Genomic DNA, 90,581 nt, shown 5'->3' with positions numbered 1-90,581 from the left:
CGAAGTATAAGTGGCCTTGGGCGTGATGGCGGTCCTTGCCATTGCGACCAAGGTCCTTATACGCAGGCTTCTGCGCCGGCGAACGCGTTAATGTGAGCGCCAAGACCACTTTTTCGGGGGTCAAAAGTGATCCTCCGTGATCATGGTGCCATTGTATGCAAAATATTTACAAAAATCAAGCAATAAGTTCGAAAATATTTTTCAAAAAGGCAATTTAATGCTATACTAATTTTGAAATGGAGGCGGTCACATGCACGATTTCTTAGTCCAATTAAAGATTTATAAACCTAACTTGAGTCGGCAGGAAACAAAATTAGCGGATTTTCTTCAGACACATCCGGATCGTGCCAGTCAGGCAAATATCGCGGAACTCAGCACCATGACCGGGGTCAGCACGGCGACAATTTCGCGTTTTGCCAAGGCGTTAGGCTACCCGAATTTTCAGGCGCTGCGGATGGCGTTAGTCCAATCGCCGCCAGAGCCGGATCAAACGTTATTTGCTGAGCTCAGTCCGGACGACTCAGTGGAGACGTTAGCGCAAAAAATCTTTACTTCCAATATTGATGCGCTGCGAACTACCTTGGCCAATCTTAATGCTGCTGCGTTAGCCAAGGCGGTCAACTGGATCACCCATGCGGATCGGCTCGGCCTTTTTGGTTTAGGCGCCAGCAATCTTGTTGCATTAGATGGCTACCACAAGTTTCTGCGCACGGCAATTCCTGTTGCTTATGCTGCGGACTATCATATGCAGCTCATGGCGGCGACACATCTCGGTGTCAACGATGCCATGATTTTGACGTCGCACTCAGGAGAGGATAAAGACGCCATTGCCTTAGCCGACTTGGCCAAACAGCAACACGTGCCGCTCATCGTCATCACGGGTGCACCTGCCTCCCGCCTAGCCAAAATGGCCGATGCCGCTTTTGTCGCGGTTGCTGAAGAATCGCGCTACCGCACAGAAGCGCTTCATGCGTTAATCGCGGAACTCAGCCTCATGGACACCTTATTCATGATCAGCGCCATTCAAACCAACAGTCAGACCGCCCCACTCTTTCGTCGAGTCCGTGCCACTATTGATGCGACCCGGCAATAGTCTCTTTACGTACAGCTTATATCAACTTAAGTATACAAAAACGACATCTGATCAATCATTCATCAGGTGTCGTTTTGGAATTGAAATATCAAGTCATTTTAGCTGCAGCATTCGCCGAGTGCCGCAACTGTCAGATCTGCAGCCCATTTTTAATCGACTGCAACGTGATTTTATTTGACCAGTCAACCTTGTCGGGCCAAGCAAACACATTGTTGGTGAAGATGCCATTAAAATGCCGCTCCCGCAAGACGGCGTAAAGCGTGGCAAAATCGACTTCGCCTTCACCCGGATTTAAGTGCTGATGGATCGTGACCGGTGCGCCCGGCGGATTAATAATGTAGCGCAGTCCCTGATTACCTTTGTGGTTAAGCGTATCCGCAATTAGCACATGTGTAATCAGATCACCGGACTCGGCGAACTGCTGGCGAATATCACCGTGTCCATCATCCATATAAAAGGCACGCGAGCTGCACCAAACTTGATGCACCCAATCCACATCCAGCGATCGAATTAAACGTGTCGCTGCCAAATTGGATTCGATAAAATCATTGGGATGCGGCTGAATTTCCAACTTGATGCCGTTCTTTTCAAATACCGGTGCCAGTTCCTCCATGGATTTGTACCACTGCCCTTGCGAAACCAGCGGCTGGAACTTATCGCCGGAAAATTCTGTGTTCAAAACTTTGACCCCCAGCCGTGCCGTGATTTCAATCGTGCGTTTCAGATTGCGGACAGCAAACTCGCGCTCTTGTTCATCAGGTGATGACCATTGCTGCACCGGAAGCACGGAAGAAATTTTGACGCCGGCATCCTGGGCATACCGTTTCACTTGCTTAATCAAAGCTGTGTCAGCAACTGGATATTCATAGAACCAAATGAAATCCCGGCGCGGCGACAGTTCAATATATTCGTAGCCTAAACGGGCGACCTCATCAAACATTTGCTTCAACGTCATGGTGTCGCGAAACATCGAAGGATCATAAGCTAGTTTCATGACGATCACACCTCCATCGCTGTTGGTTGATTTAACAAGTTAATACTTGCGGCAATCTCGTTCGCCAGCTGCTCGTTGCTTTCATCCGCCAACCGCGTCGAAAATGGTTCAAACGAATAGTCACCACGATAGCCCAGCGACTCGAATAGGTGCACTTGTTCCACGTTTTGCATCATGTCGCAATCCGTGATCAGCATCCGATCCTCATCCAAGACTTCCCGCAACTCGTGAATCGGCTCAATGCCAGACAAATGCACGAGCCCGATCCGTTTCACATCAACGTTTGCTTTAAATTGAGCCGCCGTTATATGCGCCAAAAAGAAATGGAAGGTGTCAATCGTCAATTTGAATTCCGTGCGCCCAGACAATTCGATTGCCCGCAGCGCCGTCCACGGATACCGCATCGTGCTCGCCATAAAGCCAAGTGGTTCAATCAACCCGGTAAGATGATAATTAGCCAAAATATCGCCAAACACCTGCAGATGATGGGCCGCGTCTTCAAGACGTTGTTGCGGTGTTCGGGTATCTTGCGGGTTAACTTCCGGTACAAAGATAATGGCCGGGCTGCCAATTTGAACCGCCAACTCAGCCAAACCTGTCAAAAGTTGGCGATTTTCGACTAACTTCGCCGGTTGATTGAATTGTTGTACCGCGTTAATTGTTAGAATCTTCATCCCATAATTGGCTCTTAACGTATTAAAATCCGCCGCCGACATCTGATCAATCACTGTCTCGGGAGCATCGGATCCGGTCATATCATTGCGCAACTCCACCTGGTGCATACCCACTTCCGCCGTCAACTGGAAAAAACGCTCAAGTGAGCGATTCTGTGCCACTTTTCGATTTAAGGCCATTTTTTCTATTTGAATCGTCATGTCTAACACCTCTGCTTTCTTTAACGTGCTCGCAGTCGCAAAAACCTGCTTACGCTCACATCAAAAAGATGCCTTGTCCATCCTCCAGCAAAATTCCAGAAGCGGCCAAGGCATCTTTGATCTGTCTTTATGATTCAACTACAAACTACCATCCAGAAATTGTGCTTTTCCCTGGCCGAAACTCCATCCTTGGTCGTTGGTAAATGACACATTGATCATAAGATCGTTTTTGTCTACCAAACCGGCTGCCGACAAGCGCTCTGCCAATTCCGCATAGAATGCTTTTAGCTGAGGAACAGTTCGCACGCGGCTAACTAGTGAAAGCACCACAACCTTATCTGATCGCGGTATGCCTAAACCGGTATCCTCAATCACCATTTCGTAAGGTTCATGCTGATGGACAATTTGATACCGGTCACGCTCCGGTACGTTAAAAGTTGCCACCATGACCTCATGTGTGATCTGCAAAATCTGCTGAATCGTTTCAGGTGATCGGCCTTTTAGCATGTCAAAACGAACTAATGGCATAAAATCCCCCCCTAATTCACGTTACCGACTGCCGCGTTGCACCATCCGTCACTTTAAAAACAGTCAAAACGCAATGTCGGCAAACTATCATCTCATCGCAGTTAGGCGGTCACTTTTCCCCAAAATGTGAAAGTCGTTCATTTTACTTTCAACTAGGCGTGCCATCGCTTGTTTGCCTGCTGTGAGAATTGGCTGTGGATCGTGACCGGAGCGTTTTTGTTGAAGCGCTTTGGCAACTGCTTCCGTCCACACGGTGTTCACTTCTGTATTGATGTTGATTTTGGCCGTTCCGGTTTGAATCGCCTGCTGAATCTGGTCATCAGGAATACCTGACGCTCCGTGCAGAACCAGCGGTAGTTTGGTTGCTTCAGCAATCGCTGCCATCCGCTCAAAATTAAGTTTTGGCCGCCCAACATAATCGCCGTGAACCGAACCTAGTGCTGCAGCCAACGAATCAATACTGGTGGCAGCCATTTTGACCGCATCCGTCACGCTGGCATAACGAACCCCGTTGATCAGGCCATTCTCGTTCCCACCAACGCTGCCAACTTCTGCTTCAACTGACACATGACGTTGATGCGCATAGGCAACCACCTTTTTGGTTAAGGCAACATTCTCATCAATGGGCAGCTTTGAGCCATCAAACATGACCGACGTATAGCCGGCATCGATGGCCTGAAAAACGTGCTCGACAGATAACCCATGATCCAGATGAAGGACGACCGGCACAGTAATGCGCAACGCCTGGATCATGAAGCGCACATACTGGGACATGAAGTCGAATCCCCCGAGAAAATCCATAATCCGATCGGAAGTTGCCACAATAATCGGCGTTTTGGTTTCTTCAGCAACGTTAAGATACGTTTCCAGCCAGTCGGGACCATTAATATTAAAATGACCAATTGCATCGTGGTTAGCCAGTGCGGCCTGCATCAATGTTGTTGCTGGTATCAACGCCATAAAAACCATACCCCTTCTAAATCGAACCCCTTAAACTGCTTGCGGGATTGCCATGATGGTATCCAAGTATTGCTTTGCTTTCAAAGCATATTCAAGCGGATTTGCCTTTGCCGGATCCTGCTCGGCTTCAACCACAATCCACCCGCTATAGTTGCTCTTTTGAATAGCTTTCCAGATCGGTTTGAAATCAATCATGCCATCCCCCGGTACCGTAAACATCCCGTTTTTGACGCCTGCCAGGAAACTCATGTTCTCAGTTCGTTCCTGTTTGGCTTGCTCAGCACGGACATCTTTAAAGTGAATATGCTTAATCCGATCTTGGTAGCGGTTGAAAATGTCTAATGGATCTTCACCGGACAGAACCAGATGCCCGGTATCGAACAAAAGTGAAACCTTGTCCGGATCCGTCATTGCCATCAATTTGTCGATCTCCGCCGTTGTCTGGACACCGGTACCCATATGATGGTGATACACAATTTGCATCCCTACCTCATGTGCCCGGTCACCTAGCCGCTCTAACCCGGTTGCCAACTTTTGCCACTCTTCGTCAGTGAAATGCGGTTTGTCAGCAAAAACAGCTTTGTCCAGCATTCCCTGAACGCTATGTCCCTGTTCAGCAACAACGATCACTTTGGCACCCATCGCGTGAAGGAAGTCACGATGCTTGATAAAGGCAGCTTCGGTTTCCTCATATGGCTTGGTGGTCAAAAAGGCACTAAACCACGCGCTGGCAATTTTCAGATGGCGTAATGCCAGATAATGTTTTAGCACTGCTGGATCTTTCGGGTATTTATTGCCTACTTCAGTTCCTTGGTAACCCGCCAACGCCATCTCATCAATCGCTTGTTCAAATGTCACTTCTTTGCCTAATTCCGGCATATCGTCATTTGTCCAACCAATTGGCGCAATTCCTAGCTCTATCGTCAATTTAAGCACCCACCTTTTTATCCACATCCGCAACTTTGACAATATCTTCTTTTTCAAATGCCTGCTGCAAAGCCAATGCCGCTTTTGTGCCTTGCAAGCCATCTTCTGCCGTAATACCGACAGAAGTATCCTTCAAAATGCTATCAACAAACGCCTGCTCTTCACTCAAAAAAGCTTGAGCAAAGCGCTCCGGAAAGTTCTGGGAAGTCGGTCGAATGATCCCCTCTTCATTCATGACGGTCACCAGATTCTTTTCCGGTACCTGAGCAACCCGCAACATCCCTTTGGTGCCAATAATTTCGGTTTCGACATGGTACCCGTGGGCGGCATTGCGTCCTGCTACCAAAATTGCCATCGTCTTATCTTCAAGCTGCATTAATGCGGCACCGGTTTCCAACTCGCCTGCCTGATCCAAAACCGGATAAGCCCGGTTCAAGCCGATCGCCCAAACTTTATCGATTTCTTTGCCGGTGAACCAACGAATCACATCAATATCGTGAATCGACATGTCCAAGAATAGCCCGCCGCTATTGGCCGAGGTCGCAAACTTCACGAAACTTTCCATGCCGGAAGCCGGATCAATGCTGTAACTGCGAATGAGCGTGATGTCGCCGATTTTGCCTTCGTCCACCAATTGTTTCGCGTAAACATAAGAATCATCGAACCGACGCATGAAGCCAAGCTGGAATTTCAAGTCAGGATGCTGATCAATCACAGCCTGCGTGTGTTTAATCGCATCAAGATCCAAGCCGATTGGTTTTTCACTGAAGACGTGTTTGCCACCGTTCATAGCGCTTTCAATTTGCGGCAAATGGAACCCTGAAGGCGACACAATAAACACAGCATCGATATCTGCGTTTTGCACCATATCGTCAAAATCCTCATAGGTTTCTTCAACGCCGAGATTGTCGCGCGCCCAAGCTAACTCCGCTGGAACAACACTCGTCGCTGCCTGCAATTTAGCGTGCGGAATCTTGGTCGCCAGATTAGTCGCGTGTATTTTCCCCAATCTTCCTAACCCTACAATGCCGATTTTCACTGTCCGTTGAGCCATCATCTAAATCCTCCCTAATTCATATTTGTTTGGCTGTTCAAGCCTGTACAGCTTGCTTCTTCTGATAAAATGCCGGGGTTGTAGCAACATTGATCAGAACCGGTTCTTGATCTTTTTGCGAACGGATACCTGCTTCAGCGGTCACCGCCGCAATATAGCCTTCCCATGCACTTGGACCGATTGGCGATTGATTTTGGGCTACTTGATTGATAAACTCCTGCACTTCGGTGTTATATGCCTGCAGGAACCGCTTGACCCAACTTGTCTCGATTGCAGTTTGCTGCGTTGCCTGCGTGCGGACAATCGGGGCAAAACCGTCATCCGGCAACTTCAACTCGCCTGTTTCCCCGACCACTTCAAGTTTGACCTCATAACCATATTGCGCGGTCACATGAACCAACACTTGAACAACCACGCCTTTTTTAGTTGTCAACGTTGCAAGTTGCGGATCACGCAGTCCTTCATTGTTCACCTTGCTCGACTGACGCGGATAGGTGATTTGAATTGATGCATAATCATCGTCAAGCAACCAATGCATCTCATCGATTTCATGAATCAAAGTATCCGTAATGGCCATTTCATTGGAATAGTTTGCTGCTACATCCGGATTGATATGACTCGCCCGAACAACCAGTGGCTTACCGATGATTCCGGAATCCAACTTGGTTTTCAATTCGTGAATGGCTTCATCATAACGACGCATGAATCCGACCTGAATAACTTTTCGCGGTTTGGTCATTTCCTTGTCGACAATGCGCTTGGCCCCCTCCAAGGTTGTTGCCAATGGTTTTTCCGTGAAAATGAACTTGTCCGTGTCCAAAGCTTTGAGAACAGTTGCTTCATGTGCCCCGCCAAAACTGACAACAAAGACCGCATCAATATCCGGATCTTGTAGCAAACTCGTGTCGTCAGGATAAACTTTTGCATCCAGCTTAAAATCGTGCACAGCAGCTTCTGCCGCTTCCTGATTAATATCTGTGACTGCCACCACTTTTGCACCGGTTAACACATTTGTCAGCCGATCAATATGCGCGCGTCCCATTGCACCTGTTCCGATAACACCAACTTTGACAACCATGTTGATCGCTCCTTTTGCTGTTTTCTCCTAGTATTTAAACGCCTGATCAATACCTTCTTGAATGGCCCGATACGCCTTTTGGACTTTCGGATTGTCAGAAACTTCAGACACGCCGACACGCCACCAACTTTGACCGTAACCTTGCGTCATGGTTTTCGGCAGCACCTTGATGTCAATTAACGTTGAAACAGTCTGCTTCTTGGCATCCTCCAAAGCGGCCACCAGACTTGCGCGATCATTGGCATGGTACGTTTTGGCACCATAACCTTCCGCAATTTTGGCAAAGTCAATGGTCAAAATATCATGGTCGGCTGTCCTGAATTCGGTCAAATAGCTATTGCTGCCCTGTGCCATTTGCAAATTATTAATGGACGCAAATCCGGAATTATCAAAAACTAAAATATTGATCTTCTTGTGATACTGCAATGCGGTGACAAGCTCTGAATGCAGCATGATAAAGCTGCCATCCCCGACCAAGGCATAACTTTCTTTATCAGGTTCCGCCAGCTTGACGCCCAAGGCCGCTGGAACTTCATACCCCATCATGGAATAACCATATTCCATGTGATAGGTGTTCGGTTCAATCGGATCCCAGATACGTTGCACATCGCCTGGCAGTGAACCAGCCGCGGCAACCATGATACTGTTTGGATCAATCGTGTCGTTAACCGCAATGACTGCTTCAGTTTGGGTAAAGTGGGTTTTCAGCTTTTCGGCATACTCTGCCAAAGTCTCGGGTGTGAACTGATTCTTAACTTCAGGGGTAAAGTCTGCCGCATCATAATTCGTGTGTGCCAGCCGCTCGCGTTCCTTTTGCCACGCCGCTTTAGTATCCGCCAAATCGGTGAATTCGCTTTGATAGTCTGTCAGTGCGTCTGTCAGTTGCGTCAAGGTATCGCGGACATCGGCAACTACCGGAAAGCCATCGAATTTGTAGGACTGCATGCGATTCAGATTAATGTTAATAATGTTCGTTTTCTCTGGATCAATGGCTGTCTTGGATGCGGTCGTAAAATCCGTATACCGTGTGCCCGCACCAATGATCAAATCGGCCTTGGCAATCACATCGTTGGCGGCAGGTGTCCCCAAGACACCGGTGCCACCCATATTGTTTGGAAATGCAGCCGAAACCGTTGATTTGCCTGTCGGGGTCTCAACAATCGGAATCTTCAATTTGTCGGAAAACGCCTCGATTGCGGGACCCGCTTCGCTGAACTTGGCCCCACCGCCGATGATCAAAACCGGATGGCGGCTTGCCTTGATTAGCCGAGTTGCTTCTGCCAATTCTGCTGCACTTGGTTGAATTCGTTTCACGACATGAACGCGCTTCTTGAAGAAACTCAGCGGATAATCAAATGCTTCCCCTTCAGTGTCTTGTGGCAAGGCAATTGTCACCGGCCCGGCCGTTGCAGGGTTGGTTAACACTTCAAAAGCCTTAAGCAACGCCGTCATCAATTGCTCCGGCCGCTCCACGCGATCCCAATACTTGGATACTGGTTTCAACGTATCATTTGTGGTCGTCGTTGCGCTGCCATCCACTTCGATCTGCTGCAAAACCGGATCCGGCTGGCGTGTGGCAAACGTGTCGGCTGGTAAAAAGAGAATCGGAATATTGTTGACGTAAGCATTGCCAGCCGCCGTGACAAAGTTTGCCGAACCAGGGCCTGCCGAAGCTGTCACCGCAAAAATCTTATGGCGATACAATTGGCGACTGTATGCAATCGCCGTGCTGGCCATGCCTTGCTCGTTGTGCCCCTGATAAACATTCAGGTGACCGGGATCTTCCTGTAAAGCCTCTCCTAGTCCCAGCACATTACCGTGTCCGAAAATCGCGAAAATGCCTTCAACAAAGGGTGTCACTTTTCCATCTACATCAATATATTGTTGGTTTAAAAAGCGAACCAATGCCTGCGCGGTCGTTAGCCGGACAGTGCCAGGTGCGGACCGTTGCGATACTTTTGTTTGCGGCTCCAACTCCATTGCGCTCATCCTTAATGCACCTCCTGCGTCTCCGCCTTTTGAATAAACTCGGTCAGCTGCGCTAAGTTCGGCATTGCTTCTGAAGAACTTAATTGGCTAATGACGATCGATGCCGCAGCACTCCCATATTTCAAGGCTGTTTCAATATCCAGCTGGTGGCTATACGCATACAGGAACCCGGCTGCAAACGAATCACCTGCGCCAAAGCTCTTTAGCACCTTCGTTTTGAAAATGCCAAAATGATACTTGTCGCCTGCTTTGGTGTAAGCATTCGATCCCTGAACGCCACTCTTGATGACGATCAGATTGGCGTCGTATTGGAATAACGTTGCGATTGTTTGCTCATCGGTATTGCCCTGCTGATTTTCCAAAACATCGAATTCATCGCGGGTACCGATAATAACGTCGGCTTTTTGAGCAACAAGTTGGTAATACAGGCTGGTTTCCTCGGCGTTTTGCCAAGTGTATGGTCGATAATCCAGTTCAAAAATGACTTCGACGCCAAGCTCTTTCGCCAACAAAAGTGCTTTTAGAATCGCTTCTCGTGACGGGCTTTGCGCTAATCCGGTTCCTGAGATAACGAGCATTCGTGCTTGGGCCAAGTAGTCTTTGGACACGTCATCGGTTGATAAATATAAATCAGCCGCTTCATTGCGATACATTAAAATGTCGCTTTCTTCAGGGCTGATGATTTCGGTAAACGTTAAGCCGATTTTGTGGCCGTCTTCATCTTTAGCCATTTGTGATGTGTCGATGCCGACTTCAGACATGTATTGGGTCACATAATGTCCCAGTTGATCATCTGACACCTTACCAATAAAGCCGACTTTTTGACCTAGTTTGGCGGAACCGATCGCAATATTAGCTGGCGAGCCGCCAACAAACTTCGCGAAGGTCTTGGTTTCTTCTAATGGCCGATTGTATTCAACCGCATTTAAATCAACGGCTGCTCGGCCAATGGCAATCAAATCAAATTTTTTAGACATCTAAAATGCATCCTCCCTTGCGCATCAACAGTTTCTACTTTCGATCAATAATCCACGCATGCTCCGGGGCATTATGGAAATGCCAAACGCGGGTCGGTCCTGCCATAATGTTGAGGTAGTAACTGTCATACCCGTCCGGAACGCCGACGGGATGATAGCCTTTAGGAACAATCACGACGTCTTGGTTTTGAACGGTCATCGTTTCATCGAGCGAGTGATCATCTGTGTAGACACGCTGAAAAACAAATCCCTGCTTTGGTTGCATTTCGTGATAATAGATTTCTTCCAGTAAAGATTCCGTCGGCAGGTTGTCATGGTCATGGCGATGCGGCGGATAACTTGACCAGTTGCCCGAATCCGTATAAACCTCCACCAGTAACAATTTATCTGCAAATGGTAGGTCATCAGGCAAGATATTTTGCACCAGTCGTTTATTTTGATACTTGCCGCGATGCTCGATTTGATGAATGTCACCTTTGAGCAGTCGAACCGGAAATGACGTTGTGGTTGGCGAATAGGCAATTAAAATCTTGGCTGCCGTTTGTGCCGTCACACTGAACGGCAAACCGGTGCCAACATAAACGCTATCTGTCGGTATTTTGTCAAAAACCGATTGACGCTGGCCAATGCCTTCAAACCGCTGTTGATCAGCTGTTACAGTTACTTTCCCTGCCAGAACAACGATGCCTGCCTCAAAATCACCCAAAGTTTCGGCATAGGAGCTATTCGCATCAAGTTCCAACACCTTAACAGACGTATATTTCATCGGCGAATTTGCCGTACTGATATCCTGAATCAAATGCACACCAGGAAGAATCTCCTGATTTTGCTTTCGATACAATAAGCTCATGGTTAAAGCCCCTCTCTTTATCAAATCTATCAAGTTCTACTTGAACCGACTTTGATCGTAGCGTGCCGTAACCACTTTCTTGTGCGTATAGAAATCCACACTGTCTTTACCGTTTGCGTGCAGCGTGCCGAAGAACGAGTGCTTCCATCCGGAAAATGGGAAGACTGCGATTGGTGCCGGAACGCCAAGATTAATCCCCAACATGCCAGCATCGATATTTTCCCTGAAGTAACGAATGGATGCAGCTGAATCCGTAAAGAGGCAAGCGCCGTTAGCCAACTCTGAGCTGTTCGCAATCGCAACGGCCTCTGGCAAGTCTTTTGCCCGCATCACCGAAAGCACCGGTGCAAACATTTCGTCGTGCCAGATAGTCATATCCGTTTTGACATCTTCAAAAATGGTTGGCCCAACAAAGTAACCGTCACGTTTTTTGGCTTCCTCCGAACCATCCAACACGAGTTTGGCCCCTTCTTTAACGCCGGTCTTGATATAGTTCAAGGTCCGTTCCTGATTTTCCTGACGAATCACCGGTCCAAGAAAGACGCCTTTGTCTAAGCCATTGCCAATCTTGATGTCTTTGGCAGCCTGTGTAAATTTCGTCATGAATTCATCCGCGATGCTATCTTGTAGCACCAAGACCGAAGTCGCCATGCAACGTTCGCCAGCGGATCCGAATGACGAGCTGATAATCCCTTTCACAGCGGCATCAAGATCCGCATCTGCCAAAACAATCGTGTGGTTCTTGGCGCCGGTCAGTGCCTGAACGCGCTTCAAGTGTTCACTGCCGCGCTTGTACACATATTCACCGACACGTTCGGAACCGACAAAACTGATGGCTTTAACATCAGGATGATCCAAAAGGCCATTCACAACATCAACGGATCCATTGACGATGTTCAGCACCCCATCAGGCAGGCCGGCTTCCTGGAACAATTCGACCAAGCGCTGACTCGTCAGTGGCGTTTTTTCAGATGGTTTCAAGACAAAGGTATTACCGGTTGCGACTGCCATCGGAAACATCCAACACGGAACCATCATCGGAAAGTTGAACGGCGTAATCCCGCCAACAACGCCAACCAGATAACGATAATTGGTGGCCTCAACATCAGTTGCCACGGTGGTTAAGGAATCGCCCATCATTAACGTCGGTACCCCTGCCGCAAATTCCACATTTTCGATGCCGCGGCCGACTTCAGCAACGGCTTCGCTGAGGCTCTTACCGTTTTCTTGGGTGACGATCCGGCCCAGTTCCTCCTGATGTTCGACCAGCAATTGTTGATATTTGAACAGGATTTTTGCCCGTTTAAGAATCGACATTCGTTGCCATGTCTTAAAGGCGGCACTTGCTGCAGCAACCGCATCGGCAACATCCTCGCTGCTCGAATGAGGGACATGGGCCAAGACCTCACCTGTTGCCGGATTGTACACATCTTCGTAGGTATCGGTTTTGGCATCGACCCACTTACCATTGATAAAATTCTTAAGTGTCTTGACTGCTTGTTGCGTTGTCATGGAAACTGACTCCTTTCATGGTTCTTTTCAAGAATGATATGAAGCGCTTACATTTTCAAACAAATTGACTTATGAAACTTAATTTTTGTTGATTTTGCTTTTCTCCGGGAACTTGTCGTCGAACTTGTTGTCCAATTCGATTTCTTCCAGCGACCGGCCGGCTGTTTCCGGTGCGAACCGCCAAGCAAAAATCAGTGAAATAATATTGGCGCCAACGAAGACTAGGAATGTATTCGACATCCCAATGCCTGCCAGCATGACTGGGAAGAAATAACCGACAAAGAAGTTGCCGATCCATAAGAAGAAGGTGGCAAAACCCATCCCCAGCCCGCGAATCCGTGCCGGGTAAATTTCAGACAGGAGCAACCATGTGAGCGGTCCTAATGCCCCTTGGAAGAAGGCTAGATAGATAATTGTCAGCATGATCGTGAAATAAGGTAACATCGGGCTGCCGGCCAGAAAATGGCTGGTCAGGGTAATACCGACAAGTGAGAACAACGTGCCGGAAATACCGGTTAATAACATTTGACGTCGCTTGTACTTGCTCATTAAATGCATGGTCACGATGGTTGCGACCACAGATGTTACCCCGTTTAAAATATTGGCAATCAGTGCCGCGTTCTGGCCAAACCCAGTCGTCTGTAAAATTGTGGTGCCGTAATACATCATGACGTTGATGCCGACAATCTGCTGCATGATGCCTAAGCCGATGCCGATTAACACGAGCCGTCTGATCCAGCCAATTTTCAAGTCGGCAAGCGACGCGCTCTTGACTTCCTGTGCCGACTTCAAGGAGATCTGGATCTTTTCCATTTCATCCCTGGCCTGATCTTCTGTTCTGATCTCCCGCAAAACGCTCAGCGCCTGATCCAACTTGCCGTTAGCAGCCAACCACCGCGGCGATTCCGGGACAAAATTCATTCCGATCCACAAAATGATGGCCGGAACAGTAGCCAGAACTAACATCCAGCGCCAGATGCCGGGAATGTGCCCCAAAGTTGTCCCTAAAATAGCATTAAACACAAAAGCCAATAACTGACCGGAAACAATCATGAATTCGTTTTGGGTTACAATCCGGCCCCGAAGATTCGATGGTGCCACCTCGGCAAGGAAAGTCGGGACAATGACAGAAGCTCCCCCAACTGCCAACCCCAAAATGAACCGAACTGTTGCTAGGATCGGCGCAGTTGGTGACAGTGCCGATGCAATCGTTGATACCACGAAAAGCATGGCAAGTGCGGTGATAACTTTGTGGCGGCCTTTACGGTCAGAAATCCGTCCGGTTAAAACTGCCCCGAAAGCTGCCCCCAACGTCAACGAACTTGCCACCAAGCCCTCCATAGACGGCGACATATTTAATTCCCCTGCCCTTGTCATAAACGGCAGTGCGCCGTTGATAACACCGGTATCATACCCAAACAGCAAACCGCCAAACGTTGCGATAACGGAGATAACCCTTAAGCGTTTTCGCGCGGATTCAGGCAATTTCTCTGACTTGATCCCCTCGGTCGTCTGCTGAGCAAGCGCAGCATCGCCTTTTTCGCTAACAATTCCTGCTTTGCGCATTTTCCAAGCCCTCCAAACCTTTCTAAAATTGGTTAGTACATGTAGTTAAACGCTTACTTTATGATCACATTGTCATCATATAGGCACACCCGTTCAAAGTCAACTAAAAAGTACCCAACATTTGTTCATAAAGTGCTCAGCATCAACAAACCCGGTAAAATTGATGAATCTCTAAGCGTCTTGATGGTATGATTAAAGCAAACAGGAATGATCTTCAAAAAAAGCCGATGTTATATTTGGTAGATCTTGGCCACACCACCCGTAAATAGCATGGCTAAATGTTGCTGATTTTTCTCGAAAACCTTTGTGTAATCCCAATACTTAGCAGCGGACGATTGTTTTCCCGAAAATATCGGCAAATGATAAATTACAAGTTGGTCAAAAATTGTTCAAAAGATGCTCATTACGTGCTATAATCAAATTGTCCTAGAAATGAAGAAGGTGAACGCCATGCTTAGAAAAGAACGAATTGATGCCATGCAAGCCTATATTAGCGACGTCAAGACAGCATCTATGAAAGAACTCGAAGATAAGTTTGCCATTGCGCCCAGCACGCTTCGTCGCGATCTGGCAAGCCTCATTGCGGCCGGTACGGTTAAAAAAGTGTACGGCGGGGTGACCGATAACAGCAATACAAGTGGCGCAAAAAGCAATGCACTCACGGTTTATAGCGAACGTAAATTATCGGCACCTGCCGAGAAACGTCAAATCGGCCGTGCTGCCGCTCAATTAATTGAACCTGAAGATTTGATTTTTATTGATTCCGGAACCACCACTGCAGAAATGGGAGCGTTTTTGCCCACCGATTTTCCGTTCACCTTAGTCACCAACAATCTGCAGATTATCAATCAAGCCGCGCCGCTTGCGAACATCAAGCTCGTGATCATCGGCATGAATTTCGATCGGCGGACACAATCATTCACCGGCATTGACGATATGAACATCTTCAGCCGCTTCAATATCGGCAAAGCATTCATGGCCGCAACCGGCATTTCATTGACTCGCGGCTTATCCAATTCAGAATACAACGAGTACCTGATCAAAGCCGAAATCTTCAAAAAGGCTCATCGCAAAATTCTTCTCATCGACCAATCCAAATTCGACCGCGTCTCCCTCCTCACGTACGGCACCTTGCAAGACATCGATGCCATCGTCACCTACGGCAGTGTCGAAGCCAAATACCGCGACTTCCTAACCGAAAATAATGTCCAACTGATCAACGCCAAAACACAACATGCATCCCTACCTTCATAAATTTCGTCACAACAGACAAAACCCCCGCAACAAATCGCCGCGGGGGTTTTGTGCTCTATCATGTGACTGAGCAAAACTGGAGGTTTGAATTAGTACACAGACGAACGATCCTCACAGAGACGTTCGAAATTGTGCCGTCATTTGTTTCACCATGAACATTCGTCAAAAGTTTCAAAATCGTAGGCTAGATGAGCCTCAATCGTGCCCACCACTCTAGCTACGCGGTCGCCGAGACAGCTGGCCGGAGATTGCGGAGTTTAGCACGACACGGAACCAGTCGCCTAAAGTTTGCTCATCATACCAAGATGCTTAACAATTTGCGCTTAGAAATTCGTCGTATCCGGATCCGTTGCCAAGCCCGCCTCACCATGCAGCGCATCAATCAGCGTCATGTCATGATGGCTCAGCTCAAAGTCAAACAACTGGGCATTTTCCTTAATCCGGTTGTCGTGCACCGATTTTGGCAGTGGCAGGAAACCATGTTGCAGTGACCAGCGCAGTACCACTTGAGCAACACTCTTGTGATAGCGCGCCGCAATCTTTGTGAGTGCCTCAACCTTGAAGATCTTGCCCGTGCCCAGCGGACTATAGGCCTCGCTCAAAATATCATGCGCCTGATTATAGGCCACAACTTCCGGCTGCAAATCACTTGGATTCAAGAAAATCTGGTTGACCATCGGCTTGACATTAGCCGTTTTCAGCAACGCATCGATATGCTTAGCGCGGAAGTTCGAAACGCCGATCGCACGCAACTTACCTGCCTGATAAGCTTCTTCCATCGCTTTCCACGAACCGGCATTAGCCTCTTCCCAATTGTTCCGAAACTTAACCGGGTTCGGCCAGTGAATCAAATAGAGATCGACATAGTCAACACCAAGCTTTTGGAGCGACTGATCAATGGCTGCTTTGGTCGCGTCATAGCCATGGTTGGCGTTCCAAAGTTTGGTGGTCAAAAAGATCTGATCGCGCGGAACGCCGGACGCCTTGATACCAGCGCCAACGCTGTCTTCATTGCCATAAGCCGCAGCTGTATCAATATGCCGATAGCCTGTCGCCAAAGCTGTTTCCACACTGTGCTTGGCGACTTCTCCATCAGGTGTCTGCCAAGTGCCGAAGCCAACAATCGGAATTTTAACCCCGTTGTTTAAGGTATATGTGTCCGTCAATTTGGTTAAATGTGCCAAATCTTTCCATCTCCTTTGTTGGGTACTTATTAAGCTTACCACAAGTAAGTAGCACTTTGCACAGCTGTCTATCGCGGAAAACCAACGAAAAAAGCACACCCGAAACCAACCGAACCTCGCTCGGTATTCCTGATGTGCTTCTTCAAACTCACTGATTAACGGATCATCATCCGGTTCAGCAATGCTTTGCCTTCTGCTTCACTCTTACGAAAAGCTTTGCCTAATGCTAGCGTCTTGTCCACGATAATACTCTGGGCATCAATCACGTGATACGGGTGGTCGCCAGCTTTTTCCTGTGCGAATGACAGCTCGGTGCAGCCAAGCACGATGACGTTGACATGAAAATCATCGTGCATCCGTTTTAAAATGCGATGATACAATTCGGCATTGACTTCGCCTCTTTCCTTAACGTACTTGTAGATGAGTTCCGTGACCATGTCTTGAAGTGCTTGATCACCCAAGACAACCTCGCGTCCCGTATTTTCAATTTCCTGGCTATAAATACCATCTTTAATGGTACCTTGCGTGGCAATCAGTCCGATGCGCTTTTCATTCGGAAACCGCTCGCACATGTCGCGAATCGCCAGACGTGGCATGTGTAAAAGCGGGATCGGGGTTGCGTCAGCCAGCTGATCGTAAAAATAGTGGGCAGTGTTGCAGACGATCACAATAAATTCTGGATTCAGTAGGCTCTGTGCCTGAATATCCTCAAGCAAGTCCGGATAGAAACTGGGCTTGCTGTGATCCAAAATGTAGTCGGTGCGATCCGGTACGGTGGCATCATTGACCAGAATGTAGTTGAGGTATTCCTGATCGCTGTGGGCATGCGTGCGTTGATTGAGCAGCCGCACGTAGCTCTCGGTTGCAGGGGTCCCCATTCCACCAATAACCGTAAAAAATTGACGCATGAATTATCAGCCTTCCTGTAACGACTCGGCGACTTCTTTGACAACCGCCATATCAGTCGGCCATGGCGTATTGACGCCCCGAATCTTCTGATAAGGGTCGGCACCCTTGCCGGCAACAACCACGATATCTTTTGGCCCACTGGCTTTAATGGCTTCGGTGATGGCTTCTTTGCGGTCAAGCACTTTGTGAACCTTCACCTTGGTATGATCAATTTTGCCGTCGATTTCATTGACAATATTAGCAGGATCTTCGTAACCGGGATCGTCGGTTGTCAGATAAGCTTCTGTGGCCAGTTCGGTGAGCACTTTGGCAAAACCCGGCCGCCGGGAAACTCCCTTATCTCCAGGTGACCCGACCACAACCAACATCCGTGGATCCTTGTAGGAACGTTTCAAAAACGACAAAAGCGCCTTCATACTAGCATAATTATGGGCATAATCAACGTACACCGTGCCATGATCGGCAATCTGAACATGCTCCATGCGCCCGGGAATTTTAACCTTGGCGATTCCTGGGACTGCTGCTGATGCATCAACGCCTGCCAATCCGGCACCGATGATTGCCGCGGTCGCATTACTTTCATTAAAATCACCGATCAACGCTAGCGAATAATGGCCGCCGATATTGAGCGCCGCCGCTTTTTCCGTCACCGGCACTAATGTAAAGCGGCTTTCCGCGACATCGGCTTCCTGACTGTCAAAGCGAAAATCAATGTCAATGTCGTCGCGCTTAGGCTTGAAGCCGGCGCTAGCAAATAAATAAATACTTTCCGGATAAGTCGTCGTTGTCGCTGCGGCATAAACCTGATCAAAATGTTCGGTTTCGGCGTTGATCACGACTTTGCGGGCGTTCACCAGCAATTGCAGTTTATTGTGCAGATAGTTGGCAAATGTCGGATGTTCATTCGGGCCAATGTGATCAGGCGTAATGTTCAGGAAAAAGCCGACATCATAAGTCAGTCCAAATACTCGGTTTCGCAAGTAAGCCTGACTGGAAACTTCCATCACCAAATGCGTCATCCCATTTTCAACGGCTTCGCGCATGTCGCGGAAAAGATCCAGGCTTTCCGGCGTGGTCAGGCTGGACTTGAATCGCTGGTCCGGTTCAGGGCCGACGACTGTGTCAATCGTCGAGAATAAGGCGATATGCCGTGGCCGTGCTTCATTCAAAATTGCTTCGGTGAAATAAGATGCCGTGGTTTTGCCTTTGGTACCTGTAAACGCAATAACAAACAAGTCATCTTGCGGATAGTCGAAAAAGGCAGCACTGAGAATCGCCATGGCTTTGGTAATATTTCTGACAATTAAAGCATTTAAACCATTGCCTTCAACATAAGGCTTTTCTGCAACATAGGTTTTGGCGCCGTTGTCTTTGGCCATCGACAAATAAATCGGCCGAAACTTATCACCCTTGCAGAAAAAAAGCGTCGGTCCGGACACTTTTCGTGAGTCATAAGCAATACCGGTCATGTCGACATCTTCGGTGGTTTGGATGGCCGCGCTTTTGAGTAAATGGTGTTCCTTTAACAATAAAATACAAGCTCTAAGTGATAGTGCCATTGGCTGCTGCTCCTTTTTATATGCCGTGATTTCAAGCTTCATTATAGCATACGGGCTGCCATCGCTTGGCGGTGATTGTTAATCTGCCTGAATCGCAAGAATCGTCACCTGGTAAGTCCCGCTTGGCGCCGTAACGGTCACGGTGTCGCCAACATGATGTCGACGAACCGCCGCTCCCAGTGGCGAGTTGACGGCAAGTTTATCAGCGCCCATACCAGCTTCTGCCGGGCCAACCAACTCATAGGTGGCCTGATCATTGTCATCGTTAAATTTGAGCTTAATCTTATTACCGATGTCAGCAATATCGCTTGCTGCCGGCGCTGTGACTTTGGCGTAACGAATCAACTTATCAAGATACCGCAGCCGCCCTTCCAACTGCCGCAATTCTCGTTTGGCCGCACTATACTCGGCATTCTCGGAACGATCGCCTAAAGCCGCAGCTTCCGCAAGATTCTTGATCTTTGCCGGACGAATGGCCTTCAAATCTGCCACTTCCTGCTTTAGATTTGCCAACCCGGCCGGTGTGATTTCGTGATAAGTCACCATGATGACCGCCTCCCTAACAAAAAGGTGAACGTGTCGCACCCCAGCCGGAGTCCAAAACATCCACCTTTTAACATCTGGTTGTTACTTAGAAAATGTTACCGAAGAAATCACCAATCCCGCGGAAGATCAGGACAAAGAAGTTAGCTTTTTCATCTGTCTTCGTGGTCTTAAGCGTGATTCCTTCGCGTTTGGCACCACCGACAAAGCCAAGCTGGTCCCCTTTGGCCGTTACTTCCAGATGACCGATCGTCGTACCTTTCTTGACCGGTGCTTCAACTGTATTCTTTTTGATCCCTTTAGCCGGTGTGTAAGTATACTTCAACGCCTGTTTGCCAGTATCAGACGGCACGACAGCAATGGCTTTGGTGGCCGGTGCAATTGGCGTTGTCCGCTCTTTGCCGCGATTAACGTTGACGTTGCTGTAGCCCTTAATACTTTGACCAGCATCAGCCAGCTTAATCGTCTTCCAGTTTTCCAGAACATGATTCATCAATTTCTTGGTTTGGTCAAAACGCCGCGTTTTTGCATTTCCATTGGCGTGTAAGACAACTGTGATAATTCGCATGCCATTTTTTTCAACCGTACCGGTGAAGCAATCGCCGGCAGCATCGGAAGTACCGGTCTTCAAACCGTCAACCGGCAGATTTTTATCATATGAAACCAGCCCCTTCAGCATCCAATCCCAGTTTTCCATGTTAATCGCATCATCGGTTCCTTTACGGAAAGTCTGTTTAGGGATGCTGGTCGTTTTCAAAACTTCCGGATGATCCTTAAGTAAGTGTTGCGCGACTTGCGCCATATCTTTGGCGGACATTTCATTTTCCGCCTGATCGCCAGTTCCCGGTACTTTGGCGTCCTTCAATTGACTGTTATTCAAGCCAGTGACATTAACAATTTTAGCATCGGTAATGCCCCAGCTCTTGAGCTTAGCCGTCATTTGATTGACAAACTTTTCCTGACTGCCAGCCACTGTTTTGGCGAGCAGCATCATCGCGGCATTAGCCGAATAAATGAGTGAGGCATCGTACAATTCGCGAACCGAGTATGAACCATCGCGACGTAGCGGTACATTGCTAAGATCGCGATCCTGACTCAAAGACCAAATCGTCTTGTCCAGCGTTACTTTGTCGTTCCATTTGATTTTCCCTGATTGAATGGCATCCAAAACCAACTCAATACTCAACATCTTGGTCATCGAGGCAATCGGCAAAACAGTATCGGCATTCTTGGCATATAAAACTTTCCCGGTTGTGGGTTCAATGGCAACAGCAGCCTTGGCATCGACCAGATTCGTATCGCTACTTTCCGCAGCAGCAACCGAAACTGCCGGAGCAGCACCACCAATCATCAGTACCGCTACCATGGCGGCGATCAACCCACGCAACAACTTCTTCATTTTGACTTTCCTGCTTCCTCATTAGATTGTTTTTGTTTGTCAGTCAATGACGCACCGACTTTTAAAGGTAAATGAATCACGAAACTCGTCAACTCCGGACTGGAATCGGCATAAATATAACCACCATGCAGAGCAACAATGCTTTGGGCGATCGCCAATCCTAATCCTGTGCCGCCAGTTTCCTGCGAACGACTTTCTTCAACCCGATAGAACCGATCAAACAGCTGATTCAAGGCATCGTTGGGGATCTGGGCACCATCATTGGAAACTTTCACGACCACTTCACTGCCAACGCGTTGGGCATCCAGAAAAATATGGTGCCCGCCTTGACCGTACTTCAACGCATTGACAATCAGGTTATTGAACACCCGTCCCAACTTCTCGGTGTCAGCCTCCATCATTAATGGATTCGGCTCGCCACTGACAAGGATCCGCATATGCTTCTTGTGTGCTTCAAGCTCAAAACTAGCAGCAAGCTGTTCCAGCATCGCAATCATGTTGAAGCGAACCGGATTAAGCTTAGTGGTGGTGGACTTGACTTTCGTATATTCAAATAAGTCTTCAACCAGCACCTTCATTTGTTTGGCTTTCAAATAAGCAGTGTGCGTATATTTGAGCAACTCTTCATCACTGCGGTACTGATGGTCTTCAATCAAACCCAGATAACCGATAATAGACGTTAATGGCGTCCGAATATCGTGACTGACGTTCGTGATCAGCTCATCCTTGCTTTGCTCAATACGCCGTTCCTCCGCCATCGAATTAACAGTCGAATCAACCAGTGCATTGATGCTGCTGACAACCTTTTGTAGTTCGGTGTTGACTTCAAACTTAATCCGATGGTCAAGATGACCGTCCGCAATATAATGCAACTCAGCGATGACATGACGCATCTGCATTTGCCGATACCGCCGCGCCAAACGCCAATACACGACAATCACATCAGCAATCGCCATCATGGTCAGAAAAAGATTCGACCAGCTCCAGAGGTGAAAACCGCCGCGGCCAAAAGTCAGATTCATTTTCACGCCCCAAATGGCATTTTCCAATCCGGGATTGTGCGCGATCATTTGGTTAATCAACACTAACAACGCAAAGTTCAGCATCAGCAGCAAAATCACCGTTACAATGCCTTCAATCCACAGTTCGGATTTTTCCTTTGCGGTGAGTTTGACTTTTTCGCTCATGAACTAAGCCTCAACTTTGTAACCAACGCCCCAGACGGTTTCAATGACTTTCTCGCCATCAGTCGCCTCTTCAATTTTATCGCGAAGGTGTGACACGTGGACCATGACGGTTTTCGCCGACACGATGGACTCCTGTTGCCAAACCCGCTCAAAAATCTCATCAGCCGAGAAAACCCTATTGGGATGGCTAGCCAGTAAATACAGGATACCAAATTCCAAGGCCGTCAGTTGGATCTGTTTGCCAGTCAACGTGGTCACTTCATGACTGTCTTTTTTGATGGTTAACGGACCGACCTCAAGTACATCCGGCTCGGGGTTCGTCACTTCATTTTGGCTCCGACGCAACAAACTCTTGACGCGCGCCATCACTTCCAACGGGTTAAACGGCTTGGTCACATAATCGTCAGCGCCGGTAATCAGGCCTTGAATCTTGTCCATATCCGCCGTTTTTGCCGAGACAATGATAATCGGAATCTGTGAATCTTTACGTACTTCTTTCACCACGTCCATGCCAGACATATTCGGCATCATAATATCTAAAATCATCAAGGCAATATCCGGATTCGTCACGAGTTTGGTAATCGCTTCTTTTCCCGAGTATGCTTGAATAGGTTCATAACCTTCGTTTTTAACGTAAATGCTTAGTAATTCAACGATTTCTTTATCATCGTCAACAATTAATATCTTCATGTTTTTAACTCCATTTATAGAACGAATCGGTAAGGGCTGTCGCATCAATGTCCATTGTACCAAAATTGAACCGGGAATTCTTTACGAAAAGCCTAAGAAAATGCGGGTTGTGGGCGTTGAGAGAGGGCCTATCCATCCCATGGCTAAAGTCACGGGGGTTCCAGCTAGTCATAATTAAAAGGAGGTGGCATTTTTGGAAAATTTAACCAATGTTGTGGCCGCCAGTCTGCCTCGGGACATGCGGATCGCCGGTGTCAATATCGCGCATACCAGCGGCAGCACCTATTGGCTCTTGTCCTGGCAAGCCAACTGGTTAACATTGCGCCTTGCCACGCACCTTCACTGGTTAGACGGCGTGCAGCAACTACAGGTTATTTGGCCTGATATGCAGCAAATCGGCGGACTCAAGCCACTTTTGCATCAGGCACTGGTCAGCCCGGCAGCACGCCATGCAGCGTTTGCGGTTACGTCTGCCGATGTCAGCATTGCTAACATGTTGCTGTGGGCCGCGGCTCGCAAGCTTGTGTTCATGATGCGCCTCACCCCGGAGATGGCCGCCACTCACAAGCACCGGCCCTTTGATCTGCAAAAAGATCTCACACCGCTGCCGCTTTTCTTGGGTGATCGTAACAATAGTAATGATTTACTGCTACCGGTAGCTGATCGGCAACTGCAACAATATTTGATCCAATTCTATAGCAGGAATCTGTTATTCACGCAATTTTCCGGTCATCGCTTGATCAAACTGCTGCCAACCGCGCAATGGCTACAGACGATGTTGGCCGCGACACCGCCAGCGAGTGCGTGGCCTTTAACAGTGGCAACGACCTTTGGAACACAAGTGCTTGAGGTCATCCATCAGGCGCGATTGCAAAATCGTTAAATGGTAAATACAAAAGGAGCTTACAGACGACCACAATCAAGGGTATCTGTAAGCTCTTTTAATGACATCTTAAATTATTGAACCGAATAGTTCGGTGCTTCGCGCGTGATCTGAACGTCATGCGGATGGCTTTCGCGTAAGCCAGCGCCGGTAATCTGGATGAACTGTGCGTTGTCTTGCAGCTCTTTCAGGTTTGGTGCGCCGACATAGCCCATCCCGGATTCAATACCGCCGAGCATCTGGAAGATCACATCGCCGAGACTGCCTTTGTAAGCAACTCGCCCTTCGATCCCTTCAGGAACTAACTTGTTGGCTTCGTTGACGCCACTTTGGAAGTAGCGATCACTTGAACCATGCGCCTGCGCCATCGCGCCCAGCGAACCCATGCCACGATAAGTCTTGAAACGTCGGCCTTGATAAATTTCAAACTGGCCAGGTGCTTCATCGGTTCCGGCCAAAAGTGAGCCCAACATGACAGCGTTCCCGCCAGCAGCCAAGGCTTTCACGATATCACCGGAATACTTGATCCCACCATCGGCAATGATCGTTTTGCCACGTTTACGTGCCACCCCAGCAGCATCATAAACGGCAGTCAGCTGAGGCACACCGACACCGGCAACGATACGGGTGGTACAAATCGAACCAGGGCCGATCCCGACTTTGACAACATCAACACCGGCATCATACAGTGCTTCCGTTGCTTCCGCTGTCGCAACATTGCCGGCAATCAAGGTTGCCAGTGGAAAATGCTCGCGAATTTCCTTGATCTTGCGAATCACACCGGCACTGTGGCCATGAGCGGTGTCAATGACAATCGCATCAGCACCGGCATCTAACAAGGCCTGCGCCCGATCGAACGTATCGGAGGTGACACCAACAGCCGCAGCGACCAACAAGCGGCCATGTGCATCTTTAGCCGCATGCGGGAATTCAACCACTTTTTCAATATCTTTAATGGTAATTAAGCCACTAAGTCGACCGTTCTTATCAATCAACGGGAGCTTCTCAATCTTGCGAGCCTGCAAGATCGCTTCAGCATCTTTAATGGAAGTACCTGCCGGAGCCGTGACCAAACCTTCCTTTGTCATCACGGTGTCAATCAGGACGCTCTTGTCGTCGACATACCGTAAATCACGGTTAGTAATGATGCCGGTCAGCTTGCGATCGGTTGTGTTATTCACAATCGGCACACCGCTGATACGATACTTTTTCATCAATGCTTCTGCATCGCTTACCGGCTTATCGGCTGTCAGGAAGAAAGGATCCACAATGACGCCATTTTCACTGCGCTTAACTTTGAGCACTTCGTCAGCCTGCGCTGCGATGCTCATATTCTTATGAATAACACCCAATCCGCCTTGACGTGCCATAGCAATTGCCATCGCACTTTCGGTCACCGTATCCATCCCCGCCGAGATGATTGGGATATTCAACTTCAAGTTGTCCGCAAGTTGTACAGACAGATCGACATCGTGAGGCAAAACATGACTTTCTGCAGGTATCAACAACACATCATCAAATGTAAAACCACGTCGGGCAAACTTTGTATCCCAATGACTCATAGCGTAAATCCCTCTTTCAATTTTTAGTTGTGGTCTAATGTACTACCGGAAAGCAAACACGTCAAACGCGTCTGGCAATTTTTTTGAAAAGACCGGTATCATAGGCTTAAAAATGAAAGAAAATCTCATAATTGTTCAGTCAGGGACGAACAAAATTTTTTCTACCCTTAATGCAGGATTTTAATGTTCGCTTTTTCACCATTGAGCGTATTTCTCCATATCTATTGTTCGGATTAACACGGAAAGCCATTCTTCTGTGGTCATTGATTGACGGTGTTCAACCGATTTTCTTAGCCTTGTCGCCGCCACAACCAGGCACCTAATGCCGAGAGTAACGTTGCAAGTCCGGCTAAAAGTCCTGATTGCCCGAGTGCTTCTCCGGTTTGCGGTAAACCGTGGTTCGATCCGCTCGCTGCTGATGTTGCTGCCTGGGAAGTTTGTGAGGTTAGTGATGCCGTAGCGGATGCCTTCGATGGATTTTCCGAAGACGAAGCGCTTACCGACGGCCGACTAGATGCAACTGACGACTCAGCACTCGGCTTTTGCGAAGCTTTGGAACTTGCTTGGGATGAACTCGATTGGGAACTTGCTGAAGCAATCGCTAGCAACTTCACCGAAACAACGGCAGCCTTCTCATCCGCCGTTTCCCCGCCGATCAGGTTCCAGTTATACCCCACCGTCACATGCTGATCAGGCAATTCAAAATGGTAGAAAACATTGCGCTTAAATTGCGGATCATCGGTAGAAAAGGGAACGCGGCCTTGGGCGTGATGGCGGTTTTTGCCATTGCGACCAAGGTCCTTATACGCAGACTCCTGCGTCAGTGAGCGCGTTAAAAAAAGCCACCCCATTAACTGAGGTGACCATCATTAGCAAATCAACTTACTTTTAAAACTCAACCCACTACCGCCGGAAAAAGCTCTTGAGATGATACCGATGTTGCAAAAACCAGTGGGAACCATATGCGACAACGGCAATGATCAGATCGACGAACCAAGGCATTGCTCGGGTCAATGGTGTGTTAAGCATCGTTAAGGCGCCACCGATAATGGTAACTGCGAAAACCAACACAATTCCGCTACCTAGCACTAACCAGGCACTGCGACGATTCTTCTTGTCCCGTTCCATCCAATCAGCGTAGTACACAAAGAAAAGACCAGCCATGAGACTTAACATGACAAGATAAACAAAACTGTTGCTAGCATTATTTTGCGACTTCGGATTGATGTAAGTCATCACCCCGTACACAACTGCGAGAATAGCCATGAAAAACAGACTTTGATCGGCAACCAGCAACCAAAGCGGCTTTTTCGGTTCTGGCTTCGGTGCGTGTAGAATTTCACTTGCCTTTACCGTCACCGGCCCATAAAGTTGATTCGCCGGTTTGCCTTGCCGTTGGGCAGTAATCATTTCCGGCAACATTGTTTTAAGCAATGCTTCCTCATCCGCATCACTCATCCCGCCGTCCTTTAATTCACGCCGCAGCTTGAAAACATATTCGTTATTCTTATTCGTCAGCTTTGCGATCATTTCCGGTACAGTCGTGGCTGGCCGCTCTTGTTTAACATGGGCATTCTTGCTCGCCATCGTTGCTGCCGACTGCTGCACATCAGCCGCGGACGATGCCGCAGTCTGCTGTTGATCAACTGCAGCGCTGTCTACTGTTTGGTTCGTGTCCGTTGTTTGCTTCTTTGCCATTTGTAACTCCTATCTTAAAGTCATCATCATCGTGTGCGACTTTTCGGCTTGCACATTAAACATTGAACCGAAATTCAATGATATCCCCATCTTGCACTTGATATTCCTTACCTTCAGAGCGATAACGTCCAGCTTCCTTGACTGCCTGTACGGAACCATATTTGTCCAGATCCGTAAATGACATCGTCTCGGCCCGGATAAAGCCGCGCTCAAAGTCCGAATGAATGATACCGGCAACTTGAGGCGCCTTCATGCCGCGTTTAAACGTCCAGGCGCGGGTTTCCTTGCCGCCCGCCGTAAAGAAAGTTGCTAAGCCCAGCAAATGATAGCTAGCCTTGATGAGTTTATCCAAACCGGATTCATCGACGCCTTCTGCCGCCAAAAAGTCGGCTTTTTCGTCATCATCCAGTTCGGCAATTTCCTCTTCGGTCTTGGCCGAAATAGCAATCACTTCAGCGCCTTCTTTGGCCGCTTCGGCTTTGATTTGTTTGACGTAATCGACGGAATCCGGATCAGCCATGGCTTCTTCCGCAATATTGGCAACATAAAGCACCGGTTTGCTCGTTAACAAGAACAAGCCCTTGACGATCTTTTGTTCATCTTTATCAAAGTCAATACTGCGCACCATCCCGCCGTCTTCAAGAACCGGCTTGATCTTTTGCAACACTTTAAACTCCGTTTGGGCTTCCTTGTCTTTGGTTTGGGTACGAGCAACTTTTTCGACTTTAGCATATCGTTTATTGACCGAATCCAAATCGGCGATCGCCAGTTCCATGTTAATCGTGGCCATGTCTTCCAACGGATCGACTTTACCGGTGACGCTGGTAATGTTGTCGTCATCAAATGCCCGAACAACGTGCACAATCGCATCTACCTGGCGAATGTTTTCCAGAAACTTGTTGCCAAGCCCCTCACCCTTGGAAGCGCCTTTCACAATCCCGGCAATATCCGTAAACTCAAAAGTCGTATGAATAATTTTCTTAGCCGGAATCAATTCGTCAATCCGCGCCAACCGCTTATCCGGCACTTCGACCATCCCGACATTGGGATCAATGGTCGCAAACGGATAATTGGCCATTTCGGCGCCTGCTTTTGTGATTGCGTTAAAAAGTGTGGACTTACCGACATTGGGAAGCCCGACAATACCTGCTGTTAAAGCCATTTGCTTATTTCACACTTTCTATGATTAATCTGTCTGTTCTGCCTGACCTAAAACTTTCTTAAGCCGCTTCTCAAAATCACGGCGCGACATCATGACGATGTGACCGCACCCCGTGCAACGAATCTTAATGTCGGCGCCTAGGCGAATGACTTCCCATTTATTCGTTCCACATGCATGCGGCTTCTTCATTTGAACCAAATCATGTAATTGGTACATTCGTCTACCTCCAGAGTGTTGGCCGGTTAATCGATATTGACGTCTAGCATCGCCAAGATCCGGTTGAGATCTTGCTCGGATGTAAAATCAATTTCGATCTTGCCTTTGCCTTTACTGCCTTCATTAATATTGACTTTCGTGCCGAAGCGCTCACCCAACTGGTTTTCGGTCGCTCGGACATACGGTGATTTAGGCTTTTCTTTTGATGTCGAGCGACTTGTCCCGGCGTTCATCTGATTGATTAGCCGTTCAAGCTGGCGAACCGTTAAATTTTCACTAATGGTCTTCTTGGCAACACTGACCATCTTGGTTTTGTCTTTGAGACTTAACAAGGTTCGCGCCTGCCCCATTGATAGCTGATTGGCACTTAACATTTGCTTGACTTGCTGCGGTAACGTTAACAAACGTAGATAGTTGGCAATGTACGGCCGACTTTTGCCTAGCCGTGCGGAAACTTCTGCTTGCGTCAGGTTTAAGCGCTTGATCAACGTCTCATAAGCCTGTGCCTCATCCAGTGGCGTCAGATCCTCGCGTTGCAGATTTTCAAGCACCGCGATTTCCATCATTTCTGGATCGTTAAAATCGCGGACAATTGCGGGAATCGTTTCCTTGCCAGCTAGTTTAGACGCACGAAAACGCCGCTCACCTGTGATGATTTCATAACCGGAAACGCTTTTGCGCACAATAATCGGCTGGAAAACACCGGTTTGCTTGATGGAATCCGCCAGTTCCTTCAAGCCTTCCTGATCAAACGTTTTGCGCGGTTGATACGGGTTCGGTCGAATATCGACCAGTGGCAGTTCCTCAACGGTATTATTAGCACTCAGATCAGGGCTTTCAAAATCTTTGAAAATGGCGTCAATGCCACGCCCTAGTCCTTTACTGTTCTTATTCGCCATGAGCAGCCAGCACCTCCTTGGCTAAAGCTTCGTAAACTTCAGATCCGCGCGACTTTGGATCAAAATCCACGATCGGGAGACCATAACTCGGCGCCTCTGCCAATCGGGTAATCCGCGGAATCACGGTTGCATAGACTTTATCGCCAAAATACTTGCGCACTTCATCGATCACCTGCGCGCCAAGGTTCGTGCGGGCATCATACATGGTCAGCAACACCCCTTCGATCGCCAGATTTGGATTGAAATGTTTCTGGACAAGCCGAACGGTGTTAAGCAACTGGCTCAGGCCTTCCAACGCATAATACTCACTTTGAACCGGAATCAGAATCGAATCACTCGCCGTAAACGCATTGATTGAAAGCTGACCCAATGAAGGCGGGCAATCGATCAAAATGTAATCGTACTGATCCTCGATCGGATGAAGACCCAATTTCAAGCGCATCTCCCGCGCCATTTGACTGGTTAGCTCGATTTCGGCACCGGCTAACTGGATGGTTGCAGGGACGATGGACAGATTTTTATGTTTGGTTGGCAAAATGGCTTCGGTAATCGGATCTTCATTAACCAAAACATCGTAAATGTCTTTTTCAACTTGGGCTTTTTGCACCCCGACCCCACTCGTGGCATTGCCTTGAGCGTCAACGTCCACAATCAGGACTTTTTTACCAAGGTTAGCTAAACAGGCCCCTAGATTAATAGTCGTTGTTGTCTTGCCAACCCCGCCTTTTTGATTGGCGACAGCGATGATGTGTGTCATGAGCTCCCCCTATCTCTTCTCTTTCGGAATCTCGATAATCATGCGGTAAGCGTCATCGGTATCTTCTTCTTTGGCCGTGACGGTCATACCGGTATCGCGAATCATTTTGACTGAACGTTTCAGCGTATTCCAGGCAATGCGGGTATCGTGGCTAACGGCTGACCGACGAACTTTTGGCTTGGGCTTTTTCTCTGGTTTTTTTGGTCTTAACCATTCATTGACCAAACCAGCCGTTTCTTTGACTGTTAGTTTATCTGACACGATTTGGTGTAATGCCTGTTCCTGGCGATCCTCATCAAGCTTCAGTAGCTCTCGGCCGTGCCGCTCGCTGATGACCCCTTTCATGATGGCTTCCTGAACCGGGGCATCGAGCTTCAGCAAGCGGATCTTGTTAGCAACAAATGCCTGACTCTTGCCTAGTTGCTGGGCCAAGGCGCCTTGGGTCAACTGGTTGAGCTTCATCAAAGCCACATACGCCTGGCCTTCTTCAATCGCACTCAAGCCTTCGCGTTGCAGGTTTTCAACCAGTGCCATGGACGCGCTTTCGTCATTATCCATCTTCTGGACAATTGCCGGTGCTTTTTCCCAGCCCAACAACTGCATCGCCCGATAACGCCGCTCCCCAGCAATGATTTCATATTGATCTGGTGCATATTCACGCACGATAATCGGTTGCAGCAAGCCATGTTCCTTAATCGTCGCCGCCAGCTCCTGAATCGAATCTGCTGAAAAGACTTTCCGCGGTTGAAACTGATTGGGGGTAATGGCATTCAATGGTAACTGTTGCACAACAGTCTCGTCGTTTGGCTTTTTATGGCCAAAAAATGATAAAGCCACGCGTTATGCACCTCCCAATGGTTGCTTCTTTGGTACCCCTGGCTTGCGAGGGTACTTATTTGGTGTTGCCTTCACTTTCTCGATCACCAGCAAATGCCGGGTATCGCCCGTTTCCGGTAAAGTTAGCGCCGTATCCTGGACTAACTTGCCGCCCAACAAGCTGATTGCCGGCTTGGCGGCGATGAGTTCTTCTGCTGTTGCGGCAGCTTTCATGGCCACAAATCGCCCTTGTTGCTTCACCAGTGGCAGGCACAGTTCAGCTAAAATATTAAGCGCCGCCACTGCACGGGCTGTGACCAAATCGAATTGGCCGCGGTGTGCTGATTTTTTGGCACCAAAAGTTTCGGCGCGATCATGGAATAGCTGAACATCTGTCAATTTTAAGCGTGCCGTCAAGCGTTCGAGGAAGCCGATCCGTTTTTGCAATGAGTCGACAATTGTGATTTTTAACTGCGGAAACGCAATTTTAAGCGGAATCGAAGGAAAACCGGCACCGGCACCGACATCACAAAGCGATAACGGCTGGCTTTGCAAATCCGGCAGCACCATCCCCAGCGTCAATGAGTCATAAAAGTGCTTGAGGTAGACGTCCCCTTCAGCTGTGATGCCCGTCAGATTCATTTTCTCATTCTCGCTGATCAGATATTGGTAATAAGCCGCGAACTGATCCTGCTGGCGGTCATCCAAGACGATGCCGTGATCAGCCAGAGCGTGGACAAAAGCTGTTGGATCCATGTCTGCCTCCGTTTTTTCAATTTGATTTTGTGGAACAAACAAGGTTTCACGTACCTGTCAAGTGTAACGTAAAAGTGCCGTGTGCTCAACCGTCTTCTTGACGTGAAAACGGGTCAAAAATGGATATAGGCGTGTAGTCCCTTGGCAACTTTTTCTATATTAAGCAACACGTGAAAACAGGTTGTGCGATGATAAACGCTGAACCGTTTTGACAATCTTTCCTGACAGTTCGATAATGAAATAGTAACTTAACTCAGAGGCGAAAAAAATGGAATTAGACGGCAAAGAAATCAAGGAAAACGAACAACTGACCGATGCCCAACTGACTGATTTGCATCAGCAGTATCAGGCTTTGTGGGACAAATTAAAAAAAGATAACTATCGAACCGATCATCAGTTCATGGAAGTCTTATATGAAGAACCCGACAATATTCAGAACTATGAAGCGGCGTTTTTCACGTATCAGATCCGGAAAGATACCGGTGACAACCAGTTCGATCAGTTGAATATCATTTTAAACAACAAACCGACTTTTCATGATCAGCCTGATGAATTCGTATTTGAGATTAGTGATTATCCTGATATGGATGCGATTTATAAGGCGATCGAGGAAAAGGCCCAGCCTTGGATCAAGGCTCACAAGCGCTAGCATTTTGGCGAACGTCAGAGCTTAAACGTCAATGCGGTTAAAGAACCGATCACGATTTACAATGACCGATCTTTAACCGCATTGTTTTGATGCCGAAGTGTCAGCCGCCCAATGCGAGGACTTCTCTTTCATCATGAATTTGTGATAAGCTGTTGCCAATCAAACCAAACGGAGGCACTTGATTCATGGCAGACACAATCAAAATCGCGTACTTGTACGAAGATCTCATGAATACCTATGGCGACAGCGGCGATGTTAAAATTCTGCGCTATTTGTTGAATCAACAAGGCTACCAAGTGCGAGTCGATAACATCAGCCTCGGCGACGACTTCAACGCCAACGACTATGACTTTATTTTCTTCGGCGGCGGTCAGGATTATGAACAAACTGTCGTGGCCAAAGATTTGTTGCGTTACGCGAAAACGTTGGGCCAATATATCGAAAATGGCAAACCGATGCTGGCGATTTGCGGTGGCTATCAATTGCTAGGCGATTATTACAAGACCAGTGAAGGCACCGTGATCAAGGGGCTTGGCATTTTGCCGCTGCACACGGTGTTCAAACCCGATAGTCGTATGATTGGCGACACCAAGTACCAAACTGAATTTGGAACCGTTAAGGCGTTTGAAAACCACAGCGGCCGAACCTATTTTGACGACAAGAACAAGCTTAAACCTTTAGGCAAAATGATCGAAGGCTACGGCAACAATCCTGAAGACGGTGTCGAAGGGATGCGCTACAAGAATACCATCGGCAGTTATTCCCATGGGCCTATCCTCAAAAACCAGAACATCGCCAAAGCCATTGCCAAAATGATCGTACAAAATCACAAAGACCGCATCGGACAGCCTGCGCACTAACACTGCGCCCGGCGCTGAACGATTCGGCCTTGATCTCTTTTAGATTTTAGACGTATCAATAAAACGGAAAGCTGCCTCATGCCCGAGCCTAAAATGACACGCGCATGAACAGCAGCTTTCCGTTATTTATTTGCCTGCGCCCGCACCTGATCGGCATCTCCCGTAAACAGGAACAACGGGCCATCTGCCTGTGCCGGATAGCTATCTGCTAAATCACCAAGATCCACGGCGTCAAACCCGATTTTCATAATCAAGTCCGTCACGATTTGTTTGGCCTCAGCATCATCGCCGGCAATCGGAATCGCAATTCGATCGCTTGACTGGTTCGGCTTAGCCAGACTGCGGATCTTCGTCATGGCAATGGTGTTGAACGCCTTCACCACTTTCTTGGTACCGAAGTGCTGCGCCACCAGCTCCGAAGAAGTTGTGCGATGCTCGGTCAATGCCGGGCGCTCGCCATCACGGCTAGGAAAATAGTTCGTCGCATCAATCACGACCGCATCTGCTTTTACCTTTGTCGGCAACTCGTCTAGCGCATTGAACGGCACTGCCAACACGACAATATCTTGATCAGCCGCCTCCGCGACGGTGCCTGCTTCGACCGTCGACCGCATTTCCGCAATAACCGGCGCCAACGAAGCCACACCATGCCGATGTGACAAAATCACCTTTTCACCAACATGACTGAAAAGCTGACCAAGCGCACGGCCTACATTCCCTGATCCAATAATCCCGATACTCACGCAATCACCCTCCTTGTATAGGTTCATTGAGTGAAAACTTTCTACCACTATTATTATATCGCCTATGGGAAGGAAACGGAAAATACGGAGATTGTTTCTATTAGAAGCATGAGCTTTCGATTTTTAATTTTAGTAACGTGCTCTCACCATACTGTGTTTAATGATTCTTACCTTCCACAGTTTCAAGATCACCCTTACCATCGCGTTCAACAATCGCCTTGATCGCCGCCGTGATGCCCTTTACATCGTCCTCAAGCGACAATGCAGGCGTTTCTGGTCGGGCAACGACTTGCTCCGGCAAAAATGGAATGTGCATAAAGCCGGCTTTGATGGTCGGAAATTCCTTGTCGCGCATGTATTGCACCTGATAGAAAATGTGGTTGCAGACATAGGTGCCGGCTGTATTGGAAACTGCGGCCGGGACGCCGGCTTCGCGAATCGCTTTTGCCATCGCTTTAATCGGCAGCTGGGTAAAATAAGCCGTTTGCCCATCTTCGTGAATCGTATGGTTCAGCGGCTGATAACCGGCATTGTCTTTAATCCGGCCATCATCCAAGTTGATAGCCACTCGCTCCGGCGTCAATTCAAAGCGACCGCCAGCTTGGCCAATACTAAGCACATAGTCCGGCTTTTCTTTCACAATCGCATCATGAACCACGTCAGCAGACACGTTAAACTTAGTCGGAATTTCCAGCTTCACAATCGTTGCGCCGCTAATTTCGTCTGGCAAGCGTTTAACCGCCTCAATTGCCGGATTAATTTTATCATCGCCAAAAGGGTCAAAACCCGTTACAAGAATCTTCATAATCAGTATCCTTTCTAAAATGCCAAGAAATACATCAAGCCAATTTGAATCACCAGTAACAGCACGGCAATCGGTGCCTGTTGCTTGATGACGCCCAATGGATCGTCCATTTCCAGCAACGCAACCGGCAGACTGTTAAAGTTGGCTGCCATCGGTGTCAGTAAGGTCCCACAATACCCCGACGTCATGCCAATCGCCGCAACAATCGCCGGATTGGCACCTTGGGCAATGACAAATGGAATCCCAATGGCGGCGGTAATCACCGCAAAGGCCGCAAATGCATTTCCCATAATAATCGTGAACAAGGCCATCGCCACACAGTATAAGATGACGCCACCCAGATGACTACCAGCCGGAAACAGGCCAGCAATTAACTTAGCTGTTAGTGAACCGACACCAGCTGCCGTGAAGACTGCCCCTAAGGTTGCCAATAACTGCGGTAAAATCCCAGCAGCGCCAACTGAGCGAACCATCCGCTGCGTATCACTATAAACCATTTTTCCAGATGCTCTTGTCATGATGATCGCAACAATTAAGGAAACTGCCGCGCCGATCCCGATGCCGACTTGCCCGCCAAGCTTGGTAAACTGGGCAACACCGATCGAAACAACAGCCAACACGACGCTCGGAGCAAAGACCCAGCCACCGAGTCGCTTGGCAGCCTGAGCCGCATGCACACCGTCAACCGGTTTGATTTTTCCGATTTGAATCTGCTTGAACAAGGCCAGAACGCCGATGACGACAACCAAGACTCCGACAATCATGGCCGGTAGTAATGTGCCAAAAGCGAAAATAACCGCCATGATGAGCCAAAATAAGCCAGTTCCAATGCGCGCCGGGTTATCTTTTGCGCGAAACGATTCAATCCCGGCTATGGCCATCACGACGCCAATCAGGGCATAAAGGACTAAAAGCAAGGTATCAACCATTAGCGCTTGCCCCCTTTGCTGCTGCCTGTCGCGTTCTCAAACTGGCGATCAAACCAGCGATTATAAATAGCCACAACGACTAATGTGATGATCGCAACAGGAATAGACGCCAACACGACCTGCATGGGTTCAACCGGATGCTTGAGGCCTTTCATCGTACTGGCGATCAATAAGACTCCCGCTGTTGCCACAAACAGATTCTGGGCAAAAAAGTTACCGAAATTATCTGTCGCTGCCGACCGCGCTTTGATGAGATCAATTTCCTTATCTGTCAGTTTACGTTTGGATTCAGCCGCCGCGGTGACCATTGGCGTAATCAACGGACGGACAAACTGCACCTGGCCAGACAATGAAATGCCAAAAACACCGCCTAATTCGCGGATCAATAAGTAAAGGTTCAAAATACGACTGGGCGTGAGCTTTTTAAGTTTTTGAATGCCGTTGACCGCCACTTCTTTTAAGCCATGGCTTTCAACCAAGCCGATCATAGGCAGTGTCAAGAAGAACAAGGACACCATTCGATTGTCAACGAAACTCTGGCCCAATGTCGTCAATAAGTCCGGAATGCTCATGCCGGAGAAGACAGCCGTTACAATCGCGGCCAGCACCACAACCGCTGTGGTATCCCACTTCAAAGCAAAGCCGACAACAATGATCACAATGCCGAGTAATTTCAAATATTCCATGCTGTTCCTCCTTATCCATAATGATGAAAATTCTAAAGGTTATCCGTGGGAAGGTCAATTAATTAAGGTTCGCGACTATTTAAAACAGCGATTATTTTATGGCGGACAATTTTTTGAGCGTTGTCCAGTTGGCCAAATGCAATGAGAGTAGCTAAAAAGGGATAGCCCCGTTGGCTGGGGTTATCCCTTTTGTGTTGAAATGCGTTCACTGGGCCAGAAGTCTGCGTGTAAGAACCTCAGGCGCAATGGCCAAGGTCGGGCCATCACGCCTGAGGCCACTTACACTCCGACTTCTAACCGCGCCAGTTCACGCTCTTAGGCTGGTTGCATCTCTTTTTCGTTGTCCTTCTCTTTCGTTGTCCTTCTCTTTATCTTTTGCCTCATTGCGGGCGATTTCTTCTCTTGTCAGCATGTCTTTGACCGTCATCTTGACTTCAGTGACATTCAAGCCGGTCATTTGCCGCACATTTTTGGCCACAGCCATGGTGACTTTGTTGAAGATGTCCGGTACGTTTTCACCATAGCGAACCGTGGCATCAAGCGATACGGAAACATCTTTGTCATCACTTAAATCAACGCTGACACCTTTTGTCGGATCTTCATCTTTGGTGAACATATCAGTGATATTCGCCATCATGCCGCCTTCAAGCGAGTAGACGCCTTCGACTTCATTGCAGGTGATCCCGACGATTTTAGCAATCACCGCGTCGTCAAATTTAAGTTCCTTCTTGATGCCGTTTTGTTTGTTGTTATCCATCTTAATCGCTCCTTTTTTTGAGGTCGTTTCGTGATTTAACGTTTTTGCCATTCGCGTTTGGTCAACACGTCTTTGACATGCATGTTCAATTCAATTAACTGTAGGCCGGTCATGCGCTCGATTTGTGCGCTGATCCTTTCGCACAGCTGTTTGAAAATAGTCTGGGCGTTGCTGTCGAATTCCAGGAAAACGTCCATATCGATCGCAACCTGCTTTTCCCCGACTTCCGCCGAGATGCCTTTGGTAATGTTCTCACCGCTGGAAAAAGTTTCAGTCAGATTATCCATCACGGAACCATCCATCCCCAAAATGCCATCGACATTCTGGGCACAAATCGCGGCAATTTTTTCGATGACTTTATCTTCAAACGTCACCCGACTATTCGCCATCAACGTCTCGTGCTGGTCTGCTTTTGGTGCCGGTACGGGTTTTGGCGGTGCTACTGCATCCATCAACTCACCTACTTTCCTTTACTAAATGCATCTTTGCCAGACGTTAGCCAGCTCATGAGGTTGCCCCAGTTAGGAACAAGATAACGCTCAATGAGCCAGCCTAATCCGCCAAAAATCACGACAAGCATCATGCCCATGAACCCGAAACGCATCCAGGCAAAGGCAAGAATGACGCCAATCACAGCTCCGATTGTTCCTTGCTGCATGCTGTTATCACCCTTTCGTAGCTGATGAACGCTGATGCCAACGATGCTTAGGTGCGCACCCGGATTGACCGGCAATCAACCTTCATCCATCCGCGACATCAAATGACCCGGGCAGTTTTGGCCTTGACCTTCGTTGCCGGAAGCAGCTGTACCCGCACATGTTTGACGGGAACGCCCAGACATTCCTGCAGCTTCTGGCGCGCAGTTTCTTCAATCTGCTTCGCCTCTTGTTTCAGCTCTTTACCATTCCCGGAAAAGGCGGCGATTCGCATGCGAGCCACTTGCTTCTTTCTAATGCTGACGTCCACGTCCACTGATTTGGCAAAATGACGAGCGACAATGGCTTTGGCCACCGTATTTTCAATGGCACTTTTATCAAGTGTCAAATCGCCGTCATCGCCAGCCAGTATCAAGGCGTTGGCTGTCGAGCGCCGGAAAATGGCTACCAGCAGCATGATCAGAAAAACAAGCATCACTAGTCCGGTCAAACCGATCATGACTGGCCGCATCCACACTGCCTGTTGCAAATAGAACTGGGTAAATTCACGATTGGGCCAAAGTAATAGCGCCAAACCCGCGCTCTGCAACAAACCGCAAATGGCAACGAAGCCAAACAATCCTTTCGTTATCGGTTTCATCTTTTACTGCCCCCTATGCCTTGCGCCGTGTCGTACCTAGCAGCAAGGAAACAAGGAAGACAACAATCACCGCGCCGATAATTGCCGGAATTAAGGCCATGCCAGCCAGCGACGGCCCCCAGTTGCCAAGTAATGCCGTGCCGAGCCATGCACCGATAAGCCCGCCGATAATATTGCCAAGCCAGCCAAGCGGCATGTCTCGATCAACGATCAGCTGTCCAATACAGCCAATCACGGCACCGATAATCAGTGTCCAAATTAAATGCATCATGGTTCTCACCCTTTCTGTTTTGTGAGCGCGAGCCGGCGCGGTTAGAAACCGGAGTGTAAGTGGCCTTGGGCGTGATGACCCGGGCTTAGGCCATTGCGACCAAGGTCCTTACACGCAGGTTTCTGCGCCGGGGAGCGCGTGACGACTAACAACTTTTGAACTATCTTAAGCTTAACGAAACGGACTGAGCATTCGCAATAAATATGCTAATAATAACAATTAGTATTTAATTTAAACCACAAAAAATCCCGTCGTTATGCGATTTACACAACGACGGGAATATTAATCCGTTAATTAAAAAGATTAACGGGGCGACTGAAAACCTTTGGATCTAAGCCACACTCAACATGTGGTAATGGTTCGACCATTAGCCTTCAATCAAATCGCCAGCATTCGGGCCGGCATCAAGCTTATAAATGCGCTCCACATTGATGACCACAGCACTGATGGCTGCCGGTAAGTGACGCTCCTTGGCAAACGCCTGGGCATCTTCAAAAATCTTGTCATCATGATGGAACTCAACTGTACCTTCAAAACGAAAACCCTTCAAAGCTTTGTAATCAACCGAAGCAACTGCGGCCTTTTTGGAGTACTGCAGGTTATGCCACGCCTGTTTACCGGTTTCTTCGTTGTAAATCAAGTGATGATCATCCAAAACCCGCATCGTGCCTTTGGGGCCGACTTGCGGATTGCCGTGTTCATCAGCGGTTGCCAAGTAGTTAAGCTGTGCACCGATCATATCTTTCATTTCTTGCGTTAAAGTTGCCATCAACGATCAATCCCCTTTGCTTACTTTTTGTTACCATTATGAGTGTAACACAAATTGATCGTGCACGTCAGTTCTTGTTTCTTTTTGAACCTTAATGGCGTCCTATGTCATCTTCGGTGCTTGGAAAAGATGGTCGCGATTTTATTCATTTGGCGGAACCTGTATTACACTTAGGGTAAGTAATAAATGAATTTTGTCGTAGGTTCGGTTTGACCTAAGGGAGGCAATATCGATGCCACAGGTTTATGTTTCAGCAGCTTTGCCTAAGTCCGCCAACGCGGCATTGCAAAAAGCCGGAGTGGATTTTGACACGTACAACGGTAAGGGACTCATTACTGAAGATGAGCTCCAAAGTCATTTAGCTAACACTGAAGTTCTCATTACGGCGCTTTCAACGCCTGTCACAGCAGCAACACTCGCAAAAGCGCCACATCTGAAACTCGTTGCAAATTACGGTGCCGGCTTCAATAACATTGACGTCACCGCTGCCAAGGCTCAGGGCGTTCTGGTGACGAACACACCAAAAGTTTCAACCACGTCAACAGCCGAGGTGACACTAGCCTTGATGCTGGCAGTTTTACATCGAGTCACAGAAGGCGATCGCTTAATGCGCGGTCCCGGTTTTTCTGGCTGGGCACCGACGTTCTTCTTAGGCCACGAACTTGCCGGCAAAACAGTCGGCATCATCGGCATGGGACAAATCGGCCAGGCCGTCGCCAAACGCGTGCACGCATTTGATGCCAAAATTCTATACACGCAGCATCACCGCCTGAAGCGCGAGGCTGAACAGGCACTAGGAGCGACCTTTACGGATCAGACCACATTGTTGAAGCAAAGTGATATCGTCACGCTTCATTTGCCGCTGGTTCCGGCCACTCACCATTTACTCAATGCCCAAGCACTGGCAACGATGAAGCCAAGTGCTTATCTCATCAACGCGGCACGTGGTCCTTTGATTGATGAAACCGCCTTGCTTGAGCAGCTGACGGCTCACCGTCTGGCTGGTGCTGCTTTAGACGTCTATGAAGCTGAACCGCATGTCAGTTCAGGACTCAAAGCTCTCGACAACGTTGTGTTAACGCCGCACATCGGCAACGCAACAGTCGAGGCACGTGATGCCATGGCCAAAATCGTAACGGACAATACACTCGCTGTTTTGAACGGCAAACAGCCGCAATATGTTGTTAATGGTTAACCAATCGCTCACCATAATTAAAAACGTCAAGCAACCGCAATCGCCAAGTGATTGGCTTCAGGTTGTCTGGCGTTTTATTTTTGAACAATCATCGTTTCAATCATTTAGTGCTTTTGCGAATTATGTGGTTGCCAGAAACTGGCTAAAAGCATCGCGAGAACAACGCCGAGAGTTAAGCCCAAGCCGCCTACCAAAAACGGATTCGCAATTTGATGTTGTTGCATGAAGTCATAAATAACCGCAATGAGAACAATGGCAATTGCCACCAATGCGACACGATACCAGGTTGTCTTCGTCATAGGTGAGCCAGAATCGTATACTTGCCAACATTCTTATAGTCACCCTTTGCCTTTGCGTCAGGCGTGCCAGCCGCTTCATAGAAAACCGAGTATTTGCCGCCTTTATCCTTTGCAACAACCAATCCTTCATCAACGACGTGTTGTGCCTTATAGATTTGTGCGCTACGTCGAGCAGCGGCAAAGTCATAATCATTGGCAACTGCATCGCCGGGATTGAAGAAAACAATTTCCTCACTCATGAAGACCCCTCACTTTCTGGTGAGCGCGAGCCAGCACGGTTAGAAGCCGGAGTGTAAGTGGCCTTGGGGCGTGATGGCCCGGGCTTGGCCATTGCGACCAAGGTCCTTACATGCAGGCTTCTGCGCTGGGGAGCGCGTTATGGTGAGCGCGAGCCAGCGCGGTTAGAAGCCGGAGTGTAAGTGGCCTGGGGCGTGATAGCCCGGGCTTGGCCATTGCGACCAAGGTCCTTACATACAGGCTTCTGCGCTGGGGAGCACTTTCTGGCTTTAGTATACCACGCCACTTTAGGTTACTTCTCACTTTGAACTGCTTCTGCTTGCTTGATAAGGCTCTGCGTGAACGTCGCAAATTGGGGTATTTCTTCTTGCTTAACATTCAGCGCGATTTTGACCGGCGCTGCCCCCTGAACCGCTCCGCTCGCCCGCAAAACCGCTTCAAACAACTCCGGTGCCGTATTGTAATCCTTGCCGTAATATGGATCACCGGTGCCGAGCACGCCAAAAACCAGCGGCTTCTCAGAGAAGTCGAGATTGCTTAGATCCTCATAAAAATCCTGCGTTTCTTCCGGAATGACGCCACCAGTCCAAGTATAGGTCGCCAAAACCAACACGTCATAATCTTTAATCTTGCTCGGATCTGTCTGAATCATTTCGCCAAGCGTGACATCCCACCCATAATGTTCAAAAAACTGCTGCTCAATCCGAGCCATTCCCTTAGCATTGCCCGTGATTGACGCATATAAAATAATCGCCTTCATCGTCCTCACCTCATTAAGTCCAGTATACTGATAACTGCGGGGTTGTAAAAGCTTACATAATTGGTGAGGTGCACTGTTTGGCTGTGAGTACTCAAAAAGTCGCAGTATCACTGACACTGCGACTCAACAACCCCCTCAACTGGCTGTTTCAATCGTTCCTTCACCCTGCAGAATAAAGTGAACGGCATCGGCCAGTTCATTCTCTTTAAAAAACTTGATTTCCTGATGACCCGAAAAGTCATCCACTTCAATAATCGGCTCAAATCCGTTAAAGCGTCGCAATTCCTGACGCAACCAGGCATCCCAGACTTGGGTTGCCAAACCTTGATGCTGGCTCTGGTTTCGCCGAATGATGATATTCTTATTGTCCCAAATCCGCACACGCAAATCACGGTCACTTTGACTAGCGGCTAAGTCTTGCAAGTAAGCATAATGTTCCATAAGCTCACCTTACCTTTCAAATCAAGGCAATACTTCTCACATCATCGAGCGACTGGCAACCTTGTCTAAGCCTCACCAAATCAACTGTTTTATCATCGGGATGTTGGCAGTTTTGACGCTCTCTTTTGGTACATCTTCATTATACAAACATTTGTTCGCTATTGCAATCTTTAAGTTTATCCCATGACCATTTTTCGAATATCGCCTTGTATGCCATCTTTGCAACCTATCCTTTTCGCTACTGAATCGCGACAAAGTTACGATTAAATGTCATACGTGCGCACCTTGACAAAAATCGTTATACTGTTAGTAAAGGCTCACGAGGAGGAATCGTTTTGGCTGAAAAAGATCAAATCAGTGCATTTTCACGGGAAATTATCGATTTCCAGCGCAAAAATCATCTAACGGACACGGAGATGGCGCTTAACAGCCATGTATCAGTGGAACATATTCACAACATCAAATCTATGCGTGAGATGCCGGATTCTTCCGTCGTCGCCACGCTGAAGGATTATATGGAACACAAACCGAATGGCAAGTAAGTTGCCGCACGAAAAGAGGACTTCCGAATCACAGGCACGCATGTCTGCAATTTGAAAGTCCTCTTTTTATTGATTCACCAGCCTACCGATTGCCCAAATACCCAATCGTCATCGCACCGATCAAAATAATCAGCACAGCGGTCGTAATCCACACGTACAGGTGGTCATGTTCCACGGCGAACGCATAAATCGAAACCACGACCCGCAAAACCGGTGTCAAAATAAGCAAAAAGATGCCTGTCATCAACACGGCGTAAGGTTTTAAAGCGAAAGTTCCACTCAAAATAGCGCCAACCCGCGTCGGGTGAACACCTGCCGGATACCCTGTCGACCCGGTCGCAATGAGCAAAATTAACCCAAAAACAATGACCAACGCCGCCAAAATGACACCAATCTGCATGACCTTGCCGATCATAATTTCGACATCATTAATTTCGGTTTTGAGTTTCTTATCCATCAGATCGACACCCCAAATCCTTTAAGCGCCATTTGAATGCCCATATAGCCAATAACCGGAATGAAGATCATGCGCAAAACCTTGGTCGGCAAAATCTGCATCACCCGGGAACCGACTGTCGCACCAATGAGGATCCCGATGGCCAGTGGCGCAGCAATTTGCGGCTGCAGTTGCCCGCCAAAATAATACACCGTTGCACTGGCAGCCGCGGTGACCCCCATCATGAGGTTGCTGGTCGCACTGGAAGGCTTCAATGGCATGTGCATGATCGTATCCATCGCGATCACCTTAAACGCCCCACTACCGATTCCTAACAGTCCGGAGGCAATACCGGCGCCAAACATCATTGCAAAGCCGCCTGGTACATTGGTCACCGTATAACTAACTTCCTTGCCAGTCGCCTTGTCAAAAAAAGTCCCGTTCAACCGTAACTTTTCGGCAATCTTATCTGGTGTTGTCTGCCGCAACTGGTCCTCTTTCATCCGCATTTTACGAATCATATTGAACGCCGAGAAAATCAGCAACGCGCCGAATAAAATATACAGCACTTTGCTGTTCACAAGTCCCGTCACAATCGCACCGAGAACCGCGCCGACCGTAGTTGCAATCTCCAAAAACATGGCCACACGTAAGTTCAGCATTTCATCTTTCAAGTAAGCAATTGTCGCCCCTGAACTGGTTGCAATCACGGATACGATACTGGCACCAATCGCGTACTGGATCGGTAATCCCATGAGCATTGTTAGAATCGGCGTAATAATCATACCGCCACCAACGCCAAGCACTGCACCAAGAATGCCGCCAAACAAGCCGGTTCCCATCAACAAAAGTATTTGCTCCATCTATCCAGCCCCGTTTTCATGTAGTTAACTCTGACAGCTAAAACCGCACATCAATTTGTTTGTATTTTTTAATGTTAGCCCACGTGGCATGTGGTTTTCAAGCCATTTTCAAAAAGTGGTCAATGACTCGGACGTCACCAACTGCCGCCAAAACCGCCGCCACCACTGGAACCACCGCCGAATCCGCTGCCAAAATTATCTGAGCCCCCGCTACCACCATCGCTACTGGAGCCGGAACCAAAGTCGCTCATCACCCACAGTGGCAGATCGTCTTGATTCAGATGCTGATCCTTGTCTGGGTGACGGACATGAAAAAGAATCACTGAAAGTGTCGCCGCCAGTGTTTTTTCCGAAAACTGATCGGTCGGCTTCACGTTTTTAAGAAATTCAGTCCATACCGTGGCAGCTTCCTGGCTGGTGATATGCTTTTGCTCACTAAGCCAAGTCGCGTAGGCTTTTTCGTATGGCTGCCCAGCTGTTAACCGATCCTGTAATGCCGGTGTCAGCAACTCAGCCAGCGCTGTCACAGTCGGGGCGTTCACAATGTCATGATCTGACAATTGCCGGAGTGCGTTATGAAGATCGTTGTAATACCAGTATGGATGCGGAGCCATGAACCGAATTTCTCGCGCCAAGGATTCAAACCGTCTTCGCACCAGCCCAGCCATACCGATCCCGCGTAATTTGTCATGGGACCAGGCAAAACGGAATAACGGCAAGGAAGCAGCATCGACACGCAGCTTCATGCCCGTAGCCGTCACTACTGCATAAATCGGCAAAGCTGCCATCGCACCAGGGTCGCTCATCGCGTCATGCAACCGCGCATTCATGGCCGCACGCACCAAGAAGAAAACCACCATTAATCCGCCTAAAACCAACGCTGCAACCACAAGTGCCTGCTTGACTGCCGCATCTTGTGCTCGTTTAGCCTTGATTTGGGTTGGCGTCGTAATCGCGCTTTGCTTGGCGACAACACGCTTGCCGATATTGGTCAAAAGCATGGCAATGGCGCGATCATAATTTTCGGCCTTGAGCTGTTTTTTAACGCTGTCCGTTACAATCTCATCGGCGCTGCCATCTGGTACGACGTCTTCTAGACCATAACCGACTTCTAGCCAATACTTGTGATCATTGCGAGAAAGCACTAGCAATAGCCCGTTTTCCCAATCTTTTTTGCCAATGCCGGCTTTGGCAAATTGGTCATTGGCATAATCTTCAATGTCATCATCATGCAACGATGCCACCGTCATGACTGCTATTTGCGGATGGCCTTTAACCTTAGCAAAAGTCTGATTATTGAGCTGTTGCAAAACCTTGCGACTTTCCGGTCCCATCATGGCGCCTTGATCGCGATACCATTTACCAGAAGCCGCCTGAACCGACTGCAGTGTTGCAAAGCCGAATCCCAACAGCAATAAAAATGGCACGAGCCACCAGTTCCGCCGCATTCCCATCACCTCTTTCTTTTGGCCGTGTTGTGAATGGCTTCATCATACCATGTAAAGGCGGCTAGGCCATTCACTTAAGCACCATGTTTAGTCGATTTTTAGTCAAGCCAATTTAAAAGACAAAAAATCGCTTGACGCATTTACTCGCGTCAAACGATTTAATGGTTTCTCGCCGCATCAATCCTCAACCGGATCAATTTCGACAAACGTCTCATTTGGAACCCGCAGAATCGAGAAGCGATCTGCGATGTGACCCACGTGCATACCCAAGCCGTTCAAGAATCCCGGTTGGTAACGTGCCGTCACTGTTGCCACATAGGCTCGGTCCGCAGTTTGGTCAAGTCGCTTCAAATACTTTTTCGACCACGGATAGGCAGCAGCTCGTGGTGTTAGAGGCTGAGCGCCTGAGCTGACTTCCGCGTTATGACTGTTGTTTTCATACTTCGCGCCTTCCGTCCAGTAAGTGTAGTACAGGATCGGATTTTTACCGTTACCTGTGTGGACACGAACGTAGTAGGAATGCTCGTCGCCGGTTTGTAAAATCAGCGGTTGAGCGCTATGACTGATGGTGACGGCGTGACTATCGCGATAATTGATAGGACGCAACCAACTTGCCCATACTAATCCAGCCGTCGCCAGAAATAGCACGACTACTTCCGCAAGATCAATCAGCACAACGGAGACTGACACTTGGCGACCAGATTTGACGATCGCTTTAATATGTCGCCGGCGAATGTGCCAGACGATGAAGATGAAGTAGGCAATTAAGATCGCCCAAGCTAACAGTCCGATAAGATTCCACGCGTTCATAATTTTCCCCCTACAACTTTGCGTTATCTGCCTGCATCACTGCTAACTGACCTATTAAATTGAGATAATGCCATGGTTTATCATAATTCGGATTAAACAACATATCGACATAAGCCAGCTGATCAATCGTATTGTGATTCTGAATCATGACTGAAATCAGATTCGCTGCATTGGTAATGTCATATTGACTATAAAACTGCGCCCCCAGAATCCGGCGGTCACGGGTATCATAGACGAGTACCATCGTAATCTTGACCGTATGCGGCATGAATGGCGGCCGAAAATCATCTGTCATGGTCACACTGGCTGCCGGCAGATGATTGCGCTTGGCGTGGGCAAGTGTGAGTCCGGTAACCGCCAGACTATGATCATACAATTTTAACGCACTGGTCGCCTGTGTGCCCATATATTTGATATTCTGGCCAAAAATATTGGCACCGGCCATTTTTCCTTGACGAATGGCGTTCGTCGCTAAGGGCGCATAGGCATCTTTACCAGTTGGGTTGAAATGAACGGCAACGGCATCACCAGCAGCATAAATATCCGGATTGCTGGTTTGCATATAATCATTCACATGAATCGCACCATCCGGATTCATCTTAACCTGTCCGACCAGCAATTCGGTCATCGGACGAAAACCGACACAGACCACCGCCAAATCGGCCTGAATTTCGCCTTGATCTGTTTGAATGAAGACATGCTTTTCATCACTGTCAAAATGTCTGGCAATCGTGTTGGTCTTGAGCTCAACACCATGCTTCGTCAACACAGCGGCAATTTCCCTGCTGAGTGGCAAGTCAACATAGTGGCTCAACAACGGCGACACGCCATTTATCAAAATGACCTGTTTGTGGTTGCGGCTATATGCCTCCGCCAGTTCAACGCCGATATACCCTCCGCCAACAATAGCAATTTTGCCGGCATCTTTGGCACTCTCTTTGATCTTGCGAGCATCATCATAACTTTTGCACATCAAGACGCGCGGAATACTGACACCGGAAATCGGCGGGATCACCGGATAACTGCCCGTCGTCATAATGAGCTTGTCGTACTGATAATGTTGCTGCTGGCCGGTCGCCAGATCCTCGGCCACGATCCGATGATCAGCCGCATCAATCGATAAAACATCATGATTCAAATGGACGTGCACCTTGGTTCCAAGCGCTTCAAGCGAAGCAGGGGTAGCATAAAACATATCTTCCAGCCGTCCAACTGTTCCTTCAAGGTACAAAGCAATGCCACAAGAAAGAAATGAGATGTCTTCGCGACGTTCAAAAATATCCACTTCCGTTTCCGGATGTCTCGTTAAAAGTTCGCGCACTGCCGCAGTTCCTGCATGCGTACAGCCCACAACGACAACTTTCATCAGCATCTGCCTGCCCTTCTAGATTATTAATACAAACATTATGACACGAAAAGGACGAAACCTAAAGCAAGTCGCTAACGGCTTTGGGACGCTTCCAAGTATAATAGCTATGTTACTTCTTCATCGATCAATTCATAAAGGGAGTTTAATATGCACATCACACTTATCGGTGCCGGACCGCGTGGCTTGTTGCTTTTAAGTCGGCTTCTTAGTTGGCAACCGACCCGCTACCCCAAGCGCCGGCTTAACATCGTACTGGTTGATCCTTATCCAATCGGCGGTCGGGTATGGAAAATCGATCAGGATCCTAATTTAATTATGAATACCGCCGCTTCGCAAATCACCTTATTTACAGATCAGAGCGTCACTGATGTTGGGCCATTTATTGCCGGACCTGACTTAAGCACTTGGGCACTCACGGTAGCGGCAGGTTATCTGGACGCACACTCTGAATTTGATAATCGGGCGATCCTCCTGCGCCAAGCTGCAAGTCTCGGCCCCAACAGTTACGCCTCCCGCGCACTTTACGGCGTCTATCAGCAGTGGTTCTATGATCGGCTAAAAGCGCACGCCGGCCAAAATACCATCACTTACAAACAACAAACGGTGACCCGTTTAGATCAAAAAGATCCCGGATTTACCATCACAACCGATCAGGAAAGCTGGCAAACTGAGCAAGTTGTCATGGCACTGGGAAATCTCAAAAACTCATTAACGCGTGATCAAAAAGCCTTACACGACTATGCCAAAGCGCACAAACTATTTTATCTGGAGCCTGGCTTCCCGGAAGAAGGCGACCTCAGTAACATCGAACCTCAAGCTCCGGTCATCGTTCGGGGACTCGGCTTGAGTTTCTTTGATTTAGTGAGTCGGTTAACAGAAGGTCGCGGCGGGCGGTTCCAGAAAACAGCAGATGGCTTGCTCGCCTATCATCCGAGTGGTCGCGAGCCGCACATCTTCGCTGGGTCGCGGCGCGGTTTTCCATATCGCGCTAAGGGCCACAATCAAAAAGGACCGGGCGAGGAATGGGCGCCGCAATTTTTGACGCCTGAGCAAATCAATGCCTGGCAAGCGCGCGGCGAGGTCAGCGGGCAGACGTTCTGGGATGCCCTAAAACACGAAGCCGAGTTGATTTATTATCGGCTTTTGTTGCCGCAGCGTTACCCTGACATAGACGAGGCAGCGTTTGAACGCAACTTTCTTGCTGATCCGGTTGCCACTCTAGGTGCTTTGCCCATCGCCGCCAAGGATCGCCTCGATTGGGATGCACTCGCCGATCCAACCAAAACACATCCCAGTGGCCAGCCATACCAAGATTTCATGCGCCATTATCTCCGGCAAGATGCCCGCGAGGCGATGCGTGGCACGAAAACTGGCCCGCTAACTAGTGCACTGGAAGTCTTACGTGACATGCGCGATCCCATTCGCCAATTTGTCGAACGCGGCCTCTTTAGTCAGGATCAGTATCTCGACTTCTTTTTGCGCTGGTTCAACTCGCTGAATGACTTTCTTTCAATCGGCCCGCCTGCTATACGGATCGACCAATTGCAGGCGTTAATCGGTGCAGGTATCGTCACGATTTTACCACCGGGCATGCAAATTAAAGGTATCGACGGCCAGTTCCTTTTGAAAACGCCAAGTGATCCAAAGTTCTCGCTTCAAGCCAAAACTTTACTAGAAGCGCGGGTGCCGGCCGTCAATGCACCAACTGCACAGGATCCGCTGGTACAGCAATTGTTGCATGACGGCTATGCGCATCCTTATGAACTGCAACTCAATGCCGATAAACGTTTCCAGTCAGGCGCCATTGCCGTCGACCGCCGAACTCAACAGCTGCTTGACGCCAATGAGCAACCGCAAGCTGGTCTCTTCTTCTGGGGCGTACCAACGGAAGGCGTCCACTGGCTCACTACCGCTAGCCCGCGACCGCTTGTCAATGATGTGAGTTTGAAAACCGCGGAGCAGATTGTGAAAGCTGTTTTGGGTGGCGCAGGTTCGTGAATACAGGCGAAAACGACGGTCACCACTTGAAAAGCACCCTAAGCTAGCTATCTATAAACAATCAAAAGGCAGGTAAATCCCATAATTACAAGGATTCACTTGCCTTTTTAACAACTGTCGATAATATCTCCCGAAACAAACTCAAGCGTAACGCATTATTGCCCCGACTTTAGCCGGTAGTTGTTCCTCTGGCAATACCACGACCTGCCCGCCACGGCCTAACACGATATCTGCCAATGTGTTTAACAAGTTGGCATGCTGAGCAACCTTGGATTCATGCTCGATTTGCTCGCCATCAAGCCGGGCATGAATCCGGGCGCCCGCTTGAACAAACAACATGGCAAGTTGGCCACGCAATGCTGCCGTGACAATGGTGGTCAGTTCTTCAGTGTAGCTGTCATTGCTGCGGGCTTTTTCGATGATCGCCGCAAAGCGCTGACGTCGCCGATCGCGTAGTGTTTCGCGGATTGGTGCCAGCAGATCGTCCAATTCGACAAAATCAAGTGTTGCCGGACTTTTCATCACTGCAAGCTTCGGCAACAAATGATGGTTCTTGGAAATTTCCCGAAAAACCGCCACATTTTCGGCCAACCCCATCAGTGCCAGTGGCATTTTGTTCGGATTGCTATAATGCGCGACCAAATACTGATCAACTGCCTGATAAAAGCGGCGTTGATCGCTGGCCTTTTCTGCGGACTTGTCATTATGGCCGTGGTACGTCACATGGCCGCCACCTTGAGGCACGCTGTTCAACTCGCCGCCACGAATTTCGGTGCCCAGCGTCCCCGTCAATGTCTGAGGCGCGTCATCTGGCAGAGTCACTGCTTTCACCTGATGGCCACGGTTATGGTAAAGCTTGATACTATCGGCGTTAAGCGCCAGAATATCAAAATCCGTCGCCGTGGCTTCATCCAGCACCAATGGCAGAATTTGCGGCAACTCGGTCACCATGGCCACTTCATCAACGTTTTCATACATTGGGGTCACATACGTCTGCGCACCATTTGTCAGCACACCAATGCCATTCGTCTCGCACGCCTGCCAAAACATCGGATCCTGCTCATACGGTTCAAGCTCAACAGCATACGGCGCAAAATCCGTCTTCGGATAGGTTTCGCCCATCACCGCTTTGACATGTTTCATCATATTCTTGAACCGAATCCGCAACTCCTCAACCGGTGTGTTGTCCGGCCAAGATAGATACAGTGATACATAAGGGCCTTGCTTCGTGTCTGCTAAAAACTGCTGCAAAGTCGGTCTAGTCGTTATATCCATAAAAATGCAACTCCCTTCCGGCTGTAGCCTACCTTTAGCGTATCAAGGTTAGCAGGTAAAGGCAAAGTAAGTACCTCTAATTAGATATTTTATAATTGATGCTGCTTATAAAGCTGGCCGGTGAAGCATATTCCACAAGAACAGTGACACAGTGTCATTCTCCATGATGGTCAACCAGATGCAAAAACGTCTCACCGGAACGCAGAAACTGAGCCAAAGCACGCGGTCGCAATCGCTTAGACGCCTCTGAGAATGACAGCCACTGGCCCTGTAAACCTCCCTGCCAAACAATGGCATCAGCCTGTATTGACGACAATTCAAGTCGATGCACCAGAATTAACTGCTGATAAGTTTGCTCTGGTTGTTCCCAAAATGATTCAAGTACACCCACCAGAGACGGTTGCACATCTTTCAGCCGCAACTCCTCATAAACTTCGCGAACAGCAGCCTCTGCAACTGTCTCGCCAAATTTCACGGCACCACCGGGGACAATCGCAAAACCGCTCGTCGCTTCAAGCGTCACCAAAATCTGATCGTCGTGAATTAATAAAACCGCAGCCCGGACATCATACTTGGCATGGGGGTTTAGTTGAAACCGAAGATCGTCCTTTTCTTGAACCAAACTATCACCTTCTTCTGTGGCCATCAATGTTAACAAACACAAACAAAACGTTCCTGTTTACGGCTATTAACCACAAACGGAAACGTTTTGATCAAAAATGTTGAAACTACTTCGTCATATACGCCCCAACAAAGTTATACATGTTGGCCGGACTGAAGGTTTCGCCTTTCAGCTTCGGATTGCGTAAGTGTCCTTGGACGGTTTGATACAGTGTTGCAACAGGAGCTTCTTTGGAAAGCATGACCTGCGCCTTCAGGAGATCATCATAGCGCTTGGTCTCATTGTTCGCATCAGTCGTCTTGGAAGCCTTGAGCAGGTCATCATACTGCTTGTTGGACCAGTGGCTGAAGTTATAGGTGTTCCCGGTTGAGTAAAGATCCAGGAAGGAAATCGGATCCGGGAAGTCGCCTTGCCAGCCGGAGAGGATGAACTGTGCGCTGCCATCCAGTGAGCGTTGGATTCGGGTCTTGAACGGAACGGAAGAAATCGAGACCTTCATACCTGGCAATTGTTCCAAAGCTGATTGCAGGTATTCGCCAGTCTTCTTGGCAACATCTGTGTCATCTGTCGTCAGTGTGACTTGTTCACCGGTTTTACCGACTTCTTTCAAGCCTTCAGCCCATAGCTTCTTGGCTTGTTTGAGATCATACTTCTGAACGGTTGCGGATTCTTTAGCTGCAGCCTTGGCAAAGTCTTCACCGGTCTTCGGATTGCTGCCTGAGTTTTCCGGCGTGATCGTCGGGATACCGAATGAGCCATCACCGATCACTTTATCTGCCAACTCTTTACGATTAATGGCCATGGAAACCGCCTGACGCAATTTCACGTTCTTGAAATCAGGAACCTTTTCCTCGTTCATATCCAAGTAAGTGGTACGGCCTTGTTTATCGCCGACATAATCCTTATCCTTCTTATGCTGCTTGGCAATTTCACCGGTCAAAACAGCATCGTCAAGCTTCTTGGTTGAGTAAAGGTTAGCCGCGGTGTTGGAATCCTTAACCACCTGCACGTGAATCTTCTTTAACTTAACTTGTTTGGCATTCCAGTAAGAATCGTTCTTCACTTCATCCCATGAATTGCCGGTACCGTTCCAGTTGGTTAACTTGAATGGCCCGTTGAAAACCAGATACTTGCTTTGGGTCCCGAACTTCTTGCCATACTTTTCGACTGTCTTTTGATTCAAGGGGAAGAAGACCGGGTTGACCATCATCGTGCCGAAGTAAGGCACAGGATGCTCCAAGGTGACAACGAGCTTGTAATTACCTTCCGCTTTGACGCCAAGCGTTGAAGGTGCTTTTTTGCCAGCCGTGATGTCATCGGCGTTTTTAATGCCTGAGAACAGATAGGCATATTCCGACTTGGTCTTAGGATCGGTCGCCCGTCGCCAAGCAAACACAAAGTCCTTGGCTGTCACCGGATCGCCGTTACTCCACTTGGTCTTACGTAAATTAAACGTATACGTCAGACCGTTGTTAGTCGGCTTCACCACTTTGGTCGCAACCGCAGCCTGAAGTTTCTTACCCTTGTACCGGTACAAACCATCGCCGGTATCGACTGCCGCCTGCCCACTGACAACATCCGTAATATGGGCATTGTCCATCGTAGAGATAACGTCTTTCTCCATTCGATTAAAAGTGTCTGAGCTGCTACTCTTGCTGCCACACGCAGCCAAAAGAACAGCTGAAGCAAAGATCATGGCTCCTGCAACTAATCGCTTAACTTTCATCCACTCACCCCCAAAATGATATTGCATTAAGGGTATATTAGATTTTAGGGAAAGTAAAGCGATTTTTTACAGATATTACACAATTTTCTGCCATTTGTTTGACGTTTTCATGACTTATCGGTCTGACTCGAAGCTGCCACAGTCGAATAAATGCTGACACATCAATAGCATATTCGGTTACAATATGTCAGTTTAACCCCAAAACTTTGCCATTCACAATGTCTGACTTTTAGCATAATTCTAACCAAAATAAAAAAATCGACCTCCAAAATTCGAGATCGATTTTTAGCATGTTCATCTTTTAACGTCAAACAACGCTTATACCTAGTTACTTAATCGGCTTCCAGGTCCACTCCTGCACTTCAGGGATATCTTCCCCATTTGCACGGATAAAGTCATGGTGGTATTGCAACGTATCATCCATCTTCTGAATGAAGGCTGCGGCTTTTTCGGCATAGGCTGGCACATGCTGAATAACATCCTTGGCTAAGTGGAAGCGGTCAAGTTCGTTCAGCACCCGCATGTCAAACGGTGTCGTAATGTCGCCTTCTTCACGATAACCATGAATCAGCACATTGCGATTCTGGCGAGTGAAGAAGATGTCGCGAATCAAGCCTTCAAAGCCGTGATAAGCAAAGAGAATCGGCTTGTCAGTGGTAAAGTAACTGTTAAATTCGGCATCGCTTAAACCACGCGGATCAATTTCCGGACTGCGTAACTTAAGAAGATCCAAAACGTTAATGAAACGAATCTTCAAATCCGGGAAGGCATCATGCAATAAGTTGATCGCTGCCAGGCTCTCCATATTCGGTTCGGTACCTGCTGCAGCCATCACGACATCCGGTTCAACGCCGTCATCGTTGGAAGCCCAATCAATGCGCTTAAGTCCGGCATTGGCCAAAACGGTCGCTTCATCGATACTGTAGAACTGCGGCCGCGGCTGCTTGGACGTGATCAGCACATTGACGGTATTTTGTGAGCTGAACAGTTTTGGTGAGATCGCCAACAGGCTATTCGCATCAGCTGGCAGATATTCACGGATATATTCAGGCTTCTTTTCCGCCATGTGAGTCAAAATACCCGGATCCTGATGGGTGTATCCGTTGTGGTCTTGCTGGAATGAGGTTGAGGTCGATACCACATTCAGACTTGGGTAAGCCTTGTGCCATGGTTCTTCATGGGCCTTGCGAATCCACTTGAAGTGCTGGGTAAGCATGGAATCGACAACCCGCAGAAAGGCTTCATAACTGGTGAACAAGCCATGACGGCCAGTCAACGTGTAACCTTCATTGAAGCCTTCTGCTTGATGTTCGGATAGCTGTGAATCAATGATTCGACCAGCCGGCGCCAGATATTGGTCAGCCGGTTCCTTGATTGGTTCCAGCCATTGCCGGTTGGTCACTTCAAACAAGCTGTAAAGCCGGTTACTCATGGTTTCATCAGGGCCAAAAATACGGAAGTTGTGCGGATTCAATTTAATCAAATCACGCAGATAATCCGACCAAACGATCATGTCCTGCTTGATCTGCTTGCCGTGTTCTTTATTGTCCAATGCATACTTGCGATAATCCGGCAGAACCAGTGGCTTAGGATCAATGCCGCCATTGGTAATCGGGTTGGCAGCCATCCGTTGGTCACCCTTTGGCGGTAAGGCAGCTAATTCCGGAATCAGCTTGCCATTTTCGTCAAATAGTTTGTCCGGTTGATACGACTTCAACCAGCCTGCCAAAGAATCCGCATGTTCCATGTCTTCAGCATCAACCGGAATTGGAATTTGATGCGCACGGAATGAGCCTTCAATCGGTTCGCCGTTCCAACTCTTAGGGCCAGTCCAGCCTTTTGGTGACCGGAAAATAATCACTGGCCAATGCGGCATAGTGGTATCGCCGGTTTCGCGAGCGTGCTTTTGGATCGCCTTGATCGTTTCAATCGCTTCATCCATGACTTTGGCCATTTCCGGATTCAGCTTGGTTGGATCGTCGCCTTCAACAAAATATGGCTTCCAACCCATGCCTTCAAAGTACTTGGTCAGATCTTCATCCGACTTGCGGGACAGGATGGTCGGATTGGAAATCTTGAATCCGTTCATATGCACGATTGGCAAAATCGCGCCGTCACTGATCGGGTTGATGAAGGTATTGCTGAACCATGATGCTGCTAATGGGCCGGTTTCCGTTTCGCCGTCACCGGTGACAACTGCAGCAATAACATCAGGGTTATCCAGGATTGCCCCGGTCGCGTGACTCAAAGCATAGCCTAACTCGCCGCCTTCATGAATCGAACCTGGTGTCTGGGCGCTGGCATGTGACGCCACGCCACCTGGCCATGAGAATTGCGTAAACAGGCGCTTCATGCCTTCTTTATCCTGTGAAATCCGCGGATAAATTTCTGAATATGAACCGTCCAGATAAGAATTGGACACCATCACCTGACCGCCATGACCCGGTCCCTCAATATAAAACATGTTGAGGTCGTACTTATTAATGACCCGGTTCAAATGCGTGTAAATAAAGTTCTGGCCGGCAATCGTGCCCCAGTGACCGATCGGATGCGGCTTCACATCTTCACTCTTTAGTGGCCGTTCCAGCAACGGATTGTCCTTCAAATAAAGCTGACCAACCGACACATAATTAGCGGCTTGCCAGTATTCTGTCATTCGGTCGAAGTATTCCTTGGATGAGTAATCAACAGTCTTTACTTTTGTATCCATGCTCATACCTACTTTCGGTTTTAATGAGTTCAGTATAACACAGATTTTAGAAAAAGCACTTATTTTGACTTAAATTTGCTTAAATTGCCTTAAAACGAAATTTCCTGTCTGAACTCTGAAAAGCAGTGCCTACTTTCACGACAGTTGTTACCAGCGATCTAAGAGATGGTAAAATGAAGGTGAATCAAGCTCTGGCAATCCGGAAGTCAGGATAAGGAGGGCAATCTATGAAAAACCATTTTTTGAAAATATTCATGGGCATCGCGGTAGTCGGTGCGACAGCTTACTGCCTGAAGCGTTTCAGTGACGAACTTGTTGTCTACGTCTCACCTGACAAAGACGCCGGTGATAAGGATGATTGGACAGACTTTTGAAACTGATTCCTGGGGGGCGATTATTTTGTCACTATCACAAATTGATTGGTTGCTGCTGTTCTTTGCCTTGGTTGGGGCGCTTAGTTTGATCCTGTTTGATCAACTTCTGGCAGCTGCGGTGATTGTCATTTTAATGGCAGGTGCGATCGTGGTGGATCGACACATGCCACGTCATCCACGCCGTCCCGCGCTGTAACGTTAGAAAACCGCCTGCCAGAAAACTGATAGGCGGTCTTTTTATAGTTACTTGCTTGCAGCGATGTACGCGACGTCTCATCTTCCTCCGTTATCTAATACCAAAAACCTTGACCTCGATTGGTACAATGTAAGTATTAAGGGGATGCAAACATGGCGACAACAACGAAACCTCAAGGCCGCGGCCTGGTAATGGCGGCGGTTTTTATTGCAACGTTTATGACTTCGGTTGAAGTGACAATTGTGACGACTGCTTTACCTGCAATTATTAGCGACTTGCATGGGCTGGCTTATCAGAGTTGGATCATGAGCGCTTACCTGCTTACGACAGCAATTACCACCCCAATTTACGGAAAATTGGCGGATGCGATCGGCCGCCGCGGCATTTTTCAATGGGGCGTGGTGCTGTTCACAGTCGGGACCTTGCTAAGCGGCTTGGCACCGCATATTTTATTGCTTATTTTAGCCCGTGCCTTGCAGGGGATTGGCGCTGGAGCGGTGATGCCGCTGACGTTTACCATCATTGCCGACTATTACGATTTCGCTCACCGTGCGAACGTGATGGCGCTTAATAATACAGCGTGGGGTCTATCTGCTCTGGTTGGACCACTCATTGGGGGCTTTTTGGTTGATCAGTTGTCGTGGCACTGGGTTTTCTTCGTAAACGTGCCACTGGGTGTGCTGGTTTTCTTCCTCATTCAGGTCGGGTACCGCGAACCCAACCGTAAGCATGTTTCATTAACGATTGATCGGCTGGGTATTGCTTGGCTAGCTGTTACGTTAATCGCCCTGTTATTAGGTATTCAGGCACTTGATCAGCAGCCTTGGCTTGCGGCACTTTTGTTAGTGCTGGCATGCGTGGGTGGGTACCTTCTGTTTCGTCAAGAACAACGGGCAACCGATCCGTTAATCGCACCGCAAATGTTTCAGAGCTTTACCTTTACTGTACAGATTTTGACGGCGTTATTGCTTAGCGGCGTCTTAATCGGTTATCAAGTTTACTTCCCGATTTGGTTACAATCGCTGTACCATTTGGGCGCAACCGCAGCTGGGCTGGTGGTGACGTCTAGTTCCGTGTTATGGCTGGCATCGTCTTTTCTGGTCGGTCCCTTGATTAAAAGATGGGTACCGCGAACCTTATCATTAATTCTCGTCTTCATTCTGACTTGCGCCTATTTACTGCTCACGGTTGCTTCGCCGAATTTTCCGGTGTGGGCCTTTTACGTGATTGCCATGGTTAATGGAACGGTGATGGGGATTGTCATTAGCATGAACACTGTCCTTAGCCAACATCTTGTGCCAGATCGTTACGTCGGGTCGGCAACCAGTATTTTGACGCTAGGGCGCTCGCTGGGTCAGACGGTGATGACTGGCGTGTATGGAGCCGTGTTGACTTTGGTGATTCGGGCCAATCTGCATGGTCTTTCTTTTAAAACCGTCAATGCTGCGATCAGTGCCAAAGCCGCTGCTTCCGTTCACAATCCGCAAGCAGCAGCCGCAATTCTCGCTGGTCTGCATGGTGTTTTTATGATGGTCGTCTTGATGATGGTACTTGTTCTGGTCATCAATTGGCGTGATCCTAATCGTGACATTATTCAGTGACTAACGAAAAAGCGCTAACGGATACCCAGTGATTGGCTGAAATCCGTTAGCGCTTTTTTTACGGGCAGGCTTGGTGGCTGCATGCCTACTTTGACTGTGCCTAATGCTTGAATTTATCAACCTTATCAGCAATCGATAAGCCAGCATCTTCGGGAAAATAATTGATCTTGGCATACACCATCTGGGAAGTGCCGCCAGCTTTAGCCGTGACCACAGGGATCTCCTTCAAAATAGCCATCAGTTGATCGTAATCGCCTTCCATGGTCGTTTCAAACGCGCTGACCTCGTAATTGACACCTGTTGATTGAATATAGGCAATCACCGCATCAACAACATCTAGCACTTTCTTTTGATCCGAATACATTGGCAAAACCTGTACCGCAATACTTGCATTCATCACATTCGTCCTCCTATTACTTGTTAGATGATTCTTCTGCGTGACGCCACTTACCACTGCCAGGGTCATCGTGCGGCGGTTCGACCTGGGTCGCTTCCGGCGGCCACTGGTCTTCGGTTAAATTCGGTTGGAGTAAAAAGTGATCGTCATAGGCATGCCGCACTTGCGTCTTCCCGTGCTCGTCAATCAGCGCATGCCATTCGCGGGCGTCATCCAGACTGATGTCGGCCAGCAATGGGGCAAAATCAGCCTGCATTTTCGCATAATTCGTGTAAGGACCAAACCCCAGCCGATTAAACAGCCGCATCGCATAAGTGTCGGCAACGAACGTCTTTTTGCCAAACGTGTACATCAACATGACGTCAGCAGTTTCATTGCCGATGCCGTTCAATGCCAGCAAAGTTTTCCGCAACTGATCGGTCGGTTTTTTGGCAATTTCAGTGAAACTGCCGCCTTGGGCAACGAACCATACTAATAGATCATGAATACGTTGCGCCTTTTGTCGATAAAATCCCGCTGGCCGGACGAGTTTTTCAAGTTCGGCTTGCGACAATGCCAAAAGTCGCTTAACGCTCATATATGGCCGCAAGTTATGGACAGCCTGCGCAACATTCTTGGAGCTGGTCCGTTGAATCAGAATCATCATCAGCCAATCCTCCAGCGAATTTTGTTGCCACCAATACTGTTTGCCATAATGTTGGCTCAAGTTACGCATAACAATCAGCCGTTTATCCATCTTTTCACCCCTAATCATTTATTAATATCGCACAATCACCAAAAAATAAAGTAAACTGTACGTAACGGTTATTTTAATCGAACCATAATCGCTCACGCAGGAAGATGTTGAGGAGGCGGTAGGCGATGACCATGATTGTTGTTTCGGATATTCATGGCAATCTAAAGACAATGGATCGAGTCCGTCTGATGCAGGAAAAGTACCCGCATGTGCTGACGGTCTATCTCGGTGACTACATAGATGGCTATCCATATGGCGGCCGCGTTTTGGCTCAGATCCATGAACAGGTTCAGGATAGTCAGGCGATTGCAGTTCGGGGCAACCATGATCAGATGCTTTTAGACTACCTAGCTGACAAGGATAATCCTTGGTTTATCAATGGCGGCAAAGCAACGTTGCGCCAAATGGTCAAGGATTTTGCGCCGGATGCCAAAAGAGTGAGTCTTCGTGAAGCTGTCCGCACACATATGGCGCCGTTAATCTCATTTATCGCAGAAATGCCCACTGCCGTTGCTTTTGATAAGCTTTTGCTGATTCATGCCGGCCTGGACTTTTCGTTGGCAGATCCCTTAAAGGAAACGACGCCGTTCAACCGGATGTGGGTACGTGAGCCTTACATCTATGATATGAAGCAAACCCAAAGTCGTAAACACCCGATTTTTGCGCATAACCCGCTGAATAGAACGATCATCACAGGCCATACACCGACTGCTTTGATTTATGGTGAATATGAAGATCAGGTCAACCCACCGATTGCCGAAACAAGCTTCACCGGGGGCTATCCAAAGTGTCCCGTTAAGGTTATTCAATATCCGGGCGAATCGCCGCGTTACTTTATTGATGGCGGTAACCACATGGGCTTTAAGGCCAATTACGGTAATATTTGTGTTTTTGACGAAACCAAAGGCGTCATGATTGACTCCGATCAAGGGATTAATGCTGAATGAACGCGTCAGCAGGTGAACGGTACTGAAGTTGCTTCATTCATCAACAAAAAAATAGACGCTAGATGACAAGCAATGAAGCTTGTTTCTAGCGTCTGTTTTTGGTTTGGATTGTGACAAACCTTTTTATAATGATCGCTGCAATCTGTTCTGGATCGTTAGCTTAAGGCCATCACGTCGCGCACAATCATTAACTCTTCGTTCGTTGGCACCAGTAAGGTTTTGACCGTTGAATCCGGCGTGCTAAGATCAGTTTCGACACCATGTGACTTGTAATTGAGATCGTTGTCGATCTTGGCGCCGAGGTAACCCAATGAGCGCATAATCTTGTCGCGGATTTCATCCCCGTTTTCGCCGATACCGGCAGTGAAAATGAGCGCATCCACGCCGTTCATCAAGGCTGCATAGGACCCGACATACTTTACGACGCGATTGACAAAAATATCCAAGGCTAGTTTCGCCCGTGGATTCGTATCTTCGGCCGCTTCTAAGTCCCGCATATCATTACTGAAACCGGAAATACCCAGCAAGCCGGAATCATTATTGAGAATATGAATCATCTGGCCAACATCCGGAATATCTAGTTTCTTCATCAAGTAAGCGACCAGTGATGGGTCAATATCCCCAGAACGTGTGCCCATCGTCACCCCTGCAAGAGGCGTAAAGCCCATAGAGGTATCGATTGACTGTCCGCCTTTAACTGCCGTGACACTGGAACCGGAGCCTAAATGCATGACGATCATCCGCAAATCTTCCAATGGCTTGTTAAGCATCTCGGCGGCACGAGTGCTCACGTAACGCACACTGGTTCCGTGAGCGCCATATTTACGCGCGCCATACTTTTTATAATAGTCGTAAGGAATGCTGTAAAGGTAGTTCTCTGGCTGCATGGTTTGATGAAAGGCAGTATCAAAAACCGCTACTTCAGTCGCCCATGGCATCATTTTCATGAAAACCGCGATATAATCAGCTTCAACTGGATTATGCAATGGCGCATAGTCGCGCAGGTTTCGAATCTGCAGCAAGGTCTCATCGTCAACGACAACGGATTCAGCAAAAACTTCGCCACCGGCAACAACCCGGTGCCCAACACCGATAATTTCATGCAAATGCTCGACTAAACCCAAAGACTTGATATTGCCCATCAAACTGGCAACTGCTTCTTGATAGTTGGCAATTGGTGTGTCACTTTCGTATTTTTGACCGTCACCATATTTAATTTTAACTTTCGATTGCGGCTGACCCAACCGATCAACCAACCCTTCGGCTAATTGAACCTCAGCCGGCATATCAAAAAGTTTCCATTTCAAGGTAGAACTACCTGCGTTGACTGCGAGAATTTTCGCCATTTTGTATTCCTCCTAATAGTGAGCTGAGCGTGAACCAGTGCGGTTAGGAACCGGAGCATAAGTGGCCTTGGACGTGATGGCCCGATCTTGGCCATTGCGACTAAGGTCCTTATGTGCAGGTTCCTGCACTGGTGAACGCGTTATAGTGAGCGTGAACCAGTGCGCGGCTTACCGCAACCAGTAGCTCACACAACTTCTCTCATAGCGCACCACTGCGCGCCGGCATCGTCTCAATCACGACTTTTTCTTAGCATCTGGTGGTTTAGGGGTAAGGTGTTGCGCGTGCCACGCCTTAATCTGTTCAAGTCGTTCTTTGACTTTCTCCTCACTACCTTGATCAGTAGGATGATAGTAAGTCCGACCCACCAAATTATCCGGCATGGTTTGCATCGTTGTCAGCTTGTCTTTGGCATTGTGGGCATATTGGTAATCTTTCCCATAACCGAGATCCTGCATCAAATCAGTTACCCCGTTACGAATTTGAAGCGGGACCGGTTCAGCCAATGTTTCGGTTGCATCTTTTTTGGCAGCTTCATAAGCCGTATAAAGCGCATTGGATTTGGGTGCCAATGACAAATAAGTAACGGCATGCGTTAAATGCACCGTACACTCAGGCATACCAATAAATTGGCATGCCTGATACACGGTAACGGCAATTTCCAAAGCTCTGGAATCAGCCATGCCGATGTCCTCGCTGGCAAACCGAACTAGACGGCGGGCAATGTACAATGGATCCTCGCCTGCCTCTAGCATGCGTGCCAACCAATAAATAGCTGCATCCACATCAGAATTGCGCATCGACTTATGTAATGCCGATATCAGATTATAGTGCTCTTCCCCATTCTTGTCATACAATAAGGCCTTTTTGGTCAATAGTTGTGCGACGTCGGCCTGCGTAACCGAGATAACATCCTCCTTGGTCTCGGCGTTCGTGACCGCCATTTCTAGCGTATTCAACGCGATCCGCGCATCGCCATTGGCAAAATCAGCAATTTGCCCCAACAGCTTTTTGCTGATCTTCACCTTCTGCAAGCCATAACCCCGTGGATCTTTCAATGCTCGTTGCAACAAATCAACCAGTTCAGCGCTGGTTAGACCATGCAAAACGAATACACGCGTCCGCGACAGTAATGCAGCGTTCACTTCAAACGACGGGTTCTCGGTTGTGGCACCAATCAGGATGATGCTGCCTCGTTCAACATACGGTAAAAAGGCATCCTGCTGGGCTTTATTAAACCGGTGAATTTCGTCAACAAACACAATCGTTTTTTGACCCAACTCGCGATTTTGTTCAGCCTCTTTCATCACCTGCTTGATTTCTTTAATGCCGCTGGTGACAGCAGAAAACGTCACAAACTGTGCTTTGGTTCTCCTGGCAATAATCCGTGCCAAGGTTGTTTTACCAACTCCCGGCGGACCCCAGAAGATCATCGAACTAATCTCATCATGCTCAATGAGATTGCTCAACACCTTATTCTCGCCTAACAGGTGGGTCTGGCCAACAAACTCATCGAGCGTTTGTGGCCGCATCCGACTCGCCAACGGCTGAAAGTTACCATTTTGAAACAGACTTTGATCCATATGCTCACCCCCGATCAACGTCCAGCCCTAATTTTAAGCGTTTTCAAGCCGCGACGCAATCATTCCATTGTTCTATTATTGTGTTAACATAATGATAAGTAAATCCATAGTCACCCAACGCTGTCACAACAATGTACGCAAGCCTCAGGAGGATTAAAATGGCACAATCACCTTCATCACTAGAAGGATTCCCAAAAGGCGAATTTGCGGCTTTTTCAACCGCTAAAATGACCCACTTCCTACCTTACTCACAGGACACAACTACGAAAGATCTAAAGGGATTCTTCGGCACCAACTTCCAGTACCTCACCAAAACACCAATCGGTCGGCTCAAAATCGAAATTCCGAACACCGAACCGCTCATCGTTCAGTATGGCGAAATTATTGCCCGTTTCACCAACGGTAAGTTCAAAGTCATCGACAGCAACTACTTCCACAAAAACTTCAACGATCCACTGGTTGATGAGGATTCAAAAGGCATTTACTGAGCAAGGCATGATGTTGCAGAAAATGGTGATCCATAAATGCGTGTGGGATGTCCTTACTACGCTAAATCTCGAACGATACAGAAGCCTTAGGCAATGAGTTCCGTGTCGTGCCAAACTCCGGCCAGACAGGGGCTGGCGACCGCGATGCTAGAGTGGTGGACATCACTGAGCCTCATCTGGCTTACGACTGCTCCGCTTTGGCACTCTAATCTTAATAGTTTTAACAAATTATCCATATTGTCCATGATGAAACAAAGAACGCACAAAATCCCATAACTGTGGAATCTTGTACGTTCTTTTCATGTGGCGGAAGTTATGACCCACCCACTTTGTCCACGTGGGCCAGCGCGGTCTCTGTACCAGCAAACGCGTTATTGTTTGAGATGAACTAGATTACTGTTCATCGCCCAAATTTTTAGGCGGTAAGGCAAGGATGACGATCTGGACAATCCAGATGATCAGCGGGATTAAGGTTAAGACAAAATTCGGGCTGCTTGACTGAAAAGCCGAAACCGCACTATTCACGATATAAAACGCAACTAACCACCACGGATTGACGCCTGCGTCTCTGAATCGGCGCCAGCTTACCGTCAGCATCGGCAAGGCCAACATGGACCATGCATAGAAGATGACGAGGAAGAGAACCAGCAAAATGAAGGCGCCGGATCCTAATGAGCTAAGAATACGCAAGACATTTTGTGGATCCGTCTTTACTACGTTTGATGTAGCAATGCCAAAGAAGGCAGCAATGAGTGAGAGGACAATGAAAAGTCCTGTGGGCACCACAATGAGTACTCCAAATAAAACGCTCCACCAGTACTGGCTCCGACTAGAGGTTCCAGTGAAGTCACCACCGCGAAGAAAGAGATTTTTAACAGCCGCCCCAAAGCTAACACCCAACGTGCTGTGTGCATGCGGTTGGGCAGGGAAAGGTTTCACTTCCTGCTCGCGGCTTGGCAATAGTAAAACGATCAGATTTGCTAGCACTGCAATGATCGGTAAAATGATAATTGGTAAAAAGCCCATACCATTGACCGTCAGCAACGGACCAGCCAAACCCAAGATCACGATGACGACGTACCACCACGGACTAACGCCTGCATCACGAAATCGCCGAAGGGTCAGACTCAGTTGAGGAAAGCTTAGATACGAAAGACCCAGGCCCAGAAGCCCCAGCAACGATTGCGCGATTTGACTGCCAAAAGATTTAGGCTCCGCAAAAATCGGTGTACTCATCACGACGATCAAAACACCTGCTACAGCCCCTACCAAAACCTGAGCTAAGAAAAGCCACCAGTATTGTGATCGCGAACTAACACCCTTGAAGTCGCCAGCACGAAAAAAGAAATCCTTTATTGCTGGCCAAAATCCGTTTTCTTGTTCCATTGTGCTTCCCCTCCAGTTGTGAATATCGTGAGTATACCATAAGACATCTATCGAACAAAAAAGATTGCCTTGGATAAGAAAACTGGCGTGTGAAACAATCACTTTTAATCACTCTTGCAGCGGAAAGCAATATTAAACGATCAAACTCCATGCGGCACTAGGCGGAACGTTAACAACTCACTAATCAGATTTTCCCAATCTTCTGTTCGCGGTGGTGAGAGCCAAATCACTTTAGGAATTTCGGTATGATGATACGCGTTGACCAAATCAGTAATGATCAGACGGGTTTGCGGCTGAACCTCGTTAGTGACCCTGACGTTTAGCATCGAAAACCGCTTGATGCCGCGCTCAATGATCGTATTATAAGCTTCTCCCAACGTGAAATCGACACAAATGTAAAGCGGCTCAAGCACGCTGCTCAAAGGCACATTTGCCACCAGCGTCAGCAAGCAGCGATAAAAAATAAATTGCCTCTGCTGATCGTCAAAATTTGTCGCTTGTTGTTTCACATAGGTTCGACAATATTCAAAATACTCCGGAAATGTTTTGGCAAAATAGCTAATTTCGCTGTGGTATTCAAAAAAACCGCTCCTGAGGGGAAAGGCCACAACGTCAATCCAACACTTGTCAACTTCATAGGTGATATGCTGTTTGGCTTCCAGCGTCAGGGTGACGTCAAAATATTCCTCAAACCCGCGAATAAAGTCATTGCTTTTTTGCGTCACTTCATCTGGGAAAATCACTTCCGGAGCTGAAATAATGCCCACAATGGCAAGAAATGTGCCTAAATAGTCACATTCGTTGTTGATGGCTTGGTCATTAGCTGTAAAATACGATTGAAAAATTAAAATGACTTTATTCCTTGCCTCAAGGGCTTGCTGACGGATTTTGCTAATAAGTTTCGCCACATCCGGCGATGTCGCGACAAAATGCCCTTGTTGAAAACGGGATAAGGAGGCGAGTAAATAAGCAATAGTTTCAATCATTTGACTCATTGATGGCGCGATCGCCGGTGTATCGATTAATGCAAGCAGTTCATGTAAGGCAGCACGAATCCGATCATCAAAGGCTTCTTCTCCAACGTGCGTCACGATGATAATTTCGGATAATAATAAACGGATCGCCAGTTCATCGCCGGTCAATTCACCGTTGTTGCTAAGGTTGATGCCCCATCTTTTCAGGGTTTGGCGAAGTGCTGTAAATCGTTTGTACATGAAGGCATAGCTAACATAATGGGCTTCGGCAAAATCATATAAGTCGAAATCATGCGTTTGCGTCGCCAACAACATCAAGATCCGAATCTGATAAGAACGTTGAAGATAATGGTTCAAAAAAAAAGAAATATTGGTGTTATGATTTTTGTGCAAAATCGTTGTCGTTTCGGACACATCAATATCAAATAAGCCGTTTAGCTGAAAGGACTCAATGTCGTCTGCAATTTCCTTAGTGCGCCGCTTGAACAGATAATACGAGATATTTAGTTTATGCTGCAGTTCGCTATTTCTCAGCTTTTGATTTGGATGTTGATCAAGATAATTAAGCAGCTGGAGTTTCTTTTGGTCATTTTTTTCCATTAATTCAGATAATCTCATGCCTACCACCCCACTTTACGACAAAAACACGCAACTCAACCAATGTTTGACATCCCTGCCAAAAGCCCAAACGCCTACCAAACCAATTGAAACAGGCATTCATTGCTGTTTTCAATCAAGGCCATCTCATATAGCATGAAAAATTCGCACAGTTAGGCTGTCAGCGTTGTTTGACGTTGACAGCCTAATGTGCGGATTTTAAAGTCTACTTTTTAAGTTGCGCGCCTCTTAGAAATGCTCACCTCTTAATAAGTGGTCATTTCATCAATTCCATACGGTGAGTTTGAAAATTTCAAGCCTATGCCAATGTGCTGACATCCAAGGTGTTATTGGTTTGGCGCCGCATCATCCGAGGTTAAAAGGAGTATCTTTTTTAACTTTAATTGTAACATGTTTAATTGACGTGCACACGTTTCGCGTCTTTCTTACGCTTCCGTTTGACCAACATGATCACCAATATCGCAATTACGATGAGTAGGAGTGCAACCACCGCTAGTAATGCATAGACCCACCAATGATTCGTTGCTTTCAGGGTCACGTCCTTTTGATTCAGATCCTGGGCAGTGTGACCGGTAATGGTAAACTGCTTAGTCAAGGTCCAGTGGTTTTGATACCGCTGCTTATGCCCATTGACCTGCCTTGTCACCTGACCATCCGGACTTTGATTACCATAGACCTCTAATTGGGCAATGTAGGTGCCTGGCTCTAGTGCTTTCCCTGCCAAGGCAATCGGGAAATCGAAAGTCGTGTTCGGCGCTAATTGCATGCCTTCTTTTTTAACCTTATAAAGCACTTTTTTGGCACCTTTGACACGTACATTTGCATCAATGGCAACTTTATTGATGAAAGTCGGCGTGACGTTTTCCAAAGCCGCGGAAATGACGTTGCGATAGTTCACCTGCCCCGGCCTAACGGTACTTAATGTCATTTGTGGCGCAACCGGTTGGGTGGCTTGTTGAAGCACCAGGCCAATAACATAGGAAAAACGATTGTTGATCGACATTCCTTTGCTTTGTTCCTCTTTGGCCTGATCTTCCGTTCGGTGTTCCTTAAGCGTGATCCCGCCAGCCATCTGCCCTTTCAGTGGCGCATCAGGCATGGTCACATCTAAATTCAAAACTGTATTGCCCTTGGCCGGGATCTTGATTTGACTGGGTGCCTTAACATAATCCTTAAGATTAAACACTAGGCTTTTGGCTGGTCGAATGTTATTGGGACTGTATTCCACCACGCCATTAATGTTGGTGGTAGCGCTGGCAATACCGACATCGACCGTGACCTCATTGTCTGTATCATTACGGAGATCAACGTGAAGGGTTTGCTTCGCGCCTCGGTCCATTTTGATGTCAAAATAACTAACATCTTTGTGAACCTGATTATCTGGCAGCTGCGCCTTTGCGGCAAAATTCAATTCCGAACCAAAAACATGGGCAGCAGGGGTCATCAACACGGCAATAAACGCTGCTAAACAGAAAAGTATTTTCTTCACAGAAATCTCCTTTTTAAAATGCGGGGCTCGGCGGCTGTCGTTAAAGTCACGCATAAGCCGGTCAAATTGCAATTACTTTTAAAGCATTAAGGTTTGGTGGTGGTGTTGGCTGGCGTGGATTCTAAGGTCCAGGTCAAAGCGGTGACATAAGCCTTGGCCATTTTCGGAGTTTTACCCGGAACGGACAATTCAACGGATCGGTTCATTTGCTTGTCGTCACCAAAGCGATAAATCCATGTCCCCATCCCTTGGTCTTTCACCGCTTCAACCGGTGCAATCTGAGCGGTACCCGGGATTAATTCAAAAGATCCTAAACCTGTCGGGGCATATTTAGCGTCGGTTGCGGAAACTAAGCTGGCATTCTTGAACTTTAATTGTGCGCCGATTAATTCGCGGGTGGCATCATCTTTCACCGCAAATTGCTTCTCTTGTTTCACCTTTAATGTCCAGCCTTCAAACGTTCCTCGCTTGTCAGAGATCTGAACAAAATTAGGGCGGTCAACTGTTGAACCATCTTGCTGGGTGAATGCTTGCGGTTTGGCATAGTATTTCGCATCGTCACTGCTGATGGCTGCTTCACCGAATGTAAAACTGGAAACAAAGTCTAATGACAGTGGACCGCTCGTGCCAGGCGTTGGGTTGCCACCCGGGTTACTTGGATCAATCGGTTTGATCGGATTTGGGTCGGTCGGGTCAAGCGGATCTTTCGGATCGGTAATTGAACTGTCCGCTTTAAAAGTCACTTCACCGTTTGAAATCATGTCGCTCGCCGAAGTTGCGGCGTTCACGACGCTCGGGGCCATGATGCTTAACAAGGTTACGCCCAATAATGGTGCGGTCCAGATACTCTTTTTCATTTTTATTTTCCTTCTTCCTTATCTTCTTTGTAACGTCTGATGACGAAAAGCAACAACATGGTGCATGTCAGCAAGCTGCCGATTAAGCCGTAGAGTATTTCCGGCCTTGCCCCAAGTCGCGGTATAAGACCTTGCTTAAACGGCGGTGCTTGTGACGTTGTTGCTAGCTGTGATGGCTGGTGATTCGATGGTGCCGGTGATGTTTGGTCAGCATCAGACGAAGTTGGCTCAACGAAAATAATTTCACCTGTCGATGTGCGCTGATAATTGGCACTGACACCAAACACCGGTTGACAGGCAAGTCCTAGCAAAAGAACAGCCAGCGAAAACCATTTTTTCATTTGGCTTATTCTTTCTTAATTTCCCGGTACATCCTGCAGCGACCAATCCAGTTCCCCTGAGAAGCTGCCGAGTTTTTGTTTTTCAGTCGGCAAGGTCAATTTAAACCCGCGTGCAGTACTGTCAGTGGTCATATTCCATTCGCTGCTAACATCTCGCTCGACGACATCCTTCGTCACTTCAGCAAGGATCGCTTGATCGGATATTGTCTGCTCCTGACCAGCCTGGTTGGTGTACGTTAAATACCTAGTCGCATCCACGTCACCATTTTTAAATGGGCGTGCCATTCTGAGATACAATCGTGATTTCCGGGGCCCATTGGTTCGCGAATCCTCGATTTTCAACGCTCCTTGAACTTGTGGCCGCAAAATTTGCGTAACGCCGGTGATGGTTTGCTGACCAAAATCCAAATCCGGCACACTGATCAAAGCCAGCTTGCCTACTGGTTTGGGCGGCACAACATTCCGTGTCAGTCTAAACGCGGAAGCCTCGGCAACTCGCTTGGCAATATCACCAGGTAGTGGCGTTGGCTGCCGACTCACTTGCTTACCATTAAAAATCCAATCGTCATCACTGGTTTGGGTCGTCAGCAGCTGACCGTCAGCATGAACCCCATATCCTTTTGTTTCCTGATTAAAAGGTTCAAGTCTCACATTGGCCGTGTCCGAAACCAAACCGGTTGGACTCGTTCCCCCATGTTTCCCCGTTTCAATAACAAGCTCGTCGGCATTATCAAGCGTCAGGGTGCCTTTTCCCTTTTTAAAGAAATCACCGTTGATGTTTTTTAATTTGGCTTTCGCGCCGGGACCGAGATGGATATCGGAGTTACTGTTAAAATTATTTTCTCCAACAGTTTCAACCAGTAGCTGGCCATTTTTTTGGACATCGATGGCCAAGTCGTGGTTATAGAACATTAAATTACCAGCGTTTTTTCGCGTGGTCTTAACATCCAGAACAGCCTCTTCACCCACTTTGATGCGATTATTGTGAATCGCCCCGATCCCCGTATAAACCAGGGAATTAGCGGTAACCACTTTCAACCGTGCGCGCTTTTTAAGTTCAAGTTCCAACGGCCCGGTTGACGGCCAAAAGGTACCTAACACCTCGCCTTTATCCAAGGTAATGGTGGTGTCCGAATCTTCTTCAAACAAAAAATTGGTTGCCTCGGCAAATTCCTGGACAAGCACTGAACCAGGATTCTTCGTTGTATAAAAAGTGTTCTTGCCTTTGAAAATGACCTGGTTACTGTCATCGCGAATGTGAATCGGCTGGGCGCCATAATCTGAGTAATAGTTAACATTTTCAACGATAATCTGACTGTTCTTGATACTGTTATCAGCTGGTGCTATACCATAGTAGTTATTCGCTGAATGCTTCACCTTCGCGTCACCGATTTTAATATTTTTAAAGGTGATCGCGATGTTGCTGGCGGCAAAATAGATGCCGCGATGCCAGCTCAGACCACCGTTATACATATAAGTGTATTTGTGATCGCCATCGATGGTAACAGAGTGGTGCACCGGAATGGCGGTCGCACCAATATTGATATCGGCTGTCAGTCGCACATACGTTTCACCGCCCTTGATGGCAGCTTCCAATTCTTGGACAGTTCCCACTAAAAAGGGGTTGGTTTGATCCGCGCGTGAGGTTGGAACAGATCTTTTTTGACGCCGCTTCGGTACGGCCGACTCATCCGCCTGATCCGTCAGTGGTTGTTGCTCAGTCGCGCCGGTAAGCTCATAGCTAGCAGCTGATGCGTTCATGGTACTCGGGGACTTTTCACTTGCACTCGCTGATGGTGAGCTGCCTTCTTCTGACTGACTTGGCGAACTTGCGGAGGCGGCTGGCTGTTGCGGCCGCGAACCCAGTGCTTCATTTAAGACTGGGCTAGGTGCCGATGCCGCTGCTTGCGAACCGATATTTAATGAAAACGGTTGTAACAGCATGACACCCGACAAAAGCCAAAAAAAAACTGTTTCATTGTGTTTCACCCCTTTCTCGATGTTATTGATTATATAAGGGGGTCCTGTAACTTGTCATTTTTGCTTTTTATTTATAGGCTTAAAAAATAAAAAAATAACGTCCGGGTACGTTTGTTTCCGTGGTTTACCGGATATAAAAAATCATTATGAAAACGCCGTCAATTTTATTTGGTCGGTTTAAATCTTTACAAGCAGCTTGTGAAACCGTTCTTTAATGATTTAGAAAGAACGGTTTCACAAACCACTCATCACCATTTAACGCAAGCCAAAAAGACTTTTGCTAATAACGGCAAAGCGGTGATATTCATAGGCAGGTCGCGAGTGGTTCGCGCTCCACCATAACGCGCTCTCCAGCGCAAAAACCTGCGCATAAGGGCCTTGGTCGCAATGGCCTAAGACCAGGCCATTGCGCCCAACCCCACTTATGCTCCGGTTTTTAACCGCGCTGGTTCGCGCTCAGCTAATTTATGGTAAGCTAACGTCATCATCTTCATGGAGGAAAGTCATGCAGAGTTTTGAAAAATACCATCCCATTATGTCGGTTCATTACACGATGGACTGGCTAACGATGTTTAAAATTAAGGACGTCTTTCGGCTACGAGCCGATCAGCAAATTGCTGCAGAATCCGGCCGGCAATTCGACCAGAAGATCACGGACACGGCACGCTACATTAACCGCTCCATGCGGCTGGTGATGAGCAATAACGCCTTGCTTTACGGCATCAAGGATCGTGGCACCAATGATTTTCTCGGTAGTTTCTGCATTTGGAACTTCAGCGAAAAGAAGACTATCGCGCAGATTCGGTTTGAAACTTTGGCTGCCTACCAAGGGCAAGGCATTATGACTGAAGTGTTGAAGCGCATGTTAGGCTTTGCCTTTTTCGAGCTCGGCCTCAAGGAAGTTTATGTCATTTTACCGGCAACGAATGATCGCGCAGCTAACTTACTGACTGCCAACTTCTTCACGCAGGTCGGCGATTACCGTCATGAACGCACCTTGCCTGATGGCAGCAAGGTGCCGCTGGTTCGTTACGAACTCACGGCTGATGCAGTGGCGGATAAAGAAGATTTCCATTTTTAAAGTGATGAAAAAAAGATTTCTTTCATATGACGGCAATCAAAAAGCGACCTCCACAAATGCGGGGGGTCGCTTTTTGATTGCCACTGACTGCTGCTAGCGACAATTTGATTAATCATGCTATATCGATTATGCCACACCGATCGGAAAGCGCGCGAGTATGACCATCAAGTAGCCGGCCAACGCGGGGATGGCAACGACCGTACCGATGAAGCGGCTGAAGCCTCGCGAGACACCTAACAGCCGTAATCTTGCCACAATCGCATCCATTAAGAAGAAGGCACTGGCAATAGCGCCAAATAAAGTGCCAGTCAGCACACCAAACTTGAAAAGGACAACACTGGCAACCGCGGCGATCACCATCATCAATAACTCCAATTTCATCAAACGCTTATACTCGTCCGAATTATTTAAAAAATTAAACATACACGCTTCAGACTCCTTCACCTAGGCTCATATGGATGAAGTGAGCATAGCATGTCTCCAAGGCCACATTGCCACCAATTGGCTCATTTTGAAAAGAGCTTAATCATTTTAACGAAAACGCAAGCCCTTGCTAGGAGCGGCTACACAAAAAGTCTGAGCCATCCGCTACGGTTTAATATACGCATAACCGGCCGCTTCCGCCTGAGCCAGCTTAATCACGCCAACCGGAACAATTGCCACAGTCGCCGGCAACTGCTTTTCATCCAAATGTCGCTGAGCCAGTGAGTTGTGGCAGGCAAAGAACTTCACTTGCTGGTGAATAGCGATAAAATTGACCACATCTTGATCAAAATAAACGGTAACGCCATCGCCGTTGACTAGCACTTCCAACTCGGCATCTGGCTCAGCCGTTAGAAAATTAGTCAAATTCGAAGCCAGATGGGGCCAGCGCTCGGTCGTATCTAAATGAAAAATTGCCTTTAGCACCATTGTTAATCACCTCGAGATGAGCATAGCATAGATTCGGCATTTCGCCGATAATCCGAAAAATGGTACGTATTTTAGAACCTATTCATGCAAAAACCACTGCCGCCTGACAGTGGTTTTTTTGACTACGCTTATAACAATGCGAGAATGACAAAGTTTAAGATGAAGCCAATCGTAACAATCGCAAGCACTGGATGAATTTCCTTGGCTTTACCAGTGATCAATTTAATCAGGCAGTAGAAGATAAAACCTGCCGCAATGCCATATGAAATGTTGTAAATAAGGCCCATGACGATGGATGCCATGAATGCGGGAATCGCTTGTGACAAATCTTCCCATTCGATTTCCTTGAAACTACTCATCATCATAATTCCGACCATAATCAAGGCAGGCGCTAGCGCTTGTGTTGGAACAATGGCAATAAATGGCGCAAAGATCGAACTAATCAGGAACATTCCAGCGACAACAACCGACGTCAAACCTGTTCGACCACCAGCGCCGATCCCAGCTGCACTTTCAACGTAAGTGGTCACATTACTGGTTCCAAAAATTGAGCCAACACCTGTCGCAATTGAATCGGCAAACAGCGCCCGATCCATTTTCGATGAAAAGCCCGAACCTTCTTCCAAAGCTTGTTCGTCAGCGTCAGAGAAAATACCGGTGCGCCGCCCAGTTCCGATAAAGGTACCTAGTGTGTCAAAAATATCCGAGAAACTAAAGGCAAAAATGGTCATGATGGACAACACGATTTTATGAGGATTCGTAAACAGCGAGCCCATCCCCTTAGCCGAAAAAGCAGCGCCAAAGGTTGTTTGAAGTGATGCGAAAGTGCTGCTGAATGAATTGGCAGCGCTAAGATGCAAATTGGTCACGCCCATTGGAATCCCAATGATTGTCGTCAATAAAATTCCGATCAAAATTGCGCCAGGCACCTTTTTGACATTCAAGATGACCATGATGACCAAACCGATCAAGGCCAACACTGCCCCGGCCTGCGTGAAGTTCACCAATGCTGGCACGATCCCGCCATTTGAAACAACCGATTGAACCCCATGCTTGAGCGTCAAGGCACCGGCTTTTAGCGGTTGGCCATTGATCGTATCAATACTTGAAGCCTCGGAGGTGAATTTTAGAAAGCCGGCATTTTTAATCCCGATGTAAGCAACGAAAACCCCGATCCCACCGCCAATCGCATGTTGAATGGCTTCTGGAATCGCCACGATAATCAATTTTCGAATTTTCGTGACAGTGATCAAGATATTAATGAGACCACAGATGAAAACCAGCGCCAAACCTTCCTGCCAACTAAAGCCAAGTGCGAAAACAACCGTGTAAGTGAAGAAGGCATTTAAACCCATCCCCGGCGCCAACGCATAAGGCACATTGGCAAACAGCCCCATGATCAACGTGCCAACTGCACTCGCAATGATCGTGGCCAGAAAAACCGCCTGCCCCGGCATACCGGTTTGTGACAATACCTGTGGGTTAACAAATAAAATGTAGGACATTGCAAAGAATGTGGTCAACCCCGCCATGACCTCGGTCATCGGCGTGGTTTTATTCTGTTTCAAATGAAAAAAGTTTTCCATGACACGCTCCCCTAAACTTTGAATATGAAAAGTTTACCGAAGAACACATCAACTTGCAATAGAAAATACGTTTATTTTTTAAAAAGATACAGTTAATGTTCGCGTTTTGGTGAATTTCACTAAACATCGTCCGTTTTTTGAGCAATAGCGGTATAGTGGTACTAACACTTTTAACGAAATGAAGGAGGTCTTCCTTATGTGGCTTTGGCTACATCTTATTTCATGGGCAGTGCTCGCAGTCGCAGCAGGTGTCGCCTTGTTCAGCCGCACGCGGCAGTTTGTCATGTGGACCATGATTGCGCGGGTTTGTTACCTAGTTTCGATTGTGACCGGTGTGGTGCTGATGCGTTTTGCCTTCGCTCGCAACCCACTGCTGACAGTCGTCAAAATCTTACTGGCCATTGGCTTAATCGGTTTAATCGAAGTTGCCTTTGCCGGTAAAAAGCAACAGCATCTGAGCAAGCTGATCTTTTGGAGTGCGCTTGCCGCATTTGCTTTGGTGACCGTTACGGGCTTTGTGCTGGCACAATTCCGGCCATTTGTTTGACTTGAATGATATCGGCGCAACCAAAAATAAAGTGACACAGTGTCACCGGCAAATCTGTTTGAGTTCAACACTTTAAAAAGCACTGCTTCCTATGACCTAGGAGGCAGCGCTTTTTGTCATGTTTAAGAATTGGACTTTTCTTTTTGGTCAGAGTGGGGACCGAATGCATACGCGATCAGGAATGCAACGACAATAGAGCCAATGTGGATACCCCACGCTAATACGGTATTATTTACCATTTGGGCTAGGCGACCGGTAAGTCCACCAAAAAGATACCCTCCGATCGCGCAAATCCAAATAAGCTTTGTTGTCGTCATTTTAAACCTGATCTCAACCACTATTTTCGCTTGGCTGGTCCGTCCCTTTGATCCTTACTTCGCCGGTGCCGTTACTTCCGTATTCGTCTCACCCTTGGTCAAAAAATCAACCAGATTCTGCAGTGAGAAGTAAACCATGTTATGCACCGCCGTCTCAGTGTAGTACGCAATGTGCGGACTGAGAACGACATTTGGCATGCCAAGCAATTCATCCCACAACGGGTCCTCGAAGCTGCCGTGCTTGGCTAGGTTCAGCAGATCTTCGGTTTCGTATTCATAAGTATCGATGCCGACGCCAGCCAACTTGCCGGATTTAAGGTTAGTGAGCATCGCTTGCGTGTCGATCAGATTTGGCCGGGCCGTGTTGATCACGATGGCGCCGGGTTTCATCAAATCAAATGCCGCATCATTGATGATATGGGTATTTTGCTCGATGCCGGGGACGTGCAGGTCAATGATATCGCTTTGCTTAAAGAGTTCTTCCAAGCTGACATATTCAAAATCAGGATGGTCGCCTTTCATCGGATATGGGTCATAGGCAATGACTTTGGCACCAAAACCTTTAAAAAGTTTGATCGCAACCCGACCAATGTGCCCAGTACCCATGACGCCGACTGTCTGCTGGCCAAGTTCTTTGCCGATGAAGGTGCCGGCTTTTTCGTAATCGCCTGCGTGCAACTGTGCCTGAACCTTGCCCATGTTACGCAACAAATACAGCGTATCGGTCAAAGCAAACTCGGCAATGGCCGCTGGTGAATAGGCCGGAACATTACTTAGCCGGATCCCATATTGCTTCATAGCCGCCATATCAACGTTATCGGTGCCGACGTTACGGATCGTCAAAAACTTGATGCCGTATTCATGCATTTTTTCAAAAACCCCGGCTGCATAAGGTGTCGTCTGAAGCGAGTTGATCCCGTCAAAACCTTTAGCCCATTCTACGGTATTCTCATCTAAGAACTCGGTATGATACTCAAGCGTGTTGCCGGTTTCCTTGGCCCATTGCTTGAAATATTGGATCTCGTCCACCCGTGCACCGTAAGCGATAATCTTCATGTCTCACTATCCCCTTGTCTTTAATTTGTTTAACCATTAGTATACAAGATCCTGCGCCGAAAATAGAACCTTTCGCCCCGCCTTTAAAAAATGTTGTGCATTTTCCTGCAGTCAAAACATCGGTCGAGCGCCCTGTTCCAGCGCCAATAGCTTGCGTTTTAGCGCCAACCCACCGCGAAAACCGCCTAACCCGCCGTTTTTTCGCAAAATCCGGTGACACGGGATGACCATCATGAGCGGATTCTGGCCAACCGCGTGCCCGACTGCCTGAAATGCGCGGTCGTGGCCAACTGCGGCTGCCACTTGCGCATAGGTTCTGGTCTCGCCGTAAGGAATCGTCAGCAGACACTGCCAGACAGCTTCCTGCAAAATAGTGCCGTGAAAAGTTACCGGCACCGTCACTGTTCGTGTTTTTCCTGTGAGGTAAGCAGTCAGAGCGGCTTGAAATGGTTTTATCGCCTCATCATTAAATTCAAATGGCCCGTTTACGTACTGCCTTGCCTCTTGCAAGTTGGCATCAGGCGACCCGACAAAAACAAGTTTCCCTTGATCAGCTACCAGTAAGTAACGATGGTGTGGCATGGTTAACCATGAACATTGCATGTTTGCCTCCTGAGCCTGCGATTCTTTATCCCATCGCAGGCTTTTGCTTAAATCCAGACTGACCCACATTTTAGTAATCCCTTACATTTCGTTTAATTTTACCGCAAATTCAAGCGCCGTTCTCGCCGGTTAGACCAGATTGTGCTACACTTTAGTTTCTATCAAACTCGGATAATACGTGGAGGTACTATCGATGAAAATTGTCGTTTTAGCAGGCGGCCGGAGCACGGAGCGCAATGTTTCGATTTCAAGTGGCTACCGGATCACAAACGCCTTGCGACAAAAAGGGCAGCAGGCCACCTTTATTGACCTGTTTTTAGGCTACAACCTCGAAGGGAAGACGGTCGACCAGGTTTTTGACGACGCCAACACCAGTAAGGATCTGAAGATTTCGGATGCCATCCTGACTGACGCTGACATCAATAAGTTACGGACAGATGGCAGCACACAGCTGTTTGGTCCAAATGTTTTGGCGATCTGCAAAGCCGCAGATATTGTCTTTTTGGCCTTGCACGGCGGTGACGGTGAGAACGGGAAGGTTCAGGCAACGCTGGATCTGAACAACGTCAAATATACCGGCTCCGGTCCGTTGGCTTCAGGGATGACCATGAACAAGGTCTTCAGTAAAGAGATCATGTTGTACCACGGGATCCAGACCGCTGCGTTTAAGGAATTCAAGCGGAATCAGCCTGGTGAACATAAGGTACCATTTGATTTTCCGGTCGTCGTCAAGCCAACATCTGGCGGTTCCAGTGTCGGCACACACATCGCTCACAACCAGGAAGAATTGGAAAGCGGGATCGCTGACGTTTTCCGCTTCGACAACAGTGCGATTGTTGAAGAGTTCACGCCAGGTCGCGAATTCTCGTTAGGGGTTGTCAATGGTCACGCCTTTTCCGCCATTGAGATTAAAGTTCATTCCGGCTGGTATGACTTCAAGCACAAATTTCAAGCCGGTTACACCGACTTCATCACCCCGCCCAAAGACTTAGATGAAGATGTCCATCAGGCAATGAAAGACGTGTCGCTGCAAACCATGGATGTTTTAGGTTTGCAAAACTATGGCCGCATTGATTTCTTTGCCAATGACAAAGGCGTCTGGGTCATTGAAGCCAATAATCTGCCTGGCATGACACCGCTATCCCTTCTCCCCCAAGAAGCTGAAGCCGATGGGGTCGAATACGGCGATCTCGTCATGGACATTATCAACGGCAAGCTGAAGTTGTATGAAGACGGGATGACAGAAGCAGGCATTATGACGGCTACATCAGCCAAATAAGCCGTTCTGCCAGCGAAAATGATCCCGCTGCTCTGTTGCGCTTTGTTTGCAGCGTTACACATCGTGCAGTTCTTGCAGACGATACCCTGTGAGATCATGACTAAATTAAAAATCGGTCTTAACCGCAAAAAGCTCGTATAGTGAGCCAATGTGGTTTAAGACCGATTTTTTTGTATTTCAGTTATTTAAATAATGGTTGCCCGTTAATACCCATCAAACTTGCACGCCGCATACCAACTTGATGGCATTATGGCTTGCGTGGTGATCGCGGGAACTCAATGGTGTCGCCGGCTTTAACCGGTACCGTGATCACCAATCCGGTACACGGCTTATCGTTCACATGGTGCGGATGATTGGCTTTTTCAATCGCCCGCACTTTGCCAACCATTTTGCCATTAAGTCGAATCGGATCGCCTGGTCGAATCCGCTCAATCGGTGGTGCAATCGTGATCACCGTGCCTCTTGCCCCAACCGATGCGGCAGTTTGAATGGTATACATGACTTATCCCCTCGTTCACGCATTCACTAGCTACCCTTCGATCTTAACAGCTAAGTGGGTGGAATCACAACTTTAATGCTTCGAACGTAAAGAACCGCTTGCATCTGCCCGATTCATCGTGAATACTAGACTCAATCATTGCCAAAGGAGGTCCTTTAAATGATCAAACCACCCACGTTGCACCAACATGACCAAGTTGCCATTGTCAGTCTCAGCGCAGGGACACTAGGTGAAGCGTTTGCCGCGCATCAACGCGATCTTGGCACCCAGCGTCTGGAGGCAATGGGACTGAAACCGCGCTTCATGCCAAATGCTTTACGCGGACAGGCATATTTAAAAGCCCACCCCGAAGCACGGGCCGCTGATTTAAAGACAGCCATGACCAATCCGGATATCAAAGGCATCATTTGTGCGATCGGCGGCGATGACACTTACCGAATCGTGCCATACTTACTGGATGACTCGGAATTTATCGAGGCCGTCAAAAATCATCCCAAAATTTTCACTGGTTTTTCCGATACGACCATTGATCATCTGATGTTCTATCGCTTGGGGATGACCACTTTTTACGGCCCGAACTTCTTGAACGATCTGGCCGAACTGGACACACAACTGTTGCCTTACACTGCCGCTAGTTTCCGCCACTTTTTTGAAAATCCGGCGATCACGGCGATCACGTCCAGTCCGACATGGTATGAAGAGCGAACCGACTTTTCTGCCGATCAATTAGGCGTCCCGCGCAAAGCACATCCGGAGCAGCACGGCTACTTAACCTTACGCGGTCATGGCCGTGTCACTGGAACCTTGCTTGGCGGGTGTCTCGACAGCCTGCACGACTTGCTCTATCCTGTCCGCTATTCAGATGAGCCGCAAGTTGCAGAAAAATATCACCTTTTTCCGCAAGACTGGACAGATAAAATTCTCTTCATCGAAACCTCCGAAGAAAAAATTGCACCGGCAACTTATCGTCAATACTTGCAGCATCTTGACGATCACGGTGTCTTGAAGCAGGTCGGCGCCATTCTGGTTGGCAAGCCGCAAAATGAAGTTTATTTTGACGACTACCAACAAGTACTCTTGGATGTGACGGCTTCCTATGAAACGCCAATTCTATACAACCTCAACTTCGGTCACGCATACCCGCACACCATTTTACCGTACGGCTTGCAGGCGACCGTTGACTGCGATCAGCGGCAATTGACGATTAACGAACCCCTCTTTGCCTAACCACCTGTAAATTTCGTATCGGTGATTTAAATGTTGCGTACAGGTCGCGTAAATCCACCCATTTTCTGCAAATTCTGTGCTATTTTCAAAGTACAAGGGAGGGAGAAAAATGGACCAAACGCAAAAGTTAAACGCTCCGATTCGCCAACATATTTTTTTGATTGTTGCTGGCATTTTACTTTTATTGTTAGCTGCAGCAGCCGGTTTTGACTGGCAGATTTCACAAACAATCGGCAATATGAACGATCCGTTCGCAACGCTTTTTCAAGACGTTGGCTTGTGGACCGCACCGCTGATTATTATGATCAGTTGTAACATTGTCTGCCACTATGCGATGCGTTCCGCGCAACTCGCCTGGTATATTCGTATATTGATGATTGTCGGCAGTGTCATTTATGCCGGTTGGGAATTATGGGCTGGTTATCTGAAATACGCCATGACGATGGTGATCACGTCCATCAACGACATCAACGCCGGCAAGCCAATGGGGATGGCCAATTCCGATGGTAGCAAGCTCGCCTTGCCTGGTGCGACCAGCCTCATTTTGTTCATTGTGCTTTACATCGCCGTGTTTGCTGGCAGTCAATACTGGCTCTCACATAAAAGCGATGAACAGCTACATTACTTATTGAAGGTGGCAGTGGTTGCTACTTTAGTCTGCATCATGTCCGATCAGATTGTGAACGCAATGAAAACCTTCTGGGGTCGCTTCCGCCCGTACGAACTAAATGGCAATCCGGCTCACTTCACCAGTTGGTTCCATCCAAACGGAGCAAATGGCCACATGAGTTTCCCGTCCGGCCATACGCAAACAGCTGCCACGATTCTCACGCTGACATGGTTCGTTGATCGTGACAAGCCTAAGCGCCAACGCCTGGTTTTCTGGCTCACTTTTGCTTACGGCGCACTCATGGCCTACACACGCGTCCGCATCTTGGCCCACTTCACCGGTGATGTTACCATGAGTCTGATTCTGACCTGGTCACTAATCTTAATTATGGCTGCCGTTGCCCAGTTGCCACTGGTTAACTGGGAAGCATTAACGGCACAAGCCAAGTCCAAAAAGTTAGATACCCAGCCGGCTTCCTGAAACTTAGGGTATCAACGACGTCTTGTTCAATTGAATCATTTGTTTGGCCGCAGCTGGTAGTGTTGGCTGCGGTTTTTGTGTGGCGTCGGGAATAGGTTGTCGTTGCAGCAGATAAAAGAGGTTGGTCGCTTGGAAGGATGGTCTATTGCGCGCTCACCAATCCAGAAACCTGCACATAGGAACACCTTGAACGCAATGGCAAAGTGGTCGCGATGAACGAAAGTCTGTTCTATCAGCGGCAATTATGTATGGTACTTTCACGTTCTATAACGCGCTCGCAGTCGCAGAAATCTACGTATAAGGACATCAAACTTAAATGGCCAAAGACCGGCCATTTAGGTTTGAGGCCACTTACACTCCGATTTCTAAGCGCTCCTGCTCGCGCTCAATAAAAAAATGGCGAGCCGCTTCGACCTTCTGAACGCTGGACGCGCCGATCGTTACGAACTCACCGTGGTTTGGCACCGTTCTGGAGTATATCATGGTTTGGGTTGTAAAAACAAGGGTTCTTGACAGGGGTATATATCGTGTGCTTAGTTAATTTTTGTTGTTTATTTCACAATGCCATTCTATCTAAAATTAACTTAACAATTCTGCCAAAAGCCCATCCGATCAGAGGAACCTATCATCGATAACTTTGCACGTCAGACCTAAGTTTTCTCACACACATAAACGGACAGAAGTCTGCAATTTCTGACATCTGTAAACTGACCAACCATTGTCCAATACGTAAGCAAACCTGAAGGCAACGTTAAATCAAATTGCTGATGCATTTGTCGATTTGGTTTCGGCACGAAATTAAAAACTGGTGCTCATTAACCATTGGCTGATCGAAGTCTCTGGCATAGTCTGACTTCCAGGTTCTTAGCGATTCCCCAAGAGGCTTGCTGGTCATTCCGGCAATAATCACCTGGGTCGTTTCAATTGGTTGGTCGATCGAGCGGGAGGCCCCACATGCAGCAGGGGGTGCCACAGCTTACCAACGAGTCATCATGTGTTATTTTCCAGTGAATGCAATGTGAACTCTTGTTAAATCTCGCACGTCGTGTCTCCAAAAGATGTCTGTGTTTAAAATGAAGAAACCCACTAGATTTCCCACCTATAGCTTTTTTGTTCACTGATCATACTATAGCCCAGTGTGGAGATCCAAAGAATCTCAATTGCGACGCTTAACCGAGGTCAATTAAATTGTAATCAATACACATTAATTTAGTTATTGTGTTGCGTGTAGGAAAACGGCGCTCTAGATCGTTTATGCGAGTGAAAGTATGATCTATAATTCCAAGCTCATCGCTTGTTAATTTTTAGCCATTAATTTTTAATGTAATAAACTGATTATTTTTATAGATATGCAAAGAGCAATATTTTAGTTGTTTCAGAAATGATAATTATTATATAATTCAATTATTTTGCGAAAAAACAGTAAAAAACATTGACAAGATCACGTGTCATTTGTTAATTTGTCCTTAGGAAGACGTTTTCCACTAAAAAACTTTTTGTTGCCAATCTCACAACTGCATGAGGGGAAAACATGCTCAAAGAAACAATCGCACCTTTGTCAGACGCTGAAATTTCTAAGATCACCGGAGGCAGTGGTGGTAAATACTATGGTAATGGTGTTTATTGTACCAAGAAAAAGTGCTACGTAAACTGGGGAGAAGCCATCAACAGCATCGGAAACAATATGGCAGCAAACTGGTTTACTGGCGGTCAAGCCGATTGGAATTCTGGCATTAAGTAATAGTGGTCTGAAAAGGCCAGCGCTAATACATTCTTTCCGAAAAGACCAAGATTCTGTGATTGCATACATCTAAAAGCGCAACGTTCATGGGGTGAGATTATGGGTATTTTAAAATGGTACTCCGGCGGTAATGATCGGGCCAAGCAGGCAACGTATATCATTGATCAACTGCTCCTTGACTTAAAAAACGATCCAGAAAGCGAGTCTCTTCAACAAGTACTGAGGAGTTATCGCGAATCCTTAATTCAAAAACAAGCCGCTGTCCCACTTATTTTAAGTCGTATGAATCTAGAAATCTCTAATGTCTTAATAAGAGATAGGGTTACATTGACCAAGCTACAATCTGACAAAATTGGACAACTCTCTTCACCGTCAAATATCAGATATGGCTATTGAATATGACATTGAAAATTGCAATGGCGGCTTTTCGTTCTGATCAAAACCGCAATATATTCCTAGCCATCTGATGAATTTCATCAGGAGATACTTGCAACGGATACTAATCAAAAGTGGTACCGCTTTCACTCCATAGCACCTTTATTTATGCAATAACAGAGAAAACTCATGGAGGAAACAACTACATGAACACAACGAACGCTATTCACGCCATGAAGTTGGATGCGAGCATTCTCGAAAAGATCAACAGCGGCACTAACGAAGACCTTATTAATGCTGCACAAGCATCAAAAAAGTCAAATTTGATTCGCACTCCACCAGTTGAGCATCCCAAACATGGTAAAAGATACCCGATTCCCATTGTTAAACCGATCCTTCAGGATATTTAGATATACTTATGTCTGTTATTACTGAAAAGAACGGAGATTTCGTATGTATAAAGCTAAAGTGAATGATTTTGGAAACGCTACCGCCCTTACCAACGATGAACTTCAGTTGACTACAGGGGGCGGCCGAACTCCTACCAGCCTCGGTGCTGGTGGCGGAGGTATCGGGTTTACATTTAAAATCTCAGATCTTCCTAGCCCGAAAGGTCCAACCTATCACTCTGGTCCAAGAAAATCCCGTCGTACTGGTCGCCATTACGCAATAAACTAAGATCCAAGTGTCGAAAAGTTACAATTTGGGGAAAATAAAATCTACGCGTTTCGAAAAGGCGGATTTCATTAAATCCGTCTTTTTGACAACTTTCGCGTTAATCATTTGTCGTCAACATCGCAACAGTGCCTAAAAGAGAAAGAGGTTTAAACATATGCTTTTGAAGTTGAAGAAGGCCAATTTACTTTCAATATTTTTTGCAGCCAAAGGAACTCTCTTTATTTGCTGCACGCTTCTATTCTTCTATTGGTTATTTCTCATTTTGACAAATACATTCTTAATTCCATCTTCTAACTTTGTCGGAAATATACCCTCAATTCTACGAGGGGAGCTTTGGTATATCGTAACAGGCTCAATTTATCACGCAGAATTGAACCATCTATTGATAAACATTCTTCCGATTATTGTTTTGGGCCCTTTCATAGAATGGAAGATCGGAAGCATGGCACTTGTAACCAGCTTTTTTGTCTCTAGTTGGATTGCGACCCTTCTATTTTGTTTTGTGTTTGGGGGATACATTCAAACATCTTTTGGAATCGGCCTCTATGTTTATACGTTTAACGGTGCATCACTGTCGGTATATGCCTTATTTCCGTTGGTTGTATTAGCATTTTTAATAAAAAAGCCAAGATTTTCTTTAATTTCAAAAATTATTTTGTTTGTAGTCTTTTGGTATTTCATTTTCGGACTTGTTCCTAATGCAAGTGCTTCAGACGCTGAGATCATGACACAAATTGGGCATTTGTGTGGTTTCATTGCCGGTATTCTTTGCACATTCATAATTTTGATCCTAAGAAATTGGAAAAAGATTTCGTTTTTTAGATCTAAACCGATCAACTAATTGACTGACACTGCTGCTTTAAAAATCAAGGGAAACTCTATGTTCAATATTAAGTATGGATTAGCCAGACGTTACAAACGATACTACTCACCACAGATTGATGAACGTGACTGCGGCGTTGCCGCGCTCAATATGTTACTAAGATACAACAAGTCAGATTACTCGCTCGCCCGATTAAGACAATTAGCAAAAACAGATCAGGTAGGAACGACGGCATTGGGCATCGTTCGTGCCGCAGAGAGTTTAAACTTTGAGACCAGTCCGATCAAAACAGACATGAACTTGTTCAACCTTAAGGACGTGCCTTATCCGTTTATTGCACACGCGTTAAAGAACGGGGAATTGCTTCACTATTACGTCGTTTTCAAAGCAACCAAGTCGCGCATTTTAATAGGGGATCCTGATCCGTCGGTGGGCATGACCTGGCTGTCTCGGAAACGTTTTGAAGAAGAGTGGACCGGTGTAGCTATCTTCATTGCCCCAAAGCCCGCTTATCAGCCTCAAAAGGAGCGTAAGAATGGTTTATTTGACTTTCTGCCACTCTTAGCAAGACAAAAGCGGATCATTGCAAACATCATCATTGCCGCTGCGCTAATCACCGTGATCAGCATTGTTGGTTCATACTTTTTACAGTCTATCATTGACACGTATATTCCAAACGCCATGCGAACCACTATGGGTATAATTGCTACGGGGCTTCTACTGGCTTATTTGTTACAAACAATATTGACTTACGGTCAGAACTTTTTAATGGCAGTTTTAGGACAACGACTCGCCATCGATGTCATATTAGGCTACATTAGGCATTTGTATGAGTTGCCGATGTCTTTGCCACTCGCCGCACTGGCGAAATCATTTCACGGTTTTCTGACGCCAACAAAATTATTGATGCACTGGCCCATACAATGATAACCCTCTTTTTGGATGTATGGCTTGTCTTAGTTCTGGTATTGTCTTAGGCATCCAAAATGGCACGCTGTTTTTGATTTCCCTTATTGCTGTTCTATGTTATTTGGTCATTGTCTTTGCCTTTCAGCGTCCTTTTGATCGATTGAATCAGGAAACAATGATATCGACTTCAGAAATGCCGAAGCAAAAAACGGAAATGAGTACGACGCCATTGATAGATATCAAATAAACTGATGCTCGCCGGTGTTGGGGACAAATCAATATAAGAACAATAAAGGGGAAACAAATTATGGTATCAAAGGACGAAGTAGTTCACGCAATGCAAAATCTCAATAACGCGCTGGCAGCATCCCACCCTAATTCTGAAACTGCGCGTTATGTCCAGCAAACCTTGAAGGACTTGATCAAAAGCGAAGGAATTGCTTTTACCGGCACCCTGCAAACATTTTTCAACATGGCACCTAGTATCAAATTATCTGATAGCTTTGCGTTTAACGAGACAGAGAAAGGACTTTGGGATAAGGTCTTTTCTTTCAAACAACTTGGCAACAATCTTTGGGGAGCGAGCCTTTAAGAAGAATCTTCAATAAGGCTAGTCGGCGTGTAGAGTTGTGGTTTTCACAATTTTTCGTGAGCCATTTTTATATTGCCTGAAACAGCATTTCCCGGGCAATAATCACTTGTCTCGAATAACGAGCACCCGAAGACGCCGGTCTGCCTTGTGATTTTCAGTCACCTCTGCCACAATCAGACCAAGCGAGGTGAATAACTTGAACTTTTCAAAACAACTTCAACAAATCCGCACAGCTCATCGCATGACCCAAGCTGAACTGGCGCAACAACTCAACGTTTCACGCCACACCGTCTCTAACTGGGAAAATGGACGTAACCTGCCTGACTTGGAGATGGTCACCCTCATTGCTCGCATTTTCGATGTATCCCTCGATCATCTTATTCTGGATAATCCGCAGTTAAAAAAGAAGCTGATCAAAGACAGTACGGTGAATCGCTGGCAGACCGTGATGGCAGTTTTGACTACTATTTTTGCTATCATGATCGGCATGGCCGCCACGACGCTTTTCGGCTTTTACCCACAGTGGCTGAGCCAAGTCATCTGGTGGCTATTCGTGGGGATCACATTAGTATGGGCACATTTCATCACGCCCAAGTCAGTTGATATTTTCGCCGACTGGTCTGTCTTATCCCGCCGACTGACTGCACTTAGCTTCAGCATACTCGGGTTGATATTTTTAATCGCCGGGCTGGCCATTGTCTGGTATCGCGGAATTAGCCCTGATATCATTTTGACGATTGTTGGCGGTCTATTCATGGTGATCTTGACGAAGCCGATTTGGCCGCAACACCAGCATGCCAAGTAAATCAGGAACCCTTCTCTGTTGTCGTCCATGTGAAACGAGGCTTTATTTCCAGCCATCATAAAAAGGCGATCTACAAAAACGATCGCCTTTTAACATCATACTATTTTACTTATCCCGCCGATTAGCCACCTGATTCAAGCTAAACGTGATGTGCTTCTTCCGGTGAATAATTTCCTCTTGACGCCCATGAACCATCGGCCGCTTGTTCGGATTGCCGAGGTAACCGCAGAGCCGTTTGACCACGTCACAAGTTGCTGGATCGTGGTTGCCGCATTCCGGGCATTCATAACCTTTCGCTGTCGCCGTGAATTCACCTTTGAAGCCGCACTTGAAGCATTGATCGATCGGTGTGTTCGTGCCAAGATAACCGATCTTATCGTAAGCATAGTCCCAAACTGCTTCCAGTGCTTTCGGATTCTGCTTCAGATTCGGATATTCACAATAATGGATGAAGCCACCAGCACTGTATTGCGGATAATCCTTCTCGAAATCGAGTTTTTCAAACGGGGTCGGTGATTTGCGGACATCATAATGGAAACTGTTGGTGTAATATTCCTTGTCCGTAATGTCTTTGACGATCCCGAATTTCTTGGTATCATCGCGGCAAAAAGTATCGGTCAGCGATTCACTCGGCGTCCCGTAAACGGAGAAATGATAGCCGTACTGTTTTTCCCAAGCTTTGCAGTGATCGTCCAACGCCTTGACAATCGAAACGGAAAACGCCTTGGCCTCGGGATTCTTTTCCCATGCCGAGCCATAGAAAACGGTGCCGACTTCATATAAGCCGATATAGCCCAGTGACACCGTGGCGCGGCCGTTTTTGAATAACTCATCGACGCTGTCCGTGTCCGCTAAACGCTTGCCAAATGCACCGTACTTGTAGAGAATCGGCGCACTTTCCGGAGTAGCCTGTTTAGTGCGCTCGATCTTATACAGGAGGCCTTCCTTGCAGATGCGCATCCGTTCTTCAAAAATCTTCCAGAACTTGTCTTTGTCGCCTTTTGACTCCATCGCAATCCGCGGCAAATTAACCGTGATCACCCCAAGGTTCATCCGTCCGGCGTTGACTTCTTTGCCTGTCTTAGGATCGGTCCAGCCTTGCAAAAAGCTGCGGCAACCCATTGGCGCTTTGAACGAACCGGTCAGTCGCTTGATCGTATCGTACGAAACCACGTCCGGGTACATCCGCTTGGTGGCACATTCGATGGCCAGCTGCTTGATATCATAGTTGGGATCTTCGGGGTTAAGGTTCAATCCGCGCTTCAACGTGAAGACCAGTTTCGGGAAAATTGCGGTCCGCCGCTCTTTACCGAGGCCGAGAATCCGAATTTTCAGAATATCTTTTTGAATTTCCCGTTCGATCCAACTGGTGCCCAAACCAAAGCCAACCGTGACAAAAGGTGTCTGTCCTTGCGTCGAATAAAGGGTATTAACCTGATATTCCAATGTTTGCAAGGCATCATAAATATCCTTCTTGGTCTGCTTCACAGCCAACGCTTTTAATTGGTCGGGATCATCAATCACATCACGGAATTCGTTCAGATGCTTCTGATAATTTTTCTCGGCAAACGGTGCCAGCACCTGATCCGTACGATCACTGGAGCAGCCGCCGTATTGGCTAGAAGCCACATTCGCGATAATCTGGGTCATCTGGGTCACTGCCACCTGAATTGAGTGGGCTGGCTCTACTTCAGCGTTACCGATGCAAAAGCCATGATTCAACATGTAGTCAAAATCAATTAAGCAGCAGTTGGTTTCTGCCATAAACGGGGTGTAATCAAGATCATGCCAATGAATATCACCACGCAAATGGGCATTGGCCACTGCTGGCGGCAACATTTTCAGACCAACTGCCTTGGCAACAGCGCCCGCAGTGAGATCACGCTGGGTCGAGAACACGCGGCTGTCCTTGTTAGCATTCTCGTTCACCACGCTCTTGTCGCGATTCACCAGCTTGGCCACATTATAATTGACGTCTTGCTTCTGCTTACGCGCCAAATCCCGCTTCAGCCGATATTGTGTGTACGCCTCGGCCCAGTCGTACTTCTCGGCCGCAATCAGCGTCTGCTCCACGACCGTCTGAACTTCGGCGATCTCGACATCATCATGATAGCGATCGCGAATCTTAGCCGTCACCGTATCCGTCAAGTGATCAATCGTCAGCACATCACTGGGTGACAGCTCCGCCACGCTCTCCGCCGCCTTTGTAATCGCGGTGCTGATCTTGCTCGCATCAAAATCAACGATGCGCCCGTCTCGTTTCTTGATTTGTGTATAAAATTCAATCATGGCTAATCCCCCAGTACACTGACCTGTTCCATTTGTATCAATATATACAGTATACAGGATTTTTCTTCAAAAGAAAGCAAAAACCACTAAACTTTGTGGGTAATCGTTTTACACTATACATGATATAGTGGTTTTGCATCATTTGATTGTTAACGATTGATTTTTGAAATAACGCCATCTTCGTCTCAAATCATAACAATTTTGCATGCTTGCGGTTCTCAAACGCAATCAAAAAAGACGACCGATCAGCGCAATGACGTCAGGCGCGGCTCCGCGTCAAGTAGACAGTCAAATAATTAAAGGCTTATGCACTTTCTTGAACGGCATGATTCCGATATTCTTCCGGGGTCATGCCGTTTAATGCTAATTGGCGTCTTTCCTTATTATGCCAATTGATGTACTTCTTGATGATGGCGATAAGTTCAATCTCAGATAGTGGGTGTTTGAACGCCAACTCCTCAGTCTTAAATTGACTCCAGAAACTTTCC

Annotated in this window: 93 protein-coding genes and 1 pseudogene; 25 read left to right on the top strand and 69 right to left on the bottom strand. The window is 47.6% G+C overall.

Annotated features, from left to right (window positions below):
• Positions 1–250: 250 nt before the first annotated feature.
• Positions 251–1,093: a MurR/RpiR family transcriptional regulator gene (locus BVJ53_RS07240; protein ID WP_129301831.1), complete on the top strand. Its 843-nt coding sequence runs from the start codon at positions 251–253 to the stop codon at positions 1,091–1,093.
• Positions 1,094–1,223: 130 nt separating this feature from the next.
• Here BVJ53_RS07240 and BVJ53_RS07235 read toward each other — a convergent pair whose 3' ends face one another.
• The 12 genes from BVJ53_RS07235 to BVJ53_RS07180 all read right to left on the bottom strand — a co-directional run bounded on the left by BVJ53_RS07235 (position 1,224) and on the right by BVJ53_RS07180 (position 14,403).
• Positions 1,224–2,087, bottom strand: coding sequence for a sugar phosphate isomerase/epimerase family protein (locus BVJ53_RS07235; protein WP_129301830.1), 864 nt, complete (start codon positions 2,085–2,087; stop codon positions 1,224–1,226).
• Between the two features lie 5 nt (positions 2,088–2,092).
• On the bottom strand, positions 2,093–2,962 hold the full coding sequence (locus BVJ53_RS07230; protein ID WP_129301829.1) for a TIM barrel protein: 870 nt from the start codon (positions 2,960–2,962) through the stop codon (positions 2,093–2,095).
• A gap of 138 nt (positions 2,963–3,100) precedes the next feature.
• Positions 3,101–3,490, bottom strand: coding sequence for a tautomerase family protein (locus BVJ53_RS07225; protein ID WP_129301828.1), 390 nt, complete (start codon positions 3,488–3,490; stop codon positions 3,101–3,103).
• A gap of 87 nt (positions 3,491–3,577) precedes the next feature.
• Entirely contained in the window at positions 3,578–4,450 is an 873-nt protein-coding gene (locus BVJ53_RS07220; protein ID WP_129301827.1) for a class II fructose-bisphosphate aldolase, read from the bottom strand.
• Positions 4,451–4,480: 30 nt separating this feature from the next.
• Positions 4,481–5,377 (bottom strand): myo-inosose-2 dehydratase, encoded by an 897-nt coding sequence (iolE, locus tag BVJ53_RS07215; RefSeq protein ID WP_129301826.1) that lies wholly within the window; start codon positions 5,375–5,377, stop codon positions 4,481–4,483.
• Between the two features lies 1 nt (position 5,378).
• Positions 5,379–6,431: an inositol 2-dehydrogenase gene (gene iolG, locus BVJ53_RS07210; RefSeq protein ID WP_129301835.1), complete on the bottom strand. Its 1,053-nt coding sequence runs from the start codon at positions 6,429–6,431 to the stop codon at positions 5,379–5,381.
• A 37-nt stretch (positions 6,432–6,468) separates the two neighbouring features.
• The gene (locus BVJ53_RS07205; protein WP_129301825.1) at positions 6,469–7,509 is read right to left on the bottom strand and encodes a Gfo/Idh/MocA family protein; all 1,041 of its coding nucleotides are present in this window, start codon (positions 7,507–7,509) and stop codon (positions 6,469–6,471) included.
• Positions 7,510–7,536: 27 nt separating this feature from the next.
• Complete coding sequence (gene iolD / locus BVJ53_RS07200) at positions 7,537–9,498, bottom strand: 3D-(3,5/4)-trihydroxycyclohexane-1,2-dione acylhydrolase (decyclizing) (RefSeq protein ID WP_129301824.1); 1,962 nt, start codon at positions 9,496–9,498, stop codon at positions 7,537–7,539.
• A 2-nt stretch (positions 9,499–9,500) separates the two neighbouring features.
• A complete protein-coding gene (iolC, locus tag BVJ53_RS07195; protein ID WP_129301823.1) occupies positions 9,501–10,475 on the bottom strand; it encodes a 5-dehydro-2-deoxygluconokinase in 975 nt (324 codons plus the stop codon).
• Between the two features lie 34 nt (positions 10,476–10,509).
• Positions 10,510–11,325 carry a 5-deoxy-glucuronate isomerase gene (gene iolB / locus BVJ53_RS07190; RefSeq protein ID WP_129301822.1) on the bottom strand — a complete coding sequence of 272 codons (816 nt, stop codon included), beginning with the start codon at positions 11,323–11,325 and terminating at the stop codon, positions 10,510–10,512.
• Between the two features lie 36 nt (positions 11,326–11,361).
• Entirely contained in the window at positions 11,362–12,837 is a 1,476-nt protein-coding gene (locus tag BVJ53_RS07185; RefSeq protein WP_129301821.1) for a CoA-acylating methylmalonate-semialdehyde dehydrogenase, read from the bottom strand.
• A gap of 78 nt (positions 12,838–12,915) precedes the next feature.
• Complete coding sequence (locus tag BVJ53_RS07180) at positions 12,916–14,403, bottom strand: sugar porter family MFS transporter (RefSeq protein WP_129301820.1); 1,488 nt, start codon at positions 14,401–14,403, stop codon at positions 12,916–12,918.
• Positions 14,404–14,853: 450 nt separating this feature from the next.
• Between BVJ53_RS07180 and BVJ53_RS07175 the strand changes: the two genes are divergently transcribed.
• Positions 14,854–15,657 carry a DeoR/GlpR family DNA-binding transcription regulator gene (locus BVJ53_RS07175; RefSeq protein WP_129301819.1) on the top strand — a complete coding sequence of 268 codons (804 nt, stop codon included), beginning with the start codon at positions 14,854–14,856 and terminating at the stop codon, positions 15,655–15,657.
• Between the two features lie 323 nt (positions 15,658–15,980).
• On the opposite strand, the gene BVJ53_RS07170 is transcribed toward BVJ53_RS07175, so the two are convergent.
• The 7 genes from BVJ53_RS07170 to croR all read right to left on the bottom strand — a co-directional run bounded on the left by BVJ53_RS07170 (position 15,981) and on the right by croR (position 23,128).
• Positions 15,981–16,841 carry an aldo/keto reductase gene (locus tag BVJ53_RS07170; protein ID WP_129301818.1) on the bottom strand — a complete coding sequence of 287 codons (861 nt, stop codon included), beginning with the start codon at positions 16,839–16,841 and terminating at the stop codon, positions 15,981–15,983.
• A 155-nt stretch (positions 16,842–16,996) separates the two neighbouring features.
• Entirely contained in the window at positions 16,997–17,749 is a 753-nt protein-coding gene (locus BVJ53_RS07165; protein ID WP_129301817.1) for an aspartate/glutamate racemase family protein, read from the bottom strand.
• 6 nt (positions 17,750–17,755) lie between these two features.
• Positions 17,756–19,309, bottom strand: coding sequence for a UDP-N-acetylmuramoyl-L-alanyl-D-glutamate--2,6-diaminopimelate ligase (locus BVJ53_RS07160; protein ID WP_129301816.1), 1,554 nt, complete (start codon positions 19,307–19,309; stop codon positions 17,756–17,758).
• 78 nt (positions 19,310–19,387) lie between these two features.
• Positions 19,388–19,855 (bottom strand): transcription elongation factor GreA, encoded by a 468-nt coding sequence (gene greA, locus BVJ53_RS07155; RefSeq protein WP_129301815.1) that lies wholly within the window; start codon positions 19,853–19,855, stop codon positions 19,388–19,390.
• 85 nt (positions 19,856–19,940) lie between these two features.
• Positions 19,941–21,251, bottom strand: a complete 1,311-nt coding sequence (locus BVJ53_RS07150; RefSeq protein WP_129301814.1) for a D-alanyl-D-alanine carboxypeptidase family protein — start codon at positions 21,249–21,251, stop codon at positions 19,941–19,943.
• The gene (locus BVJ53_RS07145) at positions 21,248–22,438 is read right to left on the bottom strand and encodes a sensor histidine kinase (RefSeq protein ID WP_129301813.1); all 1,191 of its coding nucleotides are present in this window, start codon (positions 22,436–22,438) and stop codon (positions 21,248–21,250) included. Before BVJ53_RS07145 ends, BVJ53_RS07150 begins: the two co-directional genes overlap by 4 nt.
• Before the next feature lie 3 nt (positions 22,439–22,441).
• Complete coding sequence (gene croR, locus BVJ53_RS07140; RefSeq protein ID WP_010489824.1) at positions 22,442–23,128, bottom strand: response regulator transcription factor CroR; 687 nt, start codon at positions 23,126–23,128, stop codon at positions 22,442–22,444.
• 193 nt (positions 23,129–23,321) lie between these two features.
• Between croR and BVJ53_RS07135 the strand changes: the two genes are divergently transcribed.
• Positions 23,322–24,011: a hypothetical protein gene (locus tag BVJ53_RS07135; RefSeq protein ID WP_129301812.1), complete on the top strand. Its 690-nt coding sequence runs from the start codon at positions 23,322–23,324 to the stop codon at positions 24,009–24,011.
• Positions 24,012–24,085: 74 nt separating this feature from the next.
• Here BVJ53_RS07135 and guaB read toward each other — a convergent pair whose 3' ends face one another.
• From guaB to rsmG, 9 genes are all read right to left on the bottom strand, one after another.
• Positions 24,086–25,573 (bottom strand): IMP dehydrogenase, encoded by a 1,488-nt coding sequence (gene guaB / locus BVJ53_RS07130; protein WP_129301811.1) that lies wholly within the window; start codon positions 25,571–25,573, stop codon positions 24,086–24,088.
• Between the two features lie 290 nt (positions 25,574–25,863).
• Entirely contained in the window at positions 25,864–26,424 is a 561-nt protein-coding gene (locus tag BVJ53_RS07125; protein ID WP_158280570.1) for an LPXTG cell wall anchor domain-containing protein, read from the bottom strand.
• Positions 26,425–26,476: 52 nt separating this feature from the next.
• Positions 26,477–27,271 carry a DUF1129 domain-containing protein gene (locus tag BVJ53_RS07120; protein WP_129301809.1) on the bottom strand — a complete coding sequence of 265 codons (795 nt, stop codon included), beginning with the start codon at positions 27,269–27,271 and terminating at the stop codon, positions 26,477–26,479.
• Positions 27,272–27,326: 55 nt separating this feature from the next.
• Entirely contained in the window at positions 27,327–28,433 is a 1,107-nt protein-coding gene (ychF, locus tag BVJ53_RS07115; RefSeq protein WP_129301808.1) for a redox-regulated ATPase YchF, read from the bottom strand.
• Positions 28,434–28,457: 24 nt separating this feature from the next.
• A complete protein-coding gene (locus BVJ53_RS07110; RefSeq protein ID WP_010489835.1) occupies positions 28,458–28,649 on the bottom strand; it encodes a DUF951 domain-containing protein in 192 nt (63 codons plus the stop codon).
• A gap of 26 nt (positions 28,650–28,675) precedes the next feature.
• Positions 28,676–29,548, bottom strand: coding sequence for a ParB/RepB/Spo0J family partition protein (locus tag BVJ53_RS07105; protein WP_010489838.1), 873 nt, complete (start codon positions 29,546–29,548; stop codon positions 28,676–28,678).
• Positions 29,538–30,305, bottom strand: coding sequence for a ParA family protein (locus BVJ53_RS07100; protein ID WP_129301807.1), 768 nt, complete (start codon positions 30,303–30,305; stop codon positions 29,538–29,540). Before BVJ53_RS07100 ends, BVJ53_RS07105 begins: the two co-directional genes overlap by 11 nt.
• Positions 30,306–30,314: 9 nt before the next feature.
• Positions 30,315–31,142 carry a nucleoid occlusion protein gene (gene noc, locus BVJ53_RS07095; protein WP_129301806.1) on the bottom strand — a complete coding sequence of 276 codons (828 nt, stop codon included), beginning with the start codon at positions 31,140–31,142 and terminating at the stop codon, positions 30,315–30,317.
• 3 nt (positions 31,143–31,145) lie between these two features.
• Positions 31,146–31,877 (bottom strand): 16S rRNA (guanine(527)-N(7))-methyltransferase RsmG, encoded by a 732-nt coding sequence (gene rsmG / locus BVJ53_RS07090; RefSeq protein ID WP_129301805.1) that lies wholly within the window; start codon positions 31,875–31,877, stop codon positions 31,146–31,148.
• A 268-nt stretch (positions 31,878–32,145) separates the two neighbouring features.
• Here rsmG and BVJ53_RS07080 point away from each other — a divergent pair, with 268 nt between their 5' ends.
• Entirely contained in the window at positions 32,146–32,526 is a 381-nt protein-coding gene (locus BVJ53_RS07080) for a hypothetical protein (protein WP_129301804.1), read from the top strand.
• 185 nt (positions 32,527–32,711) lie between these two features.
• Positions 32,712–33,386, top strand: coding sequence for a type 1 glutamine amidotransferase (locus BVJ53_RS07075; protein ID WP_129301803.1), 675 nt, complete (start codon positions 32,712–32,714; stop codon positions 33,384–33,386).
• Between the two features lie 122 nt (positions 33,387–33,508).
• Here BVJ53_RS07075 and BVJ53_RS07070 read toward each other — a convergent pair whose 3' ends face one another.
• From BVJ53_RS07070 to BVJ53_RS07020, 10 genes are all read right to left on the bottom strand, one after another.
• A complete protein-coding gene (locus BVJ53_RS07070; RefSeq protein WP_129301802.1) occupies positions 33,509–34,129 on the bottom strand; it encodes an NADPH-dependent F420 reductase in 621 nt (206 codons plus the stop codon).
• 157 nt (positions 34,130–34,286) lie between these two features.
• The gene (gene pcp, locus BVJ53_RS07065; RefSeq protein WP_129301801.1) at positions 34,287–34,934 is read right to left on the bottom strand and encodes a pyroglutamyl-peptidase I; all 648 of its coding nucleotides are present in this window, start codon (positions 34,932–34,934) and stop codon (positions 34,287–34,289) included.
• Between the two features lie 14 nt (positions 34,935–34,948).
• Positions 34,949–35,863, bottom strand: coding sequence for a DUF979 domain-containing protein (locus tag BVJ53_RS07060; RefSeq protein ID WP_129301800.1), 915 nt, complete (start codon positions 35,861–35,863; stop codon positions 34,949–34,951).
• Positions 35,863–36,549 carry a DUF969 domain-containing protein gene (locus tag BVJ53_RS07055; protein ID WP_129301799.1) on the bottom strand — a complete coding sequence of 229 codons (687 nt, stop codon included), beginning with the start codon at positions 36,547–36,549 and terminating at the stop codon, positions 35,863–35,865. The genes BVJ53_RS07060 and BVJ53_RS07055 overlap by 1 nt, the downstream gene beginning before the upstream one ends.
• A 307-nt stretch (positions 36,550–36,856) precedes the next feature.
• Positions 36,857–37,306 carry an Asp23/Gls24 family envelope stress response protein gene (locus BVJ53_RS07050; protein ID WP_129301798.1) on the bottom strand — a complete coding sequence of 150 codons (450 nt, stop codon included), beginning with the start codon at positions 37,304–37,306 and terminating at the stop codon, positions 36,857–36,859.
• Between the two features lie 35 nt (positions 37,307–37,341).
• The gene (locus BVJ53_RS07045; protein WP_129301797.1) at positions 37,342–37,758 is read right to left on the bottom strand and encodes an Asp23/Gls24 family envelope stress response protein; all 417 of its coding nucleotides are present in this window, start codon (positions 37,756–37,758) and stop codon (positions 37,342–37,344) included.
• Positions 37,759–37,766: 8 nt separating this feature from the next.
• Positions 37,767–37,964, bottom strand: coding sequence for a hypothetical protein (locus BVJ53_RS07040; RefSeq protein ID WP_010489875.1), 198 nt, complete (start codon positions 37,962–37,964; stop codon positions 37,767–37,769).
• A 98-nt stretch (positions 37,965–38,062) separates the two neighbouring features.
• Positions 38,063–38,602, bottom strand: coding sequence for an alkaline shock response membrane anchor protein AmaP (gene amaP / locus BVJ53_RS07035; protein WP_129301796.1), 540 nt, complete (start codon positions 38,600–38,602; stop codon positions 38,063–38,065).
• Positions 38,603–38,615: 13 nt separating this feature from the next.
• Positions 38,616–38,873: a GlsB/YeaQ/YmgE family stress response membrane protein gene (locus BVJ53_RS07030; RefSeq protein WP_129301795.1), complete on the bottom strand. Its 258-nt coding sequence runs from the start codon at positions 38,871–38,873 to the stop codon at positions 38,616–38,618.
• 367 nt (positions 38,874–39,240) lie between these two features.
• Entirely contained in the window at positions 39,241–39,642 is a 402-nt protein-coding gene (locus BVJ53_RS07020; protein ID WP_129301794.1) for a pyridoxamine 5'-phosphate oxidase family protein, read from the bottom strand.
• Between the two features lie 232 nt (positions 39,643–39,874).
• Here BVJ53_RS07020 and BVJ53_RS07015 point away from each other — a divergent pair, with 232 nt between their 5' ends.
• Complete coding sequence (locus BVJ53_RS07015; RefSeq protein ID WP_129301793.1) at positions 39,875–40,837, top strand: 2-hydroxyacid dehydrogenase family protein; 963 nt, start codon at positions 39,875–39,877, stop codon at positions 40,835–40,837.
• A gap of 104 nt (positions 40,838–40,941) precedes the next feature.
• Here BVJ53_RS07015 and BVJ53_RS07010 read toward each other — a convergent pair whose 3' ends face one another.
• From BVJ53_RS07010 to BVJ53_RS06990, 4 genes are all read right to left on the bottom strand, one after another.
• Positions 40,942–41,136 (bottom strand): hypothetical protein, encoded by a 195-nt coding sequence (locus tag BVJ53_RS07010; RefSeq protein ID WP_129301792.1) that lies wholly within the window; start codon positions 41,134–41,136, stop codon positions 40,942–40,944.
• Positions 41,133–41,375: a hypothetical protein gene (locus BVJ53_RS07005; protein WP_129301791.1), complete on the bottom strand. Its 243-nt coding sequence runs from the start codon at positions 41,373–41,375 to the stop codon at positions 41,133–41,135. The genes BVJ53_RS07010 and BVJ53_RS07005 overlap by 4 nt, the downstream gene beginning before the upstream one ends.
• Positions 41,376–41,665: 290 nt before the next feature.
• Positions 41,666–42,133: a flavodoxin domain-containing protein gene (locus tag BVJ53_RS06995; RefSeq protein WP_129301790.1), complete on the bottom strand. Its 468-nt coding sequence runs from the start codon at positions 42,131–42,133 to the stop codon at positions 41,666–41,668.
• Positions 42,134–42,268: 135 nt separating this feature from the next.
• Complete coding sequence (locus BVJ53_RS06990; RefSeq protein ID WP_129301789.1) at positions 42,269–42,574, bottom strand: hypothetical protein; 306 nt, start codon at positions 42,572–42,574, stop codon at positions 42,269–42,271.
• A gap of 335 nt (positions 42,575–42,909) precedes the next feature.
• Between BVJ53_RS06990 and BVJ53_RS06985 the strand changes: the two genes are divergently transcribed.
• Positions 42,910–43,116, top strand: a complete 207-nt coding sequence (locus BVJ53_RS06985) for an LBP_cg2779 family protein (protein ID WP_010489894.1) — start codon at positions 42,910–42,912, stop codon at positions 43,114–43,116.
• 82 nt (positions 43,117–43,198) lie between these two features.
• On the opposite strand, the gene BVJ53_RS06980 is transcribed toward BVJ53_RS06985, so the two are convergent.
• The 5 genes from BVJ53_RS06980 to BVJ53_RS06960 form a co-directional block, all read right to left on the bottom strand.
• Positions 43,199–43,573, bottom strand: coding sequence for a DUF1634 domain-containing protein (locus BVJ53_RS06980; RefSeq protein ID WP_129301787.1), 375 nt, complete (start codon positions 43,571–43,573; stop codon positions 43,199–43,201).
• Positions 43,573–44,415 carry a sulfite exporter TauE/SafE family protein gene (locus tag BVJ53_RS06975; RefSeq protein WP_129301786.1) on the bottom strand — a complete coding sequence of 281 codons (843 nt, stop codon included), beginning with the start codon at positions 44,413–44,415 and terminating at the stop codon, positions 43,573–43,575. Before BVJ53_RS06975 ends, BVJ53_RS06980 begins: the two co-directional genes overlap by 1 nt.
• Before the next feature lie 134 nt (positions 44,416–44,549).
• Positions 44,550–45,863: a TPM domain-containing protein gene (locus tag BVJ53_RS06970; protein WP_129301785.1), complete on the bottom strand. Its 1,314-nt coding sequence runs from the start codon at positions 45,861–45,863 to the stop codon at positions 44,550–44,552.
• A gap of 177 nt (positions 45,864–46,040) precedes the next feature.
• Entirely contained in the window at positions 46,041–46,673 is a 633-nt protein-coding gene (locus BVJ53_RS06965) for an LVIS_2131 family protein (protein ID WP_129301784.1), read from the bottom strand.
• A 10-nt stretch (positions 46,674–46,683) separates the two neighbouring features.
• Positions 46,684–48,045 carry an NAD(P)/FAD-dependent oxidoreductase gene (locus tag BVJ53_RS06960; protein ID WP_167470178.1) on the bottom strand — a complete coding sequence of 454 codons (1,362 nt, stop codon included), beginning with the start codon at positions 48,043–48,045 and terminating at the stop codon, positions 46,684–46,686.
• A gap of 144 nt (positions 48,046–48,189) precedes the next feature.
• Between BVJ53_RS06960 and BVJ53_RS06955 the strand changes: the two genes are divergently transcribed.
• Entirely contained in the window at positions 48,190–50,040 is a 1,851-nt protein-coding gene (locus BVJ53_RS06955; RefSeq protein WP_129301783.1) for an FAD/NAD(P)-binding protein, read from the top strand.
• Between the two features lie 141 nt (positions 50,041–50,181).
• Here BVJ53_RS06955 and BVJ53_RS06950 read toward each other — a convergent pair whose 3' ends face one another.
• From BVJ53_RS06950 to BVJ53_RS06935, 4 genes are all read right to left on the bottom strand, one after another.
• A complete protein-coding gene (locus BVJ53_RS06950) occupies positions 50,182–51,315 on the bottom strand; it encodes a baeRF6 domain-containing protein (protein ID WP_129301782.1) in 1,134 nt (377 codons plus the stop codon).
• Between the two features lie 154 nt (positions 51,316–51,469).
• A complete protein-coding gene (locus tag BVJ53_RS06945; protein ID WP_191983432.1) occupies positions 51,470–51,961 on the bottom strand; it encodes an NUDIX domain-containing protein in 492 nt (163 codons plus the stop codon).
• An 82-nt stretch (positions 51,962–52,043) separates the two neighbouring features.
• Positions 52,044–53,663, bottom strand: coding sequence for a peptide ABC transporter substrate-binding protein (locus BVJ53_RS06940; protein ID WP_129301780.1), 1,620 nt, complete (start codon positions 53,661–53,663; stop codon positions 52,044–52,046).
• Between the two features lie 328 nt (positions 53,664–53,991).
• On the bottom strand, positions 53,992–56,373 hold the full coding sequence (locus BVJ53_RS06935; RefSeq protein WP_129301779.1) for a phosphoketolase family protein: 2,382 nt from the start codon (positions 56,371–56,373) through the stop codon (positions 53,992–53,994).
• Between the two features lie 227 nt (positions 56,374–56,600).
• Between BVJ53_RS06935 and BVJ53_RS15100 the strand changes: the two genes are divergently transcribed.
• From BVJ53_RS15100 to BVJ53_RS06930, 3 genes are all read left to right on the top strand, one after another.
• On the top strand, positions 56,601–56,747 hold the full coding sequence (locus tag BVJ53_RS15100; RefSeq protein ID WP_167470177.1) for a hypothetical protein: 147 nt from the start codon (positions 56,601–56,603) through the stop codon (positions 56,745–56,747).
• Between the two features lie 25 nt (positions 56,748–56,772).
• Entirely contained in the window at positions 56,773–56,943 is a 171-nt protein-coding gene (locus BVJ53_RS15095) for a hypothetical protein (protein WP_167470176.1), read from the top strand.
• Positions 56,944–57,095: 152 nt separating this feature from the next.
• Positions 57,096–58,544: an MFS transporter gene (locus tag BVJ53_RS06930; RefSeq protein ID WP_129301778.1), complete on the top strand. Its 1,449-nt coding sequence runs from the start codon at positions 57,096–57,098 to the stop codon at positions 58,542–58,544.
• Between the two features lie 100 nt (positions 58,545–58,644).
• Here BVJ53_RS06930 and BVJ53_RS06925 read toward each other — a convergent pair whose 3' ends face one another.
• Together BVJ53_RS06925 and BVJ53_RS06920 are read right to left on the bottom strand one after the other, a co-directional pair.
• Entirely contained in the window at positions 58,645–58,941 is a 297-nt protein-coding gene (locus BVJ53_RS06925) for a thiamine-binding protein (protein WP_129301777.1), read from the bottom strand.
• Positions 58,942–58,957: 16 nt separating this feature from the next.
• On the bottom strand, positions 58,958–59,677 hold the full coding sequence (locus BVJ53_RS06920) for an endonuclease III domain-containing protein (protein WP_129301776.1): 720 nt from the start codon (positions 59,675–59,677) through the stop codon (positions 58,958–58,960).
• 125 nt (positions 59,678–59,802) lie between these two features.
• On the opposite strand from BVJ53_RS06920, the gene BVJ53_RS06915 reads away from it, so the two are divergent.
• Positions 59,803–60,624, top strand: coding sequence for a metallophosphoesterase family protein (locus BVJ53_RS06915; protein WP_129301775.1), 822 nt, complete (start codon positions 59,803–59,805; stop codon positions 60,622–60,624).
• Positions 60,625–60,779: 155 nt separating this feature from the next.
• Here the strand turns inward: BVJ53_RS06915 and BVJ53_RS06910 are convergent, their stop codons facing one another.
• Positions 60,780–61,970, bottom strand: coding sequence for an acetate kinase (locus BVJ53_RS06910; RefSeq protein ID WP_129301774.1), 1,191 nt, complete (start codon positions 61,968–61,970; stop codon positions 60,780–60,782).
• 234 nt (positions 61,971–62,204) lie between these two features.
• Positions 62,205–63,551, bottom strand: coding sequence for a replication-associated recombination protein A (locus BVJ53_RS06900; protein ID WP_129301773.1), 1,347 nt, complete (start codon positions 63,549–63,551; stop codon positions 62,205–62,207).
• A 158-nt stretch (positions 63,552–63,709) separates the two neighbouring features.
• Here BVJ53_RS06900 and BVJ53_RS06895 point away from each other — a divergent pair, with 158 nt between their 5' ends.
• Positions 63,710–64,039, top strand: a complete 330-nt coding sequence (locus tag BVJ53_RS06895; protein WP_047106588.1) for a hypothetical protein — start codon at positions 63,710–63,712, stop codon at positions 64,037–64,039.
• A gap of 393 nt (positions 64,040–64,432) precedes the next feature.
• On the opposite strand, the gene BVJ53_RS06890 is transcribed toward BVJ53_RS06895, so the two are convergent.
• The 6 genes from BVJ53_RS06890 to BVJ53_RS06865 form a co-directional block, all read right to left on the bottom strand.
• A complete protein-coding gene (locus BVJ53_RS06890; protein ID WP_129301772.1) occupies positions 64,433–65,425 on the bottom strand; it encodes a DUF805 domain-containing protein in 993 nt (330 codons plus the stop codon).
• A gap of 140 nt (positions 65,426–65,565) precedes the next feature.
• Positions 65,566–67,017, bottom strand: coding sequence for a helix-turn-helix domain-containing protein (locus BVJ53_RS06885; RefSeq protein ID WP_167470175.1), 1,452 nt, complete (start codon positions 67,015–67,017; stop codon positions 65,566–65,568).
• 394 nt (positions 67,018–67,411) lie between these two features.
• Complete coding sequence (locus BVJ53_RS06880; protein ID WP_129301771.1) at positions 67,412–68,506, bottom strand: DUF916 and DUF3324 domain-containing protein; 1,095 nt, start codon at positions 68,504–68,506, stop codon at positions 67,412–67,414.
• 86 nt (positions 68,507–68,592) lie between these two features.
• Positions 68,593–69,363: a WxL domain-containing protein gene (locus BVJ53_RS06875; protein WP_129301770.1), complete on the bottom strand. Its 771-nt coding sequence runs from the start codon at positions 69,361–69,363 to the stop codon at positions 68,593–68,595.
• A gap of 2 nt (positions 69,364–69,365) precedes the next feature.
• The gene (locus BVJ53_RS06870) at positions 69,366–69,704 is read right to left on the bottom strand and encodes a hypothetical protein (RefSeq protein ID WP_129301769.1); all 339 of its coding nucleotides are present in this window, start codon (positions 69,702–69,704) and stop codon (positions 69,366–69,368) included.
• 15 nt (positions 69,705–69,719) lie between these two features.
• Positions 69,720–71,660, bottom strand: coding sequence for a cell surface complex protein (locus BVJ53_RS06865; protein ID WP_414467433.1), 1,941 nt, complete (start codon positions 71,658–71,660; stop codon positions 69,720–69,722).
• Positions 71,661–72,189: 529 nt separating this feature from the next.
• Between BVJ53_RS06865 and BVJ53_RS06855 the strand changes: the two genes are divergently transcribed.
• Positions 72,190–72,765, top strand: coding sequence for a GNAT family N-acetyltransferase (locus BVJ53_RS06855; RefSeq protein WP_129301767.1), 576 nt, complete (start codon positions 72,190–72,192; stop codon positions 72,763–72,765).
• Between the two features lie 126 nt (positions 72,766–72,891).
• Here BVJ53_RS06855 and BVJ53_RS06850 read toward each other — a convergent pair whose 3' ends face one another.
• The 3 genes from BVJ53_RS06850 to BVJ53_RS06840 form a co-directional block, all read right to left on the bottom strand.
• Positions 72,892–73,188, bottom strand: coding sequence for a hypothetical protein (locus tag BVJ53_RS06850; RefSeq protein ID WP_129301766.1), 297 nt, complete (start codon positions 73,186–73,188; stop codon positions 72,892–72,894).
• Positions 73,189–73,353: 165 nt separating this feature from the next.
• Positions 73,354–73,677 (bottom strand): DsrE family protein, encoded by a 324-nt coding sequence (locus BVJ53_RS06845; protein ID WP_129301765.1) that lies wholly within the window; start codon positions 73,675–73,677, stop codon positions 73,354–73,356.
• 128 nt (positions 73,678–73,805) lie between these two features.
• The gene (locus BVJ53_RS06840) at positions 73,806–75,263 is read right to left on the bottom strand and encodes an NCS2 family permease (protein ID WP_129301764.1); all 1,458 of its coding nucleotides are present in this window, start codon (positions 75,261–75,263) and stop codon (positions 73,806–73,808) included.
• Between the two features lie 196 nt (positions 75,264–75,459).
• Here BVJ53_RS06840 and BVJ53_RS06835 point away from each other — a divergent pair, with 196 nt between their 5' ends.
• Complete coding sequence (locus BVJ53_RS06835) at positions 75,460–75,810, top strand: DUF1516 family protein (RefSeq protein ID WP_129301763.1); 351 nt, start codon at positions 75,460–75,462, stop codon at positions 75,808–75,810.
• A 371-nt stretch (positions 75,811–76,181) separates the two neighbouring features.
• Here BVJ53_RS06835 and BVJ53_RS06830 read toward each other — a convergent pair whose 3' ends face one another.
• Together BVJ53_RS06830 and BVJ53_RS06825 are read right to left on the bottom strand one after the other, a co-directional pair.
• Entirely contained in the window at positions 76,182–77,183 is a 1,002-nt protein-coding gene (locus BVJ53_RS06830; protein ID WP_129301762.1) for a D-2-hydroxyisocaproate dehydrogenase, read from the bottom strand.
• Between the two features lie 111 nt (positions 77,184–77,294).
• Positions 77,295–77,786 carry a methylated-DNA--[protein]-cysteine S-methyltransferase gene (locus BVJ53_RS06825; RefSeq protein ID WP_129301761.1) on the bottom strand — a complete coding sequence of 164 codons (492 nt, stop codon included), beginning with the start codon at positions 77,784–77,786 and terminating at the stop codon, positions 77,295–77,297.
• 193 nt (positions 77,787–77,979) lie between these two features.
• On the opposite strand from BVJ53_RS06825, the gene BVJ53_RS06820 reads away from it, so the two are divergent.
• Entirely contained in the window at positions 77,980–79,065 is a 1,086-nt protein-coding gene (locus BVJ53_RS06820) for a D-alanine--D-alanine ligase family protein (RefSeq protein WP_129301760.1), read from the top strand.
• Positions 79,066–79,312: 247 nt separating this feature from the next.
• Here the strand turns inward: BVJ53_RS06820 and BVJ53_RS06815 are convergent, their stop codons facing one another.
• Complete coding sequence (locus tag BVJ53_RS06815) at positions 79,313–79,564, bottom strand: hypothetical protein (RefSeq protein WP_129301759.1); 252 nt, start codon at positions 79,562–79,564, stop codon at positions 79,313–79,315.
• 159 nt (positions 79,565–79,723) lie between these two features.
• Here BVJ53_RS06815 and BVJ53_RS06810 point away from each other — a divergent pair, with 159 nt between their 5' ends.
• The 9 genes and pseudogenes from BVJ53_RS06810 (at position 79,724) to BVJ53_RS06765 (ending at position 87,804) form a co-directional block, all read left to right on the top strand.
• On the top strand, positions 79,724–80,791 hold the full coding sequence (locus BVJ53_RS06810; RefSeq protein ID WP_129301758.1) for a S66 family peptidase: 1,068 nt from the start codon (positions 79,724–79,726) through the stop codon (positions 80,789–80,791).
• 109 nt (positions 80,792–80,900) lie between these two features.
• Positions 80,901–81,881, top strand: coding sequence for a phosphatase PAP2 family protein (locus BVJ53_RS06805; protein WP_129301757.1), 981 nt, complete (start codon positions 80,901–80,903; stop codon positions 81,879–81,881).
• Between the two features lie 1,531 nt (positions 81,882–83,412).
• Positions 83,413–83,622, top strand: a complete 210-nt coding sequence (locus BVJ53_RS06795) for a leucocin A/sakacin P family class II bacteriocin (protein WP_129301755.1) — start codon at positions 83,413–83,415, stop codon at positions 83,620–83,622.
• Between the two features lie 99 nt (positions 83,623–83,721).
• On the top strand, positions 83,722–84,018 hold the full coding sequence (locus tag BVJ53_RS06790) for a bacteriocin immunity protein (protein WP_129301754.1): 297 nt from the start codon (positions 83,722–83,724) through the stop codon (positions 84,016–84,018).
• 185 nt (positions 84,019–84,203) lie between these two features.
• Entirely contained in the window at positions 84,204–84,407 is a 204-nt protein-coding gene (locus BVJ53_RS06785) for a hypothetical protein (protein ID WP_129301753.1), read from the top strand.
• A 422-nt stretch (positions 84,408–84,829) separates the two neighbouring features.
• Complete coding sequence (locus BVJ53_RS06780; RefSeq protein WP_129301752.1) at positions 84,830–85,516, top strand: rhomboid family intramembrane serine protease; 687 nt, start codon at positions 84,830–84,832, stop codon at positions 85,514–85,516.
• A 39-nt stretch (positions 85,517–85,555) separates the two neighbouring features.
• Positions 85,556–86,597, top strand: a pseudogene (locus tag BVJ53_RS06775) (cysteine peptidase family C39 domain-containing protein); the annotation flags it as partial.
• Between the two features lie 117 nt (positions 86,598–86,714).
• Complete coding sequence (locus tag BVJ53_RS06770) at positions 86,715–86,999, top strand: glycosyltransferase family protein (RefSeq protein ID WP_414467432.1); 285 nt, start codon at positions 86,715–86,717, stop codon at positions 86,997–86,999.
• A gap of 196 nt (positions 87,000–87,195) precedes the next feature.
• A complete protein-coding gene (locus BVJ53_RS06765) occupies positions 87,196–87,804 on the top strand; it encodes a helix-turn-helix transcriptional regulator (protein ID WP_129301750.1) in 609 nt (202 codons plus the stop codon).
• Between the two features lie 105 nt (positions 87,805–87,909).
• Here the strand turns inward: BVJ53_RS06765 and nrdD are convergent, their stop codons facing one another.
• Positions 87,910–90,093: an anaerobic ribonucleoside-triphosphate reductase gene (nrdD, locus tag BVJ53_RS06760; RefSeq protein WP_129301749.1), complete on the bottom strand. Its 2,184-nt coding sequence runs from the start codon at positions 90,091–90,093 to the stop codon at positions 87,910–87,912.
• Between the two features lie 304 nt (positions 90,094–90,397).
• The coding region (locus BVJ53_RS06755) for an IS3 family transposase (protein ID WP_158280569.1) at positions 90,398–90,581 on the bottom strand (184 nt) is incomplete at its 5' end.

Origin of the sequence: Lacticaseibacillus chiayiensis, assembly GCF_004123795.1 — a bacterium.
GTDB lineage: Bacteria > Bacillota > Bacilli > Lactobacillales > Lactobacillaceae > Lacticaseibacillus > Lacticaseibacillus chiayiensis.
Note: the sequence above shows the minus strand (reverse complement) of the source record. Positions and strands in the feature narration are given on the sequence as shown.

Bases quoted from the DNA above. Each gene is read 5' to 3' on its own strand.
- nrdD (WP_129301749.1), bottom strand. From the start codon at position 90,093: ATGATTGAATTTTATACACAAATCAAGAAACGAGACGGGCGCATCGTT.
- amaP (WP_129301796.1), bottom strand. From the start codon at position 38,602: ATGAAACCGATAACGAAAGGATTGTTTGGCTTCGTTGCCATTTGCGGT.
- BVJ53_RS07205 (WP_129301825.1), bottom strand. From the start codon at position 7,509: ATGGTTGTCAAAGTTGGTGTTATCGGAACAGGTGCAATGGGACGCGCG.
- BVJ53_RS06840 (WP_129301764.1), bottom strand. From the start codon at position 75,263: ATGGAAAACTTTTTTCATTTGAAACAGAATAAAACCACGCCGATGACC.
- BVJ53_RS06885 (WP_167470175.1), bottom strand. From the start codon at position 67,017: ATGAGATTATCTGAATTAATGGAAAAAAATGACCAAAAGAAACTCCAG.
- BVJ53_RS07060 (WP_129301800.1), bottom strand. From the start codon at position 35,863: ATGGTTGATACCTTGCTTTTAGTCCTTTATGCCCTGATTGGCGTCGTG.
- BVJ53_RS06870 (WP_129301769.1), bottom strand. From the start codon at position 69,704: ATGAAAAAATGGTTTTCGCTGGCTGTTCTTTTGCTAGGACTTGCCTGT.
- BVJ53_RS06795 (WP_129301755.1), top strand. From the start codon at position 83,413: ATGCTCAAAGAAACAATCGCACCTTTGTCAGACGCTGAAATTTCTAAG.
- iolB (WP_129301822.1), bottom strand. From the start codon at position 11,325: ATGAGCTTATTGTATCGAAAGCAAAATCAGGAGATTCTTCCTGGTGTG.
- BVJ53_RS07230 (WP_129301829.1), bottom strand. From the start codon at position 2,962: ATGACGATTCAAATAGAAAAAATGGCCTTAAATCGAAAAGTGGCACAG.
- BVJ53_RS06785 (WP_129301753.1), top strand. From the start codon at position 84,204: ATGAACACAACGAACGCTATTCACGCCATGAAGTTGGATGCGAGCATT.
- BVJ53_RS06825 (WP_129301761.1), bottom strand. From the start codon at position 77,786: ATGCAATGTTCATGGTTAACCATGCCACACCATCGTTACTTACTGGTA.
- BVJ53_RS06830 (WP_129301762.1), bottom strand. From the start codon at position 77,183: ATGAAGATTATCGCTTACGGTGCACGGGTGGACGAGATCCAATATTTC.
- BVJ53_RS07175 (WP_129301819.1), top strand. From the start codon at position 14,854: ATGCTTAGAAAAGAACGAATTGATGCCATGCAAGCCTATATTAGCGAC.
- BVJ53_RS06790 (WP_129301754.1), top strand. From the start codon at position 83,722: ATGGGTATTTTAAAATGGTACTCCGGCGGTAATGATCGGGCCAAGCAG.
- BVJ53_RS06850 (WP_129301766.1), bottom strand. From the start codon at position 73,188: ATGTTTAATTTTTTAAATAATTCGGACGAGTATAAGCGTTTGATGAAA.
- BVJ53_RS07050 (WP_129301798.1), bottom strand. From the start codon at position 37,306: ATGGATAACAACAAACAAAACGGCATCAAGAAGGAACTTAAATTTGAC.
- BVJ53_RS06770 (WP_414467432.1), top strand. From the start codon at position 86,715: ATGGTATCAAAGGACGAAGTAGTTCACGCAATGCAAAATCTCAATAAC.
- BVJ53_RS07240 (WP_129301831.1), top strand. From the start codon at position 251: ATGCACGATTTCTTAGTCCAATTAAAGATTTATAAACCTAACTTGAGT.
- BVJ53_RS07180 (WP_129301820.1), bottom strand. From the start codon at position 14,403: ATGCGCAAAGCAGGAATTGTTAGCGAAAAAGGCGATGCTGCGCTTGCT.
- BVJ53_RS06815 (WP_129301759.1), bottom strand. From the start codon at position 79,564: ATGTATACCATTCAAACTGCCGCATCGGTTGGGGCAAGAGGCACGGTG.
- BVJ53_RS06890 (WP_129301772.1), bottom strand. From the start codon at position 65,425: ATGGAACAAGAAAACGGATTTTGGCCAGCAATAAAGGATTTCTTTTTT.
- BVJ53_RS07150 (WP_129301814.1), bottom strand. From the start codon at position 21,251: ATGAAGAAGTTGTTGCGTGGGTTGATCGCCGCCATGGTAGCGGTACTG.
- BVJ53_RS07225 (WP_129301828.1), bottom strand. From the start codon at position 3,490: ATGCCATTAGTTCGTTTTGACATGCTAAAAGGCCGATCACCTGAAACG.
- BVJ53_RS06920 (WP_129301776.1), bottom strand. From the start codon at position 59,677: ATGGATAAACGGCTGATTGTTATGCGTAACTTGAGCCAACATTATGGC.
- BVJ53_RS07165 (WP_129301817.1), bottom strand. From the start codon at position 17,749: ATGCGTCAATTTTTTACGGTTATTGGTGGAATGGGGACCCCTGCAACC.
- BVJ53_RS06965 (WP_129301784.1), bottom strand. From the start codon at position 46,673: ATGAACGCGTGGAATCTTATCGGACTGTTAGCTTGGGCGATCTTAATT.
- BVJ53_RS06955 (WP_129301783.1), top strand. From the start codon at position 48,190: ATGCACATCACACTTATCGGTGCCGGACCGCGTGGCTTGTTGCTTTTA.
- BVJ53_RS06945 (WP_191983432.1), bottom strand. From the start codon at position 51,961: ATGGCCACAGAAGAAGGTGATAGTTTGGTTCAAGAAAAGGACGATCTT.
- BVJ53_RS07055 (WP_129301799.1), bottom strand. From the start codon at position 36,549: ATGGAATATTTGAAATTACTCGGCATTGTGATCATTGTTGTCGGCTTT.
- BVJ53_RS06975 (WP_129301786.1), bottom strand. From the start codon at position 44,415: ATGGAGCAAATACTTTTGTTGATGGGAACCGGCTTGTTTGGCGGCATT.
- BVJ53_RS06915 (WP_129301775.1), top strand. From the start codon at position 59,803: ATGACCATGATTGTTGTTTCGGATATTCATGGCAATCTAAAGACAATG.
- BVJ53_RS07075 (WP_129301803.1), top strand. From the start codon at position 32,712: ATGGCAGACACAATCAAAATCGCGTACTTGTACGAAGATCTCATGAAT.
- BVJ53_RS07110 (WP_010489835.1), bottom strand. From the start codon at position 28,649: ATGTACCAATTACATGATTTGGTTCAAATGAAGAAGCCGCATGCATGT.
- BVJ53_RS06990 (WP_129301789.1), bottom strand. From the start codon at position 42,574: ATGGAACATTATGCTTACTTGCAAGACTTAGCCGCTAGTCAAAGTGAC.
- BVJ53_RS07105 (WP_010489838.1), bottom strand. From the start codon at position 29,548: ATGGCGAATAAGAACAGTAAAGGACTAGGGCGTGGCATTGACGCCATT.
- greA (WP_129301815.1), bottom strand. From the start codon at position 19,855: ATGGTGACTTATCACGAAATCACACCGGCCGGGTTGGCAAATCTAAAG.
- BVJ53_RS06930 (WP_129301778.1), top strand. From the start codon at position 57,096: ATGGCGACAACAACGAAACCTCAAGGCCGCGGCCTGGTAATGGCGGCG.
- rsmG (WP_129301805.1), bottom strand. From the start codon at position 31,877: ATGGATCCAACAGCTTTTGTCCACGCTCTGGCTGATCACGGCATCGTC.
- iolC (WP_129301823.1), bottom strand. From the start codon at position 10,475: ATGTCTAAAAAATTTGATTTGATTGCCATTGGCCGAGCAGCCGTTGAT.
- BVJ53_RS07145 (WP_129301813.1), bottom strand. From the start codon at position 22,438: ATGAGCGAAAAAGTCAAACTCACCGCAAAGGAAAAATCCGAACTGTGG.
- BVJ53_RS07185 (WP_129301821.1), bottom strand. From the start codon at position 12,837: ATGACAACGCAACAAGCAGTCAAGACACTTAAGAATTTTATCAATGGT.
- BVJ53_RS07005 (WP_129301791.1), bottom strand. From the start codon at position 41,375: ATGAGTGAGGAAATTGTTTTCTTCAATCCCGGCGATGCAGTTGCCAAT.
- BVJ53_RS06910 (WP_129301774.1), bottom strand. From the start codon at position 61,970: ATGGCGAAAATTCTCGCAGTCAACGCAGGTAGTTCTACCTTGAAATGG.
- BVJ53_RS06950 (WP_129301782.1), bottom strand. From the start codon at position 51,315: ATGGATATAACGACTAGACCGACTTTGCAGCAGTTTTTAGCAGACACG.
- BVJ53_RS06995 (WP_129301790.1), bottom strand. From the start codon at position 42,133: ATGAAGGCGATTATTTTATATGCGTCAATCACGGGCAATGCTAAGGGA.
- guaB (WP_129301811.1), bottom strand. From the start codon at position 25,573: ATGAGTCATTGGGATACAAAGTTTGCCCGACGTGGTTTTACATTTGAT.
- BVJ53_RS06970 (WP_129301785.1), bottom strand. From the start codon at position 45,863: ATGCGGCGGAACTGGTGGCTCGTGCCATTTTTATTGCTGTTGGGATTC.
- BVJ53_RS06980 (WP_129301787.1), bottom strand. From the start codon at position 43,573: ATGGATAAGAAACTCAAAACCGAAATTAATGATGTCGAAATTATGATC.
- BVJ53_RS07120 (WP_129301809.1), bottom strand. From the start codon at position 27,271: ATGGCAAAGAAGCAAACAACGGACACGAACCAAACAGTAGACAGCGCT.
- BVJ53_RS07160 (WP_129301816.1), bottom strand. From the start codon at position 19,309: ATGGCACTATCACTTAGAGCTTGTATTTTATTGTTAAAGGAACACCAT.
- BVJ53_RS06835 (WP_129301763.1), top strand. From the start codon at position 75,460: ATGTGGCTTTGGCTACATCTTATTTCATGGGCAGTGCTCGCAGTCGCA.
- BVJ53_RS06780 (WP_129301752.1), top strand. From the start codon at position 84,830: ATGCTTTTGAAGTTGAAGAAGGCCAATTTACTTTCAATATTTTTTGCA.
- BVJ53_RS07100 (WP_129301807.1), bottom strand. From the start codon at position 30,305: ATGACACACATCATCGCTGTCGCCAATCAAAAAGGCGGGGTTGGCAAG.
- BVJ53_RS07235 (WP_129301830.1), bottom strand. From the start codon at position 2,087: ATGAAACTAGCTTATGATCCTTCGATGTTTCGCGACACCATGACGTTG.
- BVJ53_RS06855 (WP_129301767.1), top strand. From the start codon at position 72,190: ATGCAGAGTTTTGAAAAATACCATCCCATTATGTCGGTTCATTACACG.
- BVJ53_RS07040 (WP_010489875.1), bottom strand. From the start codon at position 37,964: ATGCAGCAAGGAACAATCGGAGCTGTGATTGGCGTCATTCTTGCCTTT.
- BVJ53_RS06810 (WP_129301758.1), top strand. From the start codon at position 79,724: ATGATCAAACCACCCACGTTGCACCAACATGACCAAGTTGCCATTGTC.
- BVJ53_RS06960 (WP_167470178.1), bottom strand. From the start codon at position 48,045: ATGCTGATGAAAGTTGTCGTTGTGGGCTGTACGCATGCAGGAACTGCG.
- BVJ53_RS06900 (WP_129301773.1), bottom strand. From the start codon at position 63,551: ATGGATCAAAGTCTGTTTCAAAATGGTAACTTTCAGCCGTTGGCGAGT.
- BVJ53_RS07015 (WP_129301793.1), top strand. From the start codon at position 39,875: ATGCCACAGGTTTATGTTTCAGCAGCTTTGCCTAAGTCCGCCAACGCG.
- croR (WP_010489824.1), bottom strand. From the start codon at position 23,128: ATGAAGATATTAATTGTTGACGATGATAAAGAAATCGTTGAATTACTA.
- BVJ53_RS06845 (WP_129301765.1), bottom strand. From the start codon at position 73,677: ATGGTGCTAAAGGCAATTTTTCATTTAGATACGACCGAGCGCTGGCCC.
- BVJ53_RS07080 (WP_129301804.1), top strand. From the start codon at position 32,146: ATGGAATTAGACGGCAAAGAAATCAAGGAAAACGAACAACTGACCGAT.
- iolG (WP_129301835.1), bottom strand. From the start codon at position 6,431: ATGGCTCAACGGACAGTGAAAATCGGCATTGTAGGGTTAGGAAGATTG.
- BVJ53_RS06940 (WP_129301780.1), bottom strand. From the start codon at position 53,663: ATGAAAGTTAAGCGATTAGTTGCAGGAGCCATGATCTTTGCTTCAGCT.
- BVJ53_RS15100 (WP_167470177.1), top strand. From the start codon at position 56,601: ATGAAAAACCATTTTTTGAAAATATTCATGGGCATCGCGGTAGTCGGT.
- BVJ53_RS07030 (WP_129301795.1), bottom strand. From the start codon at position 38,873: ATGATGCATTTAATTTGGACACTGATTATCGGTGCCGTGATTGGCTGT.
- iolD (WP_129301824.1), bottom strand. From the start codon at position 9,498: ATGAGCGCAATGGAGTTGGAGCCGCAAACAAAAGTATCGCAACGGTCC.
- BVJ53_RS06935 (WP_129301779.1), bottom strand. From the start codon at position 56,373: ATGGATACAAAAGTAAAGACTGTTGATTACTCATCCAAGGAATACTTC.
- BVJ53_RS06925 (WP_129301777.1), bottom strand. From the start codon at position 58,941: ATGAATGCAAGTATTGCGGTACAGGTTTTGCCAATGTATTCGGATCAA.
- BVJ53_RS06875 (WP_129301770.1), bottom strand. From the start codon at position 69,363: ATGAAAAAGAGTATCTGGACCGCACCATTATTGGGCGTAACCTTGTTA.
- ychF (WP_129301808.1), bottom strand. From the start codon at position 28,433: ATGGCTTTAACAGCAGGTATTGTCGGGCTTCCCAATGTCGGTAAGTCC.
- BVJ53_RS06820 (WP_129301760.1), top strand. From the start codon at position 77,980: ATGAAAATTGTCGTTTTAGCAGGCGGCCGGAGCACGGAGCGCAATGTT.
- pcp (WP_129301801.1), bottom strand. From the start codon at position 34,934: ATGAAGATTCTTGTAACGGGTTTTGACCCTTTTGGCGATGATAAAATT.
- BVJ53_RS07020 (WP_129301794.1), bottom strand. From the start codon at position 39,642: ATGGCAACTTTAACGCAAGAAATGAAAGATATGATCGGTGCACAGCTT.
- BVJ53_RS07045 (WP_129301797.1), bottom strand. From the start codon at position 37,758: ATGGATGCAGTAGCACCGCCAAAACCCGTACCGGCACCAAAAGCAGAC.
- BVJ53_RS07010 (WP_129301792.1), bottom strand. From the start codon at position 41,136: ATGACGAAGACAACCTGGTATCGTGTCGCATTGGTGGCAATTGCCATT.
- BVJ53_RS06805 (WP_129301757.1), top strand. From the start codon at position 80,901: ATGGACCAAACGCAAAAGTTAAACGCTCCGATTCGCCAACATATTTTT.
- BVJ53_RS07220 (WP_129301827.1), bottom strand. From the start codon at position 4,450: ATGGCGTTGATACCAGCAACAACATTGATGCAGGCCGCACTGGCTAAC.
- BVJ53_RS06895 (WP_047106588.1), top strand. From the start codon at position 63,710: ATGGCACAATCACCTTCATCACTAGAAGGATTCCCAAAAGGCGAATTT.
- BVJ53_RS07125 (WP_158280570.1), bottom strand. From the start codon at position 26,424: ATGGGGTGGCTTTTTTTAACGCGCTCACTGACGCAGGAGTCTGCGTAT.